Raw genomic sequence first — 115,343 nt, 5'->3', positions numbered from 1 at the left:
GAGCGTTTGCTGCAAGCGCTGGTCGAAGCCCGCCGCCGTGGCGCCAAGGTGGTGTTCGACAACAACTACCGGCCGCGTTTGTGGGCCAGTATCGAGGCGGCGCGCGCGGCGTATCGCAACGTGTTGGCTGAGGTGGATATCGCCTTGCTCACCGAAGATGACGAGCGCGCGTTATTTGGTTATGCCGACAGCGAGCAGGTGTTTGCGGCGTACCCGGCGATTGCGGAAGTGGTGCTCAAGCGAGGGGCGGATGCGTGTTTGATCCGCTGCTATGGCGAGCGCTTTGTCGTGCCGGCGTTGAAAGTCGAGAAAGTGGTGGATACGACGGCGGCGGGGGATTCGTTCAGTGCGGCGTACCTGGCCAGCCGGCTCAGGGGTGGGGCGCCGGAAGAGGCTGCGTTGGCTGGGCATCGGTTGGCGAGCCGGGTGATTCAGGTGCCGGGGGCGCTGATTTCAAGAGAGTGAGTGGATGGCCGCCTTTGGCGGATCGGGGGCAAGCCCCCCTCCCACAGGAGCCCCCGATAGCGATCTGAAGCCAACCACTCAATCCCGGTAAAACACCTGCACCAAGTGATACCCAAACTTGCTCTTGATCGGCCCGTGAACCACCTTCACCGGTTTCTTGAAAATCACCGCATCGATCGCCCCGACCATCTGCCCCGGCCGCACTTCACCCAGGTCACCGCCGCGCTTGCCCGATGGGCAAGTGGAGTACTTTTTGGCCAGCACATCAAAGGCTTCGCCCTTGGCGATGCGCTGCTTGAGTTGTTCGGCTTCTTCGCTGGTTTTCACCAGGATATGACGGGCTTGGGCTTTCATTGATCTCTACCAGGTGTGCGACGGCGCGCGATTATGCCTGAACTCATTCGACCACGCTGATCATGCTGCGGATTTTAGTCGCCAGCAGGTCGATGGAAAACGGTTTGGCCACCATGTCCATGCCGTCCTCCAGGAAGCCCTGGCGCTCGGCGGCTTTTTCGGCGTAACCGGTCATGAATAGCACCCGCAACCCTGGACGGTGCTGGCGCGCGATTTCCGCCAGTTGCCGACCATTCATGCCCGGCAGGCCGACGTCGGTCACCAGCAGGTCCACGCGCAGGTCCGATTCCAGCAGTGGCAACGCGGTGCGTGAATCCGCCGCCTGATGCGCGGTATAGCCCAATTCATCCAGCACATTCACCACCAGCATGCGCACCGCCGGGTCGTCCTCGACCACCACCACGGCTTCACCGGCCAGGGCCACCGGCGCTTCGCCGAGGCTGGCGGGCAGGTTGCTTTCCAGCGCAGTGCCGTGCAGGCGCGGCAGGTACAGGCGCACACAGGTGCCCTGGCCGGGTTCGCTCTGGATCGTGACGTGGCCGCCGGACTGCTGGGCAAACCCGTAGATCATCGACAACCCCAGGCCGGTGCCCTGGCCGATGGGTTTGGTGGTGAAGAACGGGTCGAACGCCTTGGCGAGGATTTTCGGCGCCATGCCGGTGCCGTTGTCGCACACGCCGAGCATCACGTAGTCGCCGGCCTTGACCGGTTCGAGGGTGGTGATGTCGGTGCCGTCCAGGTAGCTGTTGGCGGTTTCGATCAGCAATTCGCCGCCATCGGGCATGGCGTCGCGGGCGTTGATCACCAGGTTGAGCAGGGCGTTTTCCAGCTGGCTGGCGTCGGTGTTGACCGGCCAGATGTCGTGGCCCAGTTGCACCTTGAGCGCGATATGCGCGCCCTTGGTGCGCTGGAACAAGTCCTCCAGGGACGCCACCAATTGGTTGGGGTCGGTGGGGCGGCGGTCCAGTGACTGGCGTCGCGAAAACGCCAGCAAGCGGTGGGTGAGGGCGGCGGCGCGATGGGCCGACGACACGGCGGCATCGGTAAAGCGCCCGATCTCCTCGCTGCGCCCGGCGGCGATGTAACGCTGCATCAGGTCCAGGCTGCCGATGATCCCGGTGAGCATGTTGTTGAAGTCGTGGGCAATGCCGCCAGTCAGTTGGCCCACCGCTTCCATTTTCTGCGCGTGGCGCAGCGCATCTTCGGCGCGCTCACGTTCGAACATCTCGTTTTGCAGGCGCTGGTTGGCCTCGGCCAGGGCCTGGGTGCGCTGGGCCACGCGCTCTTCGAGGTTGTCGTTGAGGTGGCGCAGGGCTTCTTCGGTGAGTTTGCGTTCGGTTTCGTCGATCACAAAGATGTAGAAACCGTTCACCGAGCCGTCATTGCTGAAACGCGGCAAGTATTTCATCAGTGCATGACGCGGGCGCCCGTCGCGGTGGGGCGTGATGGTCATGAAGCTGCAGGCCTTGCCCTTGAGCGCGGCGGCGATCTTGTCTTCGCGTCCTGCGTACACCTCGTCGCCGAGCACTTCGCGGATGGTCTTGCCGTACAGCTCCTGGGGCGTCATGCCGTACCACTCAAGGTAGGCGCTGTTGTTCAGGCGAAAGCGCTGCTCGTGGTCGACGTAGCCGATCAGCACCGGCATCGCGTTGATGATCAACTGCAACTCGGTCTGGCTTTGGCGCAGGGCCTGCTCGGTGTGCTTGCGCTCGGTCAGGTCCAGTGCGGCGCCGAGGAAACGCGCCGGGCGGCCATTGTGATCCTTGTAACACCGGCCTCGGGCAAATACCCAGCGCACCTGGCCGTCGGCTTGTTGCAGGCGGTATTCCTCGGCGTATTCGGTGCCGTGGGTGATGCAGTGCTTGATGCTGCGCGCCACGGTGCCACGGTCTTCCGGATGCACGCCATGCAGGTATTCGCTGATGGGCAGCAGGCCAGCGTCGCTGGGGTCGACACCGTGCAGGTAGGCGAAGTGGGCGTCGGCGATAAAGTGGTCCTCGCCGATGTCCCAATCCCAGGTGCCTACGGCGTCGGTCGCCGCCAGTGCAAGCTGCAGGCGTTGCTCGGTGTTGTGCTGGGCTTTGCGGCGCTCATTGGTTTCGATGGCAGTGACGAGGATACCGGCCACATTGGCGCTTTCATCGCGGATCGGGCTGTAGGTCAGGTCCAGCCAGATTTCCGTGTCGCGATTGTTGCGTTGCAGGACGAAGCGCTGCTCGCTGAAAGTGCGCACCTGGCCACTGAGCACGGCGTCGTAGACCGGGCCGGTAAAGCCTTCCAGCTCTGGCCACGTCTGGTGCGCCGGTTGGCCCATGGCCTCGGGGTGTTTATTGCCGGCCAGCGCCGCGAAGCCGTCGTTGTAGAGTTGGGTGAGCTGGCTGCCCCACAGCAGGAGCATCGGCATCGGCGAATGGACGACGATATCGACCGCTGTGCGCAGGCTTTGCGGCCAGTCATTGGCCTCACCGAGCGGGCTTCGTGCCCAGTCCAGCCGCGCAATCAATGCAGCGGCTTCGCTACCGGTGGATGTTCCTTTCATATAAAGCCCTGAGCGTAACGCTTTGAAAAATGACAACACCCATTATCCCGTGAGTCGGGAATGGGTGACTACTCCCGAAAAATAGCACGCATTCGGGGTTTGTCTTCAAATGAGTGCCTCAGGGCTGAAACCTTTCATCTTTACGCCAGTTCCGGGCGGTCGCGAAACTCCTCCAGTGCCTGCGGGTTGGCCAGGGCGTCGGTGTTCTTTACCGGCTCGCCATGCACCACGTTGCGCACCGCCAATTCAACGATCTTGCCGCTGATGGTGCGAGGGATATCGGTAACAGCCAGGATTTTGGCCGGCACATGGCGCGGGGTAGTGTTGGCGCGGATGACCTGGCGGATCTGCTGCTGCAGGGCCTCATCCAACTCGACGCCCTCATCGAGGCGCACAAACAGCACCACGCGCACGTCGTCCTGCCAGCGTTGGCCGATGGCGAGGCTCTCCAGCACCTGCGGGATTTTTTCCACTTGGCGATAAATTTCCGCTGTGCCGATGCGCACGCCGCCGGGGTTGAGCACGGCGTCGGAGCGGCCATGGATCAGCAGGCTGCCATTCGGGTGTTGCTCGGCGTAGTCGCCTTGGGCCCACACGCCGAGGAACTGGCTGAAATACGACGCGCGCAGCTTCTTCTGGTCCGGGTCGTTCCACAAACCGATGGGCATGGCCGGGAAGTGCCGGGTGCACACCAACTCGCCTTTTTCGCCGATCAACGGCTGGCCCTGGTCGTCCCACACCTCGATGGCCATCGCCAGGCTCTTGCACTGCATTTCGCCACGGCGCACCGGCAGCACCGGGTTGCCGATCACAAAGCAGGACACGATATCAGTGCCGCCGGACATCGACGACAGGCACAACTCGCCCTTGATCTCGCGGTAAACGTAGTCGTAGCTCTGGGGCGACAGCGGCGAACCGGTCGAGATCAACCCCTTGAGGCTGCCCAGGTCATGACTCAGGCGCGGTTGCAGGCCGGCCTTTTCGAGGGTGGCGAGGAACTTGGGGCTGGTACCGAATACGCTGATTTTTTCGGCATCAATCAGGTCGATCAAGCGCTCGGGCCCCGGATGAAAGGGCGAGCCGTCGTACAGCACCGCCGTCGCGCCGATGGCCAGCACTGACACCAGCCAGTTCCACATCATCCAGCCGCAGGTGGTGTAGTAGAACAGGCAGTCCTCGCGGCACAGGTCGGCATGCAGGCCGTGTTCCTTGAGGTGCGTGAGCAACACGCCGCCGGTGCTGTGGATGATGCATTTGGGCACGCCGGTGGTGCCGCTGGAATAGAGGATGTACAGCGGATGGTCGAACGGCACCGCGACAAATTCGGGCTCGCCGCCGGGTTGGTAGAAGTCATTCCACAGCGCAACGTTTGCCGGGGTACGGTAGTCCTCGACCTGCGCCTCGGGCCGCGCATACGGCACCACAATCAACTGCTCCAGGGACGGCAGCCGTTCGAGGATTTCATTGAGCTTGGCGCTCTGGTCGATGGTCTTGCCGGCGTACTGGTAACCGGCGCAGGTGATCAGCACCTTGGGCTCGATCTGCCCAAAGCGATCGATCACGCCTTGGGTGCCGAAGTCCGGTGAGGAGCACGACCAGATCGCGCCCAGGCTGGTGGTGGCGAGCATGCCCACCAGGGTTTGCCAGGTGTTGGGCATGCACGCGGCAACGCGGTCACCCTGGCGGATACCGGCGGCGTGCAGGCTTTTTTGCAGGCCGGCGACGTGTGTGGCCAGTTCGGCATAGGTGAGTTGTTCGCGCTGGCCGTCTTCGCTGATGGCGACGACCGCTGGATGAGCGTCGCGACGGCGCAGCAAGTGCTCGGCAAAGTTCAGCGTCGCGCCGGGGAACCACTGGGCGCTGGGCATCTCGGTGTTTTCGATCAGCGCGGTGCTGGGCGGGCTGCGAAACTGCACGTCGAAGAAGGCGACGATGGCCTGCCAGAAGTCCGGGCGCTGGTCGATGCTCCATTGGTGCAGCGCGGGGTAGTCGGCCAGTTGCAAGGCGTGGCGGTCGTTAATGAAACGGCGGAACCCGTCCATCCGCGTATGGCGGATGCGTTCGGGGGAGGGTTGCCAGAGGATCTCGGACATCAGCAAGGTCTCTTGTTCTTATAAATGTGTCTGGGGTTATTGGGCCAGCCAGCCGCCATCGATGTTCCAGGCGGCACCACGCACCTGCGCGCCCGCTTCGCTGCACAGGAACAATACCAACTCACCCAACTGCGGCGGCGTCACGAATTCCAGCGAGGGTTGCTTCTCGGCGAGCAGATCATGCTGCGCCTGTTGCGGGTCCACGCCTTTGGCCACGCGATCATCAATCTGCTTTTGCACCAACGGCGTCAGCACCCAACCTGGGCAAATCGCATTGCAGGTCACGTTGCTGGTGGCCGTCTCCAGGCCCACCACTTTGGTCAAACCGATCACGCCGTGCTTGGCTGCCACATAGGCCGCCTTGCCCACCGACCCGACCTGGCCATGCACCGAGGCGATATTGACGATGCGTCCCCAGCCCTTGGCCTTCATGCCCGGCAGGCTGAGGCGCGTGCTGTGGAACACCGAGGACAGGTTGATGGCAATGATCGAGTCCCAGCGGTCAGCCGGGAAGTCTTCCACGGCTGCCACGTGCTGGATGCCGGCGTTGTTGACCAGGATGTCCACGCCGCCGAATTCACGTTCGGCGTAGGCGAGCATGTCGGCGATCTGCGCCGGGTTGCTCACGTCCGCCGGGTGATGGCCGACCTTGCCGCCAAATGCCTGGACCTGGGCGACCACCGCACTGGCGTCGCCGAAGCCGTTGAGAATCAGGTTGGCGCCCGCCTTGGCCAGGCTCAATGCGATCCCCAGGCCGATGCCGCTGGTAGAGCCGGTGACCAGGGCGGTCTTGCCATTCAAAGTCGTCATGAAAACCTCACACAATGCCGGTGGCGTAGAAAGTACCGATCACCACGAACACCGCGAGGGTCTTGATGATCGTAATGCCGAAAATGTCCTTGTAGGCTTCGCGGTGGGTCAGCCCGGTGACCGCCAGCAGCGTGATCACCGCGCCGTTGTGGGGCAGGGTGTCCATCCCGCCGCTGGCCATGGCCGCGACCCGGTGCAGCACTTCAAGGGGGATATTGGCCGCATGGGCCGCCGAAATGAAGCTTTCGGACATGGCCGCCAGGGCGATGCTCATACCGCCCGACGCGGAACCGGTGATACCGGCCAGCAGGGTCACGGTAATCGCTTCGTTGACCAGCGGGTTGGGGATGCCCTTGAGCCAGTCCGCCAGTACCAGGAAGCCTGGCAGCGAGGCAATCACCGCACCAAAACCATATTCCGACGCGGTGTTCATCGCCGCCAGCAATGCGCCGCTGACCGCACTTTTACTGCCCTCGGCCAGCTTGCTTTTGATTGCCGCCCAGCCAAACACCAGCACCATGATGATCCCGACCAGCAACGCCGCCTGCACCGCCCAGATCGCGGTGAGCTTGGCGATTTCAGTGGTCACCGGTGCGCTCATCCCTGGCAGGCTGAGGCTGTGGGTCTTGCCGTACCACTGCGGGATCCAGTGGGTGAACAGCAGGTTCATCACGCCCACCAGGATCAGCGGCGACAGCGCGATCCACGGGTTGGGCAGGGTCAGGTTCTCGGCGGTTTCCGGCTCGTTGCGCAACTCGGTGCCGTAGCCTTCACCGGCGCGCTGGGCCTTGTTGCGTTGGCGCGCCAGGTACAGCATGCCGGCGCAGAACACGAAGATGGTGCCAATCAAACCCAGCCACGGCGCGGCCCAGGCGGTGGTGTTGAAGAAGGTGCTGGGGATGATGTTCTGGATCTGCGGCGTGCCCGGCAGGGCGTCCATGGTGAACGAAAACGCGCCGAGGGCGATGGTCGCCGGGATCAGGCGCTTGGGGATATTGCTCTGGCGGAACATCTCCGCCGCGAACGGGTACACCGCAAATACCACCACAAACAGCGACACGCCGCCGTAGGTGAGCAGGGCGCAGACCAGCACGATCACCAGCATCGCCTGGCGCGTGCCGAGCAGACGGATCGCAGCCGCCACGATAGAGCGCGAGAAGCCCGACAGCTCAATCAGCTTGCCGAACACTGCACCCAACAGGAACACCGGGAAATACAGTTTGATAAAGCCGACCATTTTCTCCATGAACACCCCGGTAAACGCAGGGGCGACGGCGGATGGGTCGGTGAGCAAGACAGCGCCGAGGGCGGCTATGGGGGCAAACAGGATAACGCTATAGCCACGGTAGGCAGCCAGCATCAGCAACGCGAGCGCTGCCAGGGCAATGATCACACTCATGGTGTGTCTCCATCGGATTGTTATTGTTGTGGGGTGGTGCTTTGGAAAGGGCTATAGCGAGATGCGTGCCAAATATTCAAGCTATTGAATGTTAAGGATATTTTTCGATTCTATATGAGGGTTTGCGGATAAATTCTCAATATAGAGACTTGTAGAGATCAAATGTGGGAGGGGGCTTGCCCCCGATGACAGTGTGTCAGCCACTGCATCTGCCAACTGATCCAATGCCATCGGGGGCAAGCCCCCTCCCACAGGAGAGTGTCTTGATAGGGAGAATGTTGTCTCTTTTTTGAGATCAGGCGATGCCCAGGGCGACCATTTTCTTGTACAGCGTCGACCTGCCCAGCCCCAACCGCCGGGCTGCATCGACCACATTCCCGCCACAGGCCTTGAGCGCCGCCCCTATTACCTGTCGATCGAACCGCTCCCGCGCCGCCGCGAACGTCTCACCCTCAACCGTCGCAACAGCGCCGCGCTCCACAGGGCTGAACGTGCCAATCGCTGCTCGAATCTCCTGGGCATTCAGCACCAGGTCATCACTCAACAAGGCCGCCCGTTCCAGCACATTGCGCAGCTCACGGATATTCCCCGGCCACGCGTGCTGTGCCAGCAGCGCCAAGGCGTCGCGGTCCAGTTCATGTTGGCTGCGCAGCTCTTCAAGGATCGCCTCGCTCAACGCCGGAATATCCTCCAGCCGATCACGCAGGGGCGGTACCTGGATCGGCAGCACATTCAGCCGGTAATACAAATCGGCGCGAAACTCGCCGCGCTTTATGGCCGCTTCCAGGTCCATGGACGTGGCGGCAATCACCCGCACATCGCTGTGCAGCATCTCATTGGAGCCGACCGGTTCGAATTCCTTTTCCTGCAACACCCTCAGCAATTTGCTTTGCAGCGGCAGCGGCATATCGCCGATTTCATCGAGGAACAGCGTGCCGCCCTGGGCAATCTGGAATTTGCCGGGACGGCCCTTGCGATCGGCACCGGTAAAGGCACCCGGCGCGGTGCCGAAGAATTCGGCTTCCAGCAAGTCATGGGGAATCGCCGCACTGTTGATGCTCACAAACGCCTTGTGCGCCCGTGGCGAGGCACCGTGGATGGCCTGGGCCAGCAACTCCTTGCCGGTGCCGGTTTCGCCGAGCAGCAACACCGGCGACTCGGCGCTCGCGCTGCGCCGGGCACGCCGCTTGACTTCAAGGCTGGCGGCACTGGTGCCGATAAAGTGCGCGAAGTTGTACTTGCTCTGGCGTGAGCGCAGCAGCGAGCGGGTGGAGGCCAACTCCTGCTGCATGCTCAGGTAGCGTTCGATCAGCGGCGAGAGGTTGCGCAGCTCATCAAACAGCGCAAAGCCAATCGCGCCGATCACCGCGCCGGCGTCGTTGTGGATCGGCAGGCGCATCACCACCAGCGGGCCTTTGGGCGTGTCCTGGATGTCCAGCAGGATCGGCTGGTCGTTGCGCACCACCTGACGCAACAGGCTGTTGGAAATCACCTGCTCGCAAGGCTGGCCGATGGCTTCGTCAGCGCTTTTGAGGCCGAAGCGCTTGGCGTAGCGCTCGTTCATCCACACGATGTTGGCGTCGCGGTCGACAATCACCGTGCCTTCGCTGGACTGCTCGATGATCTCGAACAGCGACTGGATCGCCAGGCCGCGAACCTGTTGGTAGTCCTTGAGGCTGGTGCTCATGTCGACAGTCCGCACGCCGCCGCCAGCAACTCCCTGGTGTACGGATGTTGCGGCGATTCGAACACATCATGGCTGGCGCCGTGCTCCACCACCTTGCCGTCCTTGATCACGATCATGTCGTGGGCCATGGCGCGCACCACGGCCAGGTCGTGGCTGATAAACAGGTAGGTCAGGCCGTATTTGTCCTGCAGTTCGCGCAGCAGCGCCACCACTTGCTTCTGCACCGTGCGGTCCAGCGCCGAGGTGGGTTCGTCCAGCAGCATCAGGGCCGGCTTGAGCACCAGGGCGCGGGCGATGGCGATGCGTTGGCGCTGGCCACCGGAAAACTCATGGGGGTAACGATGGCGGCTGGCGGGGTCGAGGCCCACGTCCTTGAGCACCTGGATCACCTGCGCGTCGCGGTCGGCGAGGCTGCACGGTGCATGGACTTCCAGGCCCTCGCTGATGATCTGCTGCACCGACATGCGCGGGCTGAGGCTGCCGTAAGGGTCCTGGAACACCACCTGCATCTGTTTGCGCCATGGACGCATTTGCTGGTGGCTCAGCGGGTCGAGGGCTTCACCCTGGAAGCGGATGCTGCCGCTGGAATCCAGCAGGCGCAGGATCGCCTGGCCCAGGGTGGATTTGCCCGAGCCGGACTCGCCGACGATCCCCAGGGTCTTGCCGCGCTGTACGCTGAGGCTGATGCCGTCCACGGCGCGCAGGTAGGTTTTGCGCCGAAACAGCCCACCGCTCAGGGGGAACTGTACGCTCAGGTCGTCGACTTCCAGAACCGTCTCGCGTGGATCGCTGCACAGCACATCGCCGGACGGCTCGGCGTCCAGCAGCAGGCGGCTGTAAGGATGTTGCGGCGCGGTGAACAAGGTCTCGCAGTCAGCCTGCTCGACAATCTCCCCGGCGCGCATCACACAGACCCGCTGGGCAATGCTGCGCACCAGGTTGAGGTCGTGGCTGATCAGCAGCAGCGACATGCCCAGGCGCTGTTGCAAGGACTTGAGCAGCAGCAGGATCTTGCGTTGTACGGTCACGTCCAGGGCGGTGGTGGGTTCGTCGGCAATCAGCAGCTCCGGCTCGCAGGCCAGGGCCATGGCGATCATCACCCGTTGACGCTGGCCGCCGGACAGTTGGTGCGGATACGCCTTGAGGCGCTCCTCGGGTTTCTGGATGCCCACCAGTTCGAGCAGTTCGAGGATGCGCGCCTGCGCCGCCTTGCCGCCCAGGCCCTTGTGCAGCAGCAGGGTTTCGCCGATCTGCTTTTCGATGCTGTGCAGCGGGTTGAGGGAGGTCATCGGCTCCTGAAAGATCATCGCGATGCGGTTGCCGCGCAGCTTCTGCAAGGTTGCCGCCGACGCGCCGATCAGTTCCTGGCCGCGATACTGAATGGAGCCTGTGGTCTCAGTGCCGGCCTCGGGGAGCAGCTGCAGGATCGAATGGGCCGTGACCGACTTGCCCGAGCCCGACTCACCCACCAGCGCCAGGCATTCGCCGGGGCGCACGTCCAGGCAGAGCTTGCTGACGACCGTCTGGCCGCTGAAGGCGACGCTGAGGTCGCGGATTTCGATCAGGTTCATTAGGGACTTACTCATGAACGTGGGTCGAAGGCGTCACGCAACGCCTCGCCGATAAAGACCAGCAGTGACAGGATCAGCGCCAAGGTGAAAAACGCCGTCAGGCCCAGCCACGGCGCTTGCAGGTTCTGCTTGCCCTGGGCGATCAGTTCGCCCAGCGACGCGCTGCCCGCCGGCATGCCGAAGCCGAGGAAGTCCAGGGCGCTCAAGGTGGAAATCGCCCCGGTCAAAATAAACGGCAGGTAGCTCAAAGTGGCGGTCATCGCATTGGGCAGGATATGCCGGCTGATGATCTTGCCATCGCCCAGGCCCAGCGCCCGTGCGGCTTTGACGTACTCCAGGTTGCGCCCGCGCAGGAACTCGGCGCGCACCACATCCACCAGGGCCAGCCAGGAAAACAGCGCCATGATCCCCAGCAGCCACCAGAAATTCGGTTCGACAAAACCCGACAGGATGATCAGCAGGTACAGCACCGGCAAACCGGACCACACCTCAAGCACGCGCTGGCCGATCAAATCCACCCAGCCGCCGTAGTAACCCTGCAAGGCCCCGGCGGCAATGCCGATGGCCGCGCTGATGGCCGTGAGCGCCAAGGCAAACAGGATCGACACCCGCGCACCGAAGATCACCCGTGCCAGCACATCGCGGGACTGGTCGTCGGTGCCCAGCCAGTTCACCGCCGAAGGCGGGCTGGGGGCAGGGCGGGTCAATTCGTAGTTGGGCGTGTCATCGCTGAACGGAATCGGCGGGAACAGCATCCAGCCGCCGTCCTGCTTGATCAGCTTTTGCACGTAGTCACTGCGGTAGTCGGCCTGGAACGGCAACTGGCCGCCGAACTGCTGTTCGGTGTAACGCTTGAACACCGGGAAATACAGCTCGTTCTTGTAGCTGAGCGCCAGGGGTTTGTCGTTGGCGATCAGCTCACCGCCGAGGGTCAGGATAAACAGGCCGATAAACAGCCACAGCGACCACCAGCCACGGCGGTTTTTCTTGAAACGCTCGAAGCGTCGGCGCGCCACGGGGGACAGATTAAGCATCAGGCGTTCCTCGCGGCGAAGTCGATACGCGGGTCCACCAAGGTGTAGCAGAGGTCACCGATGAGTTTTATCAGCAGGCCGAACAGGGTGAAGATAAACAGCGAGCCGAACACCACCGGGTAATCCCGTGAAACGGCCGCTTCATAGCTCATGCGACCGAGACCATCCAGGGAGAAAATCACCTCGATCAGCAACGAGCCGGCGAAAAACACGCTGATAAACGCCTGGGGAATCCCCGAAATCACCAGCAACATGGCATTGCGGAACACATGGCCGTACAGCACACGTCGTTCGCTCAAGCCTTTGGCCCGTGCAGTCACCACGTATTGGCGAGTGATTTCATTAAGGAACGAATTTTTGGTGAGAATGGTCAGGGTGGCAAAGCCGCCGATCACCAAAGACGTCACCGGCAACACCAGGTGCCAGAAGTAGTCGGCAATCTTGCCCACAGTGCTCAGTTCTTCGAAGTTTTCCGAGACCAGTCCGCGCACCGGGAACCAGTTCAGTGAGGTGCCGCCGGCGAACACCACGATGAGGAACATCGCAAACAGAAACGCCGGCATCGCATAGCCGATCACGATGGCGGTGCTGCTCCACACATCAAAGCTGCTGCCATGGCGCACCGCCTTGCGAATCCCGAGGGGGATCGACACCAGGTAGGTGATCAGCGTTGCCCACAGACCCAGCGAGATCGTCACCGGCATCTTTTCCAGAATCAGGTCAATCACCGTCGAGCCGCGAAAGAAGCTATTGCCGAAGTCCAGCTGGGCATAGCTCTTGAGCATCAGCCACAGACGCTTCGGTGCGGACTTGTCGAAGCCGTACTGTTTTTTGATGTCCTCGATCAGCTTCGGGTCCAGACCCCGGCTGGACCGCGAGCCGCTGCTGATGCCTTCGCCGGATGAACCGCCGACGCCACCGCCGCCAATCCCCTGCAAATGGGCGATGGCCTGCTCAACCGGGCCGCCGGGCGCGGCCTGCACAATCACGAAATTCACCAGCAGGATGATCACCAGCGTCGGGATAATCAGCAGCAGGCGCCGCACGATATAGGCAAACATCAGCGCGCTCCTCCGCGTTTTTTCAGTTCGGCGTTCATCTGCTCAGTGGTCAGTGGCGTGGGGCTGATTTCCCACCAGGTTTCCAGGGCCTCGTCGTTCTTGGCCTCGATGGCCGGGCGACCGAAACGGTTCCACCACGCCGCGGACGTGCCGGGCGGGTAGTAATTGGGAATCCACAGGTAATTCCATTGCAGCACTCGGTCCAGGGCATGGGCGTAGGTGAGCATCTGCGCCTGGGTGTCGGCCTTGACCAGGCCCTTGATCAAGGCGTCGACTGCAGGGTCCTTGAGCACCATGTAGTTGTTCGCGCCCGAATCGAAAGCGGCGCTGGAACCAAAGTAGTTGTACAGCTCCATGCCCGGGGAGGTCGTGACGGGGAACCCGGTGACGATCATGTCGTAATCGCGCGACATCAGCCGGTTCACGTATTGCGATGAGTCGATGCGACGGATATTCAGGGTAATACCAATCTGCGCCAGGTTGCGCTTATACGGCAGCAACAGACGCTCCAGACCGGCTTGGGCATTGAGGAAGGTGAACTCCAGCGGGTCGCCTTCGGCGTTTACCAGCTTGTCGCCGGCGGGTTTCCAGCCGGCTTCCTCAAGCAGGGCCAGGGCTTGCAGCTGCTTGTCGCGGATCATGCCGCTGCCATCGGTGACCGGAGCCTTGAACACCTGGGTAAACACCTCATCAGGGATCTGCCCGCGCAGGGGTTCGAGAATCGCCAGTTCTTCCTGGGTCGGCAGTTGGGTCGCCGCCAACGGGCTGTTGGAGAAGAAGCTCTGCTGACGGATGTACAGGTTGCGCATCATCTGCCGGTTGGCCCATTCGAAATCCCACAGCATTGCCAGGGCCTGGCGCACACGGCGGTCCTTGAAGATCGGCTTCTGCACGTTGAAGACATAGCCTTGGGCCGGTTGCGGCATGTCCTTGGCCAGGTGGGCGCGTTGCAGACGGCCGTCATCCAGCGCGGGACCGTTGTAGCCGATGGAGTAGCCGGTCGCGGAAAATTCGCGATTGAAGTCATACGCGCCGCCACGCAGCACTTGGCGGGCCACTTCGGTGTCGCCGAAGTATTCCAGGCTCAAGTGATCGAAGTTGTACAGGCCACGGCTGACGGGCAAATCCTTGCCCCACCAATTCGGGTCGCGGGTAAAGGTGATGGTATTGCCGGAGTCGATTTTGCTGACCTTGTACGGGCCGCTGCCCAGCGGGGCTTCGTAGCCACCGCCGTTGGCGAAGTCGCGAGTCTTCCACCAATGCTCGGGGAACACCGGCAGGGTGGCGATATCCAGGGGCAAGGTGCGGTTTTCATTGCTGGAAAAGTCGAAGCGTACCTGACGCTCACCTTCCACTTCGACGTGCTTGACGTCGGCGAACAGCGTGCGAAAGCGCAGGCTGCCCTGGGTCATCAATAAATCGAAGCTATAGCGTACGTCTTCGGCGGTGATGGGTTTGCCATCGGCAAAGCGCGCCTTGGGATTGAGGTAGAAGCGCAGGGACAGGCCGTCTTCGGCGCGCTCCATCTTTTCGGCGACCAGTCCGTAGACCGTATAGGGCTCGTCCAGGGAACGCAGGGCGAGGGGCGCGTAGAGCCAGCCGTCAACCTGTGACACGCCGATGCCTTTGTCGATATACGGCAACACGTGGTCGAAGCGCCCGATTTCAATGGCCGAGCGCCGCAGGCTGCCACCCTTGGGCGCGTTGGGGTTGGCGTAGTCGAAATGGGTAAAGCCGGCAGGGTACTTGGCCGGTTCGCCATACACCGTCAGCGACGGTTGCGGCGCCGCGATCACGGCGGTGCTGGCCAGCAGCAGGGCGAGGGTGGAGCGAAATAGAGTCGAAAAGGCCAATCGCATTATCAGTCTTGAGCGCCGGAAGAACAGGAATAGGGATTTGTACGCTAACGGCATCAGCGTCGCCAGTCATCACATGCACAACGGCCCACCAAGAGGCGGGCCGTTGTTTATCGCATCAGCGCGGACTGGATCAGTCCTGGCGGCTGGTGACTTCCAGCAGGTGATAACCGAACTGGGTTTTCACCGGGCCTTGCACGGTGTTGACCGGGGCGCTGAATACCACGGTGTCGAATTCTTTAACCATTTGGCCTGGACCGAACGAACCCAGGTCGCCGCCTTGACGGCTGGATGGGCAGCTGGAGTTGGCTTTGGCGATTTCTGCGAAATCGGCGCCGCCTTCAATTTGGGCCTTGAGTTCGTTGCACTTGTCTTCAGTGGAAACGAGGATGTGACGGGCGGTGGCTTTGGCCATGGGGAGTAACTCCTTGAGTAAAAAGGGTGAGCCTACCGGATTCAGGCGGTTATTTCCTGGCAAAGTTCCCGGTATTTGATCGGTTGGGTTCAGGGCAGCACGATATAGTCGTTGCGCTGCAGGATTGCCCGGTGCGGCGCCTGGACGAGGTGCAGGTAGCGCCCATCCACCAGGTCGATGGGCAGGCAGTCGTCGATATCCAGCACACCATCGGTATGGGCCTGGGACCAATGCCCGCGCATCTGCTGCTTGCCCATGCCCATGGCTTGCTGTTTGTTGCGCGCGACCACCAGCAGGTAATGATGGGCCTCGCCAAAGGTGTTCGCTTCATAACCGCCCAGGTTGATGAAGTACAGGTGATGCGCGTCCGCCTGGGGTGCCAGATGGCTGAGTTCGACCTTCCAGCCGTCGACGCCATCCACGGCCATCCACGAGTCGATATGCACGCCCTTGGGGCTGCCAAACCAACCGTCGCGCAATTGCGGATAAGTGGCCTCCAGCGTATCCGCAGCGGCGAACACCACATCGTGCACTTCAATTTTCGCCCTGGGGTGCTTGCCCCCGAGCATCACGACAAACAGCATTGCGGGTCTTTCCTCGCGACTTGGCAAAGGCCAACCATACTGCGATTGAACGCTTTTGTCCGACCAATGCCACACTGTTAATCCGCGAACTCATCAGGAGGTTGTCATGCGTACCATTGATCTGGCGGGTGTTCCCGTCCCTGTCATCGGCCAGGGCACCTGGCGCATGGGCGAAAACCCGGACCAGCACCGCGCCGAAGTCGCGGCGTTGCAACTGGGAATCGACGAGGGCATGACCCTGATCGACACCGCTGAAATGTATGGCGATGGCCGCGCCGAGACGGTGGTCGGCGAAGCCATTCGCGGCAAACGTGACCAGGTGTTCATCGTGAGCAAGGTGTACCCGCACAATGCCAGCCACAAGGGCGTCCCGCGTGCCTGCGAAGCCAGCCTCCAGCGGCTGGGTACTGACTACATCGATCTTTACCTGCTGCACTGGCGTGGCCAATACCCGCTTGAAGAAACCGTTGAAGCGTTTGAGCGTCTGCGCGAAGCCGGCAAGATCGGTCGTTGGGGCGTCTCCAATTTCGACGTGGCAGACCTGCAGGAGCTTGCGTCCCCTGCCTGCGCAACCAACCAGGTGCTCTACAACATCGAAGAGCGCGGCATCGAATTCGATCTCCTACCCTGGTGGCAGCAACATCACCTGCCGTTGATGGCGTACTGCCCAATAGCGCAGGGCGGTGAGTTGTTGTCCAGTGCGACCCTCAAGCAGATCGCCCATCGCCATGAGGTCACACCGGCCCAGGTCGCCCTGGCCTGGGTGTTGCGCCAAGAGGGTGTGATCGCTATTCCCAAGGCTGTTTCGCCGGAGCACGTGCGACTGAACGCAGCCGCCGCCAACCTGCTGCTCGACGAGCATGACCTCGACGCCATCGACCGTGTGTTCGGCGCGCCCAAGCGCAAGCACTCGTTGGCGATGGTTTAGCCCACGCGCAGAAACGGCGCCGTCCGTGGCGGCCGTTTCTGCGCGAGCCCGAGTTAACCGGCTACCGGGCTGCGCCAGTCATCCGACCCAGACGTGCCGGACACTTCGTGTGTCCACACGATCTTGCGATAGGTGAAGTACACGTCCTCCAGATGTGTGAAGTGGGCATTGTCGGGGTCTTGGCAGTTGGGCATGCGCGACTGGATGTCTACAAGGGTGGCGCCCTCCAGCTCAATGGTGAAGTAGTGTTCCTGGGTGCCGGCCGAGGACGTGCGAAACCATTCCAGCCGGCACTTGACCTCTTCACCGCTGGTCAATGCGCTGAACAGCAGTGGTGAGGACTTATCGAACACCTTGCTGACCATCAGCGGCTTGTGTACCCGCTGGCCCGTTGGCTGACCCGACTGTGGGTCGCGGGGAATGATTACCTGATGGGAAAACGCCTGCACCAGAATCTGGTCCTCATGGCCTTCCTGAAAAATATTCCCTACCGAGTCCTGGGTAAATGTGCCTGCCGTGATCAAACCTTGTTTTACACCGGTGATAGAGAGATACGCGGGTGTTGGCATGACTGGTTTCCTTGCCTGATTAAAAAGTAATTCCAATCGGCAACTGCGCCGACTGGTCAAATGCCTATAACAAGAACTGTGCCGGAAAATGCGCAAGCTAATAAAAACAAAGGGCTGTGATCGCAGTTTGCTGGATGTTGGGAGTTGTGGGCAGATTTTAGTGGTTTTATAAGAATTTAGTTGCGCATAAGTGCGCATTTGTTTGCTCATGTCTCAATGCGCTGGATATTGAGTGGGTTGGGCGGTTTATCCTGTTTTTACTGCGCAAAAACCTGCGCATTACCTGTTTTAATTGGGTTGTAGGATGTTTCTTAAGTTTGGTTCCGATGCTTGATGATTGGGCTTGGCATGGCTAATGTTTTTGAACTTTGTAGCAGGTTTACAAAGTTTGGATGGCATTCTGATGCGACTGCTTAGTTCGCTTGGTCTGTCGATAATGTATCGATCAGTCGCATACGGTTTCAAATGGACTATTCAGAAAAGCGTTGCGCTTATTACCGTGAACTTGCCCACTTACCCTGTTCTCCAAAAAGTTTTGCGGGCAGCGATATGCGCTTTTCGGCTGAATACGAAGCGCTGGAAGCCGAACTGGGAAAGGGGCAGTCCTTACATGGCGCCGGCCAACCGGATTGGCAGAAGATCCAGGAGACCAGCGAGTACCTGTTGCGCGAGCACTCCAAGGATCTGCGGGTGGCCGTCTGGCTGACCTGGGCGTTGCACCAGCGCGAATCCTTTACCGGGCTCCTGGCAGGCCTCGGTTTGCTGCGCCAGCTGTGTGAGCATCACTGGTCGGCGGTGTATCCGAAAAAACTGCGTACCCGTGGCGCTGCGTTCGGCTGGTTGGTTTTGCGCCTAGAAACACTGGCGGCGCAAAACCTATCTCTTCAGGGCCAGCAACCTGTATTCCGAGCTTTACTTGAGCAGTTGGCGCGCCTTGATGAGCTGTGGGCTGAGCATCTGACGGATGACGCGCCGTTGCTGCTGCCGATTCGCCGGCAATGGGACCAGCTGTTGGCTCGCGCCGCGCAAGGCCAAACGCCTGCCGTAGGGTTGGGCAGTGTGATTGCCCAAGTCAAACAGGCTGCGACTGAACGGCTTAAAGCTGAACCGACGGTAAACAACGAAAAAGACGCGCATAAATGTCTGCGCGCGTTACAGGAACAGGCCCGTCCATTGTGTACCTGGTGGTTACGCCAGAGCGCCACCGACCTGCGTGCCTTGCGCTTGAACCGGACACTGGCATGGCTGGCTCTCGTCAGCTATCCGGACGCCGACAGTGAGCGGCTCACTGCGCTGCGTGGTCCTGCGCCCGACAAACTCAAGCGTTATCACGAGCGCTTTGCCCAAGGCCATCATGCCGACTTGATCCTTGAACTTGAGGCCAGTTTCTCAAGCGCGATGTTCTGGTTCGACGGCGTGCGCATGCTCTGGCAATGCCTTGAAGCCCAGCAGGCTGGCCTGGCCATGACCGAGCTGGAAGTGAGCTTCGCCCTGTTGCTGCAACGCTTGCCCGATCTGCCGGAGTTTCGCTTTTTCGATGGCGCGCCCTTTGCCGACGCCATGACCCGCGACTGGATCGCCCTGCACGTTTCTCCTCACCTGCAATCCCCGGAGGCCCCCGGCGTGGTGGTTGACGGTGAGCCATGGGAGCTCGCCTTGCAGAACGTGGCGCCCCGGTTGCGCAAAGATGGGCTCAAGGCTGCGGTACAGGAACTCAAGCAGGGCTTGCATGCCGCCCGCGGAGACCGCGCCCGATTTCATTGGCGTCTGGCTCAGGCCCGGGTGTGCGTACAGGCGGGCAAACATGAGCTGGCGAAGATTCAGCTGGAACACCTGGATCTCGAACTCCAGCGCACGGGCCTGGAGCGCTGGGAGCCGGAGCTGGCCCTTCAGGTGACCCAACTTTTGTACCGCTGTTGCGACCTGATGCCCCAAGACCACGCCGTGCGCGAGCGCAAGGAAGACACCCATCGCAGGCTGTGCCTCTTCGATCTCGAAGCGGTACTTGAATAGGCTTTCGAGCCATCCATAAAAGGAGAAATACCGTGGCCAAAGAAGGTTCGGTAGCACCCAAGGAACGCATCAATATCACCTTCAAACCCGCTATCGGTGGTGCGCAGGAAGAGGTCGAACTTCCATTGAAACTGTTGGTGCTGGGGGACTTCACCCAGCGTGAGGACGTGCGAAAGCTTGAAGATCGCAAGCCCATCGCCATCGACAAGAACACCCTTGACGAGGTGCTGGCCAAGCAGGCGCTGAGCCTGACCCTGAATGTGCCCAATCGCCTCCAGGCCGACCCCGACGTCGAAGAGTTGGCGATTCAGGTACGCATCAATTCGATGAAGGATTTCAACCCCGCGAGCCTGGTGGAACAGATCCCCGAGCTGCACAAGCTCATGGCGCTGCGTGAGGCGTTGATGGCACTCAAAGGGCCGCTGGGCAACACACCGAGCTTTCGCAAGGCCATCGAGCAGGCGCTGGCCGATGACGGGGCCCGCGCGCGGGTACTGGCTGAGCTGGGGTTGAGCGACCACACCGTCTGAGCATTTTCAGTAAAAGGACACTGACACCATGACCACACAGCAAAAAACGTTGCCTGTACACACCGCTGACGAGTCCAGCATTCTCGATCACATCATTGCTCAAACGTTGCTGAGTGCTGACGACGAGGCTTACGCCATTGCCAAACGTGGCGTCTCGGCATTTATCGAAGAGCTGATCAAGCCGCACAACAGCGCAGAACCGGTCAAGAAGCGCCTGGTCGACCGGATGATTGCTGAAATTGACGAGAAACTCAGCCAGCAAATGGATGAAATTCTTCACCATCCGCAGTTCCAGGCCCTGGAGTCATCCTGGAAGGGCCTTCAGTTGTTGGTCGACCGCACCAACTTCCGGGAAAACATCAAGATCGAACTGCTCAACGTTTCGCGCCAGGACCTGCTGGATGACTTCGAAGACTCGCCTGAGGTGACCCAGTCCGGGCTCTACAAACATATCTACAGCGCTGAGTACGGTCAGTTCGGCGGCCAGCCTGTGGGCGCAATCATTGCCAACTATTTTCTGTCTCCCAGCGCCCCCGATGTGAAGCTGATGCAATACGCCTCCAGCGTGGCATGCATGGCCCATGCGCCTTTTATCGCGTCCGCCGGGCCAGGCTTCTTCGGCTTGGAAAGCTTCACCGGCCTGCCTGACCTGAAGGATCTCAAGGACCACTTCGAAGGCCCGCAGTTTGCCAAATGGCAGAGCTTGCGCCAGAGCGAAGATGCGCGCTATCTCGGGCTGACCGTGCCGCGTTTCCTGCTGCGCACGCCGTACGATCCCCTGGAGTGCCCGGTCAAGACGTTTGCGTATCGGGAAAACGTGGTGAACAGTCACGAGCACTACCTATGGGGCAATACCGCCTACGCCTTTGCCACGCGCCTGACCGACAGCTTCGCGCGGTTCCGCTGGTGCCCGAACATCATCGGCCCGCAAAGCGGTGGTGCAGTGGAAGACTTGCCCTTGCATCACTTTCACAGCATGGGCGAGATCGAAACCAAGATCCCCACCGAAGTACTGGTGTCCGACCGTCGTGAATACGAACTGGCGCAGGAAGGCTTCATTGCCCTGACGATGCGCAAGGGCAGCGACAATGCCGCGTTCTTCTCCGCCAGCTCCGTGCAGATGCCCAAGAGTTTCGGCATCAGTGCCGAGGGCAAGGAAGCCGAGCTGAATTACCGCCTGGGCACGCAGCTGCCCTACATGATGGTGGTCAACCGTCTGGCCCATTACCTCAAGGTCCTGCAACGGGAGCAGTTGGGTTCGTGGAAGGAGCGTACCGATCTGGAGCTGGAGCTCAACAAGTGGATTCGCCAATACGTTGCCGACCAGGAAAACCCCAGCGCAGAAGTGCGTGGGCGACGGCCATTACGCGCCGCGCGCATCGTTGTCAGTGACGTCGAGGGCGAGCCGGGTTGGTATCGCGTCAACCTGAGTGTGCGACCGCATTTCAAATACATGGGGGCTGACTTCACGCTGTCCCTGGTTGGCAAGCTCGATAAAGAATGAGCAGGGGCCAAGGGATGACCCGCAACAGAAGCCTTTTCGAGCGGCTTGAACAGCCTGCGGCTGACCCGGCAAACGGTGTGACATCCGTTGCGGCTCACTTGGGGAAAATGCTCAGCATCCGTGCCGGCAGCGTACAGACACTGCCGGATTACGGCATGCCGGACCTCAATGATATGCACCGCAGCCTGCATGAGTCGTTGAGCCAGTCGCGCGTGTTGATCGAGCGATTTATCCGGGCCTACGAGCCACGCTTGAAGCAGGTACGCGTGAGGGCACTGCCGCGTGGTCATGATCCTCTGGCCTTGGCATTCGCCATCGACGCCACGTTATGCATAGCCGGTGAGATGCAGCCTGTGGCGTTCACCGCGCACCTGCGTGATGCCGGGCAGGTAGAGGTGTTGCCTGATGTCCTTTAACCAGTATTACCAAAGTGAACTCAGTGCGTTGCGTCAGCTGGGCCGGCGCTTCTCTGAACGTAATCCTGCGCTTGCCCCGTTCCTTGGCGAGGCTGGTCAGGATCCTGATGTGGAGCGCCTGCTGGAAGGCTTTGCCTTTCTCACGGGTCGCCTGCGCCAGAAGCTGGATGACGAGTTACCTGAACTGACGCACTCTTTGATGCATCTGCTGTGGCCCAACTACATGCGGCCGACACCGGCGTTCAGCATCTTGCAGTTTGATCCGTTGAAGCAGGTTGGGCCGGGTGTGATGGTCCCACGGGACACCCCCGTGGAAAGCTCGGCGATCAACGGCGAGCGCTGCCGTTTTCGGACCTGCTATGCCACCCGGGTCCTGCCACTGCAACTGAGTGCACTGGATTACAGCCCCCAAGGCGAGCGGGCACTGTTGAGCCTGCGTCTGGAGATGAGTGCCGAGGGCAATTTCAGTGAGTGGTCGTTCGATCATGTGCGCCTGCATCTGGCGGGAGACCGTTATGTCAGTCAGGGGTTGTACCTGAGTCTGTTGCGCCACGTTGACGGGATCGAGTTGCAGCCATTCGGCTGCGATGGCCTGGCAATCAAGGGGGCGGATGGCCAGGCTGTGTGCCTGCGAGTTGGCGCCGATCAGGTGAAGCCGGTGGGGTTCTGCGAGCTGCAGGCGCTGATTCCCTACCCGCAGAACACCTTTCGCGGATACCGTCACCTGCAGGAATATTTCGCTTTCCCGGAAAAATACCTGTTCGTCGATGTGCAAGGGCTGGATGCGCTGCAGCAGTTGCCCCAGGACGTACTCAAGCAAATCCGCGGAGTGAAGCTGTGCTTCGGGTTACATACCCAGAGCCAGGCTACGCAGTGCCCTACGCTGGACAACGTGAAGCTGTACTGCACGCCCATCGTCAACCTGTTCCAGCATGATGCGGTGCCGATTCGCCTTGAGGGCAAGCAGGACGAATACCTGCTGATTCCCGGCGAGTATGCGCGCGCTAACGCCAGCGTGTTTTCCGTAGACAAGGTGACGGGCTGGCGCCCTGGCGGCTTGGGGTATGCGGCTTACGTACCGTTTGAATCCTTCGAGCATGACGGCGATACGGATGCATCGGCAGCGCCCAACAGCTACAGCATTCGCCAACGCGAGTCGACACAGCACGCGGGACTCGATACCTGGCTGGGCCTGGGCAACGGCCATGGGCATGCACAGGAAACACTGTCGATCGAGCTGACCTGTACCAATCACAACCTGCCTCGGCAACTGCTGGCCGGTGAGATCAACCAACCCTGTGAGCAGACACCGGAGGGGTTGTCATTTCGCAATATCAGCGTGCCGACCGCGAGTTATGCGCCACCCCTGGACCAGGACTTTCTCTGGCGCCTTATCAGCAACATGTCACTCAACTATCTGTCACTGAGCGATATCAAGGCGCTGAAGGTGATCCTCGAAACCTATGACCTGCCGCGTTATCACGATCGACAGGCACGCAAGGTCAGCCAGATCAGGTTAGGTGCGTTGCAGTCCATCAGCCATACCGCCGTCGACCGCTTGCACCGTGGGATGCCCTATCGGGGATTGCGGATCGACCTGACCGTTGATCCACACGGTTTCCTGGGGCCGGGCGAAGTGTTTGTGTTCGCGTCGGTGCTCAACGAGTTCTTCGCGCTTTACGCCAGCCTCAATGCCTTCCATGAACTACGCGTCATCAGCACACAAGGAGATGTGTACCTATGGCCACCCAGGATGGGCCAGCAGCCCCTGCTTTGACCGAACTGTCTCGTGTCATTCGCGAGTATTCGCTGTATCAGGCGATTTTGCAGGTGATCAAACGTCTGCGTGATGCCCATCCGTTGCTGGATGACAACGCGCTGTATGACCGGTTGGAGTTTCAGGCCAACCCAGGTCTTGGTTTCCCCGGTCACGATATTGATCGGCTGGAGTTTTTTGTCGAGCGCGATCAGTTGCACGCGCGTCTTCGCCTGAACGTGCTGGGGTTATGCGGTGCGGGCTCTCCATTGCCCGCGTTTTATGGCGAGCAGGCATTTGCCGAAGGGGTGGGCGGTACGACGACGCGAGATTTCCTGGACCTTTTTCATCACCGCCTGCAACGACTGATGCTGCCGATCTGGCGTAAATACCGCTATCGAGCGCGGTTTCAGACGGGAGCCAGCGACGCCTTTTCCGAGCAGATGTTTGCCCTGGTGGGGTTGGGGAGCAGGCACATCCGTGATGCGACGCAGTTGGACTGCAAACGGTTGCTGCCTTACCTGGGGCTGCTGAGCCTGCGGGCTCATTCGGCGGCCCTGATCGAGACAGTCCTGCGTTACTACTTCAAGCACAGCAGCGTGTACATCGAGCAGTGGGTTGAGCGCACGGTTGGCATTGCTCTAGAGCAGCAAAACCGGCTGGGTGGTGCCAACAGTTTGCTGGGGTTGGACCAGGTATTGGGGTGCCGGGTCGCCGACCGCAGCAGCAAGTTCAGGGTGCATGTAAAGGGCCTGGACTGGCGGCGTTTTCATGGGTTTTTGCCCAATGGTCCGGAGTATCCCCAACTGTGCTCGTTGGTGCGATTGACCGCACGAGACCCACTGGAATATGACCTGCGCCTGGTGTTGGCCAGGGACGAGATCAGGCCACTGCACCTCGGCGAACACAACGTCTGTCGGCTGGGTTGGACCAGTTGGCTGGCACATGAGTGCGCTGACGGTGTGGTCATTGTGGCCAGCAATGCTCAATAGGGACTGATGATTATGATGAATGTAGACCTGCAACAACTTATCCGGACGCTGAGCCCCGGGGTTCGTCGAGACCTGGAACGCTCGGCCGAGCGTTGCGTTACCCGGGGCGGACGGGAGGTACTGGTAGAAGACTTGCTGCTGGCACTGCTGGAGCATAGCGGTGGGCTTCTGGAACGGGCATTGGCCGATGCCGGGGTTGAAGTCGGCGAGCTGGAAGCCGCCCTGCAACCCAAATGCGAGACGAGCGCGTCGCGTAATCCGGTGTTTGCCCTGGCGCTTGTGCAATGGCTGCAACAGGCGTTGCTGGTTGCGCATTTGGAACTGCGTCAGACCGAAGTGGACCATGGCGCCCTGTTACTGGCGCTGTTGCGCCACCCTCTGCAGCATGCGGGCAGTGGCTATCAGGCGTTGTTGAGCCGTTTGGACGCACAGCGCGTCCGCGATTTTGCGTTGAGCCAGTTACCCGAGATCAGGCCAGTGACAAGCGGCGAGTCATTGCTGGAACGTTTTACCCATGACCTGACGCGCCAGGCAGGTGAAGGGCGTATCGATCCGGTGCTGTGTCGCGATGCTGAGATTCGCCAGTTGATCGACATCCTTATGCGCCGGCGCAAGAACAATCCGATCCTTGTCGGTGAGGCGGGGGTGGGCAAGACCGCCGTGGTCGAAGGCCTCGCCTTGCGCATTGCCAACTCACAGGTGCCTGACCCGCTCAAGGATGTGCGGGTGCTGACCCTGGACATGGGCCTGTTGCAAGCAGGTGCCAGTATCAAAGGTGAATTCGAACGGCGCCTCAAGGGCGTGATCGATGAGGTCAACGCCTCTGCGAAGCCGGTGATTCTGTTTATCGACGAGGCACATACCCTGGTGGGTGCCGGTGCGCAGGCGGGTGCCGGCGATGCGGCCAATCTGCTCAAACCGGCGCTGGCGCGGGGCGAGTTGCGGACTATCGCGGCCACCACGTGGTCGGAATACAAGAAGTATTTCGAGAAGGACCCGGCGTTGGCCCGACGTTTCCAACCAGTGCTGGTTGGCGAGCCCAGTGTTGAGCAGGCGATCTCGATCCTGCGCGGGCTGGTTCCGGCGTATGAGACCAGTCACGGCGTTTACATCCGTGACGATGCTGTCGTCGCAGCCGCGCAGATGAGCGCCCGCTACCTCGCCGGTCGGCAACTGCCCGACAAGGCCGTGGATGTGCTGGATACCGCCTGCGCACGTGCGCGAATCAGCCAGGTAACAGCGCCCGAGGCATTGGAGCGCCTGAGTACCCAACAGGCTGAAGGCTCGCGCCAGCGCGAGGCGCTGAGTCGAGACAGGGACGCCGGGCTCCCCGTGGATGAGCAGGCCATGCACGCATTGAGCCTTCGACTGGCGGCTATCGAGAGCGAGCGTCAGCCGTTGGAACAGCGCTGGCATGAACAGCGAACTCAGGCGGAACCGGTGCGTGTGTGCCCGCGGATGGTGGCGCAGGTCGTCAGCGCCTGGACGGGTATTCCGCTTGAACAGCTGTCCCTTGAACACAGTGCAGCGGTCCTCGGTTTTGCCGATGCGCTGCGTTCACGCATTCTCGGCCAGGAACCTGCTGTACAGGCGCTGGATCGCAACCTGCGCGCGGTGGCGGCAGGGCTGAACAAGGCCGATGCGCCGGTCGGCGTGTTTCTGCTGGTGGGCCCGAGTGGTGTGGGCAAGACCGAAACCGCCTTGGCTCTGGGGGATTTGCTGTATGGCGGCGAGCGTTTTGTTACCACGCTAAATATGTCGGAGTTTCAGGAAAAGCACGCCTTGTCACGGCTGATTGGCGCACCACCCGGTTATATCGGGTACGGCGAGGGCGGGGTGTTGACCGAGGCTGTGCGCCAGCGACCTTATTCGGTGGTGCTCCTCGACGAAGTCGAAAAGGCCGACCCGGAGGTGTTGAATCTGTTCTATCAGATCTTCGACAAGGGGCTGGCCAATGATGGTGAAGGACGGGAAATCGATTTTCGCAACACGCTGATCCTGATGACCTCCAACCTGGCCAGCGAGTGCATCGTCGACTTATGCGCAGGCGGCCAACGGCCTGACGCTCAAGTGCTGCAAGACGCAATCCGCCCCGTGCTGCGCGACTATTTCAAGCCAGCACTGCTCGCCCGGATGCGTGTCGTGCCTTATTACCCGGTCGCGGGTGATGTATTGCATGACCTTGCAAGGCTCAAGCTCGACCAGTTGGGGCGAAGATTGCAGTCGCGCAAGCTGGTATTCAGCTACGCAACTGAACTGCTTGCTCATATGGCCGAGCGTTGCTCCCATAGCGACAGCGGGGCACGGTATATCGACCAATGGATCGAGCTCCACCTGTTGCCACAGATGGTCGATCGGCTGCTGGAGGCGATGACCATCGGTGAGTCTCTGTCGAGGGTTCATGCACGTCTGGATGGTGACGGGCAGCCGATATGCGAGTTCAGCCGATGATGAACAGTGCATTCGCCCAATTACCCCAGCCACTGGCCTATGCCGATGCGTTGCTGGCCTGGATCACCCGGATGGGGGTCGACAGTGATGAGAATACGTTGCCGGACCTGTGCGTCGCGGCGGCTGCGCAACTGAGTCAATGTGAACTCAGCCAGTTGTATTGGCGCGATGAGGCGACGGGTCGACTCGACCTGATTGCCCAGCATTTGCCTGGAGCACTATCCCCGTGTAATCAGGCTTGCGGACCTGACTTCCAGCAAGAGCAGTTGTTGGACTATGTCCTCAGCCAGTGCCGTCCACTGAGCCTGGAAGATCTGCCTGGTAGCGTGTACCAAAGCGGGTTTTTGCCGGCAGTGGCAATGGCCTGGCGGTCGTTGTGCTGCGTACCGTTGTTCGGTCGGCGCAAAACCGTTGCCGGCGTGTTGCTGTGCGCCAGCCAGCACCCGGTGTCCTTGCAGGAATATGCCTCTTCGTTGGGCCAGTTGGGCAGCTTCGCCTTGAGCCAGCTTGCCTTGTTGCGGCGTATGCGCCCCGCGCCCGGCGGCGCCCAGGTTTGCATGCCGATACCGCGTACGGTGTATGGGCTGATCGGCAAGAGCGCGGCCATGGATGAAACCTGCCGCTTGATCGGCAAGGTACTGAACACACCCTATACCGTGCTTCTGCGCGGCGAGACGGGCACCGGCAAGGAGGTGGTGGCGCGGGCCATCCATGGGGCCGGACCGCGCAAAAACAAAGCCTTTGTGGTGCAGAACTGTGCCGCCTTTCCCGAAGGCCTGCTGGAAAGTGAGTTGTTCGGCTACCGCAAAGGCGCCTTCACTGGCGCTGAGCGCAACCACGCCGGGCTATTCGATACGGCGGACGGAGGCACGTTGCTCCTTGATGAAATCGGCGACATGCCGCTGTCGCTGCAGGCCAAGCTGCTGCGGGTTTTGCAGGAAGGAGAAATCCGTCCGTTGGGCGCCAGCGCTGCGCATAAGGTCGATGTGCGCATTATCGCGGCGACCCACCGTGACCTTGCGGCGATGGTGGCCGAAGGCAGTTTTCGCCAGGACCTGTATTACCGGTTGGCGCAATTCCCTATCGAGCTTCCGGCCTTGCGTGAACGGGAGGGCGACGTGTTGCTGTTGGCGCGACATTTCGCGCAAATCGCCTGTACCGCGCTGGGCCGTACTGCGGTGGAGTGGTCCAGCGCAGCCCTGGACCAACTGTCGAGTCACGCCTTCCCAGGCAATGTCCGCGAACTTAAATGCCTGGTGGAGCGCGCGGTATTGCTCTGTGACGACAGCGTGATCTTGCCGGTACATCTATCTCTCGCGCCAGTGCCTGAGGCTACGGCGGCGGATGCAACGTTGCGCCAGCGGCTGGAGCGAGTTGAACGGGTGTTCCTGATCGATTGCCTGCGCAAAAACCGTGGCAATCGAACCCGTACCGCCCACGAACTGGGGGTTGCACGTCGCACGCTGCTCTATCGCCTTGCACGCCTGAACATCCCCTGTGGCGCCGCCCAAGGAGAGTGCTGAATGCAGAATATGTGGGTTTTTTGCGCCGTCGCCGGCCTTACTTTTCGTGGAGATACCTGATGCCTGTTCGTCCATGGCAAGCCCTGGCGCTTGCACTGTGTTTATTGGGCGGCTGTAACGCCAATTACGTTTTTGATGATGCCGACTATCGTCCGCTGGGTGATCCCCATGCGCTCCGTCGCGGCCATTGAACTGGGGAACCCTGCCATGCAGTTAGTGTTAGAGGTGTGCAATACCACGGACGGTGAACCGCCTGCCGGCAAGGTTTTTGACGGCGTCGGTGGCGTGATCGGCCGTGGCTCGGGTTGTGACTGGGTCATCCCCGACCCCAGCCGTTTGCTCTCCAGTCAACATGGTTTGGTCAGTTACCGAGGCGGCCAGTACTTTCTCACCGATATCAGTAGCAACGGGATTGGTGTGTCGGGAAGTACCGAGCGTTTGCTGAAGGGCCAGGCTCGCCTGATCAGCGAAGGTGATGTCTATCAAGTCGGCTCGATGGATATTCGCGCACGCTTGACGGGGCAGGGCTCGAAGCGGGACCGGCGAGCGTTTGCCAGCACTGACCCGATTCCTGACGATGCCTTCCTCGGGCTGGACCCGTTGCAGGTGTTGGAGCACGAACCCTCGGACAGCACGTCGTCCGAAGAACCAGACACCTGGCGATCTGCGGCGCAGGCGCCGGGCGGCACGTTTTCTCACGGCGCGGTAGAGCGCGATCATATGATCGTGCCGAGATGGGCCGAGCCCGGCACACGCGAGGCCTGTACTCAACCCGCTGCGGTGGCTGCGCCAGCAACGGAAATCTTCTGGGCGCAATTCGGTGAAGCGCTGGGCATGGATATGGATGCGCTCGACACGGCGGGTCGCGAGGCCATGGCCATCAAGGTGGCGGGGCTGTGCAGGCAATCTATCGAAGGGTTGCAGCAGAGCCTGCGAACCCGCGATGAACTCAACAGTGAATTGAATCTGGACTGGGCCACGTCGCCGCTCAAAGGCCCCAATCCCCTGAAGGATTGCCCCGATATACAGGCCACCTTGGCGTCGCTTTTGAGCAGCGCCGAGGTAGGCCAGCGTTCGGCCGAATTGGCGGTTGCCGAGGTATGCCGGGAGATCCAAATCCATCAACTCGCCTTGGTTGTGGCCTGCCGCGCCGCCATGCGGGGCGCGCTGGCAGCGTTTGCACCCGACCATCTGCTGCTGTGCTTCGAACGCCAAGGTAAGCCGCGCAGGTTCTCTACCGACGGTGCCCATTGGCGGGCTTACCAACTTCATCATCGGCGGCTGAACGATGAGGCCGCCTCGGGCGAACATCTGTTGCGCAACGATTTTTCCAACGCCTACAAAGAACAGGTGCGCCTTGTCTCCACGTTGCTTACGACTTGCTCAGGATGATGGTCATGTATCGAATCCCTTTTGTATCAATGCTTGTCGTTCTGGGGCTGTTGGCCGGTTGCGCCGGCGTCTCACCCATTTCCACCTTGACCAAGCTGGATCTGACGTTGGCAGCCAGCGAATCCGTCAACCCGGACCTGCACGGTCGTCCGTCGCCAGTGGTTGTGCACCTGATTGAGCTACGGCATCCGGTGGCGTTCGAAAATGCTGATTTTTTCAGTCTCTATAGTCGCGCTGAGCAGTCATTACCCAAGGACTGGGTCAATGGCGAAGAGCTAGAGCTGCGCCCTGGTGAACAGCTGGCGCTCAAGCTCAGTGTCGAACCACACAGTCGTTATATCGGCGTTTTGGCTGCCTATCGAAATCTGCCCCACGTGCAGTGGCGGTTTGTGCTTCCCGTGACCCGGCAACGGCTGACACGGGCGGACCTGATTCTTGACGAGTCGGGTATCCGAACCAGCAGGAGGGAAGATTGAAATGGAAATTCATAAAGTCATCTGGCAGGAAGGCATGCTGCTGCGTCCCCAGCATTTGCAGCACAACGACCGCTATTACCATCAGCAGCTCAACCGTACCCGCTTGCTCGGCAGTGATGGCTGGGGATTCCTGAGTCTGGAGGTCGACGTGCAGTACCTCAACATGGGCAAAGTGGTCGTGAATCAAGCCAGTGGTGTCTTCCCTGATGGCAGCCTGTTCGAGCTGAACGCAGCGATGGCGCCGCTGGTATTGCAGGTGCCCGCCAACACAGGCGGGCAACCGGTGTTCCTGGCGTTGCCGTTGGTCATCGGTAATCAGATAGAAGTGCGCAGGCAAGAGCAAAGCGAAGTGCTGGCACGTTACGTCAGTTGTGAGTCGGAGATCGGTGACTCCAACGCCGGAGTCGAGTCCCGTTGTCGGATCAACTGCGCACGGCCGGACCTGCGATTGCTCCTGGGAGAGCAATCCAGTGACCCGCTCCATGTGAAGCTTCAGGTTGCCCAGGTGCTGGACTCGACCCCTGAGGGCGGCGTGCGGCTGGACACGGATTTTGTACCGACATTCATCTATCTGCAGCGCTCAGGTTACGTATCGTCATGCATCAAGGAAGTACTCAGCCTGCTCGCGACCCGAGGGGATGCGATTGCCGAACGCATCCAGGGCAATGGTGGAGCATCGGGCGCTCAAGTCGGCGATTTTCTGATGCTGCAATTGATCAATCGCACGGAGCTGGTATTGCGGCACTACCTGGGTCAGACGCAGGTGCGTCCGGAAGCCTTGTATCGAGAGTTGCTGTCGGTTCTCGGCGAGTTGTCCACGTTTGCCACCGACAGCAAACGTGCGCAGTTGGAAGGGTATTACCGGCATTGTGACCAGGCCGCGAGCTTTCGCGGCCTGATGGCGGGCGTGCGCGGGGTGCTGTCGTCGGTGCTGGAGCAACATGCCATTGAGCTGGTGTTGCAACACCGTCAGTACGGTGTGCTGGTGTGCCCGGTGAGTGACCTCAAGTTGCTGGGCACGGCCACGTTCATTCTGGCGGCGACCGCTCAGTGTGATTCGGATGAATTGCGCCACCGCCTGCCTGCGCACCTCAAGATCGGACCGGTGGAGCGGATCCGCGAGCTGGTCAACCTGCACTTGGCCGGTATCAAGGTCAAGCCATTGCCGGTAGCGCCGCGACAGATCCCATTTCACGCCGGCAAGACCTATTTCATGCTCGAACTCGGCGCCCGTGACATCACGCAGTTGGAGCAATCCGGTGGTTTTGCCTTTCATGCCAGCGGCGAGTTTGCCGAACTTGAACTCAACTTCTGGGCCATCAGGAACTGAACGCCATGACTATGGACAGTGAATACCCGCAGGACGAAAAAACCGTGCTGCTTGACCGCGATGGCCGCGCCCCGGCGCACGTGGCGTTGACGGATTTCCCCACGCCCCCGCGCTTCGAACACCTGGAAGACCGGATGATCTATACCGCCGGCCAGCAAGGGGTACAAAGCTTCAATATAGGGCCCAACACTCTGGTGGCCGCCGCCTGGGAACTGCTGTCACAGGTGGTTCAGCTCAAAAGCGACGCCGGACGGGAAAGCCTGCAGAGCCTCAACGACCGGTTGTCCTCGGGAATTACCGCGTTTGAAACACGTGCCTTGTACCAGGGCGCAGAAAACAGTCAGGTCATGTCGGCGCGTTATGTGCTCTGCAGTGTGATTGACGAAGCCGTGGTGACGACCGCGTGGGGCAATCGCAGTGACTGGTCGAAGACCAGCCTGCTGAGCCGCTTTCACAATGAAACGTTCGGCGGGGAGAAATTCTTCCAACTGCTGGAGCGCCTGTCCCGTGATCCGGTCAAGCACCTGGCCATGCTGGAGCTGATGTACCTGTGCCTGTCATTGGGTTTTGAAGGTAAATACCGGGTCCTGGATCGTGGAGGGTCGCAGCTGGAAACCGTGCGCGATGGTTTGTACCGACAGATCAGGCACGTGCGTGGTGATCGCCCATCGATGACTACGCCAACGGCGACTGTCCCAGCGGCAGGTGCACGCTTGCGCATTATTTCCGTTACCCGGGTCGTGATCTTCACATGGGTCTGTTTGCTGGCGATGTACTCAGGTTTTGCCTGGGTCCTGGGCACTGAACGCATGACGGTGCTGCAATCCTTTCAACCTTTGGCGCCGGATCAGACACGGTCGTCCTTGTAACGCTGGGAGCAATGAATGAACGCATTCTTCAAGGGCGTGGGCACAGTGCTGCGCAAGAGTTGGGTCTGGAGCCTGCTTATCGTGTTGGCCAGCGCGCTGCTGGTGTGGTTTTTCGGGCCGTTGCTGGCGGTGGACGACCACCGGTTCTGGCAAGGTGCTACGTCTCGCCTGCTGAGCATCTGTGGCCTGTTGCTGCTGTGGGGATTGGCGATGGTCGTGGTGGGCGCACGTCGTACCGCACGGATCAACCAACCTGAACAGCAGGCACGCGATCAACGCCAGGGGTTGATTGACGATGAGCGCCGGCATGTACGTGGCCGTTTCAAGGAGGCGTTGCACGCGCTGAAAATCTCCCACCGTTATGGTGAGCGCAGTGAACGTTGGCGCAACGATTTACCCTGGTACCTGTTGATCGGCCAACAGGGCAGTGGCAAGTCCCAATTGCTGGCGGCCTGCGGCTCACCGTTCCCGCTGGATCGGGACGGGGCGATGGCGCCGGGCGCAACTCAGTATTTTGACTGGTATCTGGCTGACGCAGCCGTACTCGTCGAAAGTGCCGGGCGCTACCTGGCCCAGCCTGATAGCGCAGTCGATGGGGCCGGCTGGTCGACGTTTCTGGGCTTGCTCAAAGGGCGGTGCCGGGCGCGCCCGCTCAACGGCGTGGTGGTGACGCTGGCGGTAGAGACGCTGCTAGGCAGCCACGAGCGCGACCTGGACCTGCATGCGCGCCACGTACACAGCCGCTTGCAGGATATCCAGCAGAAGCTGCATGTGGACGTGCCGGTTTATCTGGTGCTGACCCAGGCAGACCGATTGCCGGGTTTCGCCGAGTTCTTCGATGCATCCCACGGCGATAGCGTCGACACCTTGCTGGGGGAGCGGCTGACTACCAGCGCCGCCGGTACCGAAATGACCCAGGTGCGCGAAGCGTTCGAGGCGCTGTTGCAACGCCTTGCAGCGGAGCTGATCCCGCGTTTGCACCAGGAACGCGATGCCGGGCGTCGTGGCCAGATGTTTGATTTTCCTCGGCAGGCTGCGCAGATCGGTGAGCGTTTGTGTCTGTTTGTGGAGTCTGCGTTCTCCGCGCACCGCTTTCAGCGTATCAACGGATTGCGCGGGTTTTACCTGACGTGCGCGCAGACTGACGACAGGCGCTCCCACTTCGTCCAGGGCCTGTTCAACCGCGTGATTTTTGTCGAGGCCAATCTCGCGGGATTGCAGACACCGGAGCGCCGACGCATCCGTCAACGCCAAGGGTTGCTGGCGTTGACCGCCGTACTGGTCATCACCGGGGCAGGAGGCCTGTGGGCACATAGTTATGGGGTCAACCACCAGCGTTTGATGCAGCTGGCGGAACTGATCAAGTCGCCGCCACCGGGTCCGTCCGCCGCAGACCAAACCCTGACGTTGCTGCCCTTGCTGGACGGTCTGTTGGCCGCGACCCGTGTATTTCCGTCGGAGGGAGAGGCTCGCTGGACGGAGAGGGCCGGCTTGTATCAAGGCGAGGTGAGCCGTGCACCGTTGATCAGTGCCTATGAAGAGGCGCTGCACCAGCAGTTTCTACCGCAGGTGACCTCGTTGCTCGAAGCACAGGTGCGGACCAGTCTTGATGATCGCGAGAGGCTGCTGGACATGCTGCGGGCCTACCTGATGCTTAACCTGCGGGAGCGGCGCGATACCACTTGGTTGGCACAGCACATGGCCGGTCACTGGTCCACCCGCTATGCCGGGGAGGCTTCGACGCAGAGCCGCCTGAACGAACACCTCTCGCGGATGCTTGAACAACCCTTCCAGGCGCCCCTGAACACCGAGCTGGTGGCTCAGGCCCGGCAGGCGTTACGAGGTGAGTCGCTGGCGGATGTGGTCTATCGGGTGCTGCGAGACCAGGCCAGGAACCTGGAGCCCCATCGTCTGCCAGAAGGGCTGGGCCTCACCGCTGTCGACCAGCCGATACCGGGCTTCTACACCAAACGGTACGTGCACTATTTTGAAAAACACGGCCCCCGCCTGGTCAACGCAATCGCCCAGGATAACTGGGTGCTTGGGGAGGCCGGCGATCTGAGCGCCATGGATTTGCGCCAGTTGATGCTGGAGTTGGAACAACGCTATTTCAGCGAGTACGCGGATGCCTGGAGCCAGGCCCTGGGGCGGATCAGCCTGCAGCGCAGCGACAGCCTCCGGCAGCATGCCGATGGGCTTGCCGGATTGGCGTCAGTGCAATCACCGCTGGTGCAACTGTTGCAGCAGGTGCGAGAGAACACCCGCTTGTCGGCGGCCAGCGATCGTCTTCAGGCAATGGGGGAGGCGGTTCAAGAGGCGGCGTCCAGTGTGCTGACCAGCCAGCTGTCGGTACCGGCGGCTTCTGATTCTGCGCGACGTGCTTTGCAGCGGCGATTCGAACCTTTGCATCAGTTGCTGGATGCCGAGCAGAACCCAGGCGCAGAACTGATGCAGGCGTTGCGACTGCTGGATGAATGGCAGCTGCAATTGGCGGTACTGAACCGCGAGGGCGCGCCGGAGCAGGCAGCGTTCAAGCTGGTCAAGCAACGCATGGAAGGGCAGCAGCCGCTGCTGGGCCGTGTGCGTGATGCTGCAGTGCGCCTGCCGCAACCTTTCAAGGGCTGGTTTGGCGACATTGCCGATGAGAGCTGGCGACTGCTGCTTGATGACGCCTATGTGCATGTCAATCAACGCTATCAAACTGAGGTGTACGGGTTTTACGCCAAGGCGATTCAGCGCCGCTACCCGTTCAGTGCCCACGCCGGCAGCGACGTTGCCTTGGGCGATTTCCAGGAGTTTTTCAAACCTCGTGGAGGCATGGCGCGCTTTTATGACAGCTACCTGCGGCCCTTTGTCGGTGCCGAGGGTGGCCGCTATCGCCTGCGCAACCTGGATGGCCGGAGCCTGCCGTTGTCGCGCTCGCTGTTGGAGCAACTGACAAAGGCCCAGATGATTCGACATGGTTTTTTTACTGAAGAACAGGGGGACTGGGCGGTCCGCTTCACGCTGGCGCCCTACAGTCTGGATCAGGCCGTCAGCCGCGCGATTCTGAGCATTGGTGGGCAACACCTTGAATACCGTCATGGCCCGATCGTGCCGATGGCGTTTCATTGGCCCAATGACGCAGACAATGGCCGCAGCAGCCTGGTGCTGGAGCGGGGCGCGGAGCGGCCGCTGGGCATTGAAAAAAACACCGGCCCCTGGTCGTTATTCCGGTTTTTCGACCTGATGCAAAGCGAGCCTGCAAGCGGCCGGGATGCACACCTGCTCAAGGCCGATCTGGCTGGCCTGCGCGCCAACTTCTTGCTCACCAGCCAACGCCACCCAGGCCCGTTTCAGTTGGCGACGTGGCGCACGTTCCGTCTGCCGGAGCAGTTGTGAGGCAGCTGCATATCCAGAGGGACAGCGCCGGACGAACGCTGCGGGGTAACGCGCGCTCGCGCAATGAGGATGCGTTCCTCGACTGCCCCCAGCACGGTTGCTGGGCGGTAGCCGACGGGATGGGTGGCCATCGGGCCGGGGATAGGGCGAGCCAGTGGGTCATCAACAGCCTGGCTTCATTACCCGGCCAGGGCTGTCTTGATGAACGTGTCGAGGCCGTGCGGCGTTGCCTGCGATGGCTCGATACTCAGATGGGACGGGCGTTGCAACAAACCGCCGAGGGCATCATGGGCAGCACCGTGGTTGCGCTGTTGCTCGATGGGAATCGCGCCGCCTGTATTTGGGTGGGGGATAGCCGTTGCTACCTGTGGCGCGGTCAACGCTTGTACCAGTTGTCGCGGGACCATTCCCGGTTGCAGCAGTTGATGGACACGCAGCAACTGAGCCTGGAACAGGCTCAGGCTCATCCGCACGCCCGGGCCTTGACCCGTGCCATTGGCGGCCGGCAGCCCTTGAGCCTGGAAGTGCTGGAACTCGGCACCCAGCCGGGGGACGTATTTTTGTTGTGCAGCGATGGTTTGTATCAGGGGCTCAGTCATGGCGAATTGGGCAACGCCCTGAGTCTGGGCACGCCCCGACAGGCTGTGGATCGGTTGTTTGCCCAAGTGTTGCGCGGCGCGGCGCGGGATGACCTGACCGCCGTGGTGGTCCAGCCATGAGCGCGACCTTCGGCCCGCCGAACCTGCTTGCCGGGCGTTATCACCTTGAACGGGTATTGGGCTCCGGCGGTATGGGGGTTGTCTACCGTGCCCGCGACCTGCTGCACGAGGCGTTTGGCGAACCCAGCGCCTGGGTGGCATTGAAGCTGTTGAGCGATACGCTTGCCGGATCTTGCGATGGTCATGTCTTGCTGTACAGCGAGTTCGCCCTGACTCGAAGCCTGCGCCACGATCACGTGGTCAGGACCTTTGCCTTCGAGGTCGACAGCCTGCGTCAGGTTGCGTTCTTCACCATGGAATTGCTGCACGGTATGACGTTGGATCGACGGCTCCAGGCGTATCCGGATGGATTGCCGTGGCCTGAGTTGCAACCCATCGCGATGCAACTACTGGAAGCACTGGCGTATACCCACCAGCAGGGCGTGCTGCATGGCGATGTGAAACCCGCCAATATCATGGTGGGCGAGCAGGGCGTGCGCTTGTTCGATTTTGGTTTGGGTCATGCGCAGGTGCAGCAGGCTGCGGGGCTGCCGGCCTTGAGCCGCAGCCGTTTGAACGCCTGGACACCCGCCTATGCGGCGCCGGAATTGGTGGCGGGTGGAAACCTCTCCGCCAGGGCTGACCTGTATGGCGCTGCCTGCGTGATCTATGAGTTGGCCCAGGGAAGCCGTCCCGATGGGGGGCAGTTGAAAAAGCCTGTGCCCAGGCCCCGACACTTGCCCAGGCATTGCTGGCCGGCGTTGCGTTCTGCGCTGGCGGCGGACCCTGAGCAGCGAACGATTTCGGTCGACGAACTGTGCGAAGCCATCAATGGGCGGCGGCGCTCGTGGTTTCTTTAGTGGGCGTATCAGCCAGCCAAGTCATGCAGTTGGCAGTATTCGACCCAGCTCAGGCCGGCCATCTGCGCCACTTCCTTGTGCACTTCCAGGCGCTGGGCCTCAAAGGCTTGCGGGGTGTCTGCGGTGAGTTTGAGCGTCAACTCCCAGGCAAACAAACCCTGGCGCTCCGCTTCCGCTTCGAAGGCTTCATGCAGCCGTTCGGCGCGGTACTGGGCTTGGGTTTCGCCTTTGGCCTGGGCTGCCAGCGGGTTCAATGTGTTCAGTTCTGCGGCTATATCGGGGTGCTCGTTCAAGAAACGGTCCAGCGCGAGCTGGTGATTATCGCCAGGTGTTGACAAGGGCATGCTCCAAATCAGTTGGGATCAGGCTTCGTTTTTCTGGCCCGACGCGAGTTTTGTGCGAATTGAGCACAGAGATAGCGGGTATTGAAGCAGATTCCGGGCGTGGCCCAGGCCGGAAAATCCAACAATTGAAAACAGTGCTGAAATTTCACGCCGAGACATGGCAAAAGGCTTTCGCTCCCGGTGCCAGGACGTGTAGCGTTAGCCCCGGTATTTCGGGTACTGCCCTCCAGGGGCAGACGGCGATGGGCTGAGGGACGGGTCATGGCGCAAACGCTGTTCAAACTTTTCTTTACCCAGCGCCTGGCCGCTTTGGCCAGCACCGAGTCGTTGCGCGCAATCCGCGAAGGGCTGCTGTGGATCCTGCCGTGCCTGCTGGTGTCGGCGAGTTTTCTGATCCTGTCCGAATGTGCGCGGGTGCTGGGGTTCGATCCGCAGGTGGTGGCCTTCTTCGCAGGGCTGCACAATCAGATCAGTTCCGTGATTCCGCTGCTGGTAGCGGCCTCCATCGGTTACATGCTCGCGATCCAATACCGCCTGCCACAGCTACCGGTGGCGTTCCTGTGCCTGGCCCAAGTGGTGATTGCGACTTTTATCCTGCGTGAATACCCCCGCGCTTGCGCCACGTTCGTTCTGTTTATCGCCATTGCCTCACCGCTGCTGAATGTGCCGGCCATGGCCTGGCTGTGCCGCTATCGCTGGACCCGCCTGATCAATGAAGACCTGGTAGGGCACAACCTGCGGGGTACGATCAATATGGTCGTGCCGGGAGCGATCACCGCGCTGGCGCTGGTCGCGCTGCTCTCCCTGTTACTGCAGATTCCCTATGTGGCGCAGTTGCAGGGCCCACAGGTGATTGAAGCCCTGGCGTCGCCCTACGGCAGCGGCTTGTTTGTCACCCTGATGAACTCGCTGTTGTGGTTTTTCGGGATTCACGGTGTGTACGCCATGCAGCCGCTGTTCGACGTCCTGGACCAGGCCGTGGTGCTCAACGGCACCGCGCTGGCCGCCGGTGAACCGATTAAATATGTGCTCAACAGCGGCCTGTTGGGCAGTTTTGCGTTTATCGGCGGCTCGGGCGGCGCGTTGTGTTTGCTGGTGGCCATCCTGCTGTTTTCCAAGAGCCAGTCCATGCGCCTGCTGGCTGTGGCGAGTCTGCCGCTCTCACTGTTCAACGTCAGTGAAGTCCTGCTGTTTGGGCTGCCGATCATCCTCAATCCACGTTTGTTCATTCCATTTCTGGTGGTGCCCGCGTTGAACGCAATGGTAGCGCTGACCGTGGTGGGGTGGGGGTGGGTATCCCCGGCGGTAGCCAGCGTGCCGTTCACCTCTCCGATATTGCTCAACGCCTACCTGAGTACCCACGGTGATCTGGCGGCAGTGGTGCTGCAAGTCGCGCTACTGGCCCTGGGCACCCTGGTGTACGCGCCTTACGTACGTGCAATCCATCGTCAGGCCGCCGAAGGGGGCACGGTTTACCTGAAATCCCTGGACATGACCTTCCGTGGCCTTGAAGAAAAAGGCCGGCTACGTGAATTGGACCCGGTGCTGGTGTCCCACAAGACCTTTGCGCGCCAGGCCAATGAGCTGAGCCATATCCAGCAGATCAGCGACTACGAGTTCTACCTCGAATTCCAGCCACAGGTCTCGACCCGCACCGGCCTGTGTACCGGCTGCGAAGCGCTGATGCGCGCCCGCGATGCCCAGGGCACGGTGCATTCGCCGTGGGAGTTCCTGCAATGGTTGGCCCAGGCGCGCTTGATGCCGGACGTGGATGTGTGGGTGGCGTCCCAGGCGGTTCGTCAGTACCAGAAGTGGCAAAAAGTCGGCTTTGCCCTGCCGATGACCATCAATATCTCCAGCGCCACCCTGACCGATGCCGCCTATGGCGAGCGCCTGGTGGAAATCCTCGCCCAGGCTCACGGGCAGGTATCGGTGGAGATCACCGAAGATGCGCTGATCAGCGATATCCCGGCCACGCGCCAGAACATCCGTAAATTGCAGGCCATCGGCGCCAAGGTTTATATCGACGACTTTGGCACCGGGTTTTCAGCCTTGAGTTACCTGCACCAGTTTCCGGTGGACTTCATCAAGATCGACCGCAGCTTTGTGGTGGCCCAGCACGACCCCAAAGGCGCTCAGGTACTGACCGGCATGCTGCGTTTCTGTGAAGCGCTGAACCTGGGCGTGGTAGTGGAGGGCGTGGAGACCGCCGAGCAGTTAGCCTTCCTGAACACCGGCCCCGAGTTGATTATCCAGGGCTGGTATTTCAGCAAGGCGCTGCCGGGCGATCAGTTGGAAGGCTTTGTGCGCGAGCGTGAAACCTTGGCGCAGGTCTAGTAACCCCGCTGGGTCTGTTCGATGTCCTCGATCAACTCGTCGATACCCGCCAGGCGCGCGCGGTTATCGTGGTCCCAAGGGTGAAAGCCGGGTTTGAAGTAGTGCAACCACGGCCGCAGCATGCGTGGGAAAACGCCTTTGGGGCCGTACAGAAATTTCAGCATGCGCCAGAAGCCTTTGAGGTGCCCACCGGCCTTGCGGTCGGCGATCAACAGGCGCACGTGGAAATCCAGCACCACCAGCCAGAAGAACACCGTGGTGGTCAGCATGGCGCCGGTGCGCAGCAGATAGCGCTTGGGCCCTGGCTTGATCACGGTGTTCCACACGTCAAACGCCACGGCCTTGTGTTCGGTTTCTTCCAGGGCGTGCCAGTACCACATCTGCTGGTATCCCTTGAGTGAATCGCCGAAGCGTGACGGGTCGCTGAGCAGGATTTCCGCAAGCATCGCTGTGTAGTGCTCAAGGGCTATGGTAATCGCCAGATTGAACGCCGGCGGGAAGTGTTTTTTCTGCAGGTCGAGGATGAATTTGAGGCGACCGTCCAGGGTGTGGGCCGGCAGCCCTGCCGCTTGCATCAGGTCGTTGTAGGCCACGTGTTCGCGGCTGTGCATGGCCTCCTGGCCGATAAACCCCTGGATCTCTTTTTTCAGCGCCGGGTCCTCCACGCGCTGGCGGTAGTGGCGCACGCTGTCCATGAAAAACAGCTCGCCCTGGGGAAACAGCAGCGACAGGGCATTGAAAAAATGCGTGATGAACGGGCCCTGTTCGTGCCAGTTGGTGATGCGCTCGGCGGGCAGGGCAAAACGGACGTCGCGGCGGATAGGCAACATAGTGCGTGCTCCTGTTCAGAGACGGGGTTCGTCGTTGGTTTCAAAGACCGGTCTGGGTTGCTTGGGCGCCATGCGCTTGCTGGCGAACACCACCAACGCTTGATAGGCCGCGGGCAGGCAACGGGCGAGCAGGTCGAGGAAGTACGCGTCGCGGCCGATCAGCACGCGGCGTTTGTTTTTGCGCACGCCTTGCAGGATGACTTTGGCGGCCTGGTCGGCATCGGTGATGAAGAGTTTTTCGAAATCGGCGCGGGCTTGCTGCTCGCTGTGGATCAGGAAGCCGGTCATGTTCGCGTCGATGCGGCTGCTGCGGCAGATGTCGGTGCGAATGCCGCCAGGGTGCACGCAGGTGGCGGACACGCCGCAGCGTTGCAGGTCCAGCTCCTGGCGCAGCGCTTCGGTGAAACCACGCACGGCGAATTTAGTGGCGTTGTAGCCGCTCATCCCCGGTTGGGCGAACAGGCCGAACACGCTGGAAGTGTTGATCACATGGCCATCGCCGCTGGCCTTCAGGTAAGGCAGGAATGCCTTGGTGCCGTGGACCACACCCCAGAAGTTGATGCCGACAATCCACTCCAGGTCGGCATAGTCCACACCTTCCACTGTGCTGGAGAGCGCCACTCCGGCATTGTTGAACACCAGGTTGACCCGGCCGTGCTCCGCCACGCAGCGAGCCGCCCATTGTTCCATGGCCTGGCGATCAGACACGTCCAGCACCTGGGTCGTGATCGTGACCGGCGACAGGGTGGAGGTCTTGATCAGGGTCAGAGTTTGCTCCAGGCCCGAGGCGTTTTTGTCCGCCAGTGCCAGGTGGCAACCTTCCCGTGCCAGCGCCAGGGCCAATGAACGGCCCATGCCGGATGCCGCGCCGGTGATGGCCGCCACGCGACCGTTGAATGACTTCATGACAGGCTGCCTTCTGCGGTGGAATGGGGCGCCGTTGCCGGATGGGCGGGCGTATGGAGCGGTAACCGATCGACTACATAGTCCTTGAGCGCAAACTGTCGCGTGACTTGCTTGAAGCGCCATGTCGAGCCGGGCCAAAGGGTGGTGTTCTTGCCGGTACGCGGGTCGAGGTACCAGCTCTGGCAACCGCCGGTATTCCAGATGGTGCGCTTGAGCTGGTCTTGCAGTTGACGGTTGTAGGCCTGTTCCACCGCCGGCTTGACGTCCACCGTGGCGATGCGCTGGCGCTGCATCTGCCTGAGGGCGTCGAGGATGTAGGTCACCTGCGCCTCGATCATCAGGATCATCGAGTTGTGCCCCAGGCCGGTGTTGGGCCCGACGATCAAAAACAGGTTGGGATAACCCGGCACCGTAGTGCCCTTGTAGGCGTGGGCGCCGTCGTGCCAGGTGTCCATCAGGTCCAGCCCGTCGCGCCCGATGATGCAGTCCCGAGGCAGGGGATCGGTGGCCTGGAAGCCGGTGCCGAAGATCAGGCAATCGGCCGGGTGCTTGATGCCATCAGCGGTGATCACGCCGTCGGCTTCGACGCGCAGCACGGGCTCGGTGACCACCTCGACATTGCTGCGCGACAGCGCCGGGTAATAATCGTTGGAGATCAGCACGCGCTTGCAGCCGATGGTGTAGTCCGGCGTCAGGGTCTTGCGCAGGGAAGGGCGGGCGACTTGTTTGTGCAGATGGCGCAGGGCGATTTTCTGCACCATTTTCATCAGCCGTGGGTGCAGGGCAAAGCCCACCACGCGACCTTCCAGCGCCCAGTAAAAGGCGCTGCGCACCAGGCGCTGGGTGAAAGGAAGGTGCCTGAACAACCAGCGCTCGAAGGGCGATATCGTCCGGTCAGGCTTGGGCATGATCCACGGCGGCGTGCGTTGGAACAGGTCCAGGTGGGCCACCTGCGGCGCGATCTGCGGCACGAACTGGATGGCACTGGCGCCGGTGCCGATCACTGCCACGCGCTTGCCCTTCAAGGAATAGTCGTGGTCCCACTGCTGCGAGTGAAAGCTCTTGCCCTTGAAGCTGTCCAGGCCTGGAATCTGCGGTAACGCCGGGCGCGACAGGCCGCCCATGCCCGATACCAGCACCCGTGCGCTCACGTGCCGGCCATTGCTGAAGCTCAATTGCCAGCGTTGCTGCTGTTCATCGAACACTGCGCGCTCAAGGCCGTTGTTGAAACGCAGGTAAGGCGCCAATTCGAAGCGCTTGGCGCATTGCTCCAGGTAGGCGCGGATTTCCGCCTGCGGCGCGAACTGCCGCGTCCAGTCCGGGTTGGGCGCAAAGGAAAACGAGTACACATGGGACTGCACGTCACAGGCGCAGCCTGGGTAGTGGTTGTCCCGCCAAGTGCCGCCGAGGGTGTCGGCCTGCTCGGCGATAAAGAAGTCGGTGAACCCGGCTTCCTTGAGTTTGATCGCCATACACAGGCCGGCGAAGCCCGAGCCGATGATGGCGATGTCGATGGATTCACTGTGGGCATTCATAGGCTGTCCTTGATGGGCATCGGATGTGCTCCTGTTTTTGTTTTGTCTTTTAGATAAAACACCATTGCAAAGGAAAATTGAATTAATTATTTTAAAAAAGATTTTAAATAATCTACCTGAAAATATCGCCTACGCTAGGACCATGTTTGGTATGCACCCCTTGTCCGACGGACGAGCACGGCATGCATGAGGTTCAGGTCCAGGGTGTGGACGGTGGCTGAGGCCTTGACCAATTCCGGTCGGGTCGCCAGCAGCAGGGATGCAGAGGACCGAGCTATGGCTGTGGAGTGGGTTGCCGCTGCGGCGGGCGCAAGTGCGGTGCTATGGGGCTTCAGCGCCTGGATGACACGGCGCATCGAAGCCGCTGTCCCCATCAACGGGCGCTTTGTGGAGGTCGATGGCGAGCGCTTTCATTATGTAGAAGAGGGCAAAGGCCCACCGCTGGTGATGATTCACGGCTTGATGGGCAGCAGTCGCAACCTGACCTATGCCTTGTCCGGCCAGTTGCGTGAGCATTTTCGGGTGATCACCCTGGACCGTCCGGGGTCGGGTTATTCCACCCGTCATAAAGGCACGGCAGCAGACCTGCCGGCCCAGGCGCGGCAAATCGCGGCGTTTATCAATGTGCTGGGCCTGGATAAACCTTTGGTATTGGGGCATTCCTTGGGCGGGGCGATCTCCCTGGCCCTGGCCCTGGATCATCCCTCTGCAGTCTCGGGCCTGGTGCTGGTGGCGCCGCTGACCCATCCCCAACCCACTTTGCCGCTGGTGTTCTGGTCGCTGGCGGTGCGGCCGGCGTGGCTGCGACGCTGGGTCGCTCACACACTCACCGTGCCCATGGGCCTGTTGACCCGACGTTCGGTAGTCAAGGGTGTGTTCGCGCCGGACACCGCCCCCGAAGATTTCGCCACCCAGGGCGGCGGGCTGCTGGGCATGCGTCCGGACAACTTCTACGCCGCCTCCAGCGAGATTGCGCTGGTCAACGACTGCCTGCCGGACATGCTCAAGCGCTACCCGCAACTGACCCTGCCCATCGGCCTGATCTACGGTGCGCGGGACAAGGTGCTGGACTTTCGCAAGCACGGCCAGGCCCTTGCCGACAAAGTGCCAGGCCTCAAGCTGCAACTGGTGGAAGGGTGCGGCCATATGCTGCCGATCACCGCCACGGCGCGGGTGGTTGAGGCGGTGTTGCAGGTGGCCAAGCGGGCGCGTCCGGCGCAAACGGCCACGGTCCTGCATCCGCCCTTTGCCCTGGCGAACAAATAATCGTGGCCCTGATTGCGGGTCTGGATGTCGCAAATGCCTGCCCTAGAGACCTGACCAAACAGCGGAAAAAGAGACTGTCCGGTCACGTCAAAAAGGCTTCGAAAAAGTAGTTGACGACCTAACGATTCCGCGTTATTTATTTAAAAAAATATTTCAATGTTTGTTTTGAAATGATTTTTGAAATGCCTAAGAGCGAATAAAAATGAAAAAAACGTCTTTTATCGCATGGTTGATTTCCCGGAGCCTTCAGCGCTCCCTGAACCTGTTTTCCACCTCCCTGCCAAGGAGGCTGCCATGAACCAGACTCTGGCAGCGCCAAGTGTGTGGACCGATGGCAAGCGCCACCTCTGGTGGTTGGGCATCATGCCGTTGGCCACGCCGCTGTTGTCCGGCTCTCTCGCCATTCTTACCGGTGTCCAGCAATTGTGGTGGGTCGGTGTCCTGGTGATCTTCGGCCTGATCCCGCTAATCGACGGCCTGCTCGGCGAAGACGTGAGCAACCCGCCCGAGTCCGCCGTCAGTCATCTGGAAACCCAACGCTACTACCGCTGGATCGTCTACACCGGCGTGCTGTTCGTCATCTCGTCGGTGATCATTACCGGCTGGCTGGCCGCCGGCGGTATCGAGTGGATCATCCAGGGTGGCCTGCTGCACGCCACCGCCAACCTCGACCCCGCCAACTGGCTGGTCCACGCCGCCAGTTACCTCACCGACCGCACGCAACTGCACGGCGCACCTAGTGGGTTTACCTACCTGGGCATGGCCATGTCGACCGGCGCCGCTACTGGCATCGCCATCAATACCGCCCATGAACTGGGGCACAAGCCCAACGCCCTGGAAGTGTTCCTGGCCAAGGTCACGTTGGCGCCGACCTTCTACGGGCACTTCTACACCGAACACAACCGTGGCCATCACGTGCGCGTCGCCACGCCGGAGGATCCGGCCAGCTCGCGCCTGGGCGAGAGCTTCTGGGCCTTCCTGCCGCGCTCGGTGTGGTTCAGCGCGCAGTCGGCGTGGAACCTGGAGCGCGAGCGCCTGCGCAAACTCGGCCTGCCGGCCTGGCACTGGAAGAACGGCGTACTCAGCGCCTGGATGTACAGCGTGGTGTTGTGGGGCGCGATGATTGCCTGGCTGGGAGTGGCGGTGATTCCGTTCCTGATTGTTCAGGGCATCTACGGGTTCTCGCTGCTGGAAGTGGTGAACTATGTCGAACACTACGGCCTTAAGCGCCAGAAGTTGCCCAATGGTCGATATGAACGCTGTTCGCCGCGTCACTCCTGGAACAGCAATCGGATTGTTACCAATATCTTTTTGTTCCAGTTGCAACGGCATTCCGATCACCATGCCAACCCCACGCGCAGTTATCAGTCATTGCGTCATTTTGATGAGTCGCCGCAACTGCCTTATGGTTACGCGAGCATGATTGTCTGGGCGTACGTGCCTTACTTGTGGCGCCGGCGCATGGATCATCGGGTGCTCAATCATTATGCCGGGGATATCACGCTGACCAATCTTCAGCCGTCACAACGCTTGAAGTATCTGGAGAAGTACAGCAACAGCGCCACGCCGTTCTGACATGCAGTAACTGTAAGTTGTGTACTCGGGGCCTTACATGCCGCGCAGGACGTTATCGCCCCGAGGAAGTGGTTTGACCCGAACAACAATAATTAAAGGGAAGGACGTACACCATGCAAACACCTGCCAAGTTCACCACCCATATTCTATTGGCTGCGCTGGGCCTGATCGCCTACCACCAGGCCCAGGCCGCCCGTATCGAACCGGCTGGCAGTGCCTTCACGGCCCAAGGCCCGATCAGCTTCTCCAAAGGTGCGCTGATCAGCGCCGATTGCACCATCAAGGTGGCCGGCAAGGTGGCGGCGGATGGTACTTCGGTGAATGTCGATAAAGTTGAATTCGACGGTGGCCTCAAGTGCAGCCGGGTCGAAGCCATCAACTTGCCGTGGGTATTGATCGCCAAGGACACCCGCAGCGGTTCCATGTCGAATATCAGCGTTGATGTTCACGCCTTCGGCCTGGGTGGCAAGTGCGGGCCTTCTACGGCGGATGGCACCTGGGATAACGCCACCGGCAAGTTGGAAGCCGCCAATGTACCGATTGGCGAAGACTGCAAGATCAAGACGGTGTCGATCAAGATGCCGCCGAACTTCAAAGTTGTTGAATAACGTGCAGCGGTAATTGAATTGAGATTTGGCTGGAAAGGGAAGTTCTGCAGTTTCACCGTGACCTCTCGTTCATGGCCATTACCCCCTGGCGAATGACTCGCCATTACATGTGAGGAAAAACAATGAAAAGCTTTAAAACTCTCGTGTCGTTGACTGCCCTGGCTGCTTGCATGGGTGCTGCTTCCATGGCGAACGCTTTCAGCATCTCTCCTGTGAGCACCAGCTTCACCGCGCCTGGCACGATCTCGGTGAAGTCGCCATCCTCCTTCCAGGCGACGGTTAACTGCGGCGCGACCTTTACCGGGAACGTCGATGCTACTGGCGTTGCGAAAATCACTGGCGTGTCGATCACCGGTGGCGGCCTCTGCGCGCTGCCTAAGATCACCGGCTTGCCTTGGACCCTGACCGCCACGGCGGCAGCGGCTGGCAACGTCACGAATGTGGGTTACACCATCGCCAGCACCTTCCTGTATCCAGCCTCCAATTGCGGGCCGTCCACCATTGCAGTGGGGTACTCGGGTGGCGTATTGACCGCCACCAACCAGACCTTGAGTGGCAGCTGCACCGTCGTCAGCCTGAGCGTTACTCCGAGCCCTGCGCTGACCATCGTGCCTTGATCCGAGGCTGAGAACGAAGGGCTGATCACCCGCTGAAAAACGGGCGCCTGAACCGGGCGCCCGTTCATGAATTGCCAGGCTGCAAGACGAACCGGTCATGCCGGCTCGCAGAGAGAATAATAAGGAGTGCCGCATGAATAATAAGAAACAACACGTGCAGGTTTTGCTGGGGCTGGCATTGATAGGCGGGGTGATGGTAACCGTGCCTGTCCAGGCTGGCGGCTTTTCAACACCCACCTTCGGCGCACCAGGATGGGGGCGTGCATTTGCGGGGGGTTCGCTGTTCAAGAACGACCCCAGTTCGGCCTTCAACAACCCTGCGGCCATGGCGTTTGTCGAGCACAACGTGGCGCAATTCACGGTCGACTACGCACGCATCAAAATCAAATACAAAGGCGAGGCCAACGATTACCTGGGTAACCCTACCTCCAATACGCCGATTGGGGCTGATGGTTTCCCGGACCTCTCTGCAACCACGGTGAATAACAATGATGGCGGCCAAGGGGGGTTCACTGCCTGGTTGCCGACGGGCTTTATGGTGATGCCGCTTGGGGATCGGTTTGCGTTCGGCTTGAGTCAAGTGGTGCCTCAAGGCATGCGTTCGACGTGGGACCAGGACTCCAAATTCCGCGATTTCGCCGTCGATACCAAGATTGAAACCGTGGGGTTGACCGGATCGCTGTCCTTCAAGGTGAATGATCAGTTCTCTGTCGGCGGCGGCGTGATCGTTCAGCACACCAAGGGTTTCGTCAGCCAGAACATCGATCTGTTGGCGGCAGCGGCGGTTTCCCAGGATCCGATCCTCGGCAACCTCGACTTGCCGTCAGGCGTCGGTGATGCATTGATACGGGTCAAGGTCGACAATATTTCCACCGGCTGGTTTACCGGCCTGACGTGGAAGCCTACCGATAAAGACACGTTAGGCATCAACTATCACGCCAAGATCAAGAACAAGCTGACGGGCAAATACACCATTCGTGCAGACGCATTCTCGAATAACTTGATGACGGGCACGAATCCGTTCACTGGCAGCGGAACGCTGGTTGGCTCCGCCTATCCAGGGCTGGAACTGTTTCCCGACGGCGCCCATGCCAGCGTCCAACTGGACATTCCCGCCACTATCGGCCTGGACTGGGTGCACCAGTTCAATGACCGGTTCACCATGGGCGTGAGTGCGGTCCAGACCAAGTGGTCGTCGTTTAAAAACCTGACGCTTGAGTCGCGGGGCTCGGAGATTGTCTCTATTCCCTATAAATATCGTGACGTCTGGATGCTTTCCATTGGCGGTGATTACCGCGTGACCGACGAGTTGACGTTGCGCGCCGGTGTGGCCCTGGACCAGACACCTACCCGTAACTCGACCCGTGACCCGCGGATTCCAGACGGTGATCGGACCTTCCTGTCGTTGGGCGCCGGTTACGAGGTGAAAGCTATCAAGGGCCTGAGTCTTGACGCTGCGTATTCCCACCAGTTCGTAGAGGAGGTCAAGCTGAAGACCCAGAACGTCGATCGCCTTGGGGGCGCAAGCCTCAATGGTAAAGCCGAGTCGTCAGGTGATGTGGTGAGCCTATCGGCGACCTACGCTTTCTGACGTTTCACGAAGGGCGATGGAAGAGGGCACCAAGCGCATCTTGTTGCCTTCACCCAGTCGTTCGTCCTCAATTGTTGATTGATCAGGCTGACCCGTTCAGCCGCTATTTTTTCGCCCAAGCATTAAATAAAAATTTCAAAACAAAATTTGAATTTGCTTTTCCAAGTTTGTAGTGTGGCTTTACGTGTCAGCCCATTTACGAGCTGGCGCGTCGTAGCCGTACCCTGAATCGAGTAGAGGTATCCCCATGGTTATCTGGTTATTGGTGGGTGTCGCAGCAGCGATTGCCCTGGCGTATCGACAAGCTGCCGCCGCGTTGTGGCTGGGTGTAGGTCTGGTCTGGCTGGCGATGGGTTATCTGCTCAATGTGGTTGCTGCGTTCGGCCTTACCGTCGCGGCGCTGCTGGTGATAGCACCTGCGCTGTTGATGACGATCAAACCCCTGCGCCGTACCCTCCTCACCAGCAAGGCCCTTGGCCTGTTTCGCACGATCATGCCGGCCATGTCCGATACTGAGCGTGCGGCTATCGAGTCCGGCACCGTGTGGTGGGACGCCGAGCTGTTCAGCGGCAAACCCGACTGGCAGCGCCTGCTGCAAGCCGCGCCGGCGAGCCTGAGCGCCGAGGAGCAAGCCTTCCTCGACAACGAAGTGGAAACCCTTTGTGACATCGCCAACGACTGGGAAACCACCCAGGTCTGGCAGGACATGTCCCCCGAAGGCTGGCAGTACACCAAGGACGCCGGTTTCCTCGGCATGATCATTCCCAAGCAGTACGGCGGCAAAGGCTTCTCCCACTATGCGCATTCGCAAGTGGTGATGAAGCTGTCGACGCGCTGCTCCGCGGCGGCGATTTCGGTGATGGTGCCCAACTCCCTTGGCCCAGCCGAACTCCTGCTGCATTACGGCACCGATGCCCAGCGCAATTACTACCTGCCGCGCCTGGCCCGTGGCGAAGACATCCCGTGTTTTGCGCTCACCAGCCCGTATGCCGGCTCGGATGCCGGGGCCATTCCCGATTTGGGCATCGTCTGCAAAGGCGTGCATGAGGGTGAGGAAGTGCTGGGCTTCAAAGTGACCTGGGACAAGCGCTACATCACCCTCGGCCCGATTGCCACGGTGCTGGGCCTGGCGTTTCGTGCCGAAGATCCGGACGGCTTGCTGGGCGCGAAAGGTTCGCTGGGCATCACCTGCGCGCTGATCCCGACGTCCCATCCCGGCGTGAACAGCGGTCGTCGTCACTGGCCGCTTAACGCCGTGTTCCAGAACGGCCCGACCACCGGCAAGGACGTATTCATCCCACTGGAATGGGTGATCGGCGGCCGCGAGCAAGTCGGCAATGGCTGGCGCATGCTGATGGAATGTCTGGCCGCTGGCCGCGCCATTTCGTTGCCGTCGGCCAACGTCGGCCTGGGCAAGGTTGCGGTGCGCGGTACCACGGCGTATGCCGCGATGCGCAAGCAGTTCGGCCTGCCCATCGGCAAGTTCGAAGGGGTGCAGGCACCGCTGGCGCGCATGGCTGGGCATTTATATGCCTGCGATGCGGTGCGCAAGGTGTCGGTGGCCTCCCTGGATGCCGGCGAGAAACCGTCGGTGATTTCGGCCATCGCCAAATACCACGTCACCGAGCGCGCACGCATCATCGTCAATGACGGCATGGACATCGTCGCCGGCAAGGGCATCTGCATGGGCCCCAACAACTTCCTGGCCCGCGCCTATCAGCAAAGCCCCATCGCCATCACGGTGGAAGGCGCGAACATCATGACCCGCTGCCTGATCATCTTTGGCCAGGGCCTGATCCGTTGCCATCCCTATGTGTTCCGCGAAATGGAAGCAGCACGCAACCCGGACCGGCGCAAGGCGCTGGAAGACTTCGACACGGCGATGTTCGGCCACGTGAGTTTCGTGCTGGCCAACACCGTACGTGCGGTGGTGCATTCGCTGACTGGCGGGCGACTGATTTCCGCACCGGCCAAGACCGAGCCCGCGCTGGCGACCTACTACCGCCAGGCCAATCGTCTGTCGGTGGTGTTGGCGTTGATCTCGGACATTTCCATGGGCGTGCTGGGGGGCGCCCTCAAGCGCAAGGAAAGTATCACCGGGCGTCTGGGGGATATTCTGTCGCAGCTGTACATCTTGTCCTGCGTGCTCAAGCGCTTCGAGGATGATGGCCGGCCCCAGGCAGACCTGCCGCTGGTGCATTGGTCGGCCCAGGACGCGCTGTTGCGTGCTCATGAAGCCCTCGCTGAAGTGCTGGCTAACTACCCTTCGAAAGCCGCCGCCGCCGTGGTGCGTGGCCTGACATTCCCGTTCGGCATCCCGCTGCGCAAGCCCTCGGATCGCCTGCTGGCCCAGGTGGCCGATGTGGTGCAGACACCGGGTGAAACCCGCGACCGGTTGCTGGCCAATTCCTACATTCCACGGCCGGAAATCGACAAGCTGGCGTACGGCGAGTTGGGCTTCCGTCTGCTGCCACAAGTGGAGCTGATCGAGGCCCGACTCAAGCCTGCGATCAAGCAGGGCGTGCTCGAACCGATGCCGATCTCTGCTACAGCCTTCACCTCCTGGCGCGTCAAGGCCAGGGCGCTGGACTTGATCAGCGACGACGAAGACGCCTTGCTCGGCCGTTATGTGGAATACGCCGACCACGGTATCCAGGTGGATGACTTCCCTCAGGACTTCGGTTTGCTGGAGGCGTTGCAGCAGCGCAAGCAGGCGCTGGAGCCGGCCCCCAAACGTCGCACCAGCCAAGGCGAAAACGCCTCGGTCAACTAGAAAAATCGCGGTCTGCGTGGGCGGGGCAAGCTCCCTCCCACTGCGGCCCGTGTTGTGAGTGGATCTATCTATGAGTGACAGCTACCTATCGTTCGTCAATTCCCCTTGGGGCCGGCGCCTGGCCCAGGCGGTCGGCTTGCCGCAACCGCTGCCGCTTCAGCGCCATCGCAGCGGTCAACCAGGCTTGGCCAACCCGGTGATTATCGCCGGGGCAGGGCGCCTGACGGCTCAGGTGCAACGCTTCTTCAGCAGCACCGATACCGTCGCTGCCACCCCGGCGACGCTCAAGGCACCCTCGACAGGCAAGGTGCAGGGCGCGGTGTTTGATGCCAGCGCTGTGGTCGACCTGAAACAGCTGGATGAGCTTTACGAATTTTTCCACGCCAATGCCAAACGCCTCGGCCAACACGGCCGCGTGGTGGTGCTCGGCACCGCGCCGGAACATTGCCAGGACTTGCCCCAGGCCATCGCCCAGCGTGCCCTCGAAGGCCTGGTGCGTTCGCTGGCCAAGGAGCTGCGCCGGGCGATCACCGTGCAACTGTTGTATGTGGCGCCGGGCACCGAAGACGCGCTGGACAGCAGCCTGGGTTTCTTCCTGTCGCGCCGTTCGGCCTATGTGTCGGGGCAAGTGGTACGGCTGGACAAACCGGTGGACGGCAATCCTGGCGTCAATTGGGAGAAGCCCTTCGCCGGCCAACGTGCCCTGGTCACCGGCGCGTCCCGTGGCATAGGTCTGGCCATCGCCCAGGTCCTCGCGCGTGATGGCGCCCATGTGGTGTGCGTGGACGTGCCCCAGGCTCAGCAATCGTTGGAACAGGCCGCCGCCAGCGTCGGTGGTTCTGCGTTGCCGTTGGACATCACTGCGCCTGAGGCCGCCTCGTCTTTGCTGGCCCACGTCAGCCAGTACGGCGCGTTCGATGTGGTGGTGCACAACGCTGGCATCACCCGTGACAAGACCATCGCCAAGATGCCCGAAGCGGCGTGGCGCAGCGTGCTGGCGGTCAACCTCGACGCGCCGGTGCACCTGAGCAACGCCTTGCTGGACAACCAGGGCCTTAACCCCGGTGGTCGCATCGTGTGCGTGTCATCGATTTCCGGCATTGCCGGCAACCTCGGCCAAAGCAACTACGCCACCTCCAAGGCCGGCGTGATCGGCCTGGTGCAAGGCCTCGCGCCCCGCGCGGCCAGGCAGCAGGTGACGGTGAATGCGGTGGCGCCGGGGTTTATCGAGACCCAGATGACCGCAAAGATCCCGTTGATGATTCGCGAAGCAGGGCGGCGCATGAATTCCATGAGCCAGGGCGGGCAGCCCATCGATGTGGCCGAGACCATCGCCTGGCTGGCGCACCCGGCTTCGGGCGGCGTCAACGGCCAAGTCGTACGCGTGTGCGGCCAAAGTCTGCTGGGAGCCTGAGCCATGGACTACCTGACCCAGATTGTCGACCCGCCGCCCTCGCGCACGCAGCTGCTGTTGGACGGCGTGCGTGCCCTGCGCAAGCCCAAGCTCGACGGCGAACCGCTACTGCCCAAGGAGCGCCTGGTGCGTTCGGCGGTGGAGTTGTCCGCCGTCGGCATCGCCGCCTATGGCCGCGCCTGCCGTTTTCGTCGCGAGCAGGGCGTGCCGCTGTCCTATCCCCACGTGCTGGCGTTCCCCTTGCACCTGATGCTGCTGACCCGACCAAGCTTCCCGTACCCGGCCAGCGGCATGGTGCACCTGGCCAATCGCATCCGTCAGCACCAACGCCTGCACGAAGGCCAGGCCTTGCGCCTGGAGGTGTATGCCGAGCGTTGGGTCGCCCACCCCAAGGGCCAGGCGCTGAGCATCGCCACCCGCGCCTACAGCGCCGGCACCCTGGCCTGGGAAAGCGACAGCCTGTACCTGCGCCGCGACGTCAAGGACCCGGTCGGCGAACCGTGGGCCGACGCGCTGCCGTTGCAGGAGCACGGCCTGTTGCGCACCCAACGCTGGGTGTTGCCCGCCGACCTGGGCCTGCGCTTCGCCAAGGTCTCGGGGGACTTCAACCCGATTCACACCTCGGTGATCGGCGCGAAGCTCTTCGGCTTTCGCCGCGCCATTGCCCACGGCATGTGGACCTTGGGTCGCGCCCTGGCCGCCCAGCAACCGCCTGGTGGCCTGGCTCAGGCCGAAGCCCATTGCGACTTCAAATTGCCGATTTTCCTGCCCGGCCAGGTCGCCCTGTGGAACCACCCCGCAAGCGGCCCGCGCCGCGAATTCGAAGTGCGTAATTTCGCCGGCGACAAACCCCATATGCGCGGGCTATTTGTCTGGAATGAGAGCCCTACATGAGTGACTACAGTTTCAATCCGGCCCCGACCCGCCGTGTGGCGATCATCGGCGGCAACCGCATCCCGTTTGCCCGTTCCAACACGGTGTACGCCCACGACAGCAACCAGGATCTGCTGGTCGCGGCGCTGCAAGGCCTGATCGACCGTTACAACCTGCACGGCCAGCGCCTGGGCGAGTTTGCTGCCGGGGCCGTGATCAAGCATTCGCGGGATTTCAACCTGGCGCGTGAATCGCTGCTGTCCACCACTTTGTCTCCAGACACGCCGGCCTACGATGTGCAACAAGCCTGTGGCACCGGCCTGGAAGCGGCCTTGCTGGTGGCGAATAAAATCGCCCTGGGCCAGATCGAAGTAGGCATTGCCGGTGGCGCCGATACCACCTCCGACGCGCCCATCGGCATCAACGAATCCCTGCGCCACACCTTGCTCGCGGCCAACCGCGCCAAGGGCCTGGGCGACAAGCTCAAGACACTGTTGAAAGTGCGGCCGTCGATGTTCTTCAAACCGCTGCTGCCCCGCAACGGCGAGCCGCGTACCGGTTTGTCCATGGGCGAGCACTGCGAAGAAATGGCCAAGCGTTGGCAGATCAAGCGCCTGGCCCAGGATGAACTGACCCTCACCAGCCACCAGCGCCTGGACGCGGCCTACATACGTGGTTTCTTCGACGACCTGATCAGCCCCCATCGCGGCCTGGCCCGGGACAACAACCTGCGGGCCGACGCCAGCCTGGAAAAACTCGCCGGTCTGGCCCCCGCCTATGACCGCCAGAATGGCACCCTCACCGCGGGCAACTCCACGCCCCTGACCGATGGCGCCTCGGTGGTGCTGCTGGCCAGCGAGGAATGGGCGGCTGCCAACGGCTGGCCGGTGCTGGCCTACTTGCGCACCGGCGAAACGGCCGCGGTGAATTTTGTCGATGGCACCGAAGGCCTGCTGATGGCCCCGGCCTATGCGGTGCCGCGCATGCTCAAGCGCGAAGGCTTGAGCTTTGCCGACTTCGATTTCTTCGAAATCCACGAAGCCTTCGCTGCCCAGGTGCTGTGCACCCTCAAGGCCTGGGAAGACGCGGACTATTGCCGGGAACGGCTGGGGCTGGACGCGCCGTTGGGCCCCATCGACCGCGCGAAAATGAACGTCAACGGCGGCTCACTCGGCTGCGGCCATCCGTTTGCTGCCACCGGTGGCCGGCAATTGGCGGCGCTGGCCAAGGCCATCCATGAGCGCGGCGGCGGGCGTGGGTTGATCTCGATCTGTGCGGCGGGCGGGCTGGGCATTACCGCCATTGTGGAAAAATAGCGCTACCCAAAATAACAACAAGGAGACTGCCATGAACGCTATCAGCCAGGAACACACCGAACGGGTGTGGTTGAACGCCTACCTGCCCGGCGTCCCGGCAGACATCGATGCCGCCATTGAGGATTACCCGTCGCTGCGGGAAGTCTTCCTGGAGCACCTGGAAAAATTCCGTGAGCGTGTAGCCTACGTCAGCATCGGTACCGAAATGACCTACGCCGACTGGAAGGTCCAAGGCGTTGCATTCGCCGCTTGGCTCCAGGGCCAGGGCGTGCAGCCGGGCGACCGTGTGGCGCTGATGATGCCCAATTGCTTGCAGTATCCGATCTGCCTGCTGGGCACCCTCCTGGCCGGTGCGGTGGTGGTCAACGTCAACCCGCTGTACACCGCCCATGAGCTCAAGCACCTGCTCAAGGACAGCGGCGCAGAGACCGTGGTGATCTTCGAGAATTTCGCCCACACCCTGGAGAAAGTGGTGGCCGGCAGCAGCGTCAAGCGCGTAGTGATCGCGGCTATCGGCGATCTGCTCGGCACCTTCAAGGGCGCGGCGATGAACTTCATCCTGCGCCGTGTGCAAAAGCAGGTGCCGGCGTTCACGTTGCCGCGTGCGGTGCGCTTCAATCAAGTGTTGAAACAGGGGCGGGCGCTCAACCACTTCCCGGTGAGCATGGTCCTGGATGACCTGGCCTTCCTGCAATACACCGGCGGCACCACGGGCGACGCCAAGGGCGTGATGCTCAGCCACCGCAATATCATCGCCAACCTGTTGCAGGCCAAGGCGTGGGTCGGTGATCAACTGGACCAGGACAAGCAGGAAACCAACGTCACGTTGCTGCCGCTGTACCACATCTTTTCCCTGACGGTGAATTGCCTGATGTTCATGTGCCTGGGCGGGCGCAACATCCTTATCGCCAACCCGCGGGACGTGAAGCGGGTGCAGATGATCCTGCGCAAGGAACGCTTCAACGGCATTGCCGGGGTCAACACCCTGTTTAACGGTTTGTTGGAAAACAAGGAATTCTGCGCGCGGGATTTTTCTGACCTGCGCATGGTGATCGCTGGCGGCATGGCCACCCATACCGCAGTGGCCAAGCGCTGGAAGGAAGTCACCGGGCTGCCGATCATCGAGGGGTATGGCCTGACCGAATGTTCGCCGGTGGTGAGCATCAGCCCCATCGATATTGCCCGCATGCGCGAAATGGAATTCACCGGCAGCATCGGCGTGCCGTTGCCGTCGACCTGGGTGCGTTTCGTGCGTGAAGACGGCGAGCTGGCCGACATCGGCGAACAGGGCGAACTGCAGGTGCGCGGCCCGCAGGTGATGCAGGGCTACTGGAAACGCCCGGAGGCGACTGCTGAAGTGCTGGATGCGCAGGGCTGGTTGTCCACCGGCGACATCGGCGTGATGGACCCGCGTGGGTATATCCGCCTGGTGGACCGCAAGAAGGACATGATCCTGGTCTCGGGTTTCAACGTTTACCCCAATGAAATTGAAGACGTGGTCGCGATGCACCCTGGCGTGGGCGAAGTCGCGGCGATTGGGGTGGAGGATGGCGTGACGGGCGAGAAGGTGAAGATCATCGTGGTGCGCAAAGATCCGCAGCTGACTCAGGAGCAGATCCTCGCCCACTGCCGGGAGTACCTGACGGGGTACAAGGTGCCCAAGTATGTGGAGTTCCGCACCACTGAATTACCCAAGACCACGGTGGGCAAAGTGCTTCGAAGGGCCCTGCGCTGAGTTGAGGATTTAGGTGATCCAAGTGTGGGAGCTGGCCTGCCTGCGATAGCGGTGTATCAGTCACATCGCCATCGCAGGCAAGCCAGCTCCCACAGGGTTCGGTGGTGTGGTTTAGAGTGCGTTCACTGTTACCCAGCGTTCTTCGAGGGCCGCCACACGAATTGCCGTCGCCAGCCGCTCAACCTCCCATGCCGCTTCAAAGTCAGTGCCATCCGCACCCTCGCCAGCCACAGCCATGATCAACTCCTGCACTTCGAGGGTCTTCAACTCGTTGTACCCCAACTGGTGTCCCGCCGCCGGGCTGAACGCTGCATAACCGGGCAGGGCCGGGCCGGCCAGCAGACGCTGGAAGCCGTCCTGGCCGACGCGGCACAGGCGCAGTTCATTCAAACGTTCCTGGTCGAACGCCAAGGTGCCTTGGGTCCCGCTGATCTCGAAACTCAAGTGGTTCTTGTAGCCATGCTTGAGCCAACTGCTGCTCACCGTCCCGCGCGCGCCATTGGCGAAACGCAGCAGGGCGTGTACCTGGTCATCCACGGCGATAGGTTTGAGTGCGTTGCTGCCTTTGACCGCCGGGCGTTGGGCGTGGACGGTCTGGGTGTCGGCGCACACGCTGAGCACATCGCCGACCAGGTAGCGCGCCATCGACAGCAAGTGGCTGCCCAAGTCGGCGAGGGCGCCGCCGGCATGTTCCACTTCGCAGCGCCAGGACCATGGCGATGCTGGATCAGCCATGAAGTCTTCGCTGAACTCGCCCTGGAAACTGATGAGTTCACCCAACTCGCCGCTGGCAATCAGTTGCCGCGCCAGGGTGATCATCGGGTTGTGCTGGTAGTTGTAGCCCACCCGCGTGACCACCCCGGCGGCACTCGCGGCGCGGCGCATGGCGTCGGCCTGTTCCAGGCTGACCGCCAGGGGTTTTTCGCAGTACACCGCTTTGCCGGCAGCCATCGCGGCCATCGCCATGGGGTAGTGCAAATGGTTGGGCGTGGTGATGGCGACGACATCGACCTTGGGGTCGTTGATCAGCGCTTGCCAGTCGCCATGGGCCTGAGCAAATCCCCAGGCGGTGGCACAGCGCTGGGCGCGTTCGGTGTCGGCATCGGCCAGGGCGGCCAGCTTCAGGGTGACTGGCAGTTCGAATACCGCCCGGGCATTGTTGAACGCCAAGGCGTGGGCGCGGCCCATGAAGCCTGTGCCGATCAAGCCGATTCCGAGTTCACGCATCGTCGTGGTCCTTTGGATTATTGTTTTCAGGAAGCGCATTAATGGAATAAAAATTCCCATAATTCAATAGATGGAATAAAAATTCATTATTGCTGCGCCAATCACCCCGGCGAATGCAGCTATATTCACCACGTGGCCAAAAGCCGCCAGTTAACAAAAGATAACGTAGCGCCGATTGTCAGACGATTCCAAAGCCCGATAGGATGGCCCCTGCTTCCTTCAGGCGCTCTAGATTGCAGGTTTCAGAGCCCGGGAAGGCAAGACCTAACAATAATAAATGGGAGAAAGGTCTATGAGTGAGCCTGTCATGGGTTGGGTTGTTTGCCGCCCACGCGCCGCACGCAGGGTTGCGTTGCTGGCCACAGCGCTCTCGTTGCTGGCCGGTGTCGCGTTGACGACACCGGTGCTGGCAGCCGGCGATACCCCCGCAGCGCCTGCGTTTGCGATTGAGTCCCCCAAGGCCGCCAAAGGCCTGATGATCGACGTCGTCCATGCCGGCAAGCGCCTGGTGGCGGTCGGTGATCGCGGGCACATCCTCTATTCCGATGACCAGGGCAGCACCTGGACGCAAGGCAAGGTCCCCACCCGGCAATTGCTCACGGCGGTGTTTTTCGTTGACGACGAACAAGGCTGGGCAGTCGGCCATGATGCGCAAATCCTCGCCAGTTCCGACGGTGGCGCCACCTGGACCCAGCAATACCAGGACCTCAAGCGCGAAGCGCCGCTGCTCGACGTGTGGTTCAACGACGCCAGCCACGGCCTGGCCGTTGGCGCCTACGGTGCGCTGATCGAAACCACTGACGGCGGCAAGACCTGGAGCGACGTCAGCGTCCGCCTCGACAACGAAGACCAATACCACCTCAACGCCATCGCCCACATCAAGGACGCCGGCCTGTTTATCGTCGGCGAGCAGGGCAGCATGTTCCGCTCCAGCGACGACGGCCAGACCTGGGAAAAACTCGAAGGCCCCTACGAGGGCTCGCTGTTTGGCGTGATCAGCACCGCCCAACCGAAAACCCTCTTGGCGTACGGCCTGCGCGGCAACCTCTACCGCTCCACCGACTTCGGCAGTACCTGGGAGCAGGTCGAGTTGAACGCCACCCGTGGCGCCCTGGAGTTCGGTTTGTCGGGCGCGACCTTGCTGGAGGACGGTTCAATCGTGGTGGTCGGCAACGGCGGCAGCGTGGTGGTCAGCCACGACGATGGCCAGACCTTCAGCGTGTTCAACCGCCCGGACCGCATTTCGTTGTCGGCCGTCACGGCGGCAGGCAATGGCAACTTGATTCTGGCCGGGCAGGGTGGCGTTCGTGTATCGACGCCGACTGGCGCTGAGCTCGTAAAACAATAAAAAGGCGGGGACAGAATGAGCAGTCATCACAACGATAAAGCGACCTTTCTTGAGCGCCTGATCTTCAACAACCGCCCGGCAGTGATCGTGATCTGCCTGCTGGTAAGTGTTTTCCTGTTCTGGCAGGCGACGTTGATTCGCCCGTCCACCAGCTTTGAAAAGATGATCCCCCTCAAGCATCCCTTCATCGAAAAGATGATGGAACACCGCAACGACCTGGCCAACCTGGGCAACACGGTGCGCATCTCGGTGGAGGCCAAGGACGGTGACATCTTCACGAAGGAGTACATGGAGACCCTGAGGCAGATCAACGACGAGGTGTTCTACATCTCCGGCGTCGACCGCTCGGGCCTCAAGTCGCTGTGGAGCCCCAGCGTACGCTGGACCGAAGTCACCGAAGAAGGCTTTGCCGGCGGCGAAGTGATCCCGCAGAGCTACAACGGCTCGGCGCAAAGCCTCGATCAACTGCGCAACAACGTGCTCAAATCCGGCCAGGTCGGCCGCCTGGTGGCCAACGACTTCAAGTCGAGCATCGTCGACATCCCGCTGCTGGAGTCCTACCCGGACCCGCAGGACCAGGGCAAGTTGCTGGCCCTGGATTACCGCAAGTTCTCCCATGAACTCGAAGACAAGATCCGCGACAAGTTCGAAGCGCAGAACCCTAACGTCAAGATCCACATCGTCGGCTTTGCCAAGAAGGTCGGCGACCTGATCGACGGGCTGGTGATGGTGGTGCTGTTCTTCGGCGTTGCGTTCGTCATCACCCTGGTTCTATTGCTGTGGTTCACCAACTGCCTGCGCAGCACCATTGCGGTGTTGAGCACCACGCTGGTGGCGGTGGTCTGGCAACTCGGCCTGATGCACTTCTTCGGCTTCGGGCTGGACCCGTATTCGATGCTGGTGCCGTTCCTGATCTTTGCCATCGGGATTTCCCATGGCGTGCAGAAGATCAACGGTATCGCCCTGCAATCCAGCGAGGCAGACAACGCGCTGACCGCCGCGCGGCGGACTTTCCGGCAACTGTTCCTGCCGGGGATGATCGCGATTCTCGCTGACGCCGTGGGCTTTATCACGTTGCTGATCATCGACATCGGCGTGATCCGCGAACTGGCCATCGGCGCATCCATCGGCGTGGCGGTGATCGTGTTCACCAACCTGATCCTGCTGCCGGTGGCGATTTCCTATGTCGGCATCAGCAAGCGCGCCATCGCCAAGAGCAAAAAGGACGCAAACCGCGAACATCCGTTCTGGCGCCTGCTGTCCAAATTCGCCAGCGCCAAAGTCGCGCCGGTCTCGGTGTTGCTGGCGTTGGTAGCCTTTGGCGGCGGCCTCTGGTACAGCCAGAACCTGAAGATCGGCGACCTGGACCAAGGCGCACCGGAACTGCGCCCGGACTCGCGCTACAACAAGGACAACAATTTCATCATCAGCAACTACTCCACCAGTTCTGACGTGCTGGTGGTGATGGTCAAGACCAAGGCCGAAGGCTGCTCGCGCTATGAGGCCATGGCGCCTATCGACCAGTTGATGTGGAAGATGCAGAACACCGAGGGCGTGCAGTCGGCGATCTCGCTGGTGACCGTGTCCAAACAGATGATCAAGGGCATGAACGAGGGCAACCTGAAATGGGAAACCCTGTCGCGCAACCCCGATGTGCTGAACAACTCCATCGCCCGTGCCGATGGCCTGTACAACAACAATTGCTCGCTGGCGCCGGTGCTGGTGTTCCTCAACGACCACAAGGCCGAAACCCTCGACCGCGCCGTGCATGCGGTGCAGGACTTCGCCAAGGACAACAACAAGGATGGCCTGGAATTCATCCTCGCCGCCGGTAACGCCGGGATCGAAGCAGCCACCAACGAGGTGATCAAAGAGTCGGAACTGACCATCCTGATCCTGGTGTACCTGTGCGTGGCGACCATGTGCATGATCACCTTCCGCTCGTGGGCGGCGACCCTGTGCATCGTGCTGCCGCTGGTGCTGACTTCGGTGCTGGGCAACGCGCTGATGGCGTTCATGGGCATCGGCGTCAAGGTCGCGACCTTGCCGGTGGTGGCCCTGGGCGTGGGGATCGGCGTGGACTACGGCATCTACATCTACAGCCGCCTGGAAAGCTTCCTGCGTGCCGGTTTGCCGTTGCAGGAAGCCTATTACCAGACACTCAAGTCCACCGGTAAAGCCGTGCTGTTCACGGGCCTGTGCCTGGCGATCGGCGTGTGCACCTGGATCTTCTCGGCCATCAAGTTCCAGGCCGACATGGGCTTGATGCTGACCTTCATGCTCTTGTGGAACATGTTCGGTGCACTGTGGCTGCTGCCGGCACTGGCGCGTTTTCTGATCAAGCCCGAGAAACTGGCGGGGCAGAAAGGCAATTCGTTGTTTGCGCACTGATTCCGTCAGCTGCGCACAGACGCCCGATGTCAGCATCATCGGGCGTTGATGATCAGGTGGCTGAGGGCGCGATGGCTAAAAACAGTTGATCCTGAGGCGGCATGATCAACACATACAGGATTTTCTCGATAGGTTCGGCCCCAGGCGACTGTTGGCTGCGTAACCGTGCCTGAACATGCTCTTTGAGCAGGTCCTTTTGCGTGTATTTACGCTGGCTGGCGAGTTTCAGATGGGCCCGGGTGTAGCGGGCTGGCGGTGCATCGGCGGTGGCGTAGTGAAAGTGCGCGTACCAGAGCACCGTCGGCGGCCTTTGTGCTTTGTCATACACGGCGTATTCGGTGAAGAAATCGCCGCCCAGGGTGGGCCGCTGCGGATCTGCCCGGCTGGTGAGGTTGATATCGATTTGTTTTTGCCGCCATAGGTATTCGAGGCTTTCCAGGCTTGGCCACTGGCGTTTATAGGCCTCACTGCACACCCGCTGCGCCATGCGCTCCATATCCCTGGCGTGTGCCCGATAGGTGTCGATCAGGTCCTGCGCTGAAGGTTGGTTGCGGTGAGCGTGTGCGACTTCATCGGCGAGGTCGGTGAGTTTTTTCGCCTGCCCGGTGAGTAACTCGTCCCAGTCCGCGGGGTTGATGTCTTGCCGGGTGATGGCAGATTCCAGCTTCTGTTGTTGTGCGGTGATTACCCGTTCGATCTCTGTGCGTTGCCGGATCAGTTTCTCGCCCTGACTCTTGAGCGTTGCCAGGGGGCGCATACTTGCGGCGGGGGCTGGTGTGGCCAAGGGTTCCTGGACGGTTTCTACCCAGCTGTCAGCATCATAGGGCTCGAACGAGGCCACGGTTCCACCGGTAAAGGTGTTGGTGATGATGAGACGTTCCTGAGGGTGTTGGCTGTCAGCAGGCTTCAGGTCACCGACCAGGTAGTTTCTTTTGCGGGTTTTGAAGATGCGTTTTGTCGGCGCTTTCGGCCTGCGCAAGCTTGACGACAACGCTTCGACCTCCAGTGCCTCCTGGCTGCGCGCCACGCTCTCCAGCTCGTTTTCGGCCAGCCTCCTGGCCTGCCTGAGCCCATTCATGAGGCGTTCGGCGACAGGGTGGAGGCGTTCCGGATTGATAAACGTGAGGGCCTCAATGGCGCGCTCGTAGCTGCGGTATGTACCGAGGAGCGTGTCGTATAGCATACGTTGTTGATCGAGAGGGTAGCCGGTGCTGCTGCGTAGTTCTGTGTGCGAAAGCAAGGCTTGGCTCAGGTTCGAATCGGCAAGATGTTTGATGTACAGGGCCTCCAGTGGCAGCGGCTCAACTGCTGATAATTTGACCACTGCCCACGACAGCGGGCCCAGCGCGTGGAGCTCCAGGTTCTCTGAAAAAAAGTTTTGGAGTGAGCCAATTTCTGAAAGCAACTCTTCACGTATCGCACGCCCTGCCACAGAGTCCTGTTCCAATAACTCAAGGGTGGTTTCCATTTCGCGGGAGCGAGCGGCCATACGCTGGATGACGTCTGCCAGTTCAATCGCTCGGGTCACGTATTCGTTGTACGTCCAAGGACGCCCGCTCTGCATCTCAGGCAACATCCGTTGACTCATTTGGCTCATGGGCTCGCCACGATCGGTGAATAGAAAGGTTTCTGCCCATTTTTGCAGATGGATATGCAGGCGCAGTTGCTCCTCCCACAGTGTTTTCAGGGTCGCTGCGCGGTCCTGCACGTGGCCACGAGCGCCTGAGTACTTTTCCAGATCCTGTCCCGCCTTGAACAGTTCAATACGCTTGGGTAGTAACAGTGCGTACTGTTGTTCCACCTTTTCCAGAGCAATTTCATAGCGCGTGCGTACCTTTGAATAGCTTGATATCTCTTGCTCGTGTCGAGCTTCAAGGGCCGGTTTTTGCGTGTCGGTGGCTTTATCCAGAAGGTTCCACACCAGTTGCAACGTGCTGATGTGTTGAAGCAGGGTTTTGCGCTCGCTTTTCATCCCATCGAGCAATGCCCTGTACGCGGGCATCGAGTGGGTGAGCTCCACACTGAGCTCTTGAATGCGGCCCAGCAGTTGCTCCCTTTGGAGCCGATTGGCTTCACGTAAAGCCGCCACGCGCTTGGGGCCACCGCCGGTCAGTTTCAGCCCGCGGTCTAGGCTCCAGTGACCGGAACCATCGGTTCGCAGCTTTATCCCAGGGTGGTCGGGTTTATCGGGGTCAATAATGAACACCTCGTTAAAGCCCGGGACGATGCTGACGCGAAACAGCAGGCCACCCACCGACGCATGCCAGCGTTTGTCGAACTTGAACAGCCCGCGTAGAGGGCCGAGCGCGATGGGTTCCGGGGCCGGTTCAGGCCAGGGAATATTGAACCCCAACAGTTTTTTCAGCAGGCGCGCCGAAGCACTGTCGCCGGCCAGTGAGCGGTCAATGTCCAACAGCGTGCGGCCACCACCGGGGGGCTCGGAGGGCAAGCCGACGATGCCCCGCTTAACCACGGCAGAGGCCGGGGGCGCTTGAGTGGATGGGCGGCTCAATGGCCATTGTTCAAGGGCCGGTGGAGCCGGCTCAGCGACGGCGGCGGGCTTTTTTGCCGCCTGGATGGGCAAGCCGAAGTGGATCAACACCATGCTGGTATTGAGCAGCAGGTCGACCCAGGCAAGTTCCCTGGCAGTCGGGTCGTCGCTCTCCAGTGCCGGCACGTCTTGCTTGAGGCTTTGTGCCAGTTGCATGAACCAGCCCAAGGCCGCCAGCGGTCCGCGTACCAGCATCAACAGCGTATTGAAGCCCAGTTGCATGCCTTCGAGGATTAACGCCCAACGGCTTTCAGCGTTGGAGGTTGAATCGCGGTCGGCCTGGTCCAGCAACTGACGCGCTTCGCACTCAAACAGGTACTCCATCAGTTGGTTGCCATTGAGCGCTTGCAGAATCCGATCGTTGCTTTCATCTCCAGGCAGGGCAAGGGTGGCGGGAGGTGGAACCCTCGGCAAGGGATCGAACTCTGAACCGATCCCGCTGACACGCACGTAATGGGGCTCCTTGAACCCACCGTTGCTGTAGATAGACCGGGCGTCATCTTTCAACCAGGCCAGTACGCTGTCCTGGACCGCGCCAGGTTCGATGATGGCCGCCAGCAGGCTCTCCCGGTCGACGAATTCCAGCAGCGACTCGCGGTACGCGGGGCGATACAGCAGACGCGGTCCCGGCTGCCCGTTGCGGGGCTCGATGATGAACATGTTCTGTACCGTATCCGCCCTGGCGCCGGGCTTGCGCTGAAACGCCAGCACGCGCATCACGATTTCATCGGCACCCGCCCAACGCTCCGAACTGTGGGTGCCAAGCACTGCGTTGACATAGCGCAAACCGCCCGGCGTCAGCCCGGCTTCACCCTTTATCTTGTGCTCCAGGGCCAGGGTTTTCAGGTCGATGGGGCGTTGCTGGCAGAACAGGCGCTTGCGTTGTTGCGCCTTTGCTTCATCACTGAGCAGGCCCTGTTGGATGTAAGCCGGGTAATTGCGGCCGACATCAACACGCTGCACCAGTTGGAGCAGGTATTGCGGGGTCAGCCAGGGTTCGATTGGCAGCCCTGCCGCGTGCTGCACTGTCATGCGCCCGGCGGGTGTACCGCTGAGGTTCTTCAGGGCCAGGTCGACCAGGCTCATCGGGACGTTCTCGATATAGCCACTTTGCAGCGTGCCCACGGGCACATGGAAGGTCAGGTGCAGGGTGTCGGCCGTGTAAGGCGAGTGGGCAATGTCTGTGCAGGTGCGCTCGCCATGCAGGGCGGTATTTCGATCCAGGCACAGTTGATGGTTCAGGTGCCGGGTGGCGTAGGTGCGGATATCGTCCAGCCCGTCGAGGTAGCCTTTGCCGTGTGTCAGGCGTCTGAGGTTGGCTTGTTCGAGCAGGCGTTGATGAAAGGCAAAGCGGTCGGCAGGCGAGGCGGCGCGTAGCCAGTCAGGAAGGGCGGCCTGGATCGGCAGGAGTGTTTGGCCGGGCATACTCGGCGCATGGCTGAACAGCTCGGCCGGATCAGTCAGGGCGTCAAACTGCGTCTCCAGCCTATGGACGGTGCTGTCGGCGGGCAGGTGTATGCGAGCCAGCGCGTCCAGTTGTTGATTCAAGATCAGGGCGGCTTGCACCTCGAAAATATCGCCGTCGGGTTCGTACTGCCGCCAGGTGATCGTATCGGCGATCCATTGCGCTTGCATGTGCTTGCCCCAGGCTTCACCGAAAGCATCCAGGCTGGCATAGGACAGGATCTGGCCTGACAAGGCACACCAGAACACGCGGCTGCCACTGACCACCAGGATATCGCTGGCCTGCAGCGTCAGCGTGGTATTCCCGCGCACCAGCTGGGTTTCCAGGGTGTACGCGTGAATAGCGTTATCGGGCCACAGCCGTTCGGACCTGGCTTCTCGGCTGGGACAGTCGGCCAGGGTGCTGAGTATTTGCAGTTGCTGGGCATCATCACCGGACTGGCGCACGGCCGAGGTGCTCAGCCGGCCTCGCAGCACACTTGCCAACCATTGCCAGCGGCTGCCGCCAGCATCGCTGTTCTGCTCCCAGTAGGTGGCCAGCGCCTCTTGCGCGCCGACAAACAGAATCAGGGGCAGCTCGCGTATCGCGTCTTCAAAGACATGCCGGTCATAGCTGCGCTCGCCATTGGCTTGGAAGGTGAGCCGGGTACCGGTTTTGTCGCTCAGGTAAGCGTCCAGTCCGTAGCGAAACGACAGATCGGGAAAACTGCCGTCGGCAAGATGTTGGAGCGCCACGTCCAGTAGCGGACGCAAACCTCGGCCGCCACCTTCGCGGGGTAGCGCCAGGCAAAGACCTGAGAGGGGAATGGATAACAGCGGCGGATATTTCTCTTCCAGGGTGCTGGCCAGCATTTGAGCGACGACTGAGCGCAGTGAGGGCCGCGTGGAAAATTGCGCGGCTACGACTTTTTTCAGCAGGTTTTCGGCCGGACTTGGCGGGATGACAGGCATGGACATCTTCCTTTACGTGGATAAGTGAATGCCTTCGTAAAGTAAGATCAACAGTTCGCCCGATGTGGTAGCCCGATATGATCGGAAGGCTTTACGGCAACGCGCGCGAGGCTGATCAACCCCGCGCGCGTAGTAACGACCAGACACGCCAGTGCTTATGCGCGCGTGCTGTTAGTGGGATGTTCTGGCCTCAGGGTTCGAGCGACAAAAACCAGCGCTCGGCCAACGCCTTGCCGATCAGCCCACGGTGTACATCCACCACCGTCTGCGGGCTCTGAGCCTGGGCCAGTAACGAGTAGTAGCTCTGCGTTCGTTGCGCAGCGGTTTTCAAGTGGGCGGCGGTGTAGCCGGCCTTGGGTGTATTGGCGGCCGGGTAATGAAAGTGCGCGAACCACAGCGGTTTGCCTTGCTGGTCATTCACCGCGTATTCCTGGATGAAGTCCCGACGCTCGCCTTTTAACTGAAACCGTACATTCCACCTGGACACGCTGACCTGTTTTTCGCCGATCAGGTATTCAAGGTTGCCGTGAGTCGGCGGCAGTTCCAGGCTCAATTGGATGCGCAGGGCCTTGCCGCGAGCGCTCAGGCGTCGTCCAGCTTCACGCAGGTCGGCCACCAGCGTCTGGTCCGCGACGGTGCGGGCGCTTTCGGCCTGGGCCTGAATCAGCCGGTCCAGCTCCGTGGCCAGCTTGTCGTAGCGGACCGCTTCGTACTGCAGGATCTCCTCGACCTCTTGCGGATGCTTGCAGATTTTCGTGTAGTCGTCGCCCCGACGCAGGTGCTCTTCAACCATCGCCAGCAGCCTGCGCGCATTGCCTTTGACCAGGCCGAACTCGCGCGGGGCAGCGGGCGGCTGGGCAGGCGTTGCTTCGACGAACTCGACCCAGTCGTCACCGTCCTGCGAGTACATTCCCAGCAGTTGGTCGTTGGCTTCGTCTCGCACCTCGACGATTTCCACGTTACCAACGGGTTTTACCTCGCCGATAAGCGTGGCCTTTTTTCGGGTCCGAATGACCTTTTTTGCGGGTCTTCCCGTGACTGCGGCAGGGCGCCGGGGTGGCCGTCGGCTGGTTTGCGCAGGAGGTTTGACTTCGCTGGCCAAGCGTCGCGTGACGTCCTGGTAGAGCTCATCGAGCAAGGTGAACAGTTTGCTGTTGTAGGTCGGGTCCAGCACGCCGGCGTCAACGATGCCCAAACCCTGCAACGAATCCAGGGCGCGACCATAGTGCTCCACCAGGCTCTCCAGCACACTCAGGCGATCACTGGCCGACAGTTCCAGCCTGTTGAGTTCACTGTGGGTGCGCAAATGCTGTTGCAGCGGCTCGACAATGGTGTCAAACGCAATGAACAGCGGATGCTGGACGTCTTTGACGACCAGCAGTTTCAGGCAGCGGATTTGCAGATCCTTGATGGCCAGGGCGCTGTTCTCGTTCGGTCGGTCCGGAGTCAAGCGTTTGAACGCGTCGGCACCGGAGGAGCCGAGATTGAATAACTGCTCCAGATGACGATCCTCGGACTCAAGCCCGCGCATACTGCGTTCATTGATGTCCAGCATTTGATGGAGGAACTGCCGATAAACCATCGGTTCGCTGAGCACCGCCCGGTACAGGGCGGCGCTATCACGGGTGAACGAAGGATGGGCGCGGTAGAGTGCTTGCCTGTCTGTTTCTGCGACCACCACATGTTTGCGGGCGTTATTGATGGTGTTCTCCAAAAGCGCCAGGGTGCTCTTGAGCGGCAGTGGAATGTTCAGTTCGTTGCGTTCCTGGGCGCTGTTGAGGATCTTCAGGTAATCGCGGGTCTGGGTTTTGAGGGCATCGTCGAAGTGCTTGCGTGCGTTGGCCCGCTGCACCTCGCTGAATCGGGCATTCTGTTCGGCGTTTTCCATCGCGGCCTGGGCCGCGTCCACTGTGCGTTGCCGTTCCTGTTGGTTTGCCAGCATCTGCTCATACTCCCCTTGCAACTCACTGATACGCAGTGCCTTGCGCTGGCGTTCGGCGGCAATCCGTTTTGGCGGCATGCCCCCGTGTAGCCGCAACCGGGTATCGACGGACCAGACACCCTGTGCGTTGGTACGCAGGTAGGGGCCGCGCCGCTTGCTGTCGGCATGGTCGACGATCACCACGCTGCCATCGTCGTCCAGAACGACCCGGAACAGGTCCCCCTCAACCTGGGCGTGCCAGTGGTTTTCGATCAGGTACAAGCCTCTGCGTGGGCCGTTCAACACGGGCTGGGGCAAGGTGGGTGGCGTGGCGACTTTAAATGCCGCAAGGCGCATACGCTGGCTTGGTGTGAGGCGCTGGCTTGCCTGGGCGAAACTGAAATCCAGGGCCGTACGGTTGTCGCGCGGCAGTTTTCCGGCCAGGGCCACAGTGCCTTGGCGGCGCTGCGGGGAAGGCAGGGGCGGCCAGCGCGAGGCATCACGGCGAGGTATGGGTGCGTGCAAAGCCCGTTGCCGGATGGCCGGGGCCAACGGTGGTGGTCGTGTCTGCACCGATGGGAAGTCCAGCAACGCCATCGCGACGTTGAGCAACAAGTCGATGGCGCCCTGTTCCCCGTCGAGGGGGGACTGGCTGTTGAGGGCCTGGATATCCCGGGTAACGCTGGCGAACAGGGTCAGTAACCATCCGGTAAGCATCGCCGGGCCACGCAGTACCGGCAACAGCAGGCTGCCGAACAGCAAGCTTGCGCCTTCCATCAACACTTGCCAGCGGCTTTCGTTGTTGGACACCGACGCGCGTTCGGCCTGATCCACCAGGGCCCGGGCGTGGTCGCTGAACAGGTAGCGCATCAATTGCCCGGTCACCAGGCATTGGTGCAGTTCATCGTTGAGGCCATTGCCGGCGAGGGTCGCCGGCGGCGGCGTGTGCAGTGGCGCGAATTCGTCGCCTTGGCCAAAGCGCACGTAATGGGGTTGGCGAAAGCCGCCCTGGTCGTAGATCGGCCGCACGTTGTCGGGCAGCCAGGTCAGCACGCTGGTTTGTAACGCTCCGGGCTCGGCGATGGCCTCGAACAGCGCAGCACGGTTGGCGAACTCGCGCAGCGGTTCGGCATACAGCGGTCGATACAGGAGGTGCGGGCCACTCTCAAGATTCTGGTACTCAATGAGGTACATGGCGCTGACCGTATCCGCTGGGGCGCCTGGGGCACGCGAGAATGCCAGGTGACGAATCGCCACGGGATGGTTGTTGACGTGCTGGTCCGCACTCTCGGGCTGCATCAACGCGTCGACCATGTTGACGCCTTGGGGCGTCACGCCGGCCGCGCCCTGGAGGCTCAGCTCCAAGGCCAGCAACGGCAACTGCACTCGCTGTTGATCGGTAAACAGGACTTCGCGTCGCTGTGCGTCAGGTGTGTCGCTCAGCAGGGCTTGTTTAAGCTGCAGGGGGTAGTGTTTGCCGATGTCGACTTGTTCGATCAAGCCATCAGTGCCCGTGAGGTACTCCGCCGTCAACCAGTCCGGCAGTGGGGTGCCGTGGCGATGGGCAATCGACAGTTGGCCGCTGGGACGGGCGGACAGGTTATTGATGGCCAGTTCGGTGAGGCTCATGTTCACGTGTTCGACGATACCGGCGCCGCCGGGGTAACCGGCGGCCACCACGAACGTCAACATCACATCATCGGGGTTCAATGCGGTCTGGGGCGCGGGGGCTGCGGCCCTGGCGGCCTCGCGCTGCAACGCTTGCTGCAGGGCGCGCACCGTGTAGGTGTGGATGTCGTCAATGTCACTGAGGAAGGTGCGTCCTTGCGCCCGCTGCTTTGCGCTGGCCAGGGCCAGGCTGTATTGCCGGTAACGGGAACGATCGGCGGGGAGCGCATCGCGCAACGCGTCGGGCATGAGCGCCCGCACGGTCCTGAGGTGCGGCAGGCGGTCTGGCGGGGCATCGATAAAGTATCGCCCTGGGTCGGTGAATTCGCGGTACAACGCTTGCAGTGTCGCCGGGCTTTGATCCAGTGGCAGGTTCAGGTCGGCAAGATTTTCCAGTTGCTGGTTGAGGATGATCGCTGCCTGGTGGTCGAAGATCGAGCCTTCGGGTTCGTAGCGGTTGCAGGTGATTGTCTGGGCTTGATACTGCGCGCTGATGCGCTGTTCCCAGGCGGTGGTGAAGTCATCCAGGGAGGTAAAATGTTCAACCCGGCCACTGGGTGTACACAGCAGCACCGGCGCTTGGCCGTTGATGACGCGGGTCAGCAGCAGGTGCTCGGAAAGCAGGCGAGCACTGCGGCCCTTGTTATCAAGTGTGGTCTCGATACCGTAGGCCATCACGGCATGCTCACCGTAGCGTGCCATGCGCTGGGCGCGGTCTGGGGTGGTGGTGAGCTGGTCGAGGGTTTGGCGGGCTGTCTCATCCAGCGTCGGCTGGCCGAGAGCGGCGGCCTGCAAGGTGCTCCTGAGCATATCGCTGAGCCAGCGCCAGCGGCTGACACCGTTGTCCGCGTCCTCATTCCAGAAACGGATCAACACGTCCTGCAGGGCAATCGGCAGGGTGGCGGGCAATTCCCGGATCACGTCTTCGATGACCTTCATGTCCAGCTTTTCTGTAGTGGTACCCGGCAGCTCCAGGGGCTTGGGCGGAGCGTCGGACAGGTAATAGGCGGTGTCATTGACGTCACTGAAGTCCAGTGGGCCATTGCTGCCCAGGTACTGGTAGACGACGTCTATCAAGGGTTGGAGTTTCCAGCCACCGGAGGGCTGTGGAACGGCCAGTCGGGTAAGGGACAGGTCGATCGCCAATGAGGGGTAGCGTTCATTGATGGCACCCACGAGCAGAGGGCGGATGATTGTTTCCAGGGTCGCGAGGCCAGCAAATTGCTGGCTCACCACCTGGGCCGTCAGGTCTTCAGGGAGGGCAGGAGAGGGCATGGGCGTAAAAGTCCTTTTCTAGGGCGCGCCGCCTGGATCAGGCGAGGTCATTTCAGCCAAGCATGGTGTCTGTGGGCGGGCTGCAGGCGGTAGCCGGCTATGGCCGGGCAACGCGAAGGAAGAAAGGCGTGAAGGATTGGCCTATCATCAGTGTCTTTCTTGCTGATGAATGACCCTGATGACTGCTAAGACCTTGCTGGCTGAACTTGCCACCAGCGCCATGCTTGAAATCGATGGCCTGCATGCCTTTGAGTTTCACCTCGATGCCCAGAAATTGCTGATCACCGCCATGGACGGCCGTGCGGAAAAACGCTGGGAGTTCAGCACGGCTCAGGTGCAGGCGGCTACTTTCGACACCACCTTGCAAAGCTGGCTCCTTACCGGTGATTCGGGCGAGCACCGCCTGATCTGCATGAGCGGCTTCACCGGCAACAATAACGACGAGGATGAAGCCGATGATGATGCGTAAATTCTGGCCCCTGTTGATGGCCGGCAGTGTCGGTGCGATGTCGGTGCAAGCCGCCCCGGCCGACACCTATGAACTGTTGGTCGGCAGCTACACCGCCGGCAGCAGTGAGGGTATCTACCGCCTGCAATTCGACAGCCGTACCGGCCAGCTCCAGGGCCCTCCGGTGCTGGCGGCCAAGGCAGCCAACCCGTCATGGCTGACGGTCTCCAAAGACCAGAAGCACCTGTTTGTGGTCAACGAAAACGGCCCTGGCCAGACGGACGCGGTAGGTCGGGTCAGCAGCTACAGCATTGATCCGAAGAGTCATCAGCTCACCCTGATCAACCAGGTGCAGAGCCTGGGTAACGAGCCGACGCACTCCAGCGTCGCCGGGGACGGACGTTACCTGTTTGTCGCCAACTATTCGGTGCTGGAAGATCCGGGCGGCAGCCTGGCGATCCTGCCGGTGGACGCCACCGGCAAACTGTCGGCGCCGGTGCAGTTGAGCGGGCATCCGGCCAGTCGCGTGAACCCCGAGCGCCAGGCGTCCAACCATGTGCACTCGGTGGTGTCGTCGCCAGATGGCAAGTATGTGTTCGTGCAGGACCTGGGGGCGGACAAACTGTTTGCCTACCGCTACGATCCCAAGGCCAATCACGAATTGCCACTGACCCCGGCCAATCCGGCCTCGGTGCAATTGCCGCCCGGCAGCGGTCCGCGTCACTTGCTGTTCAGCGCCGATGGCAAACACGCCTGGCTGACCACCGAGATGAGCGCGCAGGTCGCGGTGTTCGATTATCACGACGGCAAGCTCACGCAGACACAATTGGTGGAGTTCGCTGCCGGGCAACCGGTCTCCGACAAGGCGGGCGCCGCGCTGCACGCCTCCGGTGATGGCAAATTCCTGTATGTGAGCAACCGTGGCACCGCCAACCAGATGCTGGTGTTCAGCATCGACCCGGCGACCGCGCACCTCAAGGAAGTCCAGCGCCGCTCCGTGGAAGGTGACCACCCGCGTGAGTTCAGCCTGGACCCGAGCGGCAAGTTCCTGCTGATCGCCAACCAGAAGAGCAATGAAATCGTGGTGGTCGAACGTGACCCCAAGACCGGTCTGCTGGGTAAAACCGTGCAGAAATTACCGATTGATGCCCCTAGCGACCTCAAGTTCCTGGTGCGTCAATAAGCCACAGGCCCCGCACTGCGGGGCCTGAGCCTTTCTATTAATTGTATTGATAGCGGCTAGTGTTTCAAAGCATTTCTAAGGTTCAACCCTCGGGCGTAAGTTGGGTTCCAAGGCCTTCACCGGCCACCCAACCAAACGCACACAAGGGTTACCGACATGAACTTCAATCTCTTCTCGATCATCGCCGCCTCCGCTGTTTCCGCCACCGTGGCCTTGCCCGCGTCCGCCAGCGTGGACGTCAGCGGCAAACAATCGAGCACCAGCGCCTACACCCAGAAATACCTGCAACAAAGCGCCAACTTCTATGCGGCCCTGGATCACAAGACTCAGCACTGAACGCTAGGGTGTGCAGGGCTTAAGGTTTTGCCATCACCGTGAGAAACAGCGGCGAGTCCAGAAAACGTTGTAGCCAAACCGCTAGCCGCTGATACGGTGCCCCTGCAAACCACTCCCGATCCACATGAGCAAACTGGCGCACAAACGGCGCCAGTGCCACATCGGCCAGGCTCAAATGGTCGGCCAGCAAGTAGTCGGTCCCCGCCAGCAAGTCCTCAAGCTTCTGCAAAAATACCGCGCCCTCGGCCCGATAATGCTCCATTGGCTGCTCGGGGTAGCGTTCGGCATATTTGTATCGATTCAAATGATGCTTGAACGCTGAATCGTTCTCGGCAATCAACTCCAACACCCTGGCATCGCCCTGCAGCAACCAATCGTCAGGGTCGTTCTGCGCCAGCGCCCATTGCATGATCGCCAGGCTCTCGTCGATGACCTGACCGTCCACACTCAACACCGGCACCGTGCCCTTGGGCGACAGCGCCAGCATCTCTGCCGGCTTGGCTTTCAGGCTCACCTCGACGATCTGTACCGGCACGCCCGAATACCGCAAGGCCAGGCGTGCGCGCATGGCGTAAGGGCAACGGCGAAACGAATACAGCAGCGCCTCACTCACTTGACCTCCAGGGTGCTCAGGCCATTGCCCTGGCGCTTGACCTGGATCTGCACGGGGATGCGCTCATGCATTTCCTGCACGTGGGAAATCACCGCGACTTTGCGGCCCTGGGCCTGCAAGCCGTCCAGGGCATCCATCGCCAATTGCAGGGACTCCGGGTCGAGGCTGCCGAAGCCTTCGTCGATAAACAGCGACTCGATCTTCAGCGTGCTGGACGCCATCGACGCCAGGCCCAAGGCCAGCGCCAGCGACACCAGGAACGTCTCGCCGCCGGACAAGGAATGCACCGAGCGCAGTTCGTCGCCCATTTCCGTGTCCATCACCAGTAACCCGAGCATGCTGCCACCGCGCTTGAGGCGGTAGCGGCGCACCAGTTGGCGCAGTTGCACGTTGGCGTGATGCACCAGCAGGTCAAGGTTGTAGGCCTGGGCGATCTTGCGGAACGTATCGCCGGTGGCCGAGCCGATCAACGCATTCAAGCGCGCCCAGCGTTGCCACTCTTCATAGGCCTGGGTGATGCGCTCGGCCAGGGCATGGTTGGCATCCTGGCGGCGTTGGTCCTCGGACTGACGCGCACGCAGTTCAGCCACCTGTTTTTCGCCTTCAGCCAATTGTTGATTGAGGCTGGCCAGGGCGCTGTCCAATTGCTCGGCATCCAGGTTGCCATTGTGCGAAGCCTGATGTTCGGCGAGGCGTTGCTCGCGCTCTTGCAGCAGGACCTTGGCTTGTTCGACGGCCTTTTCGCTGGCCTGCAGCTGTTGGCGCAGTGCGCTGACCTGGGCGTCGTCGAACGCCAGAAGCCGTGTCAGGCCAGTGTCATCCAACTCAGGGTGCAGGGCGCGCCACTGTGCGAGGCGTGTTTCGAGTTCCTGCCGTTCAGCGTCCAGGGTGTGCTGACGTTCCTGGCGGGATTTGAGATCAGCGGCCAGTTGGATCAGCTCGTTGTGGATGACCTGCAACTGTTGGTTGGCGTCGGTTTCGCTCTGGCGCGACTGCACCACGGCCTGCTCCAGTTGTTGCTGCCACTGTTCAGCGCTGGCGTGCTCGCCCAGCAGTGTACGGAGTGTGTCCTGGGCCACCTGTTGCCGGGCCGCCAGCTCGGTGAATTGCTGGTTCAGCGCATCGAGTTGCTGCTGGCGATGCTGCTGGTGGGTGTGTTCTTTCTCGATGGCCTGCTGGCGCTCCTGTTGCTCGGTCAGTTCATCGTGCTGATGACCCAGTTGCTCAAGGCGCTGGCTCACCTGCTGGTCGAGCAACATAAAGGTCGCGGCCGGTTCGTTGCGCAAGCCTTCGAGGGTGTCGGCCGGCAGCAGGCTGGCGAAGGCCTGGAGTTCTTCATCAAGACGCTCGCGGTCGTTGGACAGCTCGCGCTGCTGGTCCAGCATCAATTGGCGGGCCTGCTGGCTCGCCTCCTGGGCCAGTTGCAGTTGCTGCTGCAGGCGCCCGGCGTTCTGTTGCAGGTTGAGCAGGGCGCCCTGGCGTTGTTCGTCCTGGCTGATGCTTTGGGTCAGTTGGCTTAGTTGTTGATCCAGCCAGGCGCTGCGTTTGGCTGCGTCCTGATTGAACAGTGAAGCACTGTGCGAATGGGCTTCCAGGTTCGACGCCGAGGTTTTTTGGGCGGTGAGCAGATTTTCTTGCTGACTCAAAAACTCCTTGATCTGCGCATTGACCCCGCCTAGTTCACCCCGTAACTCGACCAGTGTTTGATTCAGCGAATCGACGGCCTTTTGCGCCGCTTGCTCTTCACTCTCATCATTGCGCCCAAGGCTTTGCAGCAGTGCTTCGGGTTGGTGATAGGGGTGTTCCTGACTCCCACACACTGGACAAGGCTGATCGTCCTGCAGTTTTGCGCGTAATTCTTCCACGCTTTCACTGCGTAGGGTGCGTTGGCGCTCCAGCAATTGTTTGGTGACCGTCAACGTATGTTCGGCAGTCGCCAACTCAGTTTTGGCTTGCTGCCCCGATTGGATCAGACTCTCGCGTTGCTGCGCAGCGTCCGCGAGTTTTTGCGTGAGCGCGCCAGCCTGCTGGTCCAGCTGCTGCTGGCTGTCCCACAAGCGCGTCAGGTCTTCGAAGGCGCGCTGTTGCTTGCGATTGTCTTGCAGCAGGCTGGCCAGCAGTTGCACCTGTTCGGCCACGGCGTGGGGTTCGGCGCCGGCTTCTTGATAGAGCAGGTCGAGGGCTTCGCGTTGCTGGGCAAACGTGTCGGCCGAGGTGGTGGCGCGTTCTTGCAGTTGAGGCAGTTCGGCCTGGCCTTTGTTCAGGCGGTTGCCGATCAGCATCAGCTGTTGCAGGCGGTCGCGGTAGGCGTTCCAGGCTTCGCTCAGGGGGGCGAGGCTGGCACTGCGCTCAAGCTCGGCAGACAAACGTTGCAGGCGCTCGGCAACCTGGGTGTGTTTGTCTTGCAGGCCCTTGAGCAGGGCGTGGCCCTCGGTGCAGGCGGTTTCCTGCTGCTGTTTTTCCTCCGTGCGCTTGGCCAGGTCACGGGTCAAGTGGGCGAGGGTGCTTTGCGCTTCGAAGGCCTGGCGCAATAGCGGCGCCGCGTCTGCTTGGTTGCTCAGCGCTTGAGCCAAGGCACTTTGTGCCGTCGCTTGTTGCAGCTGCGCGTGTTGCTGACGGGCGTGCAGGGCGTTTTGCTGCTCGATGTGCTGCTGAATCTGCGCTGCCAGCGGGGTCAGCAACGTGCCGAGTTCAGCCTGTCGTGCAAAGTGATGGCGTTGCGGCGCCAATTGTTCCAGCCGGCTCAGGTCCTGGCGTTGCGGGCCCTGGCTATCCCAGTCGCCTTGGGCGCGATGCAACTGTTCGGTGGCACTGAGTTGGCGTTCCTGCCATTCGCGCAGTTCCTTGAGCCAGGTGTGCTGCAATTCCAACTGCTTTAGCTGGGCCTGCTGAGACTTGAAGTGCTGCTGTGCGTCGGCCAGTTGCTGATCCAGCTCGGCGCGGGCCTCGGCGGCCAGGGGCACCACGCCAGTGGCCTGATCCTGCAGCTGCTTGTGCGTGTCCTTGGCGTCCTTGGCCTTGTCGAATGCGCGGCGACCCAGTTGGGTATAGAGCGCGGTATCGGTGAGCTTTTCCAGCAGTTCGCTGCGCTCGTTGTCGTTGGCCTTGAGGAAGGCGCTGAACTCACTCTGGGCCAGCAGCACGGCGCGGGTGAACTGCTCGAAGTTCAGGCCCAGGGCCAGTTCCAACTGGGTCTTGTATTCGGTCTTCTGGCTGGCCAGCAGTTGGTCGCTGTCCAGATCCATCAGGCTTTGCCGGCTGTTCTGCAGCTTGCCGCTGGCCTTGTCGCGGGCGCGATTGGCTTCCCAGCGCGCACGGTAGCGACGGCCACTGACGCCGACAAAATCCACCTCGGCATAGCCGCCGCCGGTGCCTCGACGGATCAGGGTGCGTGGGTCGCCGATGGAAATATCGGTGTCGGCATCGGGCATCTTGGCCTGGCCGGTATCGCCCAGGCGCGGCACGGCGCCAAACAGCGCCAGGCACAGTGCATCGAGCAACGTGCTTTTACCGGCGCCGGTCGGCCCGGTAATCGCGAACAACCCGGCGCTGGCCAGGGGCTCGGCGGTAAAGTCGATCTCGAACGGGCCCGCCAGGGAGGCGAGGTTTTTCAGGCGGATGGCGAGGATCTTCATGGCTGTTCCTCCTGCTGTTGCACTTCCTGGAGCAGCACGGCGAAGTCCTTCAAGGTCTGTTCATCCACTTCACTGCCGTAGCTGTCCTGCCAGGCGCGGCTGAACAGCTCTTGGGGCGTGAGTTGATCGAGTTCAATCAAGCGCTCTTCGTCAGTGGCATCGCTGCCGCGTTTGCCGGCGTACTCGGCGGCGATGCGCACCAGGCGCACGGCCTTGCCTTGCAGGGCGGTTTCGATTTGCTGGCGCAGGTCCGGTTGCGGTTCGTCGAGGCGTACACGCACTTCCAGCCAAGGGTGGCGCTGGGTTTCGGCGAGCAGATCGATGTCGGGCAGCTCTGCCAACTGCTTGAGGATATCCGCCAGGGGTGCGGCTTCGAGGCGTTGCAGGTCGACCGAGCGGGGAATCAGCAGCGGTTCGACACTCACCAGGCATTGGCCCTGGAAGGTCACATCGAGAATCTGGTGCTTGTAGCCGATCTCGGAAAACGACAGTGGAATCGGTGAGCCGCTGTAGCGAATGCGCTCTTCGCCGTTGACCTTTTGCGGCTTGTGCAAATGACCGAGGGCAACGTAGGCGACACTTTTGTCGAACAGTTTGGCGGGCAGTGCCTCGGCATTGCCGATGATCAGGCTGCGCTCGGAGTCTTCCGACACCGAACCACCGGCCATGTGCGCATGGCTAATGGCAATCAGCGCCTGGCCTTTTTTGCGTTTGGCGTTGGCGGCGGCGATCAGCCATTCATGTACCTGGCCGATTCCACGCAGGTAATCGTCACCCAGCTGGGCGCCGGTGACTTCCGCTGGCCGCAGGAAGGGCAGGGCCAGGCACCAGGCGGCGATCTTGCCTTTGGCATCCGGCAGCGGGATCAGCAGCCGCTCGGCATCCAAATGTCCGTCATCCAGCCACAGCACCCGGCCCAGGGCATGGGTGCGCAGGCGCCGCATCAACGGCGCGGGCAACTCGATGCGCGAGCCGGAATCGTGGTTGCCGGCGATCATCACGATGGTCAGGTTGGGGTTTTGTTCATGGGCGCTGATGATGAAGTCATACAGCCGCTCCTGGGCCTTGAGCGGCGGGTTGACCGTGTCGAAGATATCGCCGGCGATCAGCAGCACATCGGGGCGATGGGTATTGAGTTGGCCCAGCAGCCATTCAAGGAAACAGGCGTGTTCGAAGTCGCGTTCCTGGCCGTGCAGGTTTTGGCCAAGGTGCCAGTCGGAGGTGTGGAACAGACGCAAGGCGAACTCCGTGGGGAAGAGGGAAAGGAGGGGAGTTTACCTGTTATGTGAGTGCGGCGCTTTGGACGGCACAGGTCAAATGTGGGAGGGGCGATAGGGTGGATCGGGGGCGATTCGAACGTCCGGTCCGGACCGAGTGCGGGAGGGAACAAGCTCCCTCCCGCAGGTTCGTTAAATAAAACTGTCCCGGTTACTCGGTTATTAGCCTTGGTTATTATTTGCACTTGTTAGAGTGCTCACGTCGGAATAATTGCCATTGCCCTGAATGTTCGATTATCACTGTAGGCGATGTTGATGGGATTTAGGGGGGAGGTGGAAGTATATACGAAAACAAAAAGTATTAGATCGGGGAACAAGGTGTTGTGAGCGATGAAACGGCCGGACCCAAAGCCCGGTGGATTGTCGAATAAGACAGCTGTGGGATTAACCAACCTTCTTATAGTGCTTAGATGGACGTCTAGGGTGTTGGGACTTGACAAACCTCCTACGCTGGTAATCCATTGGCGCGCTTGTATGGTGCTCATATAGCTGTTGTTGATCAAGATTCGATAAATGTTCGTTACTCTAACAGGGTAAGATACTTGGCGGTTGAGGCTGTCGGTGGCGGTAATGGTCGCGGTGCCGTTACTAATGCCGATAACTTGTCCGTCAGATTCGGTGACCTGAGCGACTCCGGTATTGCTGGAACTATACTTATAGGGCGGCGATCCACCTGCGGCAAGCCGGGTAATTGGAGGATAGGGTATGACGGACCAACCATAGCTTTGTATCGCTTGAAGAGTGCTTAACTCCATGGTCGTCGTGTCTATTGTCAGTGCTTGTTGCACCGCGTAAGTAGTCGCTGGGAAGGTAATACGTTCAGCTTCACTACCCGTGAATGATACATGACAAACAATATTGAACTGCTGGCGGTTTGGAATGCTAGCTAGCCAACTGCGCAATACCTCCTTGTTTGCTAACCCCTGCGCCGCTTCCGTCTCATTAATCGGATAAGCCGTCAACACGCTAAGATCTGCCACACCTTGGCTGCTGCAGGTCAACCACACTCGTTGTTCGGGGGCGCTCAGTGGCCATTTCTTCACGGCTGCGGTGGCATGACCTGCAAAGGTACTCAGGTCTAGCGTACCGCCAGGCGCGATGCCGTTGATGAGTGGCTGTGGCAAGTTCGCCGTGGGAATCGCATTCACCCTGACTGTCTGCACCTCGGACGGAATCGGGTCATTCACGCCCACCCGCACCACCGAATACCTCAACATCACCGTACTGTTCACACTGCGATGCAGGACTTTATCGTCCGTGAGGATGAACACGAGCGTACCGCTGTCCAGGCCATTCTTGGTTTCGGTATGGGAGGTACAATCGGCAAAAATCCATTCAAACGTAATACGGTCGGTACTTCGCATGCCGCCGAACGCCACGGTCACCGTGGTGTTGTGCTCAATCGTCAGCGGCTCGACGGTCACATTTGGTCCCACCCCCGAAGCGCCGCCGATAAAGGGGTGCGGCAATACGCCAGGCAGTGCTTGGATAATGTACTCACGTACACCAAACAGCACGGCCGTATTCTTGTCGAGGCTTTCCGCCAGGCTGACCCAAAAACTGATCTTCAGCGTCGAGCCGTCCTTGAGCAGTGTGAGCTTGTCGACGGGCGTGGGCGGGTTGATGCCATTGTTCACGCCGTCTACGGTTACTAGGTTCGCGGTATAGGTGTTTTCGATAAAGGGGGTGTCGTCTTGTTTGATGCCTTCATACTTCATCCACATTCTTTGGTTTTCATGAATGAAATGCCACACCGGTACACGTGTACGCGCTGTCGGGTTGAGCCGCGACAGGTCAAGAATCGGCCCGGGGATACCGTCGATCGTGGGTGTCGGCAAACCGGTCAGCGGCAACAGCCGCAAGGCTACGATTTCTGATGCGAACGGGAACAGCCCTCGGTTGAAGTGATACTGCACGTTGATCGTGTTGCCGCCTTCGCGAATCCCCTGGGCGATGATGCGCGGATCGAACGACACGCTGACCTCATTCGTCGCCGGGTTGCCATTGACCTGTTGGTTATCACTGCCGATGCCGTCGACACTGAACCAGTCCACGTGTATCTGATCGGTCGCCAGCATGGGTCGGTATTTCACAATCACCTTGGCGCCGCCCAAGACGGCCAGCGGGTTGAGCTCATCGGGGAAGGTCGAGGCGCCGTCGATGATCGGCCGGTCCAACTGCACGCCCCTGCCGACGGTGAAGGCTGCCACCTGCGAACGCAGCACCAACGGAGGAGGGCCTTTGCGTTCCAGGCTGTAGGAAATCCGCAGGCTGCCATTGAGGTTGTTATCTAGAATTCGACGCGAGACCGGGTAGGGCAATTCCTTGCCTGCGGTCGCTGCATTGATGCGGAAACTGCCGCTGGCGGAACCGTTCACGCCGGAGCCGATGCATGACCAATAGAGGGTGTCGTCGGCCTGGGTGCCGAGGTAGGTAAAGGTCACCAGCACTTCGTCGCCCGGTACCGCTGCAGGGTCGACGTTATTGCCAATGGCACCTTGTAACCTCGGTTCAGGCATGTCGGCCGTCCTGTCACCGATCTGGGCGACCAGCATGTTCGACCTGCGAACCCCCAGTGCGCTACCTCCCAGGACATGGGCTTCACCGTCATCGGTTTCGTAGTAGATGTTGATATTGCCCCGCCGAGTGAAGGGCTCCAGCTCGGCCGCGGTGACGGTGCGTGTGCCGCCCTGGCCTCCGGCCAGCTGTGGTTGCCTGAAGGTGATAGCACCGCCGCCTCCCGGGGGTACATATTCAATCACTAGGGTTTCCAGCCAACTGGTGCTGTGCGGCTCGTAATAAGGAATGGTGACGGTGATGTCCTCGCCCGGTGGGATTAATCCCAGTTCCATAGGGCTGACTTGGGGCGCCGGCATCGCAACCGGGGTTCCGACCACCGTGATCGTCACGCTGCCCGACTGGCCGAGAGGCACGCCGCCTGCGGTTTGCCAGAGGAAGGACACGCGGAATGAGCCACCGACCAGTTGGGCGATGATGTCGGCGTCGATGGAGATAAACGTGAAGCCCAGATTATTGTCGGTCACAGGCGCCAGTACGAAGGACTTAGTGGTGCCGTCGGCCAGTATGCCAAGCAGGGTCACGACGATCTGATGCCTCGGGCTGGGGCTTGGAAGTTGGCGAGGCGTAGAGGCGATCACCTCGAAGGTCGCCTCGCTCTGAGTGTCAAAGTCGATCTGCCGGGATTCAAGCTCATTGCCATCCACCAGAACAATAGGGGCCGACAGCAGGCTCGGATCCAGTTGCGCTTCCAGGAAATACGGTTTGGAATACTGATATTTTTCCCCGGAAAAATTCTCCACCACATCCCGCACGCGAAAGCGCAGGGTCAGTTTGCCCAGTTGGCCGCCCTGATCGATGATCGACTTGTCCACCAGAATCCGGATGGGCGCTGTGCCGGCCGCTTCAGTTGGGCTCACGGTATGCAGCACGAACACGCCGTCCCAGGACAGTTCGATCACATCGTTGTGGCGAAGGTGGTCGTACCGCTCGATCAGACACCAGATCCCACCGGCTACATCTCCTGCGCCAATGCTGGTGCCTTCGGGAAACCCGTCAACCTGCATGGCCAGGCCGGTATGCCAGGCGGTCCCCGGGTCTTTATCGACCCCGCCAGGCCGGGTGGTCTTGATTAAAATGGTTTGGACAGGGGAAGTGCTTTCAGTACCGCTGCCTGCCCGTGACACCCGGCCGTAGGTCGAGATTTCTCCCTCGGGCACATGTTCCTCGAGTATGGCGAGGACTTGGCGATTCGGGGCCAGGTCCGCTACCAGATCATCAGCGGCTGGAAATATCAGGTCCTGAAGGTAAATGGCGTAATAATCATGGAGCGATTGGCTCGCCCATTTCTCAAACGCAAACAATGCGTAGGGACGCACGTGGCGAATGCCAAGCCCATAGACGCCGTTCTCCGGGTAAGGAGCGGGACCCAGCGGAATGGCGGGGTGTGCGGAATAGGGGTGATCCAGGTCTTCAGCGCGTTGCGGCAGGGGTATGCATGACCCGTACTCATGAGCGCTGATGGGAAGCGAATCGCTGTCGGTATCGGTATCGGATGGACGCGTGGGCATGATGAGAGCTCCTGGCTGAGGGGACCGCAAGGACAATCACATACCTGCGCAAGGGGAGCGTCTAGCTGTGAGAATTGACAGTGGCGACGAGCGGTCGTGGAGTGCCAGGGATGCAGCGGGGCTTACTTGGGATACAACGGCGGCACCCAGTTCAGGTCGGGGCGCGTGCCCTGCGATCAGTGCAGGCCCTTATAGTCGTAGCCGTCATAAGAGACTTCGTCGTTGAGCACATACTTTTGGGTGGCCTGCCACAAGGGCTTGCATGTCGATCAGGTGCTGCGTGGCACCTCTATTCTGATCTACCGCTATCGGGCACATCCCCATCCACAGTTTTTTCCGCGTCAGACTGATGGCGAGTGCTTTTCTCGACGCTAGGACTCAGTAAAGCTGTCCCGCTTTTTCGAAGTCTGGGAGAAGGGCCTCAATTGCGGGGGGGGGGCAACCAACTCAATTCTAATTTTGCAATTAAAAATAAGCTAATTGACATGCCGCTCTCGAAAACAAGCCCTCTCCCAAAGCTAATTAAATGGATCGCTTTTGAATATTCAGTGGATCATTAATCTGAATGAGTGACTAAATCACGAATTCAAAGGTATCTATACGAAAAGCATCCCCATCTGTATTTGCTATTACTATGCTTCGTATGCCCGGCCTGCTAAAAATGACCTGCTGCGCGCTGCGCGGAGGACCTATATATTTAGTTTCTAGGGGTTGGTTGCGCTCATCGTAGCTGGTAGCAGAATTGTAATTGTCAGCGTTTACATACCAAAAAGATACTCTTGAATAAGACGCTTTAAACTCAAGTTTGAAAGCTACAGGGGCATTCGAGTTCACTAAACCTGTATTCTCAATTTTTCCCGGTACATAAGGCCCAGCAGGATTCAATGTGAGGTAGCCCGACGTTCCACCTGTTACGCTGATTTTCATGCCTTTTATCTCTAAAGATTCTCCAGATCGAATGAATGTCAATTCTGTCACTTCGTCAAAGTTTTCTCCGGTAGGGAAATTTTTTGCGGAATAAGTCGTCAACGGAAAAGCTTGCCCCCCCCTCTCAGTACTCCCATCCAACGTCACGTCACAACTCACGGTAATCGAACCATTGTTTTGCACTGTCGATAACCAAGCGCGCGCCACATCCTTATTCACCAGCCCCGCCGCCGCTTCCCCTGAGTTGATCGGGTAACTCTCAAGCACCTTCAAGTCGTTCACGCCGGGACTGCTGCAGGTCAGCCATACCCTTTGGTTTATAAAGCTCAACGGCCATTTACTGACACTGGCTTTACCTGGGCCGGTAAAGTTCGTCAGGTCCAGAACGCCGCCGTCCGGCAGTCCGTTGATCAGTGGTTGCGGTAAGTGTTCCGGCCGGATCATCTCCACCGTCAGTCCTTGACTGTCAGACGGCACCCTGTCAGTTCTGATAGTCGCCACGTAACGCAAGGTGATCGTTTTACCGACGCTGTTGGCAATGATCCTTGCGCTGATCGGGAAGTCCACGCGCCCGCCGTCCAATCCGGACTTCCCAGAGATCGGCTCCATGGTGCAATCGGGATAGATCCATTGCAGTTCGATAAAGTGCGTACTGTTCATGCCCTCGTAAGCCACTGCCACAAAAGCAAAGTGCTCGTACTGAAGTGGATAGATGCTCAGGCTCGCACCCGGAAGGTTGTGGAACCTGGGCGCCGGCAGTTCGCTGGGAAGCGCTTGCACGATGTGACGCCGTTCGCGGAACAATACCGCGTTACCTATTTCTGAGCCCCGATCAAAACTGACCCAGAACTGGATGAGCAGGTCTGACCCATCCTTCAGCTTTCGCAGTTCATCCACGGGCGCCGGCGGCATGATGCCGTTAACCTCGCCGTCGGCGGTTACCAGGTTGTTGGTGTACGTGGCCTCGAAGTAAGTCCCTTCCGGGTCGGCATAGGTCCCGGTGTAGTGCATCCACATGCGCTGGTTGCGGTGGATGAAATGCCAGGTGTTGATCATGGTGCGCTCGTTGCCGGTCAGTCGTGACAGGTTGAGTATCGGTACATCCCCCACGCCTTCGATGGTCGGGATCGGCAAGGTGTTGAGGGTGAGCAGCAACAGGTCGAGGATCAGCGACGGTATTTCGCGGGTACCCCGCAGCAGGAAGTATTGCACGCTGATCTGTCGGCCAAAGGGCGCGATGTTGGCCCCCACCACGTCGGCGGGGACGGTGAAGTTCAGGGTTTTTTGGCTGTTGCCGTCCTTGGTTTCACTGTGGCTGCCGATGCCGGGAATGCCCGTCCATACGGCACGGATGCGGTCGGTGGGCAGCATTTGCGGGAACTTGACCTGAATGGTCGCACCCTGTGTGACGGCTTCGGGCGTCAGTTGATCGGGGTTGCGGGAGGCTTCAAGCACTTCGGGTCGCAGCAAATTCCCCAAGGCTTGGCCAACGCTCACGATGAGGATTTTAGAACGCAGGGGCCCGCCACTTGCCGGGATCAAGGTGTAGCTCAGACGGATCTCGCCATTGCGGTTGTTGTCGACAAACACCTTGTCGACCCCAAACACCACTGGCCGGCCCGCGCTGCTGCCATTGAGGAGGATGTCATCCCCGGTACTGCCGTTATCCCCCGTGCCCAACCAGCGCCAGATAAATGTGTCACCCGGGAAGGTGCGGACATAGGGCAGTGTCACGATGGCCTGGCCAATCACATCGTCCGGATCAAGGTTGCCGTGCTCATCGACGCGGTCCAACTGCGGCTCCGGCAGTTCGGCCACCCGCTCGCCAAAGTGCACGATCAAGTGCTCGGACTCGCGGACCGCCAGCGCCCCACTGCCGCCCAGCACGCCGACCAGGCCGTCGTCCACGCGATAGAAAATCTTCACATCGCCCAACCCCACAAAGCGCAGGAATTCACTGCGCGGCACAATCCGAAAGCGCGTCGGTGGCGGTGGGGCACCGGCCAGCAAGGTTTGCTCATAGAACTCCACGCCGCCACCGGTACGCGTGGCTTCCATGCGCAGGGTGACGGAGTAGTTGCGGTCGTAGGGCGTGTACTCTGGAAACTCGACAGTGATGTAATCAATCGAGGGGTCGATCAAGCCGGCGTCATCTTCCACCACGTCGACCGGCGGCATGGTGGAAACCGTGCCAAAAATGGTGACCGTCAGGCGGCGCGATGTGCCAAGCACGGTGCCCAGTGGAAATTGCAACTCGTAGGAGATTTGCATGGAGCCATTGATCAGCGCCTTGAGGATGCTGTTTTCCACATGGGCGTAGGAAGAGCGGCCTATACGTGCCGTGAAGGCGGGTAAATGCACAATATGCTCAGAGCCGTCAGCCCGGATGCCGCTTAACGTAATGAGAATTTGGGTACCTGCCGGTGTGGTGGAGCCGTTGGGCAGCCGGCTGGGGACATACACTTCTACTTCAAAGTAGCCCTCACCTTGGGTATCGAAATTGACATCGGTAATATCTTCATCGTCCACCAGGAAGTACGGCCGTTCGAGCAAGTCGGGATCAAGATCACTTTCCAGATGCACCACTTGCGACCATTGCTGAGTTTCGCCGGAAAAATTCAGCACTTCATCGCGGACCCGAAAGCGGATCGTCAGTAAGCCACTACCGTGGGGTCGGTTAATGATTTCCGGATCCACCTGCACTTCAATAGCCCTGGCCCCGGAAAAGTGATCGGCGTCCAACTGCAACGTCACCAAATGGCCGTTCCAATAAAGCTCAATGGTGTCGCGTATGCGTATTTCAGGGTAACGATCAATGGTGAGCACGACTCCCAGGGCTGCGCGATCAGGGTCCAGCACGCTGCCCGGCCGTTGCAGGTCGAGGGGCAAGTGCAGTTTGAGTGCGGAGTGATAAGGCAAGCCTGGGTCCTGATCGACGCCGCCAGGCCTTGTGTCCTTGATCAACCAGGTTTGCGGCACCGAGGTACTTTCCGTACCGCTGCCCACACGCACCACCCGCCCATAGCAGGACGAAACAAAGTCCAGAGGCACCAGCTTGCGGAGGATCGCCAATTGATACCGTGGCCGGTTTTCTTCGCCTGGCCGCACTTCAGCCCAGGCCAGCTCGATTGGGGAACCGCCCATGTAAAACTTGAACACATCGCCCACATTTAACGTCACCCAGCGCTCAAAGGTTACGATCAGGCTGTTCTCGATGTGGCGGATGCCCAGTCCTCGATCGGCGTTGATCACAGAAATGACCGGGTTGGCCACATAAGGAGGGGGCTCTAGGTCCACGGCGCGGTTGCTGTTGGACGGGTAAACCACCAGGGCGTGGTCAAATGGAATAGAACCCTCGGCGGGGGAAGGCTCAATGACAGCTGGTTCATCAGGCATGGCTGAATTCCTTGCGGCACTAGCGCCAAGGGGCGCGGGACAAGGAAATCAGACACCCGGCGGGTTGGGCTGAATAGCTGTCAACATTGACAGTAGCGACGAACGGTTGTCACGCGGTGCGGACCCCGGCAGGCATGTGTTCACAGATCTAAAGGTGGGAGGGGGCTGTCAGCCAGCTCATCTATAACTGACCCACTGTTAATCGGGGGCAAGCCCCTCCCACCTTTTGATGGGGGGTGTCGGTTTATTTGGGATACAGCGGCGGCAGGCTGGTGGTGTCCGTCGCCGAGTCTTGCACGCGCTCGGTCATGGGGATGGCTTTTATCGCGCGCCACAAGTCTTCGCCCAGCCAGTACTGGCCGCTCTCGCTGTATAGCGCACCGTTCAACCCATCCAGCGCATCCGACAGCGGCACGAAGCGCGCCGCCATGTCCGCCAGGGTTTCCGGCTGCTGCCGCGCCCAGGCATCCAGCGCCTGGCGGGTGGCCTGGGGGTCGTTGGCCTGGGTGGCGCGTTTGAGGTCATCGAGCAGGGTGCGCGGGCTCGGGCCGGTTTGTGCGGCGCGCAGCACCGCCGGTTGCCAGCGCGCACGCCACCACAGGCCGAAGCCCAGCAGGGTGGTGCAGGCCAGGACCAGGGTGCTCAGTTGCCATAGCCACAGACGGCTGTCGTCCGGTGCGGTGATGATCGTTGGCGTGGCAGGCGTGTCCACCATCAGGCTCGGGTTGGCCGCCACTTGCAGGGTGCGGGCGGGCACGCTGGTACGTTCAAGATGATCCTCATGGGTGTTCCACCACACCAGTTCAACAGGTGGCAGTTCCAGCGGGCCGACCCGATTGGGGACCAGGGCTTCGCGGTCTTCGCGGCTGCCGACCAGGCCACGGTCGCTGGTCTGGTTGCCAAGTACCGGTTGGTCCGGGTAGCGGCGCAAGCCATTGATTTCCGTGCTGGGGAGGGCCGGCAGTTGGGCACTGGACAGGCCCTCGGCCTTGACCGTGAGGCTGCGCGTCAGGGAGTCGCCGACTTGCACATGTTCAGGCTCTGGATTCCAGGATTCCGTCAGGGTCAGGCTGCGCGCCGGCAACCAGGGCGTATCGGCAGGATACAACTCGGGCTTGGGTTTGACCTGCAACGCCAGCGGCGCCGAACTCACGTGGATCAGCTTGCCCGGCTTGGTGCCTTGCAGGGTATTGTCCTGGGGCGGGCGCGATTCCACCAACGTGGCGCTGAAGGTCTGCGTTGGCAGTTCCAGGGCGCCGCTGTGTTGCGGGTAGATCGCGTAGCGGGTTTCGATCACTCCGTGGCGGATGCTGTTGATGACCTTTTCATAGGTGCGTGACTCGCCCAATTGCTCCACGCGAGCATCCGGGATCTGCAACGGGGTGAGGCTGCTGTCGTCATACAGCGACACCGAGTGGTACACGCGCACCGTCAACAGGGCCTGTGCCTGCACGTACACGCTGGATTGATCGAGGCTGGCTTCGACAAACACCGGCGCCAGCTCGGCGTTGCTGTTCTGGCTGGCGGTTTCCAGCACTTGCAGGCTGATCGGCTGGGTCGAGTACTCGCCCACTTGCAACGGCGGGATCACTACGGTGCCGTTTTCCTTGGGCAGCAGGGTGATGATCCAGCGCGTGGTGGCGTGGTTGTCGCCGCCCAGGGTGGTGAGCTGGTTGAGCTGGCGGGTGCCGCTGACTTCGAACTGTGCATCCAGTGGCGACAGGTCGGGTTTGCCGAACTGGGTGACGTCGCTGGACTCCACCGTCAGCTCCACCGTTTCCCCGGAATTGAGGCGGCTGCGGTCGACACTGGCCACCAGGTTCGCCGCCTGGGCGTGGCCTGCCGTCAACGCCAGCAGAAGCAGAAGGGGGGTGCGGCGGCTCATCGAGTCTTGTCCTGATGTTGTTGCTGTTCGTACCAGAATTTGCGTCGCAGCAGTTCGCCGGGGTTGTCCGGGATCTCCCGCAGCCATTGTTCCAGGGCTTGGCGGTGTTCATCGTCGAGGCTGGCGTCGGCGGGGCGCAGCGGCGGGGTAGTGGTTTGCTCGTCGCCCAGTTCGCTGCCCGGTACTTCGTTGCCGCCGGCTTGGGGTGTGGCGCCGGTCTGGGTGTCACCGCTACCCGCTTCGCCCTGGCCCTGGGACGACTGCTCGCCGCCCGTGGCAGTTTGCCCACTGGCGCCCGGTTGCGCAGTTTGGCCGGGTTGGGTGGTTTCGTCATCCTCGTTTTTTGCCGGCTGTTCGGGCTCGGGCGCTGCCTGCTCCTGCATCAGGGCTTCCACCAGGGCCTTGTTTTTCAGGGCTGGTTGCAGGTCGGGCTGGGCTTCCAGGGCTTGCTCGTAGGCGTCGACAGCCGCTTCGAGTTCGCCGGATCTGGCCAAGGCATTACCGCGATTGTAGTGAGCGTAGGCGTCATTGCCTTCGGCAAAGCGCTTGATGGCTTCGGCATAGTTGCCGGCTTCGTACAAGGCAACGCCTTGCCATTGCACATCCTGGAAGTGTTCGGCGGCTTCGGCGGGGCGTTTTTTCTTGAGCAGGTATTGGCCTTGCTGGTCTGGGCGCAGCCACAAATCCTGGAGTTCGAAGGCGTAGCTGGGCTGGGGGGCGGCCATCAGCAGCACGGGCAGGCAAAACAACCAGCCACGGCGCCCGGCGCAGGCGGCGAGCAGCAACAGCGGCAAGAGCAGCCAGTAACCCTGGTCGGCCCAGGTGTCGAGGTGCAGCAACTGGCCGTCGTTACGCAGGGCTTGCGGCGGGTCGAGTACGCCGAGCTGGCGCAGGTCTTTATCGTCCAGGCGCGCGGCACGGTAACGCCCGCCCATCTCGTTGGCGAAGGCTTTGAGCGTGGGGCTGTCGAGGCGTGGCACCAGAATCGCGCCTTGTTCGTCCTTGAGAAATTCACCGCTTTCCTGCGTGACGGGCGTGCCTTCGCGGCTGCCGATGCCGAGGATCGACAGGGGCGGCGACTGGTTGCTTTGCAGCAACAGGCGAATGCCCTGGCGCTCCTGCTTGGACAGCGATGAGCCGATCAGCAGCAGGCGTCCTTGGCCGAGGCCGCTGTGCTTGAGCAGGTCCAGGGCTTTTTGCACCGCCAGGTCAGCGCGGTGGCCGGTCTCGGGCATGATCGAGGGACGCAGCGCTTCGAGCAGGTTGCGGCTGGTGCCCAGGTCGTCCGACAGTGGCACCAGCGTGTGGGCGCTGCCGGCATACACCACGATGGCGGTTTGCGCATCGGTGCGCGCCTGCAACAAGTCATACAGCTTGCGGCGGGCTTGCTCCAGACGATTGGGCGGGCTGTCGGTGGCGAGCATTTCCGGGGTCAGCTCCAGCAGCACCACCAGCGGGTCGGAGGGCTTCTGGCTGGTTTGTTCGACCCGTTGCCAACTGGGGCCGAGCAAGGCCAATACGGCCAATAGCCAGGCGATACCGAGCACCACCCACGGTGATTTGCTTTCGCGGCCGCTGCCACCGCTGAGCAGCACGGCATGAAAGGCCGGCGGCAGGATCATCTGCCAACGCCCGGCGCGTTTTTGCCGGTGCCACAACTGCCATAGCAACCAGCCGAGCAGCGGCAACAGCAACAGCCACCAGGGGCGGAACCAGTGCGGCCAGAGGTCGATCATCGGCGCCTCCGCAAACGCAGGCGTTTAAGGCGTTGGCGCCACTCAGGACTTTGTTGCAGGAAGATCCCCTTGCTCGACACTTTGCTGAACCAGCGTTGCAGGGCGTTGTTCGGCCAGCGTTCCTGGATCACCAGCAACAGGCTCAGGATCAGCGCCAGGGCCAGGGGGCCGCTGTACAACGCCTGGGCCGGGCGGGCCTGGGTCGGTTGTTGCTCGACGGGTTCGAGTCGGTCGAGGGTTGCCTTGATGGTTTGCAGCTCTTCGCCATCGCGGGCGCGGAAGTATTGCCCGCCGGTTGCTTCGGCAATGGCCCTGAGAGCCGGTTCATCGAGGTCCAGGCTCGGGTTGACGCCGAGGATGCCCAGGGAACCGGTTTGCTCGGGGTCGGCGCCGATGCCGATCGGGTAGATTTTCACACCTTCTTCGGCGGCCAGGCGTGCGGCGGTCAGCGGGTCGATCTGCCCGGCGTTGTTGGCGCCGTCGGTGACCAGGATCAGTACGCGGCTTTGCGCCGGGCGCTGGCGCAGGCGTTTTAGGGCCAGGCCGATGGCATCGCCGATGGCAGTGTTTTTGCCGGCGATGCCGATGCGTGCTTCATCCAGCCAGGTGCGCACGGTGCGGCGGTCGAAGGTCAGCGGCGCTTGCAGGTACGCCTGGCTGCCGAACAGGATCAGGCCTACGCGGTCACCTTCGCGGTGTTCAAGGAAATCACCCAATAGGTTTTTGACCAGGGACAGGCGACTCACGTCCTCGTCCTGCCACTGCATATCGGGGAAATCCATGGAGCCGGACACGTCGACTGCCACCAGTAGATCGCGGCCGCTGGCGGCAATCGGCAGCGGTTCACCGAGCCATTCCGGGCGTGCGGCGGCGGTCAGCAGCAGCAGCCACAGCACCACGAAGGGGGCCTGCTGGCGCCAGCCCGGCAAGTTGACGCGGGCGCGGCGCCTGGCCAGGCCTTCGAGGTCACCGAGGTAGCTGACTTTAAGTGCGGGTTCGCCGCTGTCGGCCGCTGGCAGGACCAGCCGCATCAACCAGGGCAGCGGCAACAGAACGAAGATCCACGGCCAGGCGAACTCAAACATGTTTGCGAATCCAGGTGTCGACGGCTTGAGTCAGGCCGGCGATGGCTTTGTCGTCGAGTTTGCATTCGGGTTTGTAGGCGCCTTCCACCAGCACCATCCAGCGGGTGAGGCCGGCAGCCGGGCAGCGGTTGTCGAGGAATGCCAGCCATTTGCGCCCGTTGAGGGTGTGGCTCTGGCTGTAAGGGTAGTCGTTGCGGCACAGGCGCTTGAGCAAGCCATTGAGTTGTTGCAACCAGGCACCGGCGGGCGCGCCGTCGTAGGGTTTGGGCATCAGCGCCAATTCGGCCAGGGCGGCGATGCGCAACGGGTCCAAGGGTTGTTCGGCGCGTGCGACCGGGCGGCGCGCAGGCAGGAAGCGGCGCAGGGACCAAAGCCCCCACCCCAGCAACGGGATCACCAGCAGCACCAGCCACCAGCCCGGCGCAGGCGGCCAGAAGCCGATACTCGGCGGGGCGATCAGCGGTTGCAGTTGGTCGAGGCTGCTCATTGTTTTTTGGCCGGGCGTTGCGGGTTGAGGTATTCGCGCAGTTGCTCGACCATTTCGCTCTGGGTGCTCAAGGGCATCAGCAGGACCCGCAGTTTTTGCGCGAGACGTTCCCAGCGGGCGATGCGTGCTTCGGCCTGGGCCTTGTAGGCCTGGCGCAAGTCGTAGTTCAGCGTGTCGAGTTCCAGTTGCGCGCCTCGCTGCGCGAAACGCAGCAGCCCGGCGGCGGGCAGGGCGTGGTCCAGCGGATCGGAGATCGGCAACAGCAGCAGATCACAATGGCGTGACAACAGGCTCAGTTGTTGCTCGGCGCCGTCGGTGAGGGCACGTTCATCGCAAATCACAATCACCAGGCTGCCAGGGCGCAGCACTTCGCGGCCACGGCGCAGGGCCATGCCTAGGGCGTCGGCTTCGGGACGGCTTTCGGTGTCCAGGCTCTGGTTGACGCGCACCAGGCGGTTAAGCAGTTGCAGCAGGCTTTGCTTGCTGCGCCGAGGTTTGATTTCGTAGTGCTCGTTGTCACCGAACACCAGCCCGCCGACGCGATCGTTGTGCCCCAGGGCCGCCCAGCCGATCAGGCTCGCCGCCTGCGCCGCCAGCACCGACTTGAACATCTGCCCCGAGCCGAAAAACAGCCGGCAGCTTTGCTCGACCATGATGAAAATCGGCCGTTCGCGCTCTTCGTGGAACAGCTTGGTGTGCGGCTCCTGGGTGCGTGCGGTGACGCGCCAGTCGATGGTGCGCACGTCGTCTCCGGCCTGGTACACACGCACCTGGTCGAAGTCGACGCCGCGCCCGCGCAGCTTGGAGTGGTGCAGGCCGATCAGCGGGCTGCGCTGGCTCGGCGTGGAAAACAGCTGCACCTCTCGCACGCGGTGGCGCATCTCAATCAATTCGCTGAGCGTGACGCGGATCCCATCGCTGGCATTCATCGACTTCAAGCGACGGCAACGACGTCAAGAATGCGTTGCACCACGCGGTCCTGGTCAATCCCGGCCGCTTCGGCCTCGAACGACAGAATGATGCGGTGGCGCAGCACGTCGAACAGCACGGCCTGAATATCCTCTGGGCTCACAAAGTCGCGTCCGGCCAGCCAGGCGTGGGCACGGGCGCAGCGGTCGAGGGCGATGGAGCCACGTGGGCTGGCGCCGTAGGCAATCCACTCGGCCATCTCCGGGTCGAACTTGGCCGGGGTGCGCGTGGCCATGACCAGTTGCACCAGGTATTCCTCCACCGCATCGGCCATGTACAGGCCGAGGATTTCCTTGCGCGCGGCGAAGATTGCCTGCTGGCTGACGCGGCGCTCGGGCTTGGTTTCGCCGTTGAGGGCTTCGCCACGGGCCTGTTGCAGGATACGGCGCTCGACGGCCGCATCGGGAAAGCCGATCTTGACGTGCATCAGGAACCGGTCGAGCTGGGCTTCGGGCAGCGGGTAGGTGCCTTCCTGTTCGATGGGGTTTTGGGTGGCCATCACCAAAAACAGCGGCGACAGCTCGTAGGTGCTGCGCCCGACGCTGACCTGGCGCTCGGCCATGGCCTCAAGCAGCGCCGACTGGACCTTGGCCGGGGCACGGTTGATTTCGTCCGCCAGCACCAGGTTGTGGAATATCGGCCCTTGCTGGAACACGAAGCTGCCGGTTTCCGGGCGATAGATCTCGGTGCCGGTGATGTCGGCGGGCAACAGGTCGGGGGTGAACTGGATGCGATGGAACTGCGCCTCGATCCCTTCGGCCAACTCTTTGATGGCCTTGGTCTTGGCCAGTCCCGGTGCGCCTTCCACCAGCATATGGCCGTCGGCGAGCAGGGCGATCAGCAGGCGATCGATGAGTTTTTCCTGGCCGAGAATCTGCGTAGAAAGAAAGGTTCGCAGCGCAAGCAGCGCTTCACGATGTTCCATCGATGACGGTTCCTGGAGAGAGGGGCCTGTGCGTGTGGAAACTGCCAAGGCCTGGGGCGTCTACTTTAATGCATCGCGGGGGGTGGCGACTAACGGCGTTACGGGTATTTTTGGCAAAACTTGTAGGAATTTTGTTTTGGAACAGGGTCAATGTGGGAGGCGCCAAGCCCCCTCGCACATTTGAATTTTGGTGCTCTCAGGTTCGGTTGAAGGTGCCGGTGCCCTTGAGGATGTTCTGCAGGGTTTGTTCCAGCTCGGCCATCTCCGACGCGGCGGTGGCGTGGGTGATCTGTAGTTGGTCCTTGCCGCCCAGCGCATCGGCATCGCCTGCCGCCAGCTCTACCAACAGGGTCGTGTCGCCCAACGTGACCTTCAGCCCGTCCAGGGTCGACGGCTCATAATCCCAGGTCAGCTCGACTTCGTCTTCATCCGGATAGCGGGTCAACATGAACATTTCGCCGGTCGTGCCGTGGCAGCAGAGCATGGCCATGTTGTCTTCTTCGTCGTCGCATGGAGTGGCCATCAGGGCGTCGGTTTTCAGTTGCAGCATGGGGAATCCTGTCTGGGAGAGGGCGTTGCAAGGGGCGATTGTGCCATTGCGGCGAATTTTCTGCTGCATCCTGTGTCACACATGCGTTATGACCTGACGGGCAAAACCAGTCATTTTCGGCACTCGCAGCTTTGAAAATTGCGTTTTTCAACGGGTGGGAATGTGGGGTTGCACTCGTCGCAACCCGAACCCTGCTTACTGATGACCGAATATGTCGCAGCATTGCAAGAGCAGTCCTCCTACACTCGTTAAGCTGCGCAACGGATGCGCATGTTCCAGGCGCCTGACCTGCCCGTCGTACCGTCACCCGGCAAGGTGTGCATCTTATGGAAGTTGTATGTGACCTGACTGTCTTGTCCAGCTTCACCCACCTGTCACTCTGAATTCGTTATGGTGTTTGAGTAATGACCTGCGAATCCAGGTGACGGTCTCCCCGCAAGGGGATAACACGCGACGCTTCCATCAATAACAAGCCCAAGCGGAGTACCACAGATGGCGTTCTTCACCGCAGCCAGCAAGGCCGACTTCCAGCATCAACTGCAAGCGGCACTGGCGCAGCACATCAGTGAACAGGCACTGCCACAAGTGGCGCTGTTCGCTGAACAATTCTTCGGCATCATTTCCCTGGACGAACTGACCCAGCGTCGCCTTTCCGACCTGGCCGGTTGCACCCTGTCTGCCTGGCGCCTGCTTGAGCGCTTTGATCACACCCAACCGCAAGTGCGGGTCTATAACCCCGATTACGAACGTCATGGCTGGCAGTCGACCCACACCGCGGTCGAAGTGCTGCACCATGACCTGCCGTTCCTGGTGGACTCGGTGCGTACCGAGCTGAACCGTCGCGGCTACAGCATCCACACCCTGCAGACCACCGTGCTCAGCGTGCGCCGTGGGAACAAAGGCGAGTTGCTGGAAATCCTGCCAAAAGGCACCCAGGGCGAAGGCGTCGAGCAAGAATCGCTGATGTACCTGGAAATCGACCGCTGCGCCAACGCCGCCGAACTGAGCGTGTTGAGCAAAGAGCTTGAGCAGGTGCTGGGCGAAGTGCGGGTGGCCGTAGCCGATTTCGAACCGATGAAAGCCAAGGTCCAGGACCTGCTGGCCGGCATCGACGCCAGCCAGTTCAGCATCGACGGCGAAGAAAAAGCCGAGATCAAGAACTTCCTGGAATGGCTGGTGGGCAACCACTTCACCTTCCTGGGCTACGAAGAATTCGTGGTACGTGACGAGGCGGATGGCGGGCATATCGAATATGACGCCAGCTCGTTCCTCGGTCTGACCAAGCTGCTGCGCGCCGGCCTCACCGCCGACGACCTGCGCATCGAAGACTACGCCGTGTCCTACCTGCGTGAACCGACCGTGCTGTCGTTCGCCAAGGCCGCGCACCCGAGCCGCGTACACCGCCCGGCTTACCCGGACTACGTGTCGATCCGCGAGATCGATGCCGACGGCAAGGTGATCAAGGAACACCGCTTCATGGGCCTGTACACCTCTTCGGTGTATGGCGAAAGCGTGCGCGTCATCCCGTACATCCGTCGCAAGGTGGCCGAGATCGAACGCCGCTCGGGCTTCCAGGCCAAGGCGCACCTGGGCAAGGAACTGGCCCAGGTCGTTGAAGTACTGCCCCGTGACGACCTGTTCCAGACCCCGGTCGACGAGCTCTTCAGCACGGTGATGTCCATCGTGCAGATCCAGGAACGCAACAAGATCCGCGTCTTTCTGCGCAAAGACCCGTACGGTCGTTTCTGCTACTGCCTGGCCTACGTGCCGCGTGACATCTATTCCACCGAAGTGCGCCAGAAGATCCAGCAAGTGCTGATGGATCGCCTGAAAGCCTCGGATTGCGAGTTCTGGACTTTCTTCTCCGAATCCGTGCTGGCGCGCGTGCAGCTGATTCTGCGGGTAGACCCGAAGAACCGCCTCGACATCGACCCGCTGCAACTGGAAAAAGAAGTGGTGCAGGCCTGCCGCAGCTGGCAGGACGACTACTCCAGCCTGGTGGTGGAAAGCTTCGGCGAAGCCCACGGCACCAACGTGCTGGCAGACTTCCCGAAAGGCTTCCCGGCCGGCTATCGCGAGCGTTTCGCGGCGCATTCGGCCGTGGTCGACATGCAGCACCTGCTCAGCCTGACCGAAGCCAACCCGCTGGTGATGAGCTTCTATCAGCCGCTGGGCCAGGTCTCCGGCCAACGCGAGCTGCATTGCAAGCTCTACCACGCCGACACCCCGCTGGCGCTGTCCGACGTGCTGCCGATCCTGGAAAACCTCGGCCTGCGCGTACTGGGTGAGTTCCCGTACCGCCTGCGTCACGCCAATGGCCGTGAGTTCTGGATCCATGACTTCGCGTTCATCGCCGCCGAAGGCGTGAACCTGGATATCCAGCAGCTCAACGACACCCTGCAGGACGCGTTCGTGCACATCGTCCACGGCGATGCAGAAAACGATGCGTTCAACCGCCTGGTACTGACCGCCGGCCTGCCATGGCGCGACGTCGCGCTGCTGCGTGCCTACGCCCGTTACCTGAAGCAGATCCGCCTGGGCTTTGACCTGGGTTACATCGCCAGCACCCTGAACAACCACACCGACATCGCCCGCGAGTTGACCCGGTTGTTCAAGACGCGCTTCTACCTGGCACGCAAGCTCACCGCCGACGACCTGGAAGACAAGCAGCTGCGCCTGGAACAAGCGATCCTCAGCGCCCTGGACGATGTTCAGGTGCTCAACGAAGACCGCATCCTGCGTCGCTACCTGGACCTGATCAAGGCCACCCTGCGTACCAACTTCTACCAGACCGACGCCAACGGCCAGAACAAGTCGTACTTCAGCTTCAAGTTCGACCCGCGTGCGATCCCTGAGCTGCCCAAGCCGGTGCCGAAGTTTGAAATCTTCGTCTACTCGCCACGGGTTGAAGGCGTGCACCTGCGCTTTGGCAACGTTGCGCGTGGCGGCCTGCGCTGGTCCGACCGTGAAGAAGACTTCCGTACCGAAGTGCTCGGCCTGGTAAAAGCCCAGCAGGTGAAGAACTCGGTGATCGTGCCGGTGGGCGCCAAAGGCGGCTTCCTGCCGCGTCGCCTGCCACTGGGCGGCAGCCGTGACGAGATCGCGGCCGAGGGCATCGCCTGCTACCGCATCTTCATTTCGGGCCTGTTGGACATCACCGACAACCTCAAGGACGGCGCGCTGGTGCCGCCGTTGAATGTGGTACGTCATGACGACGATGACCCGTATCTGGTGGTGGCAGCGGACAAGGGCACTGCGACCTTCTCCGACATCGCCAACGGCATTGCCATCGACTACGGCTTCTGGCTGGGCGATGCGTTCGCTTCCGGTGGTTCGGCCGGTTACGACCACAAGAAAATGGGCATCACTGCCAAGGGCGCGTGGGTCGGCGTGCAGCGTCACTTCCGTGAGCGCGGCATCAACGTGCAGGAAGACAGCATCACTGTGGTGGGCGTCGGCGATATGGCCGGTGACGTGTTCGGTAACGGTCTGTTGATGTCCGACAAGCTGCAACTGGTCGCCGCCTTCAACCACCTGCACATCTTCATCGATCCAAACCCGAACCCGGCGACCAGCTTCGTCGAGCGTCAGCGCATGTTCGAGCTACCGCGTTCGGCCTGGACCGACTACGACACCAGCATCATGTCCGAAGGCGGCGGCATCTTCTCGCGCAGCGCGAAGAGCATTGCCATCTCGCCACAGATGAAAGAACGCTTCGACATCTCGGCCGACAAGCTGACCCCGACCGAACTGCTGAACGCCTTGCTCAAGGCGCCGGTGGACCTGTTGTGGAACGGTGGTATCGGTACGTACGTCAAGGCCAGCACCGAAAGCCACGCCGATGTGGGCGACAAGGCCAACGACGCGCTGCGTGTCAACGGCAACGAACTGCGCTGCAAGGTGGTGGGCGAGGGCGGTAACCTCGGCATGACCCAACTGGGTCGTGTGGAATTCGGCCTCAATGGCGGCGGTTCCAACACCGACTTCATCGACAACGCCGGTGGCGTGGACTGCTCCGACCACGAAGTGAACATCAAGATCCTGCTCAACGAAGTGGTGCAGGCCGGTGACATGACCGACAAGCAACGCAATCAGTTGCTGGCGAGCATGACCGACGAAGTCGGCAGCCTGGTGTTGGGCAACAACTACAAGCAGACGCAGGCCCTGTCCCTGGCCGCCCGCAAGGCTTATGAGCGAGCAGCCGAGTACAAGCGCCTGATGAGCGACCTGGAAGGCCGTGGCAAGTTGGACCGCGCCATCGAGTACCTGCCGACCGAGGAGCAGCTCATCGAGCGCGCCGCCAACGGCAAGGGCCTGACCCGTCCGGAACTGTCGGTACTGATCTCGTACAGCAAGATCGATCTCAAGGAAGCGTTGCTCAAGTCCCAGGTGCCGGATGACGAGTACCTGACCCGTGACATGGAGACCGCGTTCCCTCCGAGCCTGGTGGCCAAGTTCGGCGAAGCCATGCGTCGCCATCGTCTCAAGCGTGAGATTGTCAGCACCCAGATCGCCAACGACCTGGTCAACCACATGGGCATCACTTTCGTTCAACGACTCAAAGAGTCGACCGGCATGAGCCCGGCGAACGTGGCCGGCGCCTACGTGATCGTGCGTGACATTTTCCACCTCCCGCACTGGTTCCGTCAGATCGAAGCCCTGGACCACCAGGTTAGCGCTGACGTGCAATTGCAGTTGATGGACGAGCTGATGCGCCTGGGCCGTCGCGCCACGCGTTGGTTCCTGCGCAGCCGTCGCAACGAACAGGACGCCGGGCGTGATACCGCGCACTTCGGTCCGCACCTGGCAGCGTTGGGCCTCAAGCTTGACGAACTGCTGGAAGGCCCGACCCGCGAAGGTTGGCAGAACCGTTATCAGGCTTACACCGAAGCGGGCGTGCCGGAATTGTTGGCGCGCATGGTTGCAGGTACGACTCACCTGTACACCTTGCTGCCAATCATCGAAGCCGCCGACGTGACCGGGCATGACGCCGCTGAAGTGGCCAAGGCCTACTTTGCCGTTGGCAGCGCCCTGGACTTGCCATGGTACCTGCAGCAGATCAGTGATCTGCCGGTTGCCAACAATTGGCAGGCCCAGGCCCGCGAAGCCTTCCGCGACGACGTGGACTGGCAGCAACGGGCGATCACCATTTCTGTCCTGCAAATGGCCGACGCGCCACAAGACATGGAAGCCCGTGTGGCCCTGTGGCTTGAGCAGCACAAGGACATGGCCGATCGTTGGGTCGCCATGATGGTGGAAATCCGTGCTGCGGTCGGCACGGACTACGCCATGTACGCGGTGGCCAACCGTGAGTTGCTGGACTTGGCGTTGAGCGGTCAGTCGGTGCTGCAACCGGCTTGATTTAGCGGCTAGAACAAAAGCCCCTGCATCGTGAGATGCAGGGGCTTTTTTGTTGGATCCAGATTTATCAAACAATAGAGGGCCAATGTGGGAGGGGGCTTGCCCCCGATAGCGGTGTGTCAGTCATGAATAGGTTGACTGATACACCGCCATCGGGGGCAAGCCCCCTCCCACATTTACACCTCGATTTGGCTGGAGGTCAGTGGTGTTTCAGCAACTTGGCTTCCAGGTGATCGAGGTGTTGGGTCATCAATGTCATTGCTGTTGCCGAATCCCGCTGTTCCACCGCATCCACAATCGCCACATGTTCCTGCCACGCGCAATACGTGCAGGCTTTCGCTTCAAATTGCGCAATGACCAACGACGTCAACGGCACCAGGCTGTTCAAAAACTGCGCCAGTGGCCCATTCGCCGCAATGGCCGCCAAGTGCAGGTGAAACTCCCCCGACAAGCGAATCGCCGGCCCACGCTGGTCGCGTTCTATGCACTCACGTTCACGGGCGATCAGCTCGCGCAGTTGGCGTATTTGCGAGGATGTCGCCTGGGCACAGGCCAGTTGCACCACGGTCATTTCGGTCATGCGCCGTGCTTCGAGGATCTGCCGGGTCTGCTGCGCATCTGGTGCCGCCACTTGGGCGCGCTGGTTGGGGCGCAGGATGATCACTTGCTGATGGGACAGCTTGGCCAACACCCGGCGAATCACACTGCGGCTTACGCCAAAGGTTTCACCCAGGCTTTCTTCGGTAAACCGGCTGGCCGGGGCGATGCGTTGTTCGAGGATCGCGTCGAACAGCCGTGGGTAGATGTCGTCCACCGAGGGCTTTTTACCGGCAACCAGGCGCAGGGCAGGGAGGAAGGGCTCGCGGTGCAGGGCGTGGGCGGTCATGGTCGTCTCCAAAAAGTCAGCTGCCCAGATGGTCGTCCGGGATGTTCAAGCGGATACCCATGCGCAAGCCTTCCTGGAGGATGTGCTTGCGCATTTCGGCGCTGGCCAGGGCGCTGTTTTTATTGCGGATGGCGCGTACCACGGCGTCGTTTTCCTGCAGGCGCTCGGCCAGGTGTTCCGGCGAATTGCGCAGCACCTGGGCGCTTTGCTTGAGGGCGTTGCTGGTCTGTTGCACCACGTTCTGGAAGATCGGGTTGGAGGTGAGAGCGAACAGTTCTTCGTGGAAGGCGATGTAGGCGTTCATCCCCGCTTCGGCGTCTCCGGCGTCGAGGGCTTCGCGCATGTCCATCAGCGTCAGGCGCAACTGGCCGACTTCCTTGCTGCTGATGGATTGGGCGACGAGACCGACGATGAAGGGTTCGAGGGTGTAGCGCAGTTGCAGGATGTCTTCGAGGCTGGCGTCGGCCACGGCGTCGCTGGATTGGGGCTCGCTGACGCTGGTTTCCAGCACCACCACACCTTTGCCGGGCATCGAGCGCACGAGGCCAAGGGTTTCCAGTACGATCACCGCCTCGCGCAGGCTGGGGCGGCTGATGCCCATCTGTTCAGCCAGTTCACGTTGGCCGGGCAGCATTTCGCCACGACGCCACTGACCCCGCGCCAAGGCGGCGCGCAGTTTCTCTACGACTGAATTGACGACGGTTGAGGTGCTGATCACGTCGATACTTCCTTAATTTTGCTAATACAGCAGTAAATCTTGTGATGAACCAATGTGGGAGGGGGCAAGCCCTCTCCCACATTGATTTGTGTCGTGCTGAAAGCGGATCAGAACTCTTGATGCGCCGGTAACACCGGCTTCTTGGCCTGGAAGGCATACCCTTGCTGGCCGTCCAACACCTTGTTGGCGCGTTGGATATCGATGTCTTTTTCCCAGCGGGCAATGGCCACGGTGGCGACGCAGTTGCCGATCAGGTTAGTCAATGCGCGACCAATGCCCATGAACCAGTCCACCGCCAGTACCAGCACCAGGCCCACCACCGGAATCGCCGGGATTGCTGTCAGCGTTGCCGCCAGAATCACCAGCGCCGAGCCGGGAATCCCGTGGGCGCCTTTGGAGGTGATCAACGACACCAGCAGGATGGTCAGTAAATCGGTCATCGACAGCGGTGTGCCGGTGGCGTTGGCGATAAAGACGATGGCCAGGGTCAGGTAGATCGAGAAACCGTCGAGGTTGAACGAGTAACCCGTCGGAATCACCAGGCCAACGGTGGAGCTGCCGATTCCGAGGTGTTCGAGTTTGCGCATGACCTGGGGCAGCACGGCGTCGGAGGACGCGGTCCCCATCACGATCAGCAGTTCCTCGCGCAGGTACTTGAGCAGCGGCAGCATGCGCAGGCCCGACAGGCGCATCACCAGGCCGAGGATCAGCGCGACGAAGGCAAAGCAGGTCAGGTAGAACAGGCCAACCAGACTGCCCAGGTGTTGCAGCGAATCCAGGCCGTAGGTGCTGGTGGTGAAGGCGATTGCGCCGAACACGCCGATCGGCGCCAGGCGCACGATCATGCCCATGATGCGGAAGATCACGTGGCTCAGTTCGTTGATCAGCCGAGTGATGCCCGAGGCCGCTTCGCCCACCAGGTTCAGCGCGCTGCCGAACAGCACCGAGAACAGCAGTACTTGCAGCACGTTGTTGTCGGCAAATGCGCCGATCACCGAGTTGGGGATCAGGTCCATCAGGAACTGGCTGGTGCCTTTGATGTGCTGGCCCTTGTCGGCCAGTTCATTGAGGCCCGCGGAGGAGAGCTGTTCCAGGTGGATATTGGCGCCTTGGCCGATACCGGTGCTGAACGCCATGATCAGGCCGATCACTAGGGCAATGGTGGTGAGGATTTCAAAGTAGATCACGGACTTGAGGCCGATGCGGCCGACTTTCTTCAAGTCGCCGGCGCCGGAAATGCCACTGACCACCACGCAGAACACGATCAGGCCAATCAGCATTTTGATCAGCTTGATAAAGCCATCGCCGAGGGGTTTGAGTTGCGAAGAGAATTCGGGAAGGGCCAGGCCGCAGATGATGCCTAACATCAGGCCAATCACGACTTGCAGGAAAATCGAACGCGAGCACCATCTGAGCATGGGAGGGATCTCTATTCGGTGCCCTGGTGGTTCCAGGGCTTAATTGTTGTGGTCATACCGGTAAGTCCAGTGCGAGGCCAGTCTACGCCGGGTTTTTTCGAAACCACAAGTCATTATTGGGTGATTGACAAGTCCCGGTCTGACCAGTTGGTCGCTGAGGGTGGTGCTTGAGCGGTTGGCAGGGTGGAAAAAATTTCGTCTATCATCCGCCGCTCGGCTTATGAGGTAAGGGATGGACACTCCAGGATTGACCACTGACGCAGCGGGCCACAGCCATTGCAGCTGGCGCACCTCGGCGCCGGAATACCCGCGTTACCACGACCATGAGTGGGGCGTGCCGGTGGCGGATGATGTCCAGCTGTACGAAAAGATTTGCCTGGAAGGCTTTCAGGCGGGAATGGCGTGGATCACCATTTTGCGCAAGCGCGACAGCTTCCGGCAGGCGTTCGACGGCTTTGATTTTCGTCGGGTGGCGCAGTATGGCGAGGCCGATATCGAACGCTTGATGCAGGACCCGGGCATTGTGCGTAATCGGGCGAAGATCGTGTCGACCATCAACAATGCGCGCCGGGCGTGTGAGCTGGTGGATGAAACCGGGTCGCTGGCGCGGTGGTTGTGGGCGTTTGAGCCCGGTCCTGAAGAGCGCCCCGCCGTGGTGGACCTGGCTTATTGGGCGGCTAATCCGACCTCATCGGCTTCGGTGCGACTGTCCAAGGCCTTGAAAAAACGCGGCTGGACGTTCGTGGGGCCCACTACGATGTATGCGCTGATGCAGGCGATGGGGATGGTCAATGATCACCTTGAAGGGTGCGTGTGCCGCCAGCAGATTGAAGACCTGCGACGCCAGTTCAAACGCCCCTGATAAATGTGGAAGTGATTCGAGACCTGTCCACCCTACGCCGCAGTGCTTTGCCGACCAATGACCAATGCGCCGGAAAAACCCCTAGCCAATCTGTTGGAGAATGTCGCGCACCTTGTCCAGTGCCGGGTCGATGTCCAGGGTTTCGATGGCCCCGAATCCAATAATCAACCCAGGTCGCACCGGTGCGTCGTGAAAGAACACGTCCAGCGGATACACACCCACGTCGACCTGACGCGCCAAGGTCATCAGCAACGCAATATTCACCGGCACCTTGCACAGCGCCGCCATATGAAACCCCGCCACGGTGGGTACGGCTTCGAACCACGGCGACAAGTCCCCGGCCAGGCGTTGCAGGATGCGCTCGCGGCGCCCGGCGTATACGGTGTGGCAGCGGCGGATATGCTTGAGCAAATAGCCCTCGCTGATGAACTTGGCCAGCGCCCACTGCGGCAATGTGGAGCTGTGCTGGTCGGTCAATTGCTTGGCCTTGACCACCGCGCCGTAAATCGCCGGCGGCAACACCAGATACCCCAGGCGCAGCTCGGGAAGCAGGGTTTTGGAGAAGGTGCCGACGTAAGTGACCACGCCACGGGTGTCCATGCTTTGCAGGGAGTCGGTAGGGCGGCCTTCGTAGCGAAACTCGCTGTCGTAGTCGTCTTCGATGATGATTGCGCCCAGCGCGAAAGCACGGGCCAAGAGGGCTTCCCGACGTGGCAGGCTCATGGGCATGCCCAGGGGGAACTGGTGGGAGGGCGTGACGTAGATCAGCCGTGTGCCATCGGGGATCTGATCCACCTGAATGCCTTGGTCATCCACCGGCACACTGGCGACGCTGGCGCCCATCGCCTGGAACAACTGGCGTGCGGGGCTGTAACCGGGATCTTCCATGGCGACGATGCTGCCCGGTTCCAGCACCACGCGGGCCAGCAGGTCCAGCGCCTGCTGCGCGCCGTTGGTGACGACAATATCATCGTCGCGGCAGTTGACGCCCCGGGAAAACGCGATATGCCCGGCAATCGCACTGCGCAGTGCCGACAAGCCTTCGGGTTGGCTGTAGAAACCGCTGTTCTGCGCGATACGGCGCAGGGCGTCCTGGGTGCAGCGTCGCCATTCATCCTGGGGGAACTGGTTGCGGCTGGTGGCGCCGCCGAGAAACTCGTAGCGCAGGGTGTTGTCGCGGGTGGGGTGGCGCATGGGTGAGGGCAGCGCTTGCCATTTCGCCAGGTTGGCGGCACAGGCCAGGTCGGTGGCGGTTTGCAGGCGATCCGCAGGCGGCGCCCACGCGTTGACGAAGGTGCCTCGGCCGATCCTGCCCACCAGCAGACCTTCGTAGGTCAGCGTGGCGTAGGTGTCGGAGACGGTCTTGCGCGAGACGCCCAACTGCTCGGCCAGCAGGCGGCTGGGTGGCAGTTGCGCACCTGCCGCGAGACGCCCGGCGGCAATGGCTTCGCGCAGTTGCTGATATAACTGGGCCGCCAAGTCCTTGCGGCCCTTGATGACGATGTGCAGTTCCATGTTTCATCCCAAGGCGTGAATCTGCGCCAAGATTACTCGCAGGGGGCGTGCACTCAAAACGGTCTCTGCGTAAACCGTCGCGTTGCCAGCAACCGCCGAATGCGTGATCAGCCCCGCGTTTGCGCTTTATGTATGCACCTCAGGTTCACCACGCAACCCTTCAGTATTGATCCAGTGCGCAAGCGGTTTTCGCATTGATCAGGCGATTTTTTATCGTCGATGACTGGAGTTCCATTCTATGGACGAGTTGCAACAAGAGGCTGCATCGGCCTCACAGCAACGTCAAAAGGCTTTGACGGATCTGGATAAAAAACTGGGACTGATGAGTATTGGCGAGATATCGGCCAGCCGGGTGGCCCTGGATAAAATGGGCGCGCGTGTGGCAGGAGCGCCGCTTTCCGAACGGCGGTTTACGGTCAGTGAAGCGGATCAGGGCTTGATTGACCAAGTGACATTTTCTGCTTCACATCTTGAGACGTATCTGGCGGCCTGTTGCGATGACACGGGTAACCAGGCCACTGCGACGTTGTTTGAACTGGCATCACTGCGTTCGCAAGTGGCGCCTGCCTTATTGAGTGACACGCATGCTTCAGCTACGCAGGTCACCAAGTTGGAGCGACTTTTGAAGTCGGTACAAAACGTCAATCTTAACGACATGAATGCCGCAGACTCTCTGCCGGCCTGGGCCGACAAAGTCAGAAGCGGCAGCGTTCAAACCCTGGGTTCCGGCCTTCAGCTCTACGGTTTCTACAGTGCAATACAAGGTATAGGCGAAGCGATCAGAACGGGCGACACCGCTACGCTATTGTTTGAGGCGGGTGCGTTGACTGCGGAAGGGTTGTCCGTGGGGCTTGAGCTGGCGTTGGAGCGTATCGGCAAAAAAATGATGGGTGCCGCCCATGCGGCCTACAGCGGTTTTGGCGCATCGCGCGCCGGTTTGTTGTTGCGGCGCGGTGCTGGGTTGATTGCTTCGATATTGACCGTGCCTTTTGATCTTGCCCAGGCGGGCATCGCTCTTTCAAATGCGCTGAAGTCAAAAGGCAAGGAAGCTCAGGACTTGTACGTCGAAGCTGGTTTGAGTCTCGCCAGCGCAACGCTGAGTATTGGGCTTGGGGTGGCTGCGTTGGCAGGGTTCAGTGCAGCCGGACCGGTGGGTGTGCTCGCCTCGGCGCTGCTGATCATCGGCGCGCGCGCCTACGCGGCGGGTCGAGTGGTGGACGAGATAGATGACTACATCGAGCTGAGCACCCACGAGCGTCTGCGCAGCGGCTGGTTTTCGTTTGCAGGTATTGAACTCGATGAAAGCGTACTTGATCGCTACAAGATCAGTCGCACGCACAGCGTCTATTCAGCAAGCCTGAAGACCCAGGCCAGGACATTGCTTGACGGCGAGCTGAAAGACAGTGTGCAGGCCGTTGTCAATGGCAAGTTCGAGGTGCGCCTGCAGACGGTGCAGCATTGGAAGTATCAATGGGATGATGAGGCGGGGGAGAGCCCCTACACGAAAGTTCGTGAGCCGGTCATTCAGGATGCGGATGACTACATCGACGCGGGTCAAGCGGGGGCCATTGATCAACTGCCCGATGCAACCTGGGGCACCAAGGGGCCTGAAAAAGGTGTGGTCTGGTTGCTCGGCGGGGGCAACGACTTTGTGGCGGGCATGCGTGACGGCCCGAACCACTTCCACTATGACGAGGGCAAAAAGCACCTGGTTGGCGGTAGCCAGAACGATGAATTCATGTTCAGCGTGCCGCCGGGCACCTTTGCTGCCGTAGAGACGCCTGTGCCCATCTCGAATCTGGTCGGTAACGCAGGCATCGACACCTTGAACTTTGCCGGCGTGGCAGGGCGGGCGGATGCTGTCGGGTTCAATGTGAACCTTGATGCGGGGACTGTGCATCTGGTCACCGACAATGCGCGCAACGGTGAACAGACTATGCGGTTGTGGGGCATCGAAAATGTTTCGACCCTGGCGGGTGCCTCCAGCGTTGTTACCGGTACCGGTGAAGCCAATCGTATCGTGTTGAAGGGGCGCCAAGATAACGCCGATGCTAAAGCAGGGGATGATCAGTTACTGATCAATGGCGTGGCTGCCAGGGTGAACGGTGGGCCAGGCGCCGACTACTACGAAATCTCTGAGAGTGCGAGGGATGTCGTTATTGAAGAGGATGGCCAGCAGCAGAGCCTCATTCTGCTTAACTGGGCATTCAACCGTATTCAGCGTTGGTGGATAGCGGGTAATGATCTGAAGGTGACGTCCACCAGGGGGCAGGACGGCGAATGGCCAGGCCCCAGCGTCACTATCGAGAACGTCTACGTGGCACGCGGCGGCAAGCGTTGTCTGGTCAATAAACTGTTCAGCTTTCTGACGCAGGACGGCTATCGAATCGTGCCGTTGCTGCTTGAGGAATTGGAGGCGGCAGGGGAGCCGCCGGTGAGCATGGAGGTCGTCGTACCCTCCGGCCCAACGGTATTCCCCGTTATTCTGGGGCCTGGTCAGTCGGTGACTCTGGCGCCAGGCAGTTGTAATTACTTTGTCGTCCGCGGTCATGCCATGACAACCGTTGAGGCGGGTGTCATTGATGAACGCTCCCGCTGCTGCCTGTATGTGGACTATGACAGTAGTGAACTCGCCGGGGTATATACGAGCTATGACGTGTCGTCGCGACGATGCGGTAATTTTGAATATTTGTATTATGAAAATGCGCTGATCACATTTAAATTCGGCGACGGTCGAATCCTTAGCCTTAACGACTATGCAGCGCAACGGGTCGCCACCTGGACAAGTGTCGGCGGGGCATTGCAGGCATCGGCATTCAAGTTGCGCGCTGAGTTTATAGTAGTTATGCGCAACGGCGTGTCTTATCGGCTGTTGCCGCCCACACAGTCTTATATCCGTGATCATGCCAGCCCAGGTTATACGGTAGACGATGGTATGCGCTCGCTGGTGTTGAGGTACGGCCATTATCCATTCTTCAGGCCGCGACGGGCCAAAAACATAAACTTGACTGCCAGACCACAACGGGTGGAATTATGTGAGGCACCACACACGTCAAGTTATCTGTTGTCAGGACGAGGTGGGGTGTATGAGGTTTATCTAACGTCTTGGGCGAATATCGAACTGTCAACGCCAGGCGCTTTGCGTAAAACGTCTGATGCGTCGACATGGGACGTTTACTGTACCGGGCTGGTCGAGAGCGTTGATATCGACAGTATTGTTGTCAGCGGCGGCCACCTGAAAATCGGCAGTGTCTCGGTACAGGTGCCCGTGTATGACGATCCGGATGTGCCGCTGGAAAATATAAGAATTCACTCAAGGGAAGGGGCGCGTTATGACATCAGGTTGGATATCAAAAAAGCCTACCTGTCACAGGTGACCGCCACGCTTGGCAGCTCGGTTGCCGGGCTGCTTAAGTTATTACGTCAGAGCCGACAAAGAAGCACTGTGTTTGTACCTCTCATTCCGATAGTGGGTATCAACATGGCCGATGGGACGCTGGGAGGTATTTATTATGATGTTGCGGCTGATGACTGGAAGTTGAAGGCCGACGGCATGCAGCCTGTTTCGGCCGATCAACTCGTTATTTCAATTTAAGTTGACGTGCTCACGTTAATTTAATGCGGCTCTTTCAGTCGGTCATTACATAGTCTAAGGATATTCTATGAAGCAATTTACTTCCCCCCCGTTACAGTCGGCTCCAGGGCGCGCGACCAACCGCCCCAGCGGTGCCGCTCCCGACGCCCGGGTTTCTTCGCCTGTCTTTGACTTCGCCGCCGGGTCCAGACCGCCTGTCGCCATACCCTTTCAAGGCGATCTTTCTCCTGACGTATCTGGCGCGACTTATCGGCGCATTATTGATTTGCCGTCATCCTCCGACGCCACTTCAGGCGCTGTGTTCGTTCCCCCTGGCGACCCCATACCGGCACCTGATCCCGTCACCGGGCTGCGGGAATTTGAAGAGCGTACTTACTTAAACCTTGAACCCGGCCCCAACCTGAACGAGATAACAACGATTGTTGTCGAGCGCGATCCCAGCACCGGCGAATGGCGAGAACGGCCGCTCAGTTCGCGCCAGGTACGCGGCCCGGCACTTCACCGGATGCAAGCGTCGAACACTTGGCGCGCCGGTACTTCAATTGACTCATCCTCTTCTTCCCCAAGCATAAGCGCCAGTTCATCCTCTTCCTCATTGAGTCACAGTACTTCATCGGCCTCGCTGGCCGCTGCAGCGAACACTATTAGTTTATCGAACGTCGCACGTATTGACCCAGTCTGGAATATTGATCTTTATACATTGCCGGTAAATGTCCCGCTTACGAACGTGCCTGTATTTCAGAGAAAAAAACCCTTCATGATCGGGGCCGAACTATATTTTATGGATGTCAACTATGGGAACTTGTCAGGCAATGTTCCTCTTGCAGTTTCCGATCTGTTTGCAGTGGCTAAGATAGGTGTACTGAAAAAGGTTGGATGGATCGGGGAGGAGGGTATTTATACAATCAATAATGTGCAGTATTTATCGATGAACTCCGGGTTTTGCAAAGTCTTGTTCGACAGCGCGCAGTTGCATTTTAAAATGGTCGGGCCAGGCACTCAAAGCGTACCGGATATCTTCATTGAAATGGGCGGCGCCCCCGACTCGTGGGTGCCGGTACTCGCCATCGATAAAATACCGAATCTTCTTCAGTCATCCCGAGCGATCTGCGGGTATCCGGGGCGAACGGTAGCGTTCGATTGGGTTAATAGCAGTATTGACCAGCGGGCATACAGTTATGTACGCAGTTATTTACGGCAAATAATAGGGTTTTGTGAACCGAACATCCGCCGTGCACCGGTAGCGGAAAAAGGCGCGTTGATAGACGCTTATATATGGCGGCAGGGTTACCCTTATGACTGTCTGGCGTCAATTCACAGTGCGCTGCCGCCGGGAATGCCGAAATTTGACGCGCTTCAAGGTTTGGCAACAATCAAATGCTCAAAAAACGGTAACTTCAACATGCAGCGCATCGTCGGGCAAATGCAACTGTACTATCCTGAGAGAGAGCGATCGCAGTCCGAAAATGTGCTGCTGGAAGAGTGGAAAGCAGTACGTAATGCCCGCGACGACAAGGGCAAGGGTAAATTGAATGAAAAGATGTATGCGGCCCGATTGACCGAGGATGGGTATACGTTGCTGCGCGGCGGAACCTACGGGGAAGGGCAGAATGGCTTCGATTGCGTGTTTGAAGGGCCGACTGGAAGTATCTATCTTCTGGAAGCCAAGCATGTCAGCTCTAACCCTGCCGGCAAGCTTGGCAACGTCAGTCTCGGATCGACAGTACACTCACGGCAAATGACCAACACGTGGGTGCACAACGTATTGAATTCATCCGATCCCAATTTGCCTGCAGCACGACGTGTTTCCGAGGCCTTGAGTAATGGGCAATTATTCAAGTTACTAGGCGTCACTACTCCCGAAGGCAAACTGTACATTTTCAAGATAGACATGAGCCCGGTCGATTTCTAAGCGTATCGGGCGGTATCGGGAGCGAGCACGTTCGCTCCCTTGTTTACTGGCGTCAGGACAGGAAACCACCGTCCACGTTCAGCGACACGCCGGTGGTATAGCTGGACGCATCACTGGCCAAAAACAGCACCGCACCGGCCATCTCGCCTGGGTCGGCCACGCGCTTGAGCGGGATCTGCGCCAGGGCCATTTTCAGAATCGCGTCGTTCTTCACCAGTGCCGAGGCGAACTTGGTGTCGGTCAGGCCGGGCAGCAGGGCATTGCAGCGGATGCCGAACTCGGCGCATTCCTTGGCGAACACTTTGGTCATGTTGATCACGGCGGCCTTGGTCACCGAGTAGATGCCCTGGAATACACCCGGCGAGATGCCGTTGATCGAAGCCACGTTGATGATGCTGCCGCCGCCGTTTTCGCGCATCAGCTTGCCGGCTTCCACCGACATGAAGAAGTAGCCGCGAATGTTCACGTCAACGGTCTTCTGGAATGCACCCAGGTCAGTGTCCAGCACGTTGCAGAACTGCGGGTTGGTGGCGGCATTGTTGACCAGGATATCCAGGCGACCGAACTGCTCGCGAATGCCGGCGAACACCTGGGTGATCTGCTCCATTTCACCGATGTGGCAGGCAACCGCCGTGGCCTTGCCGCCGTCTGCGATGATCGCGTCGGCCACGTGCTGGCAGCCTTCAAGCTTGCGGCTGGAGACGATTACATGGGCACCTTGCTGGGCCAGCAACCTGGCGATGGCCTCACCGATGCCACGGCTGGCGCCGGAGACAAACGCGATCTTGCCGTCGAGGTCGAACAGATGAGTCTTGGACATGGGGGTTCCTTGTTTTTGTGCGATCAGAGGGCTGATTTAGCGATGACGCTCAGGCTCATCTGCTCCAGCAGCTTGTTCATGTGAATGAACTGCGCAAAGCGTTTGTCCTGGGTCTGGCCATGGAAGAAGCGGTAGTAGATCTGCTGCACGATGCCGGCCAGGCGGAACAGGCCGTAGGTGTAGTAGAAGTCGAAATTGTCGATCTGGATGCCTGAGCGTTCGGCGTAGTAATCCACGAACTCGCGGCGGGTCAGCATGCCGAGCGCATTGCTCGGCTGGCGGCGCATCAGTTGCACCGGGGCCGGGTCCGCCGCTTCGATCCAATAGGCGAGGGTGTTGCCCAGGTCCATCAACGGATCGCCGAGGGTGGTCAGTTCCCAGTCCAGCACGCCGATGATCTGCATCGGGTTGTGTGGGTCCAGGATCACATTATCGAAGCGGTAGTCGTTGTGCACGATGCTGGATGTGGTGTGGTCGGCTGGCATCTTGTCATTGAGCCAGGCGCGTACCGCCTCCCATTTTGGCGCGTCGGGGGTCAGGGCTTTTTCGTAGCGGTCGCTCCAGCCACGGATCTGGCGCGCCACATAACCTTCAGGTTTGCCCAGGTCGGCCAGGCCGCAGGCGTTGTAGTCCACTTGATGCAGCTCGACGAACTTGTCGATGAAGCTCTTGCACAAGGCTTCGGTCCTGGTCGCGTCCAGGCCCAGTTCGGGTGGCAGGTCGGAGCGCAGGATGATGCCGTTGACGCGCTCCATCACGTAGAACTCGGCGCCGATCACCGATTCATCGGTGCAATGCACGTAGGCCTTGGGGCAATAAGGGAAGCCGTCTTTGAGCTGGTTGAGAATGCGGTATTCGCGGCCCATGTCGTGGGCGGACTTGGCCTTGTGACCAAACGGCGGGCGGCGCAGGACGAACTCCTGGTCGGGGTATTCCAGCAGGTAAGTCAGGTTCGACGCGCCGCCGGGAAATTGGCTGATCGTGGGCGTGCCGCTCAGGCCAGGGATATGGGCCTTGAGGTAGGGATCGATCAGGCTGGCATCAAGTTCTTCGCCTGGGCGAATCTGGGTCGATTGGTCATTCAGCGCCATGCTTATCCCTTCTGCTTATTCTAAAGGCCTTGGACTATTTCCTAATCTAATGCGCACAACCGCCCAGCGACAAGGTCGGGGCGGCTTAATAGGTTAGCGTGTTGGCGGGCGATCAGCGTGCCTGATCGGTCATTTTACGGGCGCGGGCAAGGCTACGGGGGTGAGCACCGCTCGGCCGGCGAAGTACTCCACCAGATTGTCGGCCACCCGTTGCACGGTGTCGTGGGCGGCTTCCGGCGACAGGCCCGCCACATGGGAGGTGAGCACGGCATTGCTCAGGTGCTTGAGAGCGTCGGGGACATTGGGTTCGTCGTCGAACACATCCAGCGCGGCACCACCAATGCGACGTTGTTCAAGGGCAGTGATCAGGTCGGCGGTGACGATCACGCTGCCACGGCCGATATTCACCAGGTAGCCATTGGGCCCCAAAGCATCCAGGGCGAGACGATCGATCAGGTGACGGGTGCTCGGGCCTCCAGGCGTGGCCAGGATCAGGAAATCCGAGGTGCGCGCCAGTTCCACGGCCGTGGCGCAGTAGGTGTAGTCCACATCGTCACGGGGCTGGCGGTTGTGATAGCTCACCTCCATGCCAAATCCGAGGGCGGCGCGCCTGGCGATCTCCAGGCCCACGGCGCCCAGCCCGAGAATGCCCAACTGCTTGCCGCCGAGGGAAGGGCGCATCACTTTGGGCCATTCCCCACGTCGCACGGCGGCATCGGTCTGCGGGATGCCGCGCACCAGGGACAGCAACAGCGCCATGGCGTGGTCCGCCACCGACGGAGCGTTCACCCCGGCGCCGTTGGTGACCACGATCCCGCGGTTGCTGGCCGCCTGCAGGTCCACATGTTCATAGCCGGCGCCGATCACGCAGATAATTTCCAGCAACGGCAGGGCAGCGATTTCCTCGGCATACAAACCCAGCGGGCCACGGGTCAGCACGGCCTGGATCTGGCCGCCGTGAACCTTGATGGCCTGGGCGCGCTCGGCGGGCGTCGGCGCCAGGATCACATGAAAGTCGTTGCTTTCGATAATGGGCAGGTAGTCGTTGATGGTTTCAACCAGGACCAGGACAGTGGTGGTCATCGGACGGCTCTTCCTTGGGGAGGCGGTATGGAAGAGAGAGTATGCGACATTTTATAGGGGGTTGATGCAAGGACTGCCGCAGCGGCACGGGACTACCATTCCTCAGCTAAGTCTTTGCTTATTCACAAGAATCCCGGACAATCCGGCCCCTTCTATGGTCGGGGCGCTGCCTGTCAGGTTTTTCTGACTCGTCCCGGCCGTGTAAATGCGGAGATCCGACCGGATGAATGATCAGGCCAATAGCGTCGACGAACGCTATGCAACGACACCTGCAACCCTCACAAGCTGGAGCCGCCAGGACACCACCTGGATGCTCGGCCTGTTCGGCACGGCCATCGGCGCCGGTACTTTGTTTCTGCCCATCAACGCCGGCCTGGGTGGCTTCTGGCCGCTGCTGATCCTGGCGGTGCTGGCGTTTCCGATGACGTTCTTTGCCCACCGTGGCCTGACCCGTTTCGTACTCTCCGGGC

The 115,343-nt window shown here is 60.7% G+C and carries 78 protein-coding genes (2 of these 78 running past the window's edge); 39 read left to right on the top strand and 39 right to left on the bottom strand.

Going from position 1 to position 115,343, the window contains the following annotated elements; genetic code table 11:
- Window positions 1-465, top strand: the 3' portion of a protein-coding gene (locus tag DNK50_RS18640) for a sugar kinase (protein ID WP_112195695.1). The gene continues 444 nt to the left of window position 1, outside the view; only the last 465 of its 909 coding nucleotides appear in the window; its start codon lies off the left edge, out of view; the stop codon is at window positions 463-465.
- Between the two features lie 78 nt (window positions 466-543).
- On the opposite strand, the gene DNK50_RS18635 is transcribed toward DNK50_RS18640, so the two are convergent.
- From DNK50_RS18635 to DNK50_RS18580, 12 genes are all read right to left on the bottom strand, one after another.
- Window positions 544-819, bottom strand: coding sequence for a peptidylprolyl isomerase (locus DNK50_RS18635; protein WP_003174397.1), 276 nt, complete (start codon window positions 817-819; stop codon window positions 544-546).
- 43 nt (window positions 820-862) lie between these two features.
- A complete protein-coding gene (locus tag DNK50_RS18630) occupies window positions 863-3,358 on the bottom strand; it encodes a PAS domain-containing sensor histidine kinase (RefSeq protein WP_112195693.1) in 2,496 nt (831 codons plus the stop codon).
- 140 nt (window positions 3,359-3,498) lie between these two features.
- Window positions 3,499-5,451 (bottom strand): acetoacetate--CoA ligase, encoded by a 1,953-nt coding sequence (locus DNK50_RS18625; RefSeq protein WP_112195691.1) that lies wholly within the window; start codon window positions 5,449-5,451, stop codon window positions 3,499-3,501.
- Between the two features lie 36 nt (window positions 5,452-5,487).
- Window positions 5,488-6,261, bottom strand: coding sequence for a 3-hydroxybutyrate dehydrogenase (locus DNK50_RS18620; RefSeq protein WP_112195689.1), 774 nt, complete (start codon window positions 6,259-6,261; stop codon window positions 5,488-5,490).
- Between the two features lie 7 nt (window positions 6,262-6,268).
- On the bottom strand, window positions 6,269-7,660 hold the full coding sequence (locus DNK50_RS18615; RefSeq protein WP_099583199.1) for a GntP family permease: 1,392 nt from the start codon (window positions 7,658-7,660) through the stop codon (window positions 6,269-6,271).
- A gap of 295 nt (window positions 7,661-7,955) precedes the next feature.
- Entirely contained in the window at window positions 7,956-9,347 is a 1,392-nt protein-coding gene (locus tag DNK50_RS18610) for a sigma-54-dependent Fis family transcriptional regulator (RefSeq protein ID WP_112195687.1), read from the bottom strand.
- Entirely contained in the window at window positions 9,344-10,918 is a 1,575-nt protein-coding gene (locus tag DNK50_RS18605) for an ABC transporter ATP-binding protein (protein WP_112195685.1), read from the bottom strand. Before DNK50_RS18605 ends, DNK50_RS18610 begins: the two co-directional genes overlap by 4 nt.
- An 11-nt stretch (window positions 10,919-10,929) precedes the next feature.
- Window positions 10,930-11,952, bottom strand: coding sequence for an ABC transporter permease (locus DNK50_RS18600; RefSeq protein WP_160385023.1), 1,023 nt, complete (start codon window positions 11,950-11,952; stop codon window positions 10,930-10,932).
- Window positions 11,952-13,013 (bottom strand): microcin C ABC transporter permease YejB, encoded by a 1,062-nt coding sequence (locus DNK50_RS18595; RefSeq protein WP_112195683.1) that lies wholly within the window; start codon window positions 13,011-13,013, stop codon window positions 11,952-11,954. The genes DNK50_RS18600 and DNK50_RS18595 overlap by 1 nt, the downstream gene beginning before the upstream one ends.
- On the bottom strand, window positions 13,013-14,872 hold the full coding sequence (locus DNK50_RS18590; protein ID WP_112195681.1) for an extracellular solute-binding protein: 1,860 nt from the start codon (window positions 14,870-14,872) through the stop codon (window positions 13,013-13,015). Before DNK50_RS18590 ends, DNK50_RS18595 begins: the two co-directional genes overlap by 1 nt.
- Window positions 14,873-15,002: 130 nt before the next feature.
- Complete coding sequence (locus DNK50_RS18585; protein ID WP_005788801.1) at window positions 15,003-15,284, bottom strand: peptidylprolyl isomerase; 282 nt, start codon at window positions 15,282-15,284, stop codon at window positions 15,003-15,005.
- An 89-nt stretch (window positions 15,285-15,373) separates the two neighbouring features.
- Window positions 15,374-15,868, bottom strand: coding sequence for a DUF1543 domain-containing protein (locus DNK50_RS18580; RefSeq protein ID WP_099583205.1), 495 nt, complete (start codon window positions 15,866-15,868; stop codon window positions 15,374-15,376).
- Between the two features lie 106 nt (window positions 15,869-15,974).
- Here DNK50_RS18580 and DNK50_RS18575 point away from each other — a divergent pair, with 106 nt between their 5' ends.
- Entirely contained in the window at window positions 15,975-16,796 is an 822-nt protein-coding gene (locus DNK50_RS18575) for an aldo/keto reductase (protein WP_112195679.1), read from the top strand.
- Window positions 16,797-16,849: 53 nt separating this feature from the next.
- Here the strand turns inward: DNK50_RS18575 and DNK50_RS18570 are convergent, their stop codons facing one another.
- Entirely contained in the window at window positions 16,850-17,365 is a 516-nt protein-coding gene (locus DNK50_RS18570; protein ID WP_099583207.1) for an Hcp family type VI secretion system effector, read from the bottom strand.
- Window positions 17,366-17,830: 465 nt separating this feature from the next.
- Here DNK50_RS18570 and tssA point away from each other — a divergent pair, with 465 nt between their 5' ends.
- From tssA to DNK50_RS18490, 16 genes are read left to right on the top strand one after another with little or no spacing between them, the layout of a single operon-like run.
- The gene (gene tssA / locus DNK50_RS18565; RefSeq protein ID WP_112195677.1) at window positions 17,831-19,378 is read left to right on the top strand and encodes a type VI secretion system protein TssA; all 1,548 of its coding nucleotides are present in this window, start codon (window positions 17,831-17,833) and stop codon (window positions 19,376-19,378) included.
- A 32-nt stretch (window positions 19,379-19,410) separates the two neighbouring features.
- On the top strand, window positions 19,411-19,908 hold the full coding sequence (gene tssB / locus DNK50_RS18560; protein ID WP_112195675.1) for a type VI secretion system contractile sheath small subunit: 498 nt from the start codon (window positions 19,411-19,413) through the stop codon (window positions 19,906-19,908).
- Window positions 19,909-19,936: 28 nt separating this feature from the next.
- Window positions 19,937-21,412, top strand: coding sequence for a type VI secretion system contractile sheath large subunit (gene tssC / locus DNK50_RS18555; protein WP_112195673.1), 1,476 nt, complete (start codon window positions 19,937-19,939; stop codon window positions 21,410-21,412).
- A gap of 14 nt (window positions 21,413-21,426) precedes the next feature.
- Complete coding sequence (gene tssE, locus DNK50_RS18550; protein WP_112195671.1) at window positions 21,427-21,828, top strand: type VI secretion system baseplate subunit TssE; 402 nt, start codon at window positions 21,427-21,429, stop codon at window positions 21,826-21,828.
- Entirely contained in the window at window positions 21,818-23,605 is a 1,788-nt protein-coding gene (gene tssF, locus DNK50_RS18545) for a type VI secretion system baseplate subunit TssF (RefSeq protein WP_112195669.1), read from the top strand. Before tssE ends, tssF begins: the two co-directional genes overlap by 11 nt.
- On the top strand, window positions 23,569-24,576 hold the full coding sequence (tssG, locus tag DNK50_RS18540; protein ID WP_112195667.1) for a type VI secretion system baseplate subunit TssG: 1,008 nt from the start codon (window positions 23,569-23,571) through the stop codon (window positions 24,574-24,576). Before tssF ends, tssG begins: the two co-directional genes overlap by 37 nt.
- Before the next feature lie 12 nt (window positions 24,577-24,588).
- Window positions 24,589-27,027, top strand: coding sequence for an AAA family ATPase (locus DNK50_RS18535; protein ID WP_112195665.1), 2,439 nt, complete (start codon window positions 24,589-24,591; stop codon window positions 27,025-27,027).
- Window positions 27,024-28,550, top strand: coding sequence for a sigma-54-dependent Fis family transcriptional regulator (locus tag DNK50_RS18530; RefSeq protein ID WP_112195663.1), 1,527 nt, complete (start codon window positions 27,024-27,026; stop codon window positions 28,548-28,550). The genes DNK50_RS18535 and DNK50_RS18530 overlap by 4 nt, the downstream gene beginning before the upstream one ends.
- Before the next feature lie 59 nt (window positions 28,551-28,609).
- On the top strand, window positions 28,610-28,741 hold the full coding sequence (locus DNK50_RS18525; RefSeq protein WP_099583216.1) for a type VI secretion protein: 132 nt from the start codon (window positions 28,610-28,612) through the stop codon (window positions 28,739-28,741).
- A 16-nt stretch (window positions 28,742-28,757) separates the two neighbouring features.
- On the top strand, window positions 28,758-29,942 hold the full coding sequence (tagH, locus tag DNK50_RS18520) for a type VI secretion system-associated FHA domain protein TagH (RefSeq protein ID WP_112196966.1): 1,185 nt from the start codon (window positions 28,758-28,760) through the stop codon (window positions 29,940-29,942).
- Window positions 29,943-29,947: 5 nt separating this feature from the next.
- Window positions 29,948-30,418, top strand: a complete 471-nt coding sequence (tssJ, locus tag DNK50_RS18515) for a type VI secretion system lipoprotein TssJ (RefSeq protein ID WP_099583217.1) — start codon at window positions 29,948-29,950, stop codon at window positions 30,416-30,418.
- Between the two features lies 1 nt (window position 30,419).
- The gene (gene tssK, locus DNK50_RS18510; RefSeq protein ID WP_112195661.1) at window positions 30,420-31,748 is read left to right on the top strand and encodes a type VI secretion system baseplate subunit TssK; all 1,329 of its coding nucleotides are present in this window, start codon (window positions 30,420-30,422) and stop codon (window positions 31,746-31,748) included.
- Window positions 31,749-31,753: 5 nt separating this feature from the next.
- On the top strand, window positions 31,754-32,617 hold the full coding sequence (gene icmH, locus DNK50_RS18505) for a type IVB secretion system protein IcmH/DotU (protein ID WP_256595293.1): 864 nt from the start codon (window positions 31,754-31,756) through the stop codon (window positions 32,615-32,617).
- A 15-nt stretch (window positions 32,618-32,632) separates the two neighbouring features.
- Window positions 32,633-35,998: a type VI secretion system membrane subunit TssM gene (gene tssM, locus DNK50_RS18500; RefSeq protein WP_112195659.1), complete on the top strand. Its 3,366-nt coding sequence runs from the start codon at window positions 32,633-32,635 to the stop codon at window positions 35,996-35,998.
- Window positions 35,999-36,003: 5 nt separating this feature from the next.
- Window positions 36,004-36,717: a PP2C family serine/threonine-protein phosphatase gene (locus DNK50_RS18495; RefSeq protein ID WP_112196964.1), complete on the top strand. Its 714-nt coding sequence runs from the start codon at window positions 36,004-36,006 to the stop codon at window positions 36,715-36,717.
- Window positions 36,714-37,556: a serine/threonine-protein kinase gene (locus DNK50_RS18490; RefSeq protein ID WP_099583220.1), complete on the top strand. Its 843-nt coding sequence runs from the start codon at window positions 36,714-36,716 to the stop codon at window positions 37,554-37,556. The genes DNK50_RS18495 and DNK50_RS18490 overlap by 4 nt, the downstream gene beginning before the upstream one ends.
- Before the next feature lie 8 nt (window positions 37,557-37,564).
- On the opposite strand, the gene DNK50_RS18485 is transcribed toward DNK50_RS18490, so the two are convergent.
- Window positions 37,565-37,894 carry a DUF6388 family protein gene (locus DNK50_RS18485; RefSeq protein ID WP_099583254.1) on the bottom strand — a complete coding sequence of 110 codons (330 nt, stop codon included), beginning with the start codon at window positions 37,892-37,894 and terminating at the stop codon, window positions 37,565-37,567.
- Window positions 37,895-38,161: 267 nt separating this feature from the next.
- On the opposite strand from DNK50_RS18485, the gene DNK50_RS18480 reads away from it, so the two are divergent.
- Window positions 38,162-40,237 carry a PTS sugar transporter subunit IIC/EAL domain-containing protein gene (locus tag DNK50_RS18480; RefSeq protein WP_099583221.1) on the top strand — a complete coding sequence of 692 codons (2,076 nt, stop codon included), beginning with the start codon at window positions 38,162-38,164 and terminating at the stop codon, window positions 40,235-40,237.
- On the opposite strand, the gene DNK50_RS18475 is transcribed toward DNK50_RS18480, so the two are convergent.
- From DNK50_RS18475 to DNK50_RS18465, 3 genes are read right to left on the bottom strand one after another with little or no spacing between them, the layout of a single operon-like run.
- Entirely contained in the window at window positions 40,234-41,067 is an 834-nt protein-coding gene (locus tag DNK50_RS18475) for a metal-dependent hydrolase (protein WP_112195657.1), read from the bottom strand. The genes DNK50_RS18480 and DNK50_RS18475 overlap by 4 nt on opposite strands.
- Window positions 41,068-41,082: 15 nt before the next feature.
- Window positions 41,083-41,973, bottom strand: coding sequence for an SDR family oxidoreductase (locus DNK50_RS18470; protein ID WP_112195655.1), 891 nt, complete (start codon window positions 41,971-41,973; stop codon window positions 41,083-41,085).
- Window positions 41,970-43,508, bottom strand: coding sequence for an NAD(P)/FAD-dependent oxidoreductase (locus tag DNK50_RS18465; RefSeq protein WP_112195653.1), 1,539 nt, complete (start codon window positions 43,506-43,508; stop codon window positions 41,970-41,972). Before DNK50_RS18465 ends, DNK50_RS18470 begins: the two co-directional genes overlap by 4 nt.
- Before the next feature lie 276 nt (window positions 43,509-43,784).
- On the opposite strand from DNK50_RS18465, the gene DNK50_RS18460 reads away from it, so the two are divergent.
- From DNK50_RS18460 to DNK50_RS18415, 10 genes are all read left to right on the top strand, one after another.
- Complete coding sequence (locus tag DNK50_RS18460; RefSeq protein WP_177411548.1) at window positions 43,785-44,774, top strand: alpha/beta fold hydrolase; 990 nt, start codon at window positions 43,785-43,787, stop codon at window positions 44,772-44,774.
- 294 nt (window positions 44,775-45,068) lie between these two features.
- Window positions 45,069-46,349, top strand: a complete 1,281-nt coding sequence (locus DNK50_RS18455) for an alkane 1-monooxygenase (RefSeq protein ID WP_099583226.1) — start codon at window positions 45,069-45,071, stop codon at window positions 46,347-46,349.
- A 113-nt stretch (window positions 46,350-46,462) separates the two neighbouring features.
- The gene (gene praA / locus DNK50_RS18450) at window positions 46,463-46,957 is read left to right on the top strand and encodes an alkane oxidation protein activator PraA (RefSeq protein WP_112195651.1); all 495 of its coding nucleotides are present in this window, start codon (window positions 46,463-46,465) and stop codon (window positions 46,955-46,957) included.
- A 122-nt stretch (window positions 46,958-47,079) separates the two neighbouring features.
- Window positions 47,080-47,574: an alkane oxidation protein activator PraB gene (gene praB / locus DNK50_RS18445; protein ID WP_099583228.1), complete on the top strand. Its 495-nt coding sequence runs from the start codon at window positions 47,080-47,082 to the stop codon at window positions 47,572-47,574.
- A 133-nt stretch (window positions 47,575-47,707) separates the two neighbouring features.
- Window positions 47,708-49,165, top strand: coding sequence for an outer membrane protein transport protein (locus tag DNK50_RS18440; RefSeq protein WP_099583229.1), 1,458 nt, complete (start codon window positions 47,708-47,710; stop codon window positions 49,163-49,165).
- A 247-nt stretch (window positions 49,166-49,412) separates the two neighbouring features.
- Entirely contained in the window at window positions 49,413-51,938 is a 2,526-nt protein-coding gene (locus tag DNK50_RS18435) for an acyl-CoA dehydrogenase (protein ID WP_112195649.1), read from the top strand.
- 70 nt (window positions 51,939-52,008) lie between these two features.
- On the top strand, window positions 52,009-53,352 hold the full coding sequence (locus tag DNK50_RS18430) for a 3-oxoacyl-ACP reductase (protein WP_112195647.1): 1,344 nt from the start codon (window positions 52,009-52,011) through the stop codon (window positions 53,350-53,352).
- 3 nt (window positions 53,353-53,355) lie between these two features.
- Entirely contained in the window at window positions 53,356-54,246 is an 891-nt protein-coding gene (locus DNK50_RS18425; protein WP_112195645.1) for a MaoC/PaaZ C-terminal domain-containing protein, read from the top strand.
- Window positions 54,243-55,541, top strand: coding sequence for an acetyl-CoA C-acetyltransferase (locus DNK50_RS18420; RefSeq protein ID WP_112195643.1), 1,299 nt, complete (start codon window positions 54,243-54,245; stop codon window positions 55,539-55,541). Before DNK50_RS18425 ends, DNK50_RS18420 begins: the two co-directional genes overlap by 4 nt.
- Window positions 55,542-55,572: 31 nt before the next feature.
- A complete protein-coding gene (locus DNK50_RS18415) occupies window positions 55,573-57,276 on the top strand; it encodes an AMP-binding protein (RefSeq protein ID WP_112195641.1) in 1,704 nt (567 codons plus the stop codon).
- A 111-nt stretch (window positions 57,277-57,387) separates the two neighbouring features.
- On the opposite strand, the gene DNK50_RS18410 is transcribed toward DNK50_RS18415, so the two are convergent.
- Window positions 57,388-58,503 carry a Gfo/Idh/MocA family protein gene (locus DNK50_RS18410; protein WP_099583235.1) on the bottom strand — a complete coding sequence of 372 codons (1,116 nt, stop codon included), beginning with the start codon at window positions 58,501-58,503 and terminating at the stop codon, window positions 57,388-57,390.
- Window positions 58,504-58,810: 307 nt separating this feature from the next.
- Between DNK50_RS18410 and DNK50_RS18405 the strand changes: the two genes are divergently transcribed.
- A complete protein-coding gene (locus tag DNK50_RS18405; RefSeq protein WP_112195639.1) occupies window positions 58,811-59,851 on the top strand; it encodes a YCF48-related protein in 1,041 nt (346 codons plus the stop codon).
- Between the two features lie 15 nt (window positions 59,852-59,866).
- A complete protein-coding gene (locus DNK50_RS18400; protein ID WP_112195637.1) occupies window positions 59,867-62,242 on the top strand; it encodes an RND family transporter in 2,376 nt (791 codons plus the stop codon).
- A 52-nt stretch (window positions 62,243-62,294) separates the two neighbouring features.
- Here DNK50_RS18400 and DNK50_RS18395 read toward each other — a convergent pair whose 3' ends face one another.
- On the bottom strand, window positions 62,295-67,208 hold the full coding sequence (locus DNK50_RS18395) for a hypothetical protein (RefSeq protein ID WP_112195635.1): 4,914 nt from the start codon (window positions 67,206-67,208) through the stop codon (window positions 62,295-62,297).
- 190 nt (window positions 67,209-67,398) lie between these two features.
- Entirely contained in the window at window positions 67,399-72,072 is a 4,674-nt protein-coding gene (locus DNK50_RS18390; RefSeq protein ID WP_112195633.1) for a hypothetical protein, read from the bottom strand.
- Window positions 72,073-72,250: 178 nt separating this feature from the next.
- Here DNK50_RS18390 and DNK50_RS18385 point away from each other — a divergent pair, with 178 nt between their 5' ends.
- The 3 genes from DNK50_RS18385 to DNK50_RS18375 all read left to right on the top strand — a co-directional run bounded on the left by DNK50_RS18385 (window position 72,251) and on the right by DNK50_RS18375 (window position 74,039).
- Complete coding sequence (locus tag DNK50_RS18385) at window positions 72,251-72,541, top strand: DUF5629 family protein (RefSeq protein ID WP_112196963.1); 291 nt, start codon at window positions 72,251-72,253, stop codon at window positions 72,539-72,541.
- Window positions 72,528-73,703, top strand: coding sequence for a lactonase family protein (locus DNK50_RS18380; protein WP_112195631.1), 1,176 nt, complete (start codon window positions 72,528-72,530; stop codon window positions 73,701-73,703). The genes DNK50_RS18385 and DNK50_RS18380 overlap by 14 nt, the downstream gene beginning before the upstream one ends.
- Window positions 73,704-73,859: 156 nt before the next feature.
- The gene (locus DNK50_RS18375) at window positions 73,860-74,039 is read left to right on the top strand and encodes a hypothetical protein (RefSeq protein ID WP_099583244.1); all 180 of its coding nucleotides are present in this window, start codon (window positions 73,860-73,862) and stop codon (window positions 74,037-74,039) included.
- Window positions 74,040-74,058: 19 nt separating this feature from the next.
- Here DNK50_RS18375 and DNK50_RS18370 read toward each other — a convergent pair whose 3' ends face one another.
- The 12 genes from DNK50_RS18370 to DNK50_RS18310 all read right to left on the bottom strand — a co-directional run bounded on the left by DNK50_RS18370 (window position 74,059) and on the right by DNK50_RS18310 (window position 95,612).
- Window positions 74,059-74,652, bottom strand: coding sequence for a glutathione S-transferase (locus DNK50_RS18370; RefSeq protein ID WP_112195629.1), 594 nt, complete (start codon window positions 74,650-74,652; stop codon window positions 74,059-74,061).
- A complete protein-coding gene (locus tag DNK50_RS18365; RefSeq protein WP_112195627.1) occupies window positions 74,649-78,287 on the bottom strand; it encodes an AAA family ATPase in 3,639 nt (1,212 codons plus the stop codon). The genes DNK50_RS18370 and DNK50_RS18365 overlap by 4 nt, the downstream gene beginning before the upstream one ends.
- The gene (locus DNK50_RS18360) at window positions 78,284-79,525 is read right to left on the bottom strand and encodes an exonuclease SbcCD subunit D C-terminal domain-containing protein (protein WP_112195625.1); all 1,242 of its coding nucleotides are present in this window, start codon (window positions 79,523-79,525) and stop codon (window positions 78,284-78,286) included. The genes DNK50_RS18365 and DNK50_RS18360 overlap by 4 nt, the downstream gene beginning before the upstream one ends.
- A 236-nt stretch (window positions 79,526-79,761) precedes the next feature.
- Window positions 79,762-83,652 (bottom strand): Ig-like domain-containing protein, encoded by a 3,891-nt coding sequence (locus DNK50_RS18355; RefSeq protein WP_112195623.1) that lies wholly within the window; start codon window positions 83,650-83,652, stop codon window positions 79,762-79,764.
- A gap of 573 nt (window positions 83,653-84,225) precedes the next feature.
- Window positions 84,226-87,975 (bottom strand): hypothetical protein, encoded by a 3,750-nt coding sequence (locus DNK50_RS18345; RefSeq protein ID WP_112195621.1) that lies wholly within the window; start codon window positions 87,973-87,975, stop codon window positions 84,226-84,228.
- 244 nt (window positions 87,976-88,219) lie between these two features.
- Entirely contained in the window at window positions 88,220-89,860 is a 1,641-nt protein-coding gene (locus DNK50_RS18340; RefSeq protein WP_112195619.1) for a BatD family protein, read from the bottom strand.
- Window positions 89,857-91,596: a tetratricopeptide repeat protein gene (locus DNK50_RS18335; RefSeq protein ID WP_112195617.1), complete on the bottom strand. Its 1,740-nt coding sequence runs from the start codon at window positions 91,594-91,596 to the stop codon at window positions 89,857-89,859. The genes DNK50_RS18340 and DNK50_RS18335 overlap by 4 nt, the downstream gene beginning before the upstream one ends.
- Complete coding sequence (locus tag DNK50_RS18330) at window positions 91,593-92,681, bottom strand: VWA domain-containing protein (RefSeq protein WP_099585381.1); 1,089 nt, start codon at window positions 92,679-92,681, stop codon at window positions 91,593-91,595. The genes DNK50_RS18335 and DNK50_RS18330 overlap by 4 nt, the downstream gene beginning before the upstream one ends.
- Complete coding sequence (locus DNK50_RS18325; RefSeq protein WP_099585380.1) at window positions 92,674-93,168, bottom strand: DUF4381 domain-containing protein; 495 nt, start codon at window positions 93,166-93,168, stop codon at window positions 92,674-92,676. Before DNK50_RS18325 ends, DNK50_RS18330 begins: the two co-directional genes overlap by 8 nt.
- Window positions 93,165-94,097, bottom strand: a complete 933-nt coding sequence (locus DNK50_RS18320) for a DUF58 domain-containing protein (protein WP_099585379.1) — start codon at window positions 94,095-94,097, stop codon at window positions 93,165-93,167. Before DNK50_RS18320 ends, DNK50_RS18325 begins: the two co-directional genes overlap by 4 nt.
- Window positions 94,098-94,102: 5 nt before the next feature.
- Window positions 94,103-95,062 (bottom strand): MoxR family ATPase, encoded by a 960-nt coding sequence (locus tag DNK50_RS18315; protein ID WP_017739127.1) that lies wholly within the window; start codon window positions 95,060-95,062, stop codon window positions 94,103-94,105.
- A 196-nt stretch (window positions 95,063-95,258) separates the two neighbouring features.
- On the bottom strand, window positions 95,259-95,612 hold the full coding sequence (locus tag DNK50_RS18310; protein ID WP_112195615.1) for a hypothetical protein: 354 nt from the start codon (window positions 95,610-95,612) through the stop codon (window positions 95,259-95,261).
- 492 nt (window positions 95,613-96,104) lie between these two features.
- Between DNK50_RS18310 and DNK50_RS18305 the strand changes: the two genes are divergently transcribed.
- Complete coding sequence (locus DNK50_RS18305) at window positions 96,105-100,973, top strand: NAD-glutamate dehydrogenase (protein WP_099585377.1); 4,869 nt, start codon at window positions 96,105-96,107, stop codon at window positions 100,971-100,973.
- Window positions 100,974-101,172: 199 nt separating this feature from the next.
- Here DNK50_RS18305 and DNK50_RS18300 read toward each other — a convergent pair whose 3' ends face one another.
- The 3 genes from DNK50_RS18300 to DNK50_RS18290 form a co-directional block, all read right to left on the bottom strand.
- Window positions 101,173-101,859, bottom strand: coding sequence for a GntR family transcriptional regulator (locus tag DNK50_RS18300; protein ID WP_099585376.1), 687 nt, complete (start codon window positions 101,857-101,859; stop codon window positions 101,173-101,175).
- Between the two features lie 16 nt (window positions 101,860-101,875).
- Window positions 101,876-102,577 (bottom strand): FadR/GntR family transcriptional regulator, encoded by a 702-nt coding sequence (locus DNK50_RS18295; RefSeq protein ID WP_099585375.1) that lies wholly within the window; start codon window positions 102,575-102,577, stop codon window positions 101,876-101,878.
- 107 nt (window positions 102,578-102,684) lie between these two features.
- Window positions 102,685-104,010, bottom strand: a complete 1,326-nt coding sequence (locus tag DNK50_RS18290) for a C4-dicarboxylate transporter DctA (RefSeq protein WP_174244871.1) — start codon at window positions 104,008-104,010, stop codon at window positions 102,685-102,687.
- A gap of 217 nt (window positions 104,011-104,227) precedes the next feature.
- Here DNK50_RS18290 and DNK50_RS18285 point away from each other — a divergent pair, with 217 nt between their 5' ends.
- The gene (locus DNK50_RS18285) at window positions 104,228-104,857 is read left to right on the top strand and encodes a DNA-3-methyladenine glycosylase I (RefSeq protein ID WP_112195613.1); all 630 of its coding nucleotides are present in this window, start codon (window positions 104,228-104,230) and stop codon (window positions 104,855-104,857) included.
- Between the two features lie 81 nt (window positions 104,858-104,938).
- Here the strand turns inward: DNK50_RS18285 and DNK50_RS18280 are convergent, their stop codons facing one another.
- Complete coding sequence (locus DNK50_RS18280; RefSeq protein ID WP_112195611.1) at window positions 104,939-106,372, bottom strand: PLP-dependent aminotransferase family protein; 1,434 nt, start codon at window positions 106,370-106,372, stop codon at window positions 104,939-104,941.
- A gap of 238 nt (window positions 106,373-106,610) precedes the next feature.
- Between DNK50_RS18280 and DNK50_RS18275 the strand changes: the two genes are divergently transcribed.
- Both DNK50_RS18275 and DNK50_RS28830 read left to right on the top strand, forming a co-directional pair.
- The gene (locus DNK50_RS18275) at window positions 106,611-109,967 is read left to right on the top strand and encodes a hypothetical protein (RefSeq protein ID WP_112195609.1); all 3,357 of its coding nucleotides are present in this window, start codon (window positions 106,611-106,613) and stop codon (window positions 109,965-109,967) included.
- A gap of 67 nt (window positions 109,968-110,034) precedes the next feature.
- Window positions 110,035-111,879 (top strand): hypothetical protein, encoded by a 1,845-nt coding sequence (locus DNK50_RS28830; RefSeq protein ID WP_162633385.1) that lies wholly within the window; start codon window positions 110,035-110,037, stop codon window positions 111,877-111,879.
- Between the two features lie 52 nt (window positions 111,880-111,931).
- Here the strand turns inward: DNK50_RS28830 and DNK50_RS18265 are convergent, their stop codons facing one another.
- From DNK50_RS18265 to DNK50_RS18255, 3 genes are all read right to left on the bottom strand, one after another.
- Window positions 111,932-112,699 (bottom strand): SDR family oxidoreductase, encoded by a 768-nt coding sequence (locus DNK50_RS18265; RefSeq protein WP_112195605.1) that lies wholly within the window; start codon window positions 112,697-112,699, stop codon window positions 111,932-111,934.
- A 23-nt stretch (window positions 112,700-112,722) separates the two neighbouring features.
- A complete protein-coding gene (locus tag DNK50_RS18260; RefSeq protein ID WP_112195603.1) occupies window positions 112,723-113,790 on the bottom strand; it encodes a phosphotransferase family protein in 1,068 nt (355 codons plus the stop codon).
- Window positions 113,791-113,919: 129 nt separating this feature from the next.
- Window positions 113,920-114,873 (bottom strand): 2-hydroxyacid dehydrogenase, encoded by a 954-nt coding sequence (locus DNK50_RS18255; RefSeq protein ID WP_099585366.1) that lies wholly within the window; start codon window positions 114,871-114,873, stop codon window positions 113,920-113,922.
- Between the two features lie 223 nt (window positions 114,874-115,096).
- Here DNK50_RS18255 and DNK50_RS18250 point away from each other — a divergent pair, with 223 nt between their 5' ends.
- Window positions 115,097-115,343, top strand: partial view of a serine/threonine transporter gene (locus tag DNK50_RS18250; protein ID WP_112195601.1) — the 5' portion only. 1,031 nt of this gene lie beyond the right edge of the window; only the first 247 of its 1,278 coding nucleotides appear in the window; its start codon is at window positions 115,097-115,099; its stop codon lies beyond the right edge, outside the window.

The sequence above is a fragment of the Pseudomonas sp. LG1E9 genome (genome assembly GCF_003290225.1).
Classification (GTDB): Bacteria; Pseudomonadota; Gammaproteobacteria; order Pseudomonadales; family Pseudomonadaceae; genus Aquipseudomonas; species Aquipseudomonas cyclaminis.
The sequence above is the reverse complement of the archived record's forward strand: the minus strand, read 5'-3'. Positions and strand labels throughout refer to the sequence as shown.

Coding starts and splice junctions, on each gene's coding strand:
- DNK50_RS18635 (WP_003174397.1), bottom strand. CDS start 819: ATGAAAGCCCAAGCCCGTCATATCCTGGTGAAAACCAGCGAAGAAGCC.
- DNK50_RS18630 (WP_112195693.1), bottom strand. CDS start 3,358: ATGAAAGGAACATCCACCGGTAGCGAAGCCGCTGCATTGATTGCGCGG.
- DNK50_RS18625 (WP_112195691.1), bottom strand. CDS start 5,451: ATGTCCGAGATCCTCTGGCAACCCTCCCCCGAACGCATCCGCCATACG.
- DNK50_RS18620 (WP_112195689.1), bottom strand. CDS start 6,261: ATGACGACTTTGAATGGCAAGACCGCCCTGGTCACCGGCTCTACCAGC.
- DNK50_RS18615 (WP_099583199.1), bottom strand. CDS start 7,660: ATGAGTGTGATCATTGCCCTGGCAGCGCTCGCGTTGCTGATGCTGGCT.
- DNK50_RS18610 (WP_112195687.1), bottom strand. CDS start 9,347: ATGAGCACCAGCCTCAAGGACTACCAACAGGTTCGCGGCCTGGCGATC.
- DNK50_RS18605 (WP_112195685.1), bottom strand. CDS start 10,918: ATGAACCTGATCGAAATCCGCGACCTCAGCGTCGCCTTCAGCGGCCAG.
- DNK50_RS18600 (WP_160385023.1), bottom strand. CDS start 11,952: ATGCTTAATCTGTCCCCCGTGGCGCGCCGACGCTTCGAGCGTTTCAAG.
- DNK50_RS18595 (WP_112195683.1), bottom strand. CDS start 13,013: ATGTTTGCCTATATCGTGCGGCGCCTGCTGCTGATTATCCCGACGCTG.
- DNK50_RS18590 (WP_112195681.1), bottom strand. CDS start 14,872: ATGCGATTGGCCTTTTCGACTCTATTTCGCTCCACCCTCGCCCTGCTG.
- DNK50_RS18585 (WP_005788801.1), bottom strand. CDS start 15,284: ATGGCCAAAGCCACCGCCCGTCACATCCTCGTTTCCACTGAAGACAAG.
- DNK50_RS18580 (WP_099583205.1), bottom strand. CDS start 15,868: ATGCTGTTTGTCGTGATGCTCGGGGGCAAGCACCCCAGGGCGAAAATT.
- DNK50_RS18575 (WP_112195679.1), top strand. CDS start 15,975: ATGCGTACCATTGATCTGGCGGGTGTTCCCGTCCCTGTCATCGGCCAG.
- DNK50_RS18570 (WP_099583207.1), bottom strand. CDS start 17,365: ATGCCAACACCCGCGTATCTCTCTATCACCGGTGTAAAACAAGGTTTG.
- tssA (WP_112195677.1), top strand. CDS start 17,831: ATGGACTATTCAGAAAAGCGTTGCGCTTATTACCGTGAACTTGCCCAC.
- tssC (WP_112195673.1), top strand. CDS start 19,937: ATGACCACACAGCAAAAAACGTTGCCTGTACACACCGCTGACGAGTCC.
- tssE (WP_112195671.1), top strand. CDS start 21,427: ATGACCCGCAACAGAAGCCTTTTCGAGCGGCTTGAACAGCCTGCGGCT.
- tssF (WP_112195669.1), top strand. CDS start 21,818: ATGTCCTTTAACCAGTATTACCAAAGTGAACTCAGTGCGTTGCGTCAG.
- tssG (WP_112195667.1), top strand. CDS start 23,569: ATGGCCACCCAGGATGGGCCAGCAGCCCCTGCTTTGACCGAACTGTCT.
- DNK50_RS18535 (WP_112195665.1), top strand. CDS start 24,589: ATGATGAATGTAGACCTGCAACAACTTATCCGGACGCTGAGCCCCGGG.
- DNK50_RS18530 (WP_112195663.1), top strand. CDS start 27,024: ATGATGAACAGTGCATTCGCCCAATTACCCCAGCCACTGGCCTATGCC.
- DNK50_RS18525 (WP_099583216.1), top strand. CDS start 28,610: ATGCCTGTTCGTCCATGGCAAGCCCTGGCGCTTGCACTGTGTTTATTG.
- tagH (WP_112196966.1), top strand. CDS start 28,758: ATGCAGTTAGTGTTAGAGGTGTGCAATACCACGGACGGTGAACCGCCT.
- tssJ (WP_099583217.1), top strand. CDS start 29,948: ATGTATCGAATCCCTTTTGTATCAATGCTTGTCGTTCTGGGGCTGTTG.
- tssK (WP_112195661.1), top strand. CDS start 30,420: ATGGAAATTCATAAAGTCATCTGGCAGGAAGGCATGCTGCTGCGTCCC.
- icmH (WP_256595293.1), top strand. CDS start 31,754: ATGACTATGGACAGTGAATACCCGCAGGACGAAAAAACCGTGCTGCTT.
- tssM (WP_112195659.1), top strand. CDS start 32,633: ATGAACGCATTCTTCAAGGGCGTGGGCACAGTGCTGCGCAAGAGTTGG.
- DNK50_RS18490 (WP_099583220.1), top strand. CDS start 36,714: ATGAGCGCGACCTTCGGCCCGCCGAACCTGCTTGCCGGGCGTTATCAC.
- DNK50_RS18480 (WP_099583221.1), top strand. CDS start 38,162: ATGGCGCAAACGCTGTTCAAACTTTTCTTTACCCAGCGCCTGGCCGCT.
- DNK50_RS18475 (WP_112195657.1), bottom strand. CDS start 41,067: ATGTTGCCTATCCGCCGCGACGTCCGTTTTGCCCTGCCCGCCGAGCGC.
- DNK50_RS18470 (WP_112195655.1), bottom strand. CDS start 41,973: ATGAAGTCATTCAACGGTCGCGTGGCGGCCATCACCGGCGCGGCATCC.
- DNK50_RS18465 (WP_112195653.1), bottom strand. CDS start 43,508: ATGAATGCCCACAGTGAATCCATCGACATCGCCATCATCGGCTCGGGC.
- DNK50_RS18460 (WP_177411548.1), top strand. CDS start 43,785: ATGGCTGTGGAGTGGGTTGCCGCTGCGGCGGGCGCAAGTGCGGTGCTA.
- DNK50_RS18455 (WP_099583226.1), top strand. CDS start 45,069: ATGAACCAGACTCTGGCAGCGCCAAGTGTGTGGACCGATGGCAAGCGC.
- praA (WP_112195651.1), top strand. CDS start 46,463: ATGCAAACACCTGCCAAGTTCACCACCCATATTCTATTGGCTGCGCTG.
- praB (WP_099583228.1), top strand. CDS start 47,080: ATGAAAAGCTTTAAAACTCTCGTGTCGTTGACTGCCCTGGCTGCTTGC.
- DNK50_RS18440 (WP_099583229.1), top strand. CDS start 47,708: ATGAATAATAAGAAACAACACGTGCAGGTTTTGCTGGGGCTGGCATTG.
- DNK50_RS18435 (WP_112195649.1), top strand. CDS start 49,413: ATGGTTATCTGGTTATTGGTGGGTGTCGCAGCAGCGATTGCCCTGGCG.
- DNK50_RS18430 (WP_112195647.1), top strand. CDS start 52,009: ATGAGTGACAGCTACCTATCGTTCGTCAATTCCCCTTGGGGCCGGCGC.
- DNK50_RS18425 (WP_112195645.1), top strand. CDS start 53,356: ATGGACTACCTGACCCAGATTGTCGACCCGCCGCCCTCGCGCACGCAG.
- DNK50_RS18420 (WP_112195643.1), top strand. CDS start 54,243: ATGAGTGACTACAGTTTCAATCCGGCCCCGACCCGCCGTGTGGCGATC.
- DNK50_RS18415 (WP_112195641.1), top strand. CDS start 55,573: ATGAACGCTATCAGCCAGGAACACACCGAACGGGTGTGGTTGAACGCC.
- DNK50_RS18410 (WP_099583235.1), bottom strand. CDS start 58,503: ATGCGTGAACTCGGAATCGGCTTGATCGGCACAGGCTTCATGGGCCGC.
- DNK50_RS18405 (WP_112195639.1), top strand. CDS start 58,811: ATGGGTTGGGTTGTTTGCCGCCCACGCGCCGCACGCAGGGTTGCGTTG.
- DNK50_RS18400 (WP_112195637.1), top strand. CDS start 59,867: ATGAGCAGTCATCACAACGATAAAGCGACCTTTCTTGAGCGCCTGATC.
- DNK50_RS18395 (WP_112195635.1), bottom strand. CDS start 67,208: ATGCCTGTCATCCCGCCAAGTCCGGCCGAAAACCTGCTGAAAAAAGTC.
- DNK50_RS18390 (WP_112195633.1), bottom strand. CDS start 72,072: ATGCCCTCTCCTGCCCTCCCTGAAGACCTGACGGCCCAGGTGGTGAGC.
- DNK50_RS18385 (WP_112196963.1), top strand. CDS start 72,251: ATGACTGCTAAGACCTTGCTGGCTGAACTTGCCACCAGCGCCATGCTT.
- DNK50_RS18380 (WP_112195631.1), top strand. CDS start 72,528: ATGATGATGCGTAAATTCTGGCCCCTGTTGATGGCCGGCAGTGTCGGT.
- DNK50_RS18375 (WP_099583244.1), top strand. CDS start 73,860: ATGAACTTCAATCTCTTCTCGATCATCGCCGCCTCCGCTGTTTCCGCC.
- DNK50_RS18365 (WP_112195627.1), bottom strand. CDS start 78,287: ATGAAGATCCTCGCCATCCGCCTGAAAAACCTCGCCTCCCTGGCGGGC.
- DNK50_RS18355 (WP_112195623.1), bottom strand. CDS start 83,652: ATGCCCACGCGTCCATCCGATACCGATACCGACAGCGATTCGCTTCCC.
- DNK50_RS18345 (WP_112195621.1), bottom strand. CDS start 87,975: ATGCCTGATGAACCAGCTGTCATTGAGCCTTCCCCCGCCGAGGGTTCT.
- DNK50_RS18340 (WP_112195619.1), bottom strand. CDS start 89,860: ATGAGCCGCCGCACCCCCCTTCTGCTTCTGCTGGCGTTGACGGCAGGC.
- DNK50_RS18335 (WP_112195617.1), bottom strand. CDS start 91,596: ATGATCGACCTCTGGCCGCACTGGTTCCGCCCCTGGTGGCTGTTGCTG.
- DNK50_RS18330 (WP_099585381.1), bottom strand. CDS start 92,681: ATGTTTGAGTTCGCCTGGCCGTGGATCTTCGTTCTGTTGCCGCTGCCC.
- DNK50_RS18325 (WP_099585380.1), bottom strand. CDS start 93,168: ATGAGCAGCCTCGACCAACTGCAACCGCTGATCGCCCCGCCGAGTATC.
- DNK50_RS18320 (WP_099585379.1), bottom strand. CDS start 94,097: ATGAATGCCAGCGATGGGATCCGCGTCACGCTCAGCGAATTGATTGAG.
- DNK50_RS18315 (WP_017739127.1), bottom strand. CDS start 95,062: ATGGAACATCGTGAAGCGCTGCTTGCGCTGCGAACCTTTCTTTCTACG.
- DNK50_RS18310 (WP_112195615.1), bottom strand. CDS start 95,612: ATGCTGCAACTGAAAACCGACGCCCTGATGGCCACTCCATGCGACGAC.
- DNK50_RS18305 (WP_099585377.1), top strand. CDS start 96,105: ATGGCGTTCTTCACCGCAGCCAGCAAGGCCGACTTCCAGCATCAACTG.
- DNK50_RS18300 (WP_099585376.1), bottom strand. CDS start 101,859: ATGACCGCCCACGCCCTGCACCGCGAGCCCTTCCTCCCTGCCCTGCGC.
- DNK50_RS18285 (WP_112195613.1), top strand. CDS start 104,228: ATGGACACTCCAGGATTGACCACTGACGCAGCGGGCCACAGCCATTGC.
- DNK50_RS18280 (WP_112195611.1), bottom strand. CDS start 106,372: ATGGAACTGCACATCGTCATCAAGGGCCGCAAGGACTTGGCGGCCCAG.
- DNK50_RS18275 (WP_112195609.1), top strand. CDS start 106,611: ATGGACGAGTTGCAACAAGAGGCTGCATCGGCCTCACAGCAACGTCAA.
- DNK50_RS28830 (WP_162633385.1), top strand. CDS start 110,035: ATGAAGCAATTTACTTCCCCCCCGTTACAGTCGGCTCCAGGGCGCGCG.
- DNK50_RS18265 (WP_112195605.1), bottom strand. CDS start 112,699: ATGTCCAAGACTCATCTGTTCGACCTCGACGGCAAGATCGCGTTTGTC.
- DNK50_RS18260 (WP_112195603.1), bottom strand. CDS start 113,790: ATGGCGCTGAATGACCAATCGACCCAGATTCGCCCAGGCGAAGAACTT.
- DNK50_RS18255 (WP_099585366.1), bottom strand. CDS start 114,873: ATGACCACCACTGTCCTGGTCCTGGTTGAAACCATCAACGACTACCTG.